Raw genomic sequence first — 115343 nt, 5'->3', positions numbered from 1 at the left:
GGGCGCTGCAACGTATCTACAGCCAAGGACGGGGCGGGCAGCAGTGCCGACGCCGCCATCGGCGCCGCATCCAGATCTGGCGCCATACTGGCCTGGCCGGGGTGCACCAGTTGCTGGCCGCGTCGATTGCCGACCTGCACCTTGCCTTCCAGCACTTCGGTGGCGGCCGGCTGCCCGGCCTGGCCAGCGCTGACCCGGAACACGGTGCCGCGCACGCTGCTGGTCGCGGTGGGTGCATCGATGATGTAGCGCGAGGCCGGGCCGCGTGCGGGGGTGACGCGGTTGCTGGCACGGCCCTGCTGCAGGCGCATGCGGGTGTCGACCATGCCGGTACGGCCGTAGCGGCTGAGCTGGTCCAGCCGCAGCCGCGAATGCTCGCGCAGCTGCAGGCGCGAGGCATCGGCAAATTCCAGGGTCAGGCTGGCATCGGCGCCGGTCTGCACCACATCACCGATATGCAGGTTCTCACCGGCCTGCAGTGCGCGGGTGGCGGCGCCAGTGCCGGCGGCCAGCTGCACCGGGCCGCGCACGGCCAGTACCCGCGCCGGCGCCGGTTCCACGCGCAGCCAGCCGATCGGGAAGCGCAACGGCTGGCCCGGGGGCAGGCGGTAGGGGTTGTCGATGCGGTTGTGCTGCTGCAACTGCTGCCAGGGCACGCTGGGTTTCAGGTACGCCCCGCCCAGATCCCACAGGGTGTCACCGGGGCGCACCCGGTAGGTCCAATCCTGCGCGGCTGCGCTGGCGGGCAGCAGGGTGGCGGCGGCAAGCAGCGTGGCGAACACGCGCACAACGACAGACGAGATCCCAACGGTCACGGCATGCAGTCCCGGCAATGCGGGGGCCAGCGTGCAGACCCCATGGCCCTGACTTATTCCCCCCGGAATGGATGCCGGTCGCGCAAAAGTGCGGCCGGCATCACATTATCGCCCGGTGTGACGACCGAATCCTGAACGAAAACAGCGGCCTCAGAACAGCAGCGACGCCATCTTGCGACGGTAGCGGCCCACCAGGTCTTCGTCGGCGATGACGTTGAAGGCGTCGATCAGCGTGCGGCGCGGCAGGTTGTCGTCATAGCCGCGGTCGATGCGCAGCATTTCCAGGAACTGTTCCAGCGCGGCTTCATCGTGGCCGCCCAGCAGCAGCTGCACGCCGCGCAGATGGCGCGCCTGCAGGTCCTTGCCGTCGGCGGCAATGCGCGCGTCCAGCGCATCGGCGGCCGGCGCATCCTTCAGTGCGGTGGCGAAGGCCAGGCGGGCGCGGCCACGCACGGCGCGGTCATCGGTGGCCAGGTTGGCCGGCAGGGCGTCGATCAGCTTGCCTGCTTCGTCCACCCCGCCGATCTGCAGCAGGGCCAGCGCCAGGTCCAGCTTCAGTTCGTCCTTGTCCGGCTCGGCGGCGATCTGCGCGCGCAGCACGTCCACCTGACCCTGCGGGTCCAGCGGTGCCTCTTCTTCGCTGCTGGTATCGCCAACGTCGGCCGGCACGATGCCGTGCTGGGCCAGGAATTCGCGCAGCTGGCCTTCCGGAATGGCACCGGGGAAGCCGTCCACCAGCTGGCCGCCCTTGACCAGGAACACGGTGGGCACCGAGCGGATCTGGAAGGCCGCAGCGATCTGCTGCTCGGCATCCACGTCCACCTTGGCCAGCTCGAAGGCGCCGTTGTACTCGGCGGCCAGCTTTTCCAACATCGGCCCCAGGGTCTTGCACGGGCCGCACCAGGTCGCCCAGAAGTCGACCAGCACCGGCGTCTGCAGCGACTTCTGCAGGACTTCGGCCTCGAAGGTCGCGGTCGTGGCGTCGAATACGTAGGTCGTCTCGGTCATGGGGGCACATCGTTCGGCAACAGGAGACCGATTCTATGGTGTCGATCGATGACGGTCTCAACCCTTTCCTCACGTCGCGGCTTGGCGCCCCGCGTGCCGGCCGCGACAATGGGCGCTTCTTCTGTCGTACGGGTAGGCACCATGTCGTGGGTCCGGATTGATCGTTGGCTGGGGCTGTGCGCCGCACTGCTGTTCATTGCCGCGGTGGTCGGCTTCGGTGCGGGCCTGGGCGGCTATGCGCAGGCGGTGCACCCGGTTGCCCTGCTTGGCGCGCACGGGGTGCCGCATGCCTGGGCGTTCAACCTGCTGGGCTTCGTGGCGCCGGGCATGCTGGCGATGGTGGTGGCCGAGCGCCTGCGCCGGCGACTGCCGGCCACCGAAGGCTGGGCGGGCCGGGTGGGCAGCCAGATGCTGCTGCTGGCCGGTCTGGCCTTCGCGGCCATGGGCGTGCTGCCGCTGGACCTGGACGATCTGCATGGCGGCGCCAGCCAGTTGCACGCCAGCGCCTGGATGGTCTGGGTGCTGGGGTTCGTGGCCGGCGCCTGCATGCTGGGCGCCAGCCGCCTGCGCGACCCCGGCGCACGGGCGCCGGGCGTGCTGGCGCTGGTGGTCGGCATTGCCGCGGCGGTGGCCGCTTTCGGCCTGCAGGGGGTACTGCCGGCGCCATTCGCGCAGCGCCTGGCGTTTGCCTGCTGGGCGGTCTGGCTGGCGCTGGCGCTGCCCCTGTCGCGGGGGCGCTGAGACTGCCCCCGATGAGCGGGATTGGAGACGTTTGCCGCACTGCGGTACGCTGTACCGCTTTGCCGCCGCATCCGCGTGTTCCATGACCAGCGCTGAACCCATCGCCTACGACCCGCAGCAGGTTGAATCCGCCGCCCAGCAATACTGGGACGCCACCCGTGCCTTCGAGGTCAGCGAGACCTCGGACAAGCCGAAGTACTACTGCCTGTCGATGCTTCCGTACCCGTCCGGTGCGCTGCACATGGGCCACGTGCGCAACTACACCATTGGCGACGTGATCAGCCGCTACAAGCGCATGACCGGCCACAACGTGCTGCAGCCGATGGGCTGGGACGCGTTCGGCCTGCCGGCGGAAAACGCGGCCATCAAGAACAAGACCGCGCCGGCGGCGTGGACCTACAAGAACATCGACCACATGCGCAGCCAGCTGAAATCGCTGGGCTATGCCATCGACTGGTCGCGCGAGTTCGCCACCTGCCGCCCGGACTACTACGTCCACGAGCAGCGCATGTTCACCCGCCTGATGCGCAAGGGCCTGGCCTACCGCCGCAACTCGGTGGTGAACTGGGACCCGGTGGACCAGACCGTGCTGGCCAACGAGCAGGTGATCGACGGCCGCGGCTGGCGTTCGGGCGCGCTGGTGGAAAAGCGCGAGATCCCGCAGTGGTTCCTGCGCATCACCGATTACGCCCAGGAACTGCTGGACGGCCTGGATGAACTGGACGGCTGGCCGGAATCGGTCAAGACCATGCAGCGCAACTGGATCGGCCGTTCCGAAGGCCTGGAAATCCAGTTCGACGTGCGCGATGCCGATGGCAGCGCGCTGGACCCGCTGCGCGTGTTCACCACCCGTCCGGACACCGTGATGGGCGTGACCTTCGTGTCGATCGCCGCCGAACACCCGCTGGCCCTGCATGCGGCCAGGAGCAACCCGGCGCTGGCCGCGCTGCTGGCCGAGCTGAAGCAGGGTGGGGTGACCGAGGCCGAGCTGGAAACCCAGGAAAAGCGCGGCATGGACACCGGCTTGCGCGCGATCCATCCGGTCACCGGCGAACAGGTGCCGGTGTGGGTGGCCAATTTCGTGCTGATGGGCTACGGCACCGGCGCGGTGATGGCCGTTCCCGGCCACGACCAGCGCGACAACGAGGTGGCCAACAAGTACGGCCTGCCGATCGTGCAGGTCATCGCGCTGAAGGATGCGCGCAACGACGACGAGCGCACCTGGGACGCCACCCGCTGGCAGGACTGGTACAGCGACAAGAGCCGGCAGACCGAACTGGTCAACTCGGCCGAATTCGACGGCCTTGATTTCCAGGGCGCCTTTGAAGCCCTGGCCGAACGGTTCGAGCGCAAGGCCCAGGGCCAGCGCCGGGTGAACTACCGCCTGCGCGACTGGGGCGTCAGCCGCCAGCGTTACTGGGGCTGCCCGATTCCGGTGATCTACTGCGACAAGTGTGGCGCGGTGCCGGTGCCGGAAGAGCAGCTGCCGGTGGTGCTGCCGGAAGACGTGGCGTTCTCGGGTACCGGTTCGCCGATCAAGACCGACCCGGAATGGCGCAAGACCACCTGCCCGGACTGCGGCGGCGCGGCCGAGCGCGAAACCGACACCTTCGATACCTTCATGGAATCGAGCTGGTACTACGCCCGCTACACCTCGCCGGGTGCGCGTGATGCGGTGGACAAGCGCGGCAACTACTGGCTGCCGGTGGACCAGTACATCGGCGGCATCGAGCACGCGATCCTGCACCTGATGTACTTCCGCTTCTACCACAAGCTGCTGCGCGACGCGCGCATGGTGGACAGCAACGAACCGGCGCGCAATCTGCTGTGCCAGGGCATGGTGATCGCCGAAACCTACTACCGCCCGAACCCGGACGGCTCGAAGGACTGGATCAACCCGGCCGACGTGGACGTGCAGCGCGACGAGCGCGGCCGCATCACCGGCGCCACCCTGGTGGCCGACGGCCAGCCGGTGGTGGTGGGTGGCACCGAAAAGATGTCCAAGTCAAAGAACAACGGGGTGGACCCGCAGGCCATGGTTGGCAAGTACGGCGCCGACACCGTGCGCCTGTTCTCGATGTTCGCCGCGCCGCCGGAACAGTCGCTGGAGTGGAACGAGGCCGGCGTGGACGGCATGGCCCGCTTCCTGCGCCGCCTGTGGACCCAGGTGCACAAGCACGCCGAAGAAGGCGTGGCACCGGCCCTGGACGTGGCTGCGCTGGATGCCAACCAGAAGGCGCTGCGCCGCAAGACCCACGAAACCATCGGCAAGGTCGGTGACGACTACGGCCGCCGCCACAGCTTCAACACCGCCATCGCGGCGGTGATGGAGCTGATGAACGCACTGGCCAAGTTCGACGATGCCAGCGCGCAGGGCCGTGCGGTGCGCCAGGAGGCCCTGCAGGCCGTGGTGCTGCTGCTGAACCCGATCACCCCGCACGCCAGCCATGCCCTGTGGCAGGTGCTGGGCCACGGCGAAACGCTGCTGGAAGACCAGGCGTTCCCGCAGGCCGACAGCACTGCGCTGGTGCGCGATGCGGTCACCCTGGCGGTGCAGGTGAACGGCAAGCTGCGCGGCACCATCGAGGTTGCCGCCGATGCCGCGCGCGACCATATCGAAACGCTGGCACAGGCCGAGCCGAACGCGGCCAAGTTCATGGAAGGCCTGACGGTGCGCAAGATCATCATCGTGCCCGGCAAGATCGTGAACATCGTCGCTGCCTGATGTGTCCGGCACCGGCCGCCCGTGTGGCGGCCGGTGCGTGTTCCCCACGCCGGCGTCAGCGGCCGATGGCCCTGCGTTCACGCGTGATCGGGCAGGCTGTCTGTTGCCGTGATCGCCCGGCTCCGCCAGACTGTTCCCATGACCCGAATCCTGCTTGCCCTCGTCCTTGCCCTCGGCCTTGCCGGCTGTGGTTTCCATCTGCGCAACAAGCTGATGCTGCCCACCGATACGGCACCGGTGAAGGTGGTCTCCACCGCGCCTTACAGCGAACTGGTCAAGCTGCTCAACCGCAGCCTGCTGGCGTCCGGGGCCAAGCTGGCCGACGACGAAAGCACCGGGCCGAGCACCCAGCTGCAGGTGTTGTCCGAGCGCTGGGGCGATCTGCCCATCGCCATCGATGCACAGGGCCGTGCCCAGGAATACAGCCTGCGCTATGCGGTCATCTTCATCTTCCGCCGCGAAGACGGCAGCGAACTGGTGCCGCAGCAGGTGATCGAGCTGTCGCGCGATTACGTGTCGCCGCCGACCGACGCCACCGGTACCACCACCGAACGCGAGATCCTGGCCGATGAACTGCGCCGGGAAATGTCGGCGTCCATCATCCGCCGCATCGACAGCGTGGTGCGCGCCGAACTGGAACGTGGCGGCAGCCTGGCAGCGCCCAAGCCGGCCGCGGCCCAGGACGTGCAGCCCACGCCGGCACCGCCGGTCGAGCGCTGAGCCGGCGCAGCGATGGAACTGCGTCCGGAGCAGTTGGCCAGCCAGGGCGGTGATACCGCGCTGGCGCCGGTGTACCTGATCGCCGGGCCGGAAACCCTGCGTGTGCTGGAAGCGGCCGATGCCGTGCGCGCACGCGCGCGCGCCGCCGGCATTGGCGAACGTGAAGTGTTCGATGCCGATGGCCGCGACTTCGACTGGAACCAGCTCGACGCCAGCTTCAATGCGCCCAGCCTGTTCAGCGCCCGCCGCCTGGTGGAAGTGCGCCTGCCCAGCGGCAAGCCGGGCAAGGACGGCGCCGAAGTGATCAGCCAGTTCTGCGCCAACCCGGCGCCGGACGTCGTACTGCTGATCACCGCCAATGAATGGAGCAAGGCCCACCAGGGCAAGTGGGCCGAAGCGGTGAACCGCGTCGGCGTGCTGTCGGTGGCCTGGGCGATCAAGCCGCACGAACTGCCCGACTGGATCGAGCGCCGCCTGCGTGGCAAGGGCCTGCGCGCCGATCCCGCCGCGGTGCAGCGCCTGGCCGAACGCGTGGAAGGCAACCTGCTGGCGGCCGCGCAGGAGATCGACAAGCTGGCACTGCTGGCCGACGGCCAGCCGCTGGACGTGGAACGGATGGAATCGCTGGTGGCCGACGCCGCCCGCTACGACGTGTTCCGTCTGCTGGAAGCCACGTTCTCCGGGCAGCCGCAGGCAGTGTTGCGCATGCTGGCCGGGCTGCGCGGTGAAGGCGAGGCGGTGGCCGCGCTGATGCCGATGGTCATTCGCGAACTGCTGGCCGGTGCCGGCCTGGCCCGGGTGCAGGCGCGCGGCGGCAATCTGGCCGCGGAAATGAAGTCGCGCGGTATCTGGGAATCGCGCCAGGCGCCCTACAAGCGCGCGTTGCAGCGCCACCCGGAAGGCAAGCGCTGGGAACGTTTCGTGGCCGAAGCCGGCCTGGTGGATCGCATTGCCAAGGGGCGCGCCGACGGCGATGCCTGGCTGGCGCTGGAGCGGTTGCTGGTGGCGGTGGCCGAGGCCCGCGCCGTGCGCCTGCTGGCCCGGGCCTGAGCCATGAGCCTGCGCATCTATTACGGGGGCACCTTCGATCCGGTGCACCTGGGCCATCTGGCAATCGCCCGCGCCGCCCGCGATGAACTGCAGGTGGCGGTGCGGCTGCTGCCGGCGGCCGACCCGCCGCACCGCGCGCCGCCTGGGGCCACCGCCGAGCAGCGCTGTCGCATGCTGTCGCTGGCCATCGGCGACGAGCCGGGCCTGCTGCTGGACCGGCGCGAGCTGGAACGGGCCAAGCGCTTCCCGGGTCGCCCTTCCTACACCGTAGACACCCTGCGCGAACTGCGCGCCGAGCTGGGGCCGAGCCGGCCGCTGGCCTGGCTGGTCGGCGCCGACAGCCTGCTGGCCCTGCCGGCCTGGCACGAGTGGCAGGCCCTGTTCGACCTGGCCCACTTCATCGTTGCCGAGCGCCCGGGCAGCCCGCTGCAGGATTCGGTGGATGGCGCCCTGGGCCAGGCCCTGGATGGCCGCTGGGCCGACAACGAGCAGGCCCTGTTCGCCAGCCCCGGCGGGCGGGTATTGCGCCTGCACCACCCGTTGCGCTCGGAATCGGCCAGCGCGGTGCGTGCGCAGATTGCCGCGACCGGCCCGTGGCGGGCCCTGCTGCCGCCGGCGGTGGCCGATTACGTGGTCGACCACGGCCTGTACCGGCCGGCCACCCCGTGAATGCCGCGGGCGCGCCTTGCCCGTATAATCGCCCCCACGTTTATCGAGTCGATCCGTTTTGAGCAACCAGACCCAGCCCCAGACCATCAAGGTCGAACTGCCCAGCCCGCCGCCTTCGGTGCCGGAACTGCTGGCCAGCGTCCGCCAAGCCACCGAAGACCTGAAGGCCAAGGACCCGGTCGAGATCGACGTGCGTGGCAAGTCCAGCGTCGCCGACTACCTGGTCATCGTCTCCGGTACCTCCACCCGCCACGTGAAGTCGATCGCCGATGAAGTCGTGCGCTTCGCCAAGAAGATCGACGTGATGCCGCTGGGCGTGGAAGGCGAGCGCGAAGCCGAATGGGTGCTGGTGGACCTGGGCGACGTGATCGTGCACGTAATGCTGCCGCGCGTGCGCGAGTTCTACGCGCTGGAGCGCCTGTGGACCGTGGGCGACCAGCCGCCGACCAGCGACGACGAAGTGGCCTGAGCCGCGCGTTGACGCACCCCTTCGACGGCGCCGATGGCGCCGTCGACGTTTGTGGAGGACTGTTTGATGAAAGCCCGTCTGATCGCCACCGGCGAACGTGCCCCCAGCTGGGTGGCGCAAGGGTTTGCCGAATACCAGAAGCGGCTCTCGCACTGGTTGCCGTTTGAACTGGTGGAAATCGAACCCGGCCTGCGTGGCAAGGGCCGCGATGCGCGCCGTGCCACTGAAGACGAAGGCAAGCGGGTGATCGCGGCATTGCCGAAGAACGCCTACGTGGTGGCGTTGGATGTGCCCGGTCGCCAGCTCAGTTCAGAGCAGCTGGCGCAGCGCCTGGAGCACTGGCGCGGGCAGGGCAGGGACCTGGCTTTCCTGATCGGCGGCCCGGAAGGGCATTCGTCGGAAGTGTCCGCGCTGGCCGACGAGAAATGGTCGATCGGCCCGCTGACCCTGCCGCACATGCTGGTACGGCTGGTGGTGGCCGAGCAGTTGTATCGGGCTGCGGCAATGATTGCCAATCACCCCTACCATCGCGCGTGAAGAGTGGTTATACTAGTCGTCTGCCCGAATAGCTCAGCCGGTTAGAGCACTTGACTGTTAATCAGGGGGTCGTTGGTTCGAGTCCAACTTCGGGCGCCACCTTTGAAAACCTGCATCGCGAGATGCAGGTTTTTTTTTGTGCGTGATGGCTGCACTTCGTAGAGTCGAGCTTGCTCGACTGTTGTGTGCACGATGAAAGAGCCAGTCGAGCAAGCTCGACTCTACAACGTCAGTGCGCCGCGCCAGAATGCGACCAGGGTGGCGATCGCTACCACCACGATCGCGCCGAACAATACCGCTTCCCAGCGGGTGAACACGGCCTGCCCATGCTGGCGCCGCGTCAGCGCGAATAGCACCACGCCGGGCACATACAGCAGCACCGACAGCAGCAGGTTGTCCACGCCGCCGGCATAGACCAGCCACAACGCGTAGGCGCTGGCCAGCAGCGCAACGCCGAAGTCGCGCCAGCGGACTCCGGTTTCGCCGGCATAGGCCTGGCCACGCCAGGCCAGCTGCACGGAGAAGGCCGCCGACAGGAAATACGGCACCAGGCTCATCGATGCGGCCAGCAGCACCAGGCTGGTGTAGCTGCCCGAATTGAACAGCACCAGCAGCAGGAACAGCTGGATCAGGCCGTTGCTCATCCATAGCGCATTGGCCGGTACGCCGCGCGCGTTCTCGCGGCCCAGGAAGGCAGGCATGGTGCCATCGCCGGCGGCGGCATACAGCACTTCACCGCACAGCAGCACCCAGGCCAGCAGCGCGCCGAGCACGGAAATGATCGAGCCGATGATGATCACGGTAGCGCCCCATTCGCCGACGATGGCGCGCAGCACATATGCCATCGAGGGATTGGGCAGGCCGGCCAGCTCGGCCTGCGACAGCACCCCCATCGACAGCAGGCTGACCAGCACCAGCAGCAGCCACACCCCGACGAAACCGATCACGGTGGCGCGGCCGACGTCGGCGCGGCGGGCCGCCCGCCGCGAATAGATGCTGGCCCCTTCGATGCCGATGAACACCCACACCGTCACCAGCATCATGCCGCGCAGCTGCGCGCCCAGGTCGCCCAGCGCAGGTGTGCCGAAGAAGTCGGCGCGGAACACGTCCATGCGGAACGCCCCGGCGGCCAGCACCAGGAACAAGGCGATCGGGACCAGCTTGGCCACGGTCACCAGGCCGTTGATGATGGCGGCGGTGCGCAGGCCCCGCAGCACCAGCAGGTGCACCGTCCACAGCAGCAGCGAAGAGGCGGCGAAGGCCACGGGGGTGTTGCCCTCGCCGAACACCGGCAGGAAGTGGCCCAGGCCGCTGAAGATGAGCACGAAGAAGCTGGCATTGCCCAGCACCGAGGCCACCCAGTAGCCCCACGCGGCGGAAAAGCCGATGTAGTTGCCGAAGCCCTCGCGCGCATAGGCGTAGATGCCGGTGTCCAGATCGGGCCGGCGGTTGGCCAGCGCCTGGAACACGAAGGCCAGCATCAACATGCCGGCGCCGCTCAGGGCCCAGCCGATCAGCGCTGCGGCCGGCCCGGCGCTGCGGGCCACGTTCTGTGGCAGCGAGAAAATGCCGGCGCCGACCATCGAACCGACGACAAGCGCGGTCAGCGCGGCCAGGCCCAGGCGTTGCGTGGAAGACGGCATGCGGTCGTGCCTCGCGCGGTAGGCCTTCATCATGGCCGCGCGCATGTGGTGAAAAAGCAAAGGCCCGGGACATGCCCGGGCCTCTGCAGTGCGGTTGACCTTCGTGGATCAGTTGAAGGTGTACTTGGCGCCGACGGTGAAGTAACGACCAATGGCACCGCTGAAGTGCAGCGGGTTGTAGTTGACCGCGCCGTAGGTGGACGGGTCGAGCGGGGCGATGCGGTCGAACACGTTCTGCACCGAAGCGTTCAGTTCAAACGCATCGGTGATGTTCCAGCGACCGGACAGATCGAAGGTGGTGAACGAAGAGATCTTCTCCACCGGCGAGCCGTCTTCATAGAAGGCCAGGTAGTCGCCACCGCGGCGATCCTTGTTTTCCATGCTGTCGATGTAGTTCACCACGCCGCTCACGCTCCACGGCCCCTGCTTCCAGGTGGTGCCGAAGTTGATGCGGTCCTGCGGGGTGCCGATGCAGTTGGTCACGTCGCAGTTGCCGTGCGTGCCCACGTAATCGACGGTGGTGTCACCCTCGGTGCGCTCGAACTTCAGCAGATGGCTCCACTGCAGGTCCATTTCCAGCTGGCCCGGACCCAGGTCGAAGGTCTGGCGGATATCGGTATCGATACCGCGCACACGCGACGAGTTGGCATTCACGTACTGCGTGTTGACCGCCAGGATGGTGCCGCTGTTGGCCACGCCGCCGATGTTGTTGCTGTCGCGCAGGACGTTGCCGGCGGCGATGGCGTCGGCGGTGCTGCCCTGGGCGATTTCGTTGGTGCGCTTGATTTCCCAGGCATCAACCGTCAGCGAGGTGCTGGAGGTCGGCTGCAGCACGATACCCACCGAGTAGCTCTTCGACTCTTCCGGCTTCAGGCCGGAATTGGGGCGGGTGATGATGGCCACCGAACGCGCGGTGCACTCGTTGTCCGGGTCGATGGCGCAGCGCACCGGATCGCGGGCATTGGAGAAGGCGGCCAGGCCACCGTCGCCGTTTTCGGCCGGGTTCGGCGCACGGAAGCCTTCGGCGTAGCTGGCGCGCAGGGCGATCCAGTCGGCCGGGGTGAACTTCACGCCCAGCTTCGGGGTGGCCTTGCCTTCACCGCTTTCGTACTTGTCGTAACGCAGTGCGGCCGACAGTTCCAACTGCTCCAGCACCGGCGCGGACAGTTCGACGTAGCCGGCGTACACGTTCTGGGTACCGTCATAGGCCGAGTAGCCCAGGCCGATGATGTCACCCTGGTCGGTGTAGGTCTGCGGGGTCAGGCTGTTGCTGGTCTTGCGCCATTCGGTACCCATGGCCAGGCCGAGCGGGCCGCCCTTCAGATCCATCAGGCTGCGCGAGACGGTGAAGTCGAACATGTCCAGGCTGGACTTGGCGCGGGCACTGATGGTGGGCGAGATGTAGTCGTACAGCGCCTGCGAATTCAGGCCGGCGTTGTCGCCGATGCGCCACACGCCGCCGGCGCAGGCCGGGTCACCCAGCGCGCACTGCACGGCGCTGTAGCGCAGGAAGCCGGTGCGCTTGTTGACCAGGTCGGTGCCCGAATGCAGGTAGGCGGTGTCGTAGCTCCAGTCGCCCCAGTTGCCCTTCACGCCCACCAGGAAGCGGTTGAACTCGTTGGTGTTGTTGGTGACGCGCGGGCCGACATCCCAGGCCGAATAGCGCAGGCGCGACGCCTGGCCCGGAATCGGGTTGTCCGGATGGGTCGGGCTGAGCACCACGGCACCGTCGCCGCTGCTGGCGTTGACCGGGCCGCCGGGGTAGCCCCAGCCGCCGGAAACACCGGACGGCGTGTTGCTGAAGATCGTTTCCTTCTTCGAGTAGCCGATCTCGGTGTACACCTCGCCGCCTTCGCCGAAGGCAAAGCTGGCGCGGCCGAACACGTTCACGTACTTCTCTTCCGGGCTCAGGTCGCGGTACAGCTGGGCCGGATTCCACAGGCAGCCCTGCGCCTGTGCGGTGGCATCGCTCTGGCCGGGAATGGTGGTCAGGTCGGCGCAGCCCGGGAGTGCGACCAGGAAGGCCGGGTTTTCATCGTCCACGTTGCGGTCATCGAACACCGAACCGTTCGGGCCCACGCCACCGGCGGTGCCGCCGGACAGGTAGGCGCCGCCAAGGAACTGCGCATCGGCGGCGTCGTATCCCCAGCGACGGATGTCACCGGTGCCGATCCACTTGCGGTTCTTGCGGTCGCTGATCTTGATCGCGTCGGTCTTGCCGACGTCCAGGCTGAAGAACGCATTCCAGCCGTCGCTGGACAGGTCACCGGTACCGGCGGTCAGCGTGGCCTTCTTGGCATCGCCGTCGCCATCGCCGGATACGCCGTAGGAACCGCGCAGGATCGCACCCTGGAAGTCGCTGCGCAGGATGATGTTGACCACGCCGGCGATCGCATCGGAACCGTAGATGGCCGAGGCGCCGTCCTTCAGCACTTCCACGCGCTCGACGGCGTCAAGCGGAATGGTGCTGAGGTCGGTGAACACCTTCTGGCCGTCATCGGCCAGGCCGTAGGTGGCCATGCGGCGGCCGTTCAACAGCACCAGCGTGGAGCCGGCGCCCAGGCCGCGCAGCGAGATGCCGGCGCCACCGCCGGCAAAGCCGTTGCCGAAGGTCTTGGGAATGGAACCTGCACCGTCGGAGGTGAGCGTCTGCAGGTATTCGGCCACGGTGGTCTTGCCACTGCGGTCGATTTCCTGGCGGGTCACCACCTGCACCGGCGAGGGCGTTTCGGTGTTGGTGCGGGGAATGTTCGAACCGGTCACGGTGATCCGGTCGAGGTTGGTGGCCTGGTCCTGTGCGAAGGCAGGGGAGACCACGGCGCCGGCCAGCAGCAGAGCGCCGCCGGTGAGGATGTGGGTAATGGAAAATGCCAGGTGGTTTTGGCGGCGGCTGGCGGGCCGTTGGATCGGGTGTTTCACAGCTTCTCTCCTGACTGGAAAACTCGAGCATCGAGGGCTGTCACCGGTGTGCCCCGGGACGCGTCAATCTAGGTTTCTGTCAGGTGACGGCGTTGTGAAGTTTTACTGAATTCGTAACAGAAATGTGATCGCGACTGAAGAATTGGAGGGTCATGGCCGGGTTGTGGCGCAGCCCGCGTTGGAGCCGGCCCGGCAGGTCGCCGGGCCGGTCCATGGCTCAGTCGGGCAGGCTGAACTGCACCGGCACCATGCCGATGGCGGACACCGCCTGGCCATCACGCTCGGCTGGGACGAAGCGCCAGTGGCGCAGCACCTGCTGGCGGGCGGCCTGGTCCAGGCTGCGCGAGCCACTGCTGCGTTCAATGCTGACGTTCACCGGCTGCCCATTCGGGTCCACTTCCACCCGCAGCAGCACCGTGCCCTGTTCGTGGTTGCGCAGGGCCGGCACCGGATAGCTCGGCGGCGGCGCGCTGCGGTACTGCAACTGGGCGCCGGTGACCGGTGCGCCCGGCTGCAGCGTGGGCGGCGCTTCCACCGCCACCTCGGCGGCCGCCGGCAGGATGATGCCCTGGGCCTCGTCCAGTGTGGCGGTGGGCGCCGGCAGGGGCGGGGTCACGGTCGGTACCGGCTGCGATTTCGGCACCAGCTTCACCACTTCCGGCTTGGGCGGCAGCGGGGTGGGCTCAAGCGGCTTGGGGTCTTCCTTGGGGATGAAACGCACCGTGGTGTCGTCGCGGGGCAGGGCGCTGATGGCCTGGTAGGTTGCCGGGATCAGCAGCAGCAACAGCGCGAGCAGGTGCAGGGCAATGGCCGCGCTCCAGGCGGCAATGCGGGCGGGGTCGAAGTGCAGGGATGCAGCGGGATACGTACGAACCATGGTCCACCTCCATGCCAGTGTTGAAGTCCTCAACGCACCAGGGCCGCCATCGGGGTTGCCGCACGCGGCTGGCAGTTCATCATTAGCTCCAGCCACCGGCCACTGCCTAGAGTCAGGTGCGACGCCGTTGGGCTGGGCTTCATGAAGCTGCGCTCGCGGGGCGTGGCCCCGCGCTACCGGTGGGTCGTGTGTTTCGCCAGGTAGCGCCGGGCTATGCCCGGCGGCGGTTGCGGTGCCGCTGCGCTCGCGGGGCATGGCCCCGCGCTACCGGTGGGTCGTGTGCTTCGTCAGGTAGCGCCGGGCCATGCCCGGCGGCGGTTGCGGTGCGGCTGCGCTCGCGGGGCATGGCCCCGCGCTACCGGTGGGTCGTGTGCTTCGTCAGGTAGCGCCGGGCCATGCCCGGCGGCGGTTGCGGTGCCGCTGCGCTCGCGGGGCATGGCCCCGCGCTACCGGTGGGTCGTGTGCTTCGGCAGGTAGCGCCGGGCCATGCCAGGCGGCGGTTACCGCCCCAGCTCGAACACGACGTCCAGGTTCACCGACACGGTCGATTCGCCCGGTGCCACCGGGGTGGCCTTGTCCATCGCGGCGCCGGCGGCCATCGCGCGCATCATCGGCATCGGGCGGAAGCCGCCATTGCTGTTCTCGGAAATGCTGACGATGCGACGCACCTGCAGGCCCAGCGACTTCGCATAGGTCTGGGCACGGGCCTGGGCCTTCTTCAGCGCGGCCAGGCGGGCTTCGTCGTAGACCGGCTCGGGCTGGTCGATCTCGAACTGCGGGCCGTTGATCTGGTTGGCGCCCTGCGCGGCCAGGGCATCAAGCACCTTGCCCAGCTTGGCGATGTCACGCACCTTCAGGCTGACCGTGTTGCTGGCCTGGTAGCCGGTGATCTTCGGCGCTTCGTTGTCGGCGTAGCGGTACTGCGGGTTCAGGCTGACGCCGCTGGTCTGCACGTCGCGCTCGGCAATGCCGGCAGCCTTGATCGCGGCCAGCACCTTGTCCATCTGCTGGGCGTTCTGGCGCATGGCGCTGTTGCCGTCGGCGGCCTGGGTGACCACGCCGGCCGACAGGGTGGCCACGTCCGGCACGCGGGTGGCTTCGGCGTTGGCCGAGATGTTCAGCAGGGTGCCTTCGGCGGCGGCGACCGCGGGCGGCGGCGGCGGGGCAGCATGGGCGGTCATCGAAGCTCCAAGAGCGAGGGACAGGGCAAGCAGCAGCGGAGTGGCGGTGCGGCGCATGGGATCTCCTTGGTGTGCCGGTGAGGGTGGTGTCGTAGCGATGAACGCGCTGTGAGTCCGTTCGGGGTTGAAGCCGTTCAAGGCGGGGTTGCCGACGATTCAGGTGGCGGCCTCAGGTTATGCTGTGCCGATGCTCTATCTCGCTTCCCGCTCGCCCCGACGCAACCAATTGCTGGCCCGACTCGAACGCCCCTTCCAGGCCCTGGACCTGGAGGTGCCCGAGCAGCGTGCGCCGCAGGAAAGTGCCGAACAGTATGTATGCCGGGTGGCCGCCGACAAGGCGCGCGCCGGCTTGGCCCGGGTGCTGGCCACCGACCCACAGGCGCGGGTGCTGGGCTCGGATACCGAGGTGGTGCTGGACGGCCAGGTGTTCGGCAAGCCGGCCGATGCGGCCGAGGCCTGCGCCATGCTGGCGCGCCTGGCCGGGCGCACCCACCAGGTGATGACCGCCGTGGTGGTCGTGCACGCGCAGGGCCTGGAGACCGAGCTGGTGGTCTCCGAGGTCACCTTCGCGCCGATCGCCGCGGCCGACATCGCCGCCTACGTGGCCACCGGCGAACCGCTGGACAAGGCCGGCGCCTATGCCATCCAGGGCGGCGCCGAGCGATGGATCGAACACCTGTCAGGCAGCTATTCCGGCGTGATGGGGCTGCCGTTGCTGCACACTGACCGCCTGCTGGCCCGCTGCGGCGTGCCGGCCCCCACTGCCCATGCCGCCAGGGAGGCTGCCGATGTCTGAGGAAATCCTGGTCAATGTGACCCCGCGCGAAACCCGGGTCGCGGTGATCGAAAATGGCATGCTGCAGGAACTGCACATCGAGCGCGGCTGGCGCCGGGGTGTGGTCGGCAACATCTACAAGGGCAAGGTGCAGCGGGTGATGCCCGGCATGCAGGCCGCGTTCGTGGAAGTGGGGCTGGAGCGCGCCGCGTTCCTGCACGCCAACGACGTGGTGCGGCCGGCCCCGGTGGCCAGTGCCGATACCGAGAACACCACCCTGCCGCCGCCGTCCAGCGTACCGATCGTGGAACTGCTGCGCGACGGCCAGGACATCGTGGTGCAGGTGGTGAAGGACCCGATCGGCACCAAGGGCGCGCGCCTGACCACGCAGATCAGCATTCCCTCGCGCTACATGGTGCTGCTGCCGCAGTCGAAGGTGGTGGGCGTTTCGGCGCGCATCGAAGACGAAGGCGAGCGTGCGCGGCTGAAGGCGCTGGTGACCGAACTGTCGGCGCAGCACGGTGGCTACGGCTACATCGTGCGCACCAATGCCGAAGGCCAGCCGGCCGAAGCCATTGCCGAGGACATCGCCTATCTGTCGCGGGTCTGGAACGTGGTCGAGCGCCGTGGCCGCGAGGCGCCCTCGTGCAGCAACATCTATGAAGACCTGAGCCTGCCGCTGCGTTCGGTGCGCGACCTGATCCGCAAGGACGTGGACAAGGTGAAGGTCGATTCCAAGGAAACCTTCGCCCAGCTGCAGGCGTTCGTGGCCAAGTACATGCCGGTGCTGGCCGAGAAGATCGAGCTGTACAGCGGTGACCGCCCCATCTTCGACATGTTCGGGGTGGAAGACGAGATCGGCCGCGCGCTGGACAAGCAGGTGCCGCTGAAATCCGGCGGCTACCTGGTGATCGACCAGACCGAGGCGATGACCACCATCGATGTGAACACCGGTTCGTTCCTGGGCCAGCGCAACCTGGAAGAAACCGTGTTCCGCACCAACCTGGAGGCCGCGCAGGCGGTGGCCAGACAGCTGCGACTGCGTAACCTGGGCGGCATCATCATCATCGATTTCATCGACATGGACGATGCCGAGCACCGCCGCCAGGTGCTGCGCACGCTGGAAAAGGCGCTGGCCCGCGACCATGCCAAGACCACCGTCTACGATTTCTCGCCGCTGGGCTTGGTGGAGATGACCCGCAAGCGCACCGTGGAAAGCCTGGAGCGCCAGCTGTCGGAAACCTGCCCGCAGTGCAGTGGTCGCGGCAGCATCAAGACCACCGAAACGGTGACCTACGAAATCTTCCGCGAGATCACCCGTGCGGTGCGTCAGTTCGATGCCGCGCGCCTGCTGGTGATCGCCTCGACCAAGGTGGTGGCACGCATCACCGAAGAGGAATCGGCCGCCGTGGCCGAGCTGGAGGAGTTCCTCGGCAAGAGCATCCGTTTCCAGGCGGACGAGCAGTACCTGCAGGAGCAGTTCGATGTGGTTCTGCTCTGATCCACGCCGGCTGCGGTCCGGCGCTGGCCGATGAGCGCGCCGCCGCGCCTGCGACTGCGAAGGATCCGCCGTCATCTGATCGCCGCGTGCGCGGTAGGCCTGGTCGTGCTTGCCCTGCTGGTGGGCACGCTCAGCCAGCTGTTGCCGCTGGCCGAGCGCCACCCGCAGCAGATCGCCGCGTGGCTGAGTGCGCGGGCCGGCCAGCCGGTGCGCTTCGAGCGCCTGCAGACCGCCTGGACCCGGCGCGGTCCGCTGCTGCAGTTGCAGGGGCTGCGTATCGGCGCCGGGCAGGGGTTGGCCATTGGCGAAGCCGAAGTATTGGTATCGATGTACAGCGGGTTGCTGCCGGGGCGCTCGTTGACCGAACTGCGCCTGCGCGGGCTGTCGCTGGACCTGCAGCAGGCCGCTGACGGCCGCTGGAGCGTGCGTGGCCTGCCGCAGTCGAGTGGTGCGGGCGATCCGTTGGATGCGCTGCGCCGCCTGGGCGAGTTGCAGGTGATTGGCGGACAACTGGCCGTGCATGCGCCCGCGCTGGGCATCGACGCCACGCTGCCGCGCATCGATCTGCGCCTGCGCGTGCAGGGCGATCGGCTGCAGGTGGGCGTGCGTGCCTGGGCCCAGCCCGAGGCCTTGCCGCTGACGGCGGTGCTGGAACTGGACCGGCGCAAAGGCAACGGCCAGGCGTGGCTGGGGGCCGACCCGGTGGACTTCCAGGCCTGGGCGCCGCTGCTGGCCGGTGCCGGCGTGCGCCTGCGCGAAGGCAAGGGCGAGTTGAACCTGTGGCTGACCCTGCGCGATTTCGCGCCGGTGGCGGTCACCACCGATTCGGACCTGCGTGGGCTGCGTATTGAAGGCGCATCGATGCCGGGCGTGGCGCACCCGCAGGTGCAGCTGCAGCGCCTGCAGGCACGGCTGCGCTGGCAACGCCAGGCCGATGGCTGGGTGCTGCAGGTGCCGAAGCTGCGCCTGCAGGGCGAAGACGGCGCCCAACAACTCGATGGCCTGCAGGTGCGCCTGGGCCGGCAGCTGCAGATCAGCAGCGGTGCGGTGCAGGCCGGCACGGCCGTGCGCGCGCTGGCCCTGAGCGACCGGCTGGACCCGGGCCTGCGCCGTTGGCTGTACCTGGCCCGGCCACAGCTGGACGTGGCCGCGCTGCAGGTGCGGGGTGAACGCGATGGCCCGCTGTGGGCGCAGGGCGAGCTGCAGTCGCTGGGCTTTGCCAGCGTGGCCGGCGCGCCGGGCCTGCGCGGCCTGGGCGGGCGTTTCGAAGGCGATGCCAATGGCTTCAGCCTGCAGCTGCAGCCGCAGCGGCAACTGCAGTTCGATTGGCCCAGCGGTTTTGGCGTGCGCCACGACCTGCACCTGGCCGGGCAGGTGGTCGGCTGGCGCGATGAAGCCGGTGGTTGGCGCATCGGCACCCCGGCCCTGCGCGTGCAGGGCACCGATTACGCGGCCGACGTGCGTGGCGGGCTGTGGTTCCAGGGCGACGGCACGCGGCCGTGGATGCAGCTGGCGGCGAAGCTGGACGATGTGCCGATGACCGCCGCCAAGCGCTTCTGGATCCATTCCAAGATGAGCAAGGGCGCCACCGACTGGCTGGACATGGCCCTGGCCGGCGGGCAGGTGCGGGGCGGTATCGGTCTGGTCAGTGGTGACCTGGATGACTGGCCGTTCGACAACAACGATGGCCGTTTCGAGGCCACCGGCCACATCAGCAACGGGCAGATCCGCTTCCAGCACGACTGGCCGTTGATGGGCCAGGTGGATGCCGATGTCGCCTTCATCGGGCCGGGTTTCCATATCCAGGGCCGTGGCGACCTGGCCGGGGTGGCGGTGCAGCACTTTGAAGCCGGCATTCCCGATTTCGGCCAGCAGCCGCTGTACGTGCGCGCCGACAGCCGCAGCGAAGCGGGCGCGCTGCTTGCCATGCTGCGCCAGAGCGGCCTGCACAAGGAATACGGCGACACCCTGGACAACCTGAGTGCCAGCGGCCCGGCCAACGTCCACTTCGATCTGCTGCAGCCCCTGCACCATGACGAAGGCGGTGGCCACCTGCAGGGCACGGTGGATCTGGCCGGGGTGAAGCTGGCCGACAAGCGCTTCGATGTGGCATTCGATGGCATGCACGGCCAGGCCCGCTACAGCAACGCCGGGTTCGCCGCCGAATCACTGGCGGTGCGCCACCTGGGCCAGGACGGCACGCTGAGCCTGCGCGCCGGTGGCTTCGTGCGCGATGCGCGGCTGGCCTTCGAATCGGAGTTGTCGGCCAGCCTGGATGCGGGCGTGCTGATCGACCGCGCGCCGGAAATGGCCTGGCTGAAGCCTTACATCAACGGCACCTCGCCGTGGACGATCGCGGTCAACCTGCCGAAGGTCGCCCCCGGCAGTGCCGCCCCGCCCAGCGAGCTGCGCCTGCGTTCGGACCTGGTGGGCACCCGCCTGGATCTGCCGGCACCGTTGGACAAACCGGCCGCCGAGCCGCTGGCCACCACCGTGGCCGCACAGCTGCCGATGGGGGCCGGACGCATTGATGTGGCCTTTGGCGACCGGCTGGCGCTGGCTGCGCGCAGCCACAACAACCAGACCGGTGTGCAGGTCACCCTGGGCAGCAGCCAGGTGGACCGCGAGCCGCCGCCCAGCGGGCTGACCATCAATGGCCGCAGCCCCACCCTGGACGCGCTGGAATGGATCGGCCTGGCCCGTGGTGCGGGCGGCGATGGCGACCCCATGCCGCTGCGCACGGTGGATGTGCAGGTGGGCCAGCTGATGCTGATCGGCGGTGTGTTCGCGCAGACCCGGCTGCAGCTGCACCCCGGGCCGCAGGCGCTGGATGTGCGCATGGACGGCCCATCGCTGGCCGGCCGCCTGAGCGTGCCCAATGCCGACGGTGGCACCATCAGCGGCACGCTGGACCGTGTGTACTGGCAATCCCCGCCTGCCGCCGCCGGCGCGGCAACGCCACCCGCCGCGAACGTGCAGGCCGGTGCCGACGACATGGACCCGGCCAAGCTGCCGCCGTTCGCGCTGGACATCGCCGACCTGAAGTTCGGCAAGGTGGTGCTGGGCCAGGCGGTGCTGCGCACCCGCCCGCTGGCGCAGGGTCTGAGCGTGGACGAGCTGCGCTTCCGCGCGCCGGACCAGGAAATCGACATCACCGGCCGCTGGCTGGGCAAGAGCGCCGGCGCCCGTACCGAACTGAACGCCCAGGTGCGCAGTGAGGATCTGGGTGGTCTGCTGCAGAACTTCGATTACGCCGGCCAGTTGCGGGGCGGCTCCGGCCAGGCCCAGCTGCAGGCCTCGTGGGCCGGCGGCCCGTCCGACTTCCAGCTGGGCAACCTGCAGGGGCAGCTGGACATCCATGCACGCAACGGCCAGCTGCTGGAACTGGACCCGGGGGCCGGCCGCGTGCTGGGCCTGCTGAGCGTGGCCCAGCTGCCGCGCCGGCTGATGTTCGACTTCCGTGATTTCTTCTCCAAGGGCTTTGCCTTCAATCAGATCGAGGGCGGCATGCAGTTCGGCAACGGCATGGCGCGCACCGACAAGGTGCTGATCGAAGGCCCCGCAGCGAACATCACCATCCGCGGCCAGACCGACCTGCGCCAGCAGCAGTTCGACCAGACCATTGATGTGAACCCGCGCGCCGGCAACCTGCTGACCGTGGTCGGCGCGGTGGCCGGTGGCCCGGTGGGCGCCGCCCTGGGCGCGGCCACCAATGCGGTATTGTCCAAGCCACTGGGTGAGATCGGCGCGCGCACCTACCGGGTGACCGGGCCGTGGAAGGAGCCCAAGGTGGAAGTGATCGAGCGCAACCGTGACCGCAGCCCCGCGCCGGCCCCGGTGCCCGTGCCGGTTCCGCCGCCGACCGTGACCGACCTGCCGCGCCCGCGCTGAGCGCGGCGCCCCTGTTCATCGCGTGGCCTTGCCTGGCCACGCCAGCACCCCCAGATCGAGACCATGACTGATACTGCCCTGACCCTTGCCCACGACCGCCTGCTGCGCCCCGGCGGCCTGGATACCGCTGGCCTGGAGCGCGCCTTCGGCCAGCTGCTCGGCCCCGGCGTGGACTTCGGCGACCTGTACTTCCAGCACGCCCGGCGCGAGAGCTGGAGCGTGGAAGACGGCATCGTCAAGGACGGCGCCCATTCCATCGAACAGGGCGTGGGCGTGCGCGCCATTGCCGGGGAAAAGACCGGCTTCGCCTATTCCGACGATATCCATGCCGATGCACTGCTGACCGCGGCACAGTCGGCGCGCGCGATTTCCCGCGAGGGCGGCGCACAGCAGGGCCGTTCGCTGCTGCGCGGCAACGCCCGCGCGCTGTACCCCACGCTGGACCCGATCGACAGCCTGGGCAATGAAGCCAAGGTGGACGTGCTCAAGCGCCTGGATGGCTACCTGCGCGCGGCCGACCCGCGGGTGAAGCAGGTGATGGTCAGCCTGTCCGGCGGCGTGGACACCGTGCTGGTGGCCCGCACCGACGGCGTGCTGGGCGCCGACGTGCGCCCGCTGGTGCGCCTGAACGTGCAGGTGATCGTGGAACAGAACGGTCGCCGCGAATCCGGTTATGCCGGTGGCGGCGGCCGCTATGGCTACGCCGAACTGTTCGCCGATGGCCGCCCCGAAGCCTTCGCCCGCGAAGCGCTGCGCCAGGCGCTGGTGAACCTGGAAGCGGTGCCGGCCCCAGCCGGAGTGATGCCGGTGGTGCTGGGCCCGGGCTGGCCCGGCGTGCTGCTGCACGAGGCGGTGGGCCATGGCCTGGAAGGTGATTTCAACCGCAAGGGCACCAGCGTGTATGCCGGCCGCATCGGCGAACGCGTGGCCGCGCCGGGCGTGACCATCGTTGACGACGGTACCCTGGACGGGCGCCGCGGTTCGCTGAACATCGACGACGAAGGCCACCCCAGCCAGTGCACCACGCTGATCGAGGACGGCATCCTGGTGGGCTACATGCAGGATGCGCTGAACGCGCGCCTGATGGGCATGGCCCCGACTGGCAACGGTCGCCGCGAATCGTTCGCGCACCTGACCATGCCGCGCATGACCAACACCTACATGCGTGCAGGCCAGCACGACCCGCAGGAAATGATCCGTTCGGTGAAGAAGGGCCTGTATGCGGTCAACTTCGGCGGCGGCCAGGTGGACATCACCAGCGGCAAGTACGTCTTCTCGGCCACCGAGGCCTACCTGATCGAAGATGGCCGCATCACCGCACCGGTGAAGGGTGCCACGCTGATCGGCAACGGCCCGGAAACCATGCAGAAGGTGCGCATGGTCGGCAACGACCTGGCCCTGGACGAGGGCGTGGGCATCTGTGGCAAGGATGGCCAGAGCGTGCCGGTCGGTGTCGGCCAGCCCTCGCTGCTGATCGACGGCCTGACCGTGGGCGGTACCCAGGCCTGAGCGCGGCGATGGCCAGCGCCCATGCCCGGACCGGCGGGGACTCAGTCCTCGTCGGCTTCGTCGGTGCCGACGTCGTCGGCCTCGTCGGCCGCGGCCTTCAGGCCCAGCGCCGCCGGCAGCATCAGCGCGCGCAGCACCTGGAAAATCTCGCGGTAGGCGCGCGGCGGCTTGTTCTTGGCCTTTTCGGCCTGGGCGTTGCGCACCAGCGTGCGCAGCTGCTGGCGGTCGGCCTGCGGGTAGTCGTCCAGCAGGGCGGCCAGCGCCTTGTCGCCCTCGGCCAGCAGGCGCTCGCGCCAGTCTTCGGCGCGGTGCATCATCGCCACTTCGCGGCGGCCGGTTTCACTGTTGGCGTCCAGCGCATCGCGGATCGCGTCCAGCGTGGCCTCGTCCTCGCGACGCATGTGCTTGGCCAGGAACGCCAGCTGTCGCTTGTGGGCGATGTGGGCAGTAATGCGCTTGCACTCGGCGATGTGCGGCAGCAGGTCCTCCGGGATCGGCAGGCGCGCCAGCTGGGCCGGGGTCAGCGACACCAGCTTCTCGCCCAGGGCCAGCACGTCAAGTGCATCGCGCCGGTTCTGGCTGCGGCTCTTGTCGTGGAATTCACCGGTTTCTTCGTCGCGTCCGCGCATCGTTCCTACCTGATCTCAAAAAAAGTCGCCCGGCGTGATGCCGGGCCCAACCTGTACAGGATAAAGCATTGAACGTGATCGCCCCTGAAGTCGCCACCGGCGACGACAGCCTGGCCCGGCTGGAACGGCTGGCCGACCTATCCCAGCAGCTGATCGACCGCGCCCGCGCGCTGGGCGCCAGCCAGACCGAGGTGAGCTGCAGCGAGGACCGCGGGCTGGAGGTCAATGTCCGCCTTGGCGAGGTGGAGACCGTGCAGTCCACCCGCGACCGCGGCATTGCCGTGACCGTTTACTTCGGTCAGCGCAAGGGCAGTGCCAGCACCGCCGACCTGAACGAAGCGAGCCTGCAGGCCACGGTCGAGCAGGCCTGCGCCATCGCCCGCCATACCGAGGACGACCCGGCCGCCGGCCTGGCCGACGCGGCGCTGATGGCCCGCGATTTCCCCGATCTGGACAGCTGGCACCCGTGGGCGCTGCAGGCTGACCAGGCGGTGGACCTGGCCCTGGCCTGCGAGGCCGCCGGCCGCCAGGCCGATGCGCAGATCCGCAATTCCGACGGCGCCTCGGTGTCGAGCATGCAGAGCGTGTCGGTGTACGCCAACTCGCATGGCTTCATCGGTCGCGAGCGCGGCACCCACCATTCGATCGGCTGCGCGCTGATTGCCGGCACCGGCGATGGCATGCAGCGGGACGGCTGGTACACCGGCGCGCTGGCCCGCGAAGATCTGGAAGACCCGGCCCACGTGGGCCGTCGCGCTGCCGAGCGCACCGTGGCCCGGCTGCAGCCGCGCTCGCTGCCCACCGGCAGCCTGCCGGTGCTGTTTGCCCCGGAAGTGGCGCGCAGCCTGGTCGGCCACCTGCTCTCGGCCGTGTCCGGTGGTGCCCTGTACCGCCAGGCCAGCTTCCTGCTGGACAGCGTGGGCCAGCGCCTGTTCCCCGAGTGGATGCAGATCGAAGAGCTGCCGCACCTGCGTCGCGGCCTGCGTTCGGCCGCCTTCGATGGCGATGGCGTGGCCACCCGCGCCTCGGCCCTGGTGACCGACGGCGTGCTGCAGCGCTACGTGCTGGGCAGCTATTCGGCGCGCAAGCTGGGCCTGCAGACCACCGCCAATGCCGGCGGCGTGCACAACCTGCAGCTGGCCGCCAATGCCGGCTCCCTGCACGAGATCGCCCGGCAGATGGGCAATGGCCTGCTGGTGACCGAACTGATGGGGCAGGGGGTGAACGGGGTGACCGGTGACTACTCGCGCGGTGCCGGTGGCTTCCGGGTCGAGAACGGCGAGATCCAGTTCCCGGTCGATGGCATCACCATTGCCGGCAACCTGCGCGACATGTTCGCCAGCATCGAAGCGGTGGGCAGCGATGTCGACCCGCGCTCGCACATCCGCACCGGCTCGATCCTGGTGGGGCGGATGACGATCGCCGGTAATGATTGATGGCGTTGATGGCGTAAGCTATGCGCGCCTGACGCGACCGGCCCGCAGCTGGTCGCGCATGACCACCCAAAAAAAAGGAGTTTTGTCGTGAGCGATTTCGATAACGTCCCGGCGGCCGGCAACGCGCCGTCCGACCAGCGCACCATGGCGCTGGCCGCGCACCTGCTGGGCATCTTCACCGGTTTCATCGGTGCCCTGATCATCTGGCTGATCAACAAGGACGACGCAGGCAAGTCCTTCGTCACCGACCAGGCCAAGGAAGCGCTGAACTTCCAGATCACCATCGCCATCGCGATGTTCATCTGCATCATCCTGACCTTCGTGATCATCGGCGCCATCCTGGCCCCGATCGTCGGCCTGCTCAGCCTGGTCTTCAGCATCATCGCTGCGGTCAAGGCCAATAACGGCGAGCTGTACCGCTACCCGTTCGCGCTGCGCCTGATCAAGTAAGCTGCAACGATCCATCGCGCACAAAGAAGCGCCCGGCAATGCCGGGCGTTTCCATTTGGGGCGCGAAGGTAGCGCCGGGCCACGCCCGGCGAGCGTACAGCGCGATCAATGATCGCGTTCCACCGCCAGCGTGGCCAGCGCACGCAGCGCGTCGGCTTCTTCGTGGTAACCGGCCAGTGCCGCCTGCATGCGCGCGGCCAGGTCGCGCAGGTGCGCCTTGGCCCCGTCCATGCCCAGCAGCGCCGGGAAGGTGCTCTTGTCCTGGGCCTGGTCCTTGCCGGCGGTCTTGCCCAACTGCTCGGAACTGGCCTCGACATCAAGGATGTCATCGCGCACCTGGAAGGCCAGGCCCAGCGCATCGGCGAAGCCGTCCAGCTGCGCCAGCACCGGCGCCGGTGCCTGGCCACACAGCGCGCCCATGCGTACCGCCGCGCGGATCAGCGCACCGGTCTTCAGCGCGTGCATGCGGGTGAGCGCGGCCAGCGACTGCTGCTGGCCAGTGGCGTCGATATCCAATGCCTGGCCGCCGCACATGCCGGCCGCGCCGGAGGCGTGGGCCAGGGTCTGCAGGCAGGCCACGCGCAGGCTGGCCGGCAGCGCGGCATCGGCCAGCAGGCCGAAGGCGCGGGTCTGCAGGGCATCGCCGGCCAGGATCGCGGTAGCTTCGTCGAATGCGATGTGCGTGGTCGGCTTGCCGCGGCGCAGGGCGTCATCGTCCATCGCCGGCAGGTCATCGTGTACCAGCGAATAGGCGTGGATCAGCTCCACGGCCATCGCGGCCGCATCCAGTTGCTCCAGCGGCGCGCCGAACAGGCGGCCACTGGCGTAGACCAGCAGCGGGCGCATGCGCTTGCCGCCGCCCAGCACCGAATAGCGCATGGCTTGGTGCAGACGCTGCGGCGCATCGGCCGGCGAGGGCAGGGCGGCGTCAAGCTGGCTTTCAATACGGTCGCGCCAGTGCGCGAACAGCGCCTCAACCGTCATGGCTGGGCGGGTCGAACGGTTCGGCGGTGTCTGGCTGGGCCGGATCGCTGAGCAGGCGTACGCGCAGTTCGGCCTGCTCCAGCGCCTGCTGGCACTGGCGGTACAGACCCACGCCACGTTCGTAAGCACTGAGCGAGGCTTCCAGACTGAGCTCGCCGGTTTCCATCTGCTCCACCAGCTGTTCCAGCGATTCGAGCGACTGCTCGAACTGGGCGACCGGGGAGACGTTTTCGGGGGACTTCTTGGCCATGCGACAAGTGTGGACGGCAGCCGCGCGGGGGTCAATTCACCAGCCGCCGGGGCGCCACTGCAACTGCGCGTCGTGGGCCTGCAGCCACGCCTGCAGGGGGGCGGAAACCACCACGTCGGCGGCGGCCAGCAACTGCTCGCCGTCGAACAGCAACGGCAGCTGCGCGCGCCGCCAGGGCGCCAGGTGCTCACGCTGCAGGCAGTCCTTCAGCGCGTGTGAATGGGTGCGGCCGGGCAGCAGGATGCGCTCGCCGCCCTGCCGTGCGCGTACCTGCAGTGGCTGGGAAAAGGCCTCGCAGCCCATCAGGCGCAGTTGCCCGCCGTCGGGCAGCAGCAGCGGCGCGCGGCCATCCCAGGTGACCTGCCAGTCGGTCGGCAGCGTGGGCAGCACGGCCGGCAGCAGATAGGCATGTCCTCGCCATTGCTGGATCGCGTGGTCCTGCCAGCGCACCTGCGCCTGCCGATCACTGGGCGCTGCCAGCAGTTCCTGCTGCAGCTGCTGCAGCACCGTGGCCGGCAGCGGTGCGGCGCCGTGCGCGCGCACCCAGGCACGCAGCACGCGTGCGCCGCGCGCAGGCGACACCTGGCGCAGCAGCTCCAGCGACAGCACGCGCGGTGCCACTTCCAGGTGCGCGATCAGTTCGGCATCTTCTTCGTCCAGCATCACGCGGGTCTGCGCGCAGTGGTCGGCGCTGCCGGCCAGCGCCGCGGCTGCGTGCGGCCAGCGTTGGCGCAGCAGCGGCAGCACCTGCAGGCGCAGGAAATTACGGTCGGCGTGGTCGTGGTCGTTGCTGGGGTCTTCGATCCAGCGCAGGGCATGCTGCTGCGCGTAGTCGTGCAGCGCGCTGCGCGCGGTGTGCAGCAGGGGCCGCCACAGGCGGTGGCCGTGCAAAAAGCTGTCGGCCGCGATCGCCGCCAGGCCATCGATGCCGGAGCCGCGCAGTGCGCGCAGCAGAAACGTTTCGGCCTGATCATCCTGATGGTGGGCCAGGGCGAGGTTTTCGCCCGGCCGCAGTTCGGCGCCGAAGGCGGCGCGCCGGGCCTGGCGCGCGGCACCTTCCAGCCCCAGGCCGTCGGCCGTAGCGACCTGTACGCGATGCACAGCCAGGTCGATGCCCAGGGCATCGCAGTGCTGCTGGCAGTGCCTGACCCAGGCATCGGCATCGGCCTGCAGGCCGTGGTGGACGTGCACCGCGCGCAGCGGCGTGGCGCTGGCCTGCGCGCAGCGCCACAGCCAATGCAGCAGCACGGTCGAATCCAGCCCGCCGCTGTAACCGACCAGCAGCGGTGCATCCAACGGGACAGGGGCAGGGAAGTGGCTCACGGCGGCAAGTATAGGGTGGGGGGCTGGCAGGGCTGCGCCCTGCACCTGCTCAATGCAACGTCAACGTCAACGTCAACGTCAAAAGCCGGGTTTCCGTGGGATGGCGGGGTGGGTCCGGTTGCGGGGGACGCCGTGAATCCGTCCGTGGAGGCTTGGCCGCGGCATCCATGCCGCGGACACCCCCGCAACCGGACCCACCCCGCCTTCGACAGTTTTCCGCGATCTTCCGGAACGGCGTTCCGCTCTGGTAGGTGTCGACCTTGGTCGACACAGTAGATCCACGCCATGCGTGGATGAAATTGTCAGATATCGAAGAATGTGGGGTCAGAGCCCGTTGCGCAGCAACGGGATCCGACCCCATGCCATCTGTCGGAACAGCGTTCTGCTCTGGTAGGTGTCGACCTGGGTCGACACAGTAGATCCACGCCATGCGTGGATGAAATTGTCAGATATCCAAAAGAATTCTGGGGTCAGAGCCCGTTGCGCAGCAACGGGATCCGACCCCATGCCATGCTCTGGTGGGTGTCGACCTTGGTCGACACAGTAGATCCACGCCATGCGTGGATGAATCTGTCAGATATCCAAAAGAATTCTGGGGTCAGAGCCCGTTGCGCAGCAACGGGATCCGACCCCATGCCATCTGTCGGAACAGCGTTCTGCTCTGGTAGGTGTCGACCTCGGTCGACACAGTAGATCCACGCCATGCGTGGATGAATCTGTCAGATATCCAAAGAAATTCTGGGGTCAGAGCCCGTTGCGCAGCAACGGGATCCGACCCCATGCCATTCCGACGGGTCGCGGGAATCTGTCAGAGGTGGGGCGGTGTCGGATTGCGGGGTGTCAGCCGCATGGATGCGGCTGCCAAGCCTACACGGACGTACTTGCGGCGTCCCCGCAATCCGACACCGCCCCGCCATCCCACGGAATGCCGCTTTTGACGTTGACGTTGACGTTGACGTTGCATTGAGCAGGTGCAGGGCGCAGCCCTGCCGAAAACCCTACTTCAGCCGACGGCCGCTGCGGTCGATGCGGAACCAGTCGCCGCCTTCCATCGGGGTGTGCCCGTCAGCAGCGGGCGTGCCGCGCCGGCAGCCGTTGCAGACTTCGGCCACGCCGTCCTGGAACGGCCAGGCAAAATCGAAGGTCGGTTCGATCACTTGCCGCAACGTTACGTCGAAGTAACCGATGCGCTCACCCACGCGGCCACGCAGCAGACCTTCCTGCAGCGTGTCCGGGCCGTTGTCCCAGGTGATGACCGCCAGGCTGCGACCAGTGCGCTCCACGTAATGGAAACTGCCGCCGGCATGAACTACCGCCAGCCCCTGCGCGTCGTAAGGCAGGGCGGCCAGCGCAGTGGCGTCCAGCCGCGGCTGACCTTTGGCCACGGTGCAGCCGGGCAGTGCCACCAGCCCTTCGCTTTCAGTCAGCAGTTGGCACGCAGGCGGCTGTGCCTGCGCACCGGCACTGGCCAGCACGCCCAGCAGGGCCAGCCACCGCGCAACGCGGCGACCGGCCCAAACGGCATGGGCTGGCTGCGGCCTCACTTGGCCTCGGCCTTGCGCTCGAAGGCGTTCGGCGCCGGCAGCTGCACCGGCACGCCCTGCGCATCGCAGGTGCCGGCCTGGCACAGGCGTGCGCGCAGCGCAGGGGCCGCCTGCACGATCATGTGGTAGATCGCGTTCTGCTCCAGCGTGCCGCGGATCGCCTGGCTGCCCGGGCCACGGGCCCAGATGCCCACGTCTTCGCCGCCGTGCGATTCGGACTTCATCGGCACCAGCGCTTCCTGCATGTAATCGGGGTGCTCGGTGTCCACCGCGTGCAGGTCGGGGCGGCCCTTGGCCTGCTCGAATGTGCTGGGGTTGTGCGGGTAGCGCTTCGGTCCGGCCGGCTGCTGGTTGGTGGCGCCGGTGTGGCCGGGGCCGTTGGCGTAGCTCAGCGTGGTGTAGGGCTGGCCATTGCCGTCCAGGGCGTTGTCCAGCTTGCCGGCACCGTCTTCGCCGCCCTTGTCCTTCACCTTGCCCAGGATCGGGTTGCCACGCGCCGGATAGCCGACGAAGTTGAGGGTGTGCGAGTGGTCGGCGGTGACGATGATCAGCGTGTCATCGGCCGAGGTCAGTTCGTTGGCCACGCGCACGGCATCGGACAACGCAACGGTTTCGGTCAGCGCGCGGTAGGCGTTGCCACTGTGGTTGGCATGGTCGATGCGCGCGCCTTCGATCATCAGCACGTAGCCTTCCTTGTGCTGGGCCAGGTTCTTGATCGCCGCGGCGGTCAGTTCGGCCAGGCTCGGCTCGCCGGACGGATCCTGCGGGCGTTCATACTCGTAACGCATGTGGTCCGGCTCGAACAGACCGAGCAGGGCGGGGGCGTTGGCGGCGGCGGCCAGCTGCTTGCTGTTCCACACGTACGCACCCTGCGGATGCGCCTGCTGCCATTCCTGCACCAGGCTGCGGCCGTCCAGGCGCTGGCCGACCTTGTCGTCATACTCGGGGTCGCGCTCTTCCACGGTGGTGAACTCGCCACGACCGCCGCCCAGGGCGACCAGCGGACCGCGCCCATAGCGCGAGGTGGACAGCAACTGCTGGGCGATGTCCTGGCAGCCGGCGGCCTTGGCTTCCTCGGTCAGGTCGGTGTCGTTTTCCCAGTTGCGCTCGGGCGAATGGGCATAGGTGGCGGCCGGGGTGGCGTGGGTCAGGCGCGCGGTTGAAACGATGCCGGTGGCCAGGCCGGCGCTGTCGGCCAGCTGCAGCCAGGTCAGCAGGCCCTTGGACAGGCTGTCGGCGCAGTCGGTGCGGCTGCCAGCGCTGACGCCGATGGCGCCCATGTGGGTCTTCACGCCGGTGGTGATGGCGGTCATGGTGCCGGCCGAATCCGGCGTCTGCGAATCGGTGTTGTAGGTCTTGCTGAACGCCGTGGCCGGGAAGCGCTCCCAGGACAGCAGGTTCTCTTCGCCGGCGCTGCCCTTGCGCTGGCCTTCATAGATGCGCGCGGCGGCCACGGTGGTCAGGCTCATGCCATCGCCCAGGAACAGGATGACGTTCTTGGCCTTGCCGGCCATCGCGCCGTTGGCTGCGGCCTGTGCGGCGCCACTGCGGTACCACCACTGCGGGGTTTCGCCGGCCGGATGGGCGACCGGATCGACGGCGACCTTCAGGCCGGCCGGGGCATTGGCGGGGGCGGTGCTGGCGCAGGCGCCCAGCAGCAGGGTGGTGGCGCAGGCGGCCAACAGGGAGACGGAACGACGCATGGACGCTGGGATCTCACAAACTGTAACGGGACGTTCATTATGCCCGGCCCAGCAAGGCACGCCGATGACACACTGATTTGCCGGTGCGGCGGTCGTTCCCGCGGCGGGCTTGGGCTATCGTGGAACCATCCCTTCCTTCCCCTCTGGATTGCCTATGAAGCTGGTCTCTGCCTGGCTGCGGATTCCATTCTGGCAGCGCGTGGTCGGTGGCTTCGTGCTCGGCGCGCTGGCCGGCTGGGCGCTGGGCCCGGCCGCGGAAACGTGGTTCGGCCCGCTCGGCGAACTGTACGTCACCCTGATCAAGATGATCGCGGTGCCGCTGGTGTTCTTCGCGGTCATCAACGCGATCTCGTCGCTGCATGGCCAGAAATCGGTCGCCGCGCTCAGTGGCCGCACCTTCCTGTGGTTCGTGATCACCGCGGCTTTGGCCGTGTGCGTGGGCCTGGGCGTGGGCACGGTGCTGCAGCCCGGTGCCGGTGGCCTGCAACTGTCGATGGCCAGCAACTACGTGCCGCGCGAAGTGCCCAGCGTGGTGCAGGTGCTGCTGGACGTGGTGCCGTCCAACGTGTTCTACGCGTTGTCGGGCATCGGCACCAAGGTCAACGCGGCCGGCGAGACCGTGCTGGCGGCCGGTCGCGGTTCGATCCTGCCGGTCATCTTCTTCGCCGGCCTGGTGGGCTTTGCCATCGTCAAGCTGGGCGAGAAGGTGACCGAGGCGCGCAAGCTGGTCGGGCAGATGAGCGACATCATGATCCAGGTGACCCGCTTCGTGCTGGAAGTCACCCCGATCGGTACGTTCGGCCTGATCGCCGGCCTGGTCGGCAGCTACGGCTTCGAGAAGCTGCTGCCGCTGGGCCATTTCGTGCTGGCCCTGTACGTGGCCTGCGCGCTGCACATCGTGGTGGTCTACAGCGCGCTGCTGCTGTCGCACGGCCTGAACCCGCTGAAGTTCTTCCGCGGCGCGGCGCCGGGCATGCAGGTGGCCTTCGTCAGTTCGTCCAGCTTCGCGGCGATGCCGGTGGCGCTGCGCTCGATCACCCACAACCTGGGGGTGAACAAGGACTACGGCTCGTTCGCCGTTCCGCTGGGCGCCAGCATCAAGATGGACGGCTGCGGTGCGATCTACCCGGCGCTGTGCGCGGTGTTCATTGCCCAGTACAGCGGCGTGCCGCTTACCCCGGAACAGTACGTGGTGGTGCTGATCGCTTCGGTGCTGGGCAGCTTCGGTACCGCCGGCGTTCCGGGTACCGCGGTGATCATGGCCACCGTGGTGCTGAGCGCGGCCAACCTGCCGCTGGAAACCATCGGCTACCTGTATGCCATCGATCGCATCCTGGACATGATGCGCACGATGACGAATGTGACGGGGCAGATGCTGGTGCCGGTGCTGGTGGCCAAGGAAACCGGGCTGCTGGACCAGAGCGTCTACGACAACCCCAGCACGAATGTCGGTATCGACGATCCCGACCCGACCCCGCCGCGCAGCTGAAGCGGGGCTGCAACGGGCTGTATCAGCCCCTGTAACAGGACTGATACAGCCCCCGCGCAGCCCGTGAATCCTGCGTTTCGCGCGCGTTAAGCCCAACGAAATCCCAACGCGGCTGTAACACCGCGGCATCAACCGGCGCCCTTGCGGGCACGCGCAGGCCTTGTGCAACGGGCCTGCGGAAGTTGGCACGGAAACTGCTCCCTCCCTGCGCATACGCAACGGGAGAGCGGCATGGACGGCAGCAGCATCCTCATTGGTAGCCCGGTCCGGCAGATGGCACTGCTGCTGGCCCTGGCCTGCCCGCTGGCCGCCGCCGCTTCCGGTGCGCGCCAGGGCGTCAAGGCGCAGCCTGGCGAAATCGTGCTGCTGCGCGATGTGTCCACGCGCCCGGCCTACCGCATGGCCCCGCCCGGCGTGGCGTTGATCGCCGACCCCAAGCCACAGCGCGAGATCGCCGGTGCACTCGGCAGCAGCGGCGCGCACGGTGGCATGGATGAACTCAGCGACGATGACTACGCCGGGCTGGGCGCTGGGCAGACCCAGCAGCTGGCCGCGCCCGGTGGCACCACGGTGGAACGGGTGACCCACCAGGCGCTGGGGGGCACGCTCGGGCGTTCCGGCGACAGCATGATGAGCGGCAGCAACCTGAGTGGGGCGATGAGCGGCCCGCTGGGTGCGGTGGGCAACACCACCCGCGGCATCGGCGATACGGTGCGCGGCGCGCTGTCGCAGTTCCCGCTGGGCGCACCGGCGCCGGGCGGTGGCAAATGATGCGTCGCACGCGGGGCCTGCTGCTGGTGGTGGTGCTGCTGCCGGCCACCGCGCTGGCCGACGACTACAGCGGCATGCTGGCCTACCTGGATATCGCCCGCATCGACGGCCGCGCCCTGGCCGGGGCCAGCGGCGCCATCGCGGTGAACCAGGCCGCGGGCGATCTGAACATCCAGGCCAATCTGCAGGGCATGGCCAGCGGCGACCAGGCCAACGTGGCCGTGGCCGCACGCCAGCAGCGCGGCGGCAACGTGGTGCTGTCGGCACCGTTGCAGGCCAGCGCACATATCGCCGGGGAAGCATTGGCCGGCGCCAGTGGTATCGCATCGATCAACCAGGCCAGCGGCATCGCCAACACGACGCTCAACGTCGTCAGCGCGACGCTGGCCCGGCAAGGGATACGCGAATCCGATGACGCGGCATTGGCCGCAGCGGATATCGCGTCAGCAGGGGGGCAGGGCGACACCGGTGACGGTGTTGCGGCGGGTATCCGCAGTGTCGGCGTCGCTTCGACGGCACTGCGGGGCTTCGACGGTGTCCTGCAACTCAATCAGATCGCGGGAGCGCGCAATGACACGGCCAACGTGCTGACCATGGCCGTGCAGGGCAACCCGTGAGCAACAACCACCCGATGTATCACCTGATGAGAGAGAGGGCACCATGAACGCGAACCTGAAAAGGACCGTGCTTGCGATGGCGATTGCCACGGCCTCCACTGCGGCTGCGGCCAACGGCTGGGACAACCAGAACGCCAACGCCAACATCAACCACAACCATGTCGTGACCGAAACCCGCAACGACACCCACAACCACACCGACAACGAGGTCCGCAACTGGACCCGTACCAGTACCACGGTACGCAGCAACACCGACAGCTCCAACATCACCCGCAACCGCACGGTGAACGAGCAGGTACAGAAGAACAGCAACATCCAGGCCGACGAGCGCAAGGAAAAGAACAACCACGGCGTCGACGTGAACCTGGAAAAGGACCTGCGCCTGAGCTCGGACATCAGCTTCTCGGGTGACCCGGAAGTGACCGGCACGATCGACCTGGATTCGGCCGCCATCGCGGTCATCGACAACCGCCAGTCGATCAGCAACAACCTGGGCTCCAACAGCCTGGTCACCAACAGCGCGTCCATTGCCGATGACGTCGGCGCCGGTGCGTCGGGCAACCTCGGCTTCAACGTGGTGGCCGGTGACAACAACGCGCAGGACAACGCGGCCTCGCTGTCGGCGGCCGACGCATCCTTCAGCTTCGGCATGGCCGATGCGGAAGTCTTCGTCAACCAGGCCGGCTTCAACAACACCACCATGAACTCGGGCGTGACCAACGCCGCCAGCCTCGGTGGCAATGCCTTCGGTGGTGCGTCGGGCAACATTGGCGTGAACATCGCTTCGGGCAACAACAACGAGCAGAAGAACGCGCTCGCTGCTTCGGTGGCCACCAGTGCCATGGCCCAGTCCAGCATCAGCTCCAACCAGGTGTCCAGCGGCAACGCGGTATCCAACGCTGGCTATGTGCAGTCCTACACCGACACCGTGGAAGTGGGCATGAGCGGTGGCGTGGGCGGCCTGACCCTGGCCTACGGCGCCGGCACCTACAGCGGCCGTGGCAACGCTTACCAGATGGCGAACTACTACCTCGACAGCTGGGATGGCGACCTGCCGCATCCGGACGGCAACAGCACCGGGCACATCGATCTGGACAACGAGATCCAGAACGCAACGATGAACCCGTACCGTCAGGGCGTGGGTGGCCTGGGCTTCGACACGCGTGAAAGCGGCACCAGCCAGTTCGTCGAACTGGGCATTGCCGACCTGTACGCCAGCCTGAGCGGCACCGTCACCACGACCCGTTGGGTGAACGTCAACGCCACCAACACCTCGGCGCTGTCCGGCAGTGCCTTCTCCGGGGCGTCGGGCAACATCGGCGTGAACGTGGCGTCCGGCACCGGCAACCTGCAGGCCAACAGCCTGGCCCTGGCCGTGGCCCAGCCCAGCACCGGCGGTGGCGGCGGTACCGGTGGCGGCGAGTAACACCGCGCGTGACCGCTTTCGCAGCTGACCTGCGTTGAGCGCAACAAGCCCGGCCGTCCGCCAATGGCCGGGTTCCCCGGGAGCCCCTGTCCCTCCTCCCCCTTGGGGCAGGGGCTCCTTCCTTTCCGTGGAGAGCACCATGGCCGGTTCCCGTTGGTGGTTGCGTGTTCTGACCTGCCTGCTGCTGCTGGGCAGCGCCGGTGCCTGGGCGGGGGACGTCGCCTTCAGCGGCGTGCTGCCCAACGGTGCGCTGATGCAGCAGAAGGTGGAAAGCATGCAGGAGCGGCGCTACCGCAACCTGGTGCGGCAACACACCGACTACAGCTGTGGGGCTGCCGCGCTGGCCACGATCCTGCGCTACGCCTACCACCTGGATACCACCGAAGCCACGGTGATCGAGGGAATGATGGGGGTTTCCGATCCACAACTGGTCAAGGAGCGCGGTTTCTCGCTGCTGGACATCAAGCGCTATGTCGAATCGCTGGGCATGCGCGGCCGCGGCTACCGCATTGATGAAACGCGCCTGCGCACCCTGCGGGTGCCGGGGCTGGTGCTGATGGATGTGCGCGGCTTCCGCCACTTCGTGGTGCTCAAGCAGGTGCGGGGCGGCGTGGTGGAAGTGGCCGACCCGATCCTGGGCAACCGTGCGCTGCCGCTGCCGGAGTTCCTGGAAGCCTGGCCGTCGCGCGCCGTTTTCGTCGTCATCGGCAGCGACTTCGATCGCAATACGGTCCTGCTGCAACCGAGCGAACGGCCCAGTGCACGCGCGCTGTATGCGCGGCAGGGACCGATCACCGATGCCGAGCTGGTCGACTTCGGCTTCAGCCATGCCGACCTGTTCTGAAGGAGGCACGATCATGTTCTACCAACGAGTACTGATTGCTGCGCTGCTGGTACTTCCTGCGTTGCCCGCCTGGGCGGCAGACGGTGCACCGGGGCGCGGCCTGAAGGAAATCCCCGATCCGGAGCTGAACCTGATGCGTGGCCGCTACACCGTGGGCGGCAACAACGTGGCCTGGTTCGGCGTCACCATGATTTCGCAGTGGAAGGGCAATGACGGCGGCGCGGTGCAGGGTGCGCTCACCCTGGGCATGGATTTCCGCCAGGGAAGCACGCCCAAGCTGACCTTCCAGCCCAGCGTGCAGGTCACCGCCGCCGATGCACCGCTGCCCGATACCAGTGGCCGCAGCATCGACAGTACCGGCCTGGCCAATGCCAGTGGCCTGGTGCAGAGCGTGCAGGTGGCGGGCGATGGCAACACCGCGCGCAATGTCACCTCGCTCACCATCCGTGATGGCGCCGTGCCCGTGGCCGGCAGTGACGACGGCACGCGCATCGCCCAGGTGCAGCAGGGTGGCGCCAGCGCCAGTGCGGTGCTGGACGGCAACCAGGCACGCCTGCTGTTGCAGGTCGATGGCCAGGGCATGGTGCAGCAGTGGATCCGCAATGGCAGCGTCGGCCAGGGCATTGCCCTGAGTGGCGACGGCCAGAACGCCAGCAACCGGCTGCAGCTGGAGCTGGTACGCAATTCCGTGGCCGGCAACCTGCCGTTGAGCCAGAACGTGGCCCAGGCAATCGCGCTGAACCGCGGCATGGGCCCGGGCCAGTAAACCGGTCCGGTCAAGGGGGACGAACGTTCAACGCAGGTCACTGACATGCATACCTATTTGCGGCTTACCCCGCTGGCGCTGGCGGCGCTGGCGGCCAACGCCTTCGCCCAGCAGCCGGCGGCCAACGATACGGCCGACGTGCAGGCACTGATCGGCCAACTGGAACAACTGAAAGCCAACTACGCGCAGGAGGTACGGCGCCTGCGCGAACTGGACATGCAGGTGCAGGCCATGCAGGCCCGCCTGAACGGTCGTGCCGGCGCGGCATCCACACCGGCGGCGCCACTGGCCCCGGCGGCCGCAGCCGCAGTACCGCCCAGCAGCGAGGGCTATGCCAGCACCGCCGCCGAAGCGCAGCAGGCCAAGCAGGAAGCGCGACGCAGCGTGGACGATGTGAAGCAGCAGCAGGCGGCGCTGTTCTCGCGCAGGTTCACCCTGGAAAACAGCCTCACCTATGCCCGCTACGACAGGAAGCAGCTCACCCTCAATGGCTTCCTGGCGCTGGATGCAATCTTCCTGGGCAACATCGCCATCGAGAACGTCGAATCCGATTCGCTCACCTACAACCTGGCCGCGCGCTGGGGCGTGAGCCCGAACCTGACCCTGAACGCCGATGTGCCCTACCTGGCCCGGCGCACGGTGTACCAGAAGGGCGGTGCCGGCGGTGCCGCCGCTGCGATCGCGCAGGAAGAGACCAACGGCAATGGCCTGGGCGATGTGAGCGTGAGCGCGAACTACCGGTTGTTCGGTGAACGCGGCTGGCGGCCGGAAACCGTGCTGACCGGCGGGGTGACCGCGCCGACTGGGCGTGCCCCCTACGGGCTGGACTGGAAGGTGATCGAGCGCGACGACGATGACTATATCCGCTTTGCGGTGCCGCGCGAACAACCCACCGGCAATGGCGTGTGGCAGGCCAACCTGGGTGTGTCGATGGTCAAGACCGCCGACCCGGCGATCCTGTTCGCCAATGCCGGTTACATCCATTCGTTCCCGCGTGGTTTCAGCGACATCGACAGCAACCCGGACACCACCAACCCGGGTGACGTGAAGCTGGGCGGATCGGTGTACTTCGGCGCGGGTGTGGCATTTGCCTTCAACGAGCGCACCAGCCTGAGCATTTCCTTCAGCGACAAGATCACCGCGCGCGCCTCGACACGATTCAAGGGCGGGCAATGGGTGAAGGTGATCGGCAGTGATGCCAATGCCGCATCGCTGAACCTGGGCGTGACCTATGCGCTGAACCAGAACACCACGCTGGTCACCCTGCTGGGTATCGGCCTGACCCCCGACGCGCCGGACTTCACCCTGGCGTTCAAGGTGCCGTACATGCTGTAGCGAAGGGCTGACGCCATGCATCGGTAGCGCCGGGCCATGCCCGGCGTTTCTTGTTGTGGTGGCGCTCACGCATGGTAGAGCCGGGCCACGCCCGGCTGCTGTTTTCCGCGACCGCGGAGGGGTGTCACTTTCTTTGCTTGTGCACCGTGCTGCAGGAGCAGCGCGGAACGGCGCAGCCGGCCCGTAGGGTGGCGCACATGGATGTGCGCCATCAAGAAAGTAACCAAAGAAACACACCGCCGTCGGCGAGCCGGCGCTGCGCGCCGGTACCCTGCGCTCCTCGGCCCGTCGAGGGACGGCGCCGAACTCGCTGCGCTCAGACACCGGCGCCTCTTCGCCCTCGCCGGACCTGCGGTGCTCGGCTCGCTTCAAGGCGGATACAAATCAACGTCAACGTCAACGGCAACGTCAACGGCAACGTCAACGGCAACGGCAACGGCAGCCGGGCATCTCGGTAGCGCCGGGCCATGCCCGGCGTTTCGTTTCCGCGACCGCGGAGGGGTGTCACTTTCTTTGCTTGTGCAAAGAAAGTAACCAAAGAAACACACCGCCGTCGGCGAGCCGGCGCTGCGCGCCGGTACCCTGTGCTCCTCGGCCCGTCGAGGGACGGCGCCGAACTCGCTGCGCTCAGACACCGGCGCCTCTTCGCCCTCGCCGGACCTGCGGTGCTCGGCTCGCTTCAAGGCGGATCCAAATCAACGTCAACGTCAACGGCAACGGCAGCCGGGCATCTCGGTAGCGCCGGGCCATGCCCGGCGTTTCGTTTCCGCGACCGCGGAGGGGTGTCACTTTCTTTGCTTGTGCACCGTGCTGCAGGAGCAGCGCGGAACGGCGCAGCCGGCCCGTAGGGTGGCGCACATGGATGTGCGCCATCAAGAAAGCAACCAAAGAAACACACCGCCGTCGGCGAGCCGGCGCTGCGCGCCGGTACCCTGCGCTCCTGGGCTCGCTTCAAGGCGGATCCAAATCACCGTCAACGGCAACGGCAACGGCAACGGCAGCCGGGCATCAGCGCTCCGGGGGCAGTTCCAGGCGGTGCTTGCGGCACAGCCGGTAGACGGTCACGCGCGATACCTGCATGTGCCGGGCGCAGGCGGAGACGTTGTAGCCGTGCTGGCGCAATGCCTGCAGCAGCAGATCGCGTTCCACCTGGCCACGGGCATCCTGCAGCAGTGCACGGGGTTCGGGCAGTGCGTCGTCGGCAAGTTCGAGGTCGGCGGCGGTGATCAGTTCGCCCTCGGCCACGATGGCCGCGCGCTGCACCCGGTTCAGCAGCTCGCGCACATTGCCGGGCCAGCCGAAACCACGCATTGCTTGTCGGGCGCCGGTGTCGAACCCCCGCGCGCGGCCGGGATGGCGCTGGCGGAAGCCGCGCAGGAAGTGATCGGCCAGCAGCAGCACGTCGCTGCCACGCTCGCGCAGCGGGGGCATCGGCAGGCGCAGCACGTTCAGGCGGTAATACAGGTCGCGGCGGAAGCGGCCCTGGGCCACCGCCTGCTCCAGTTCGACATGGGTGGCGGCCAGCACGCGCACATCCACCCGCAGCGGCTGGTTGCTGCCCACGCGTTCGAGCGTGCCTTCCTGCAGCACGCGCAGCAGGCTGGTCTGCGCATCGCCGGGCAGGTCGCCCACCTCGTCCAGGAACACGGTGCCGCCATGGGCCGATTCGAACAGGCCGATGCGGCGCTGAGCGGCGCCGGTGAACGCGCCGCGCTCATGGCCGAACAGCTCCGACTGCACCAGGTTGGCGGGAATGGCGCCGCAGTTCACCGCCAGGAAGGGCTTGCCGGCCCGGCCAGACAGCGCATGCAGGGCCTGCGCGGCCAGTTCCTTGCCGGTGCCGGTTTCGCCGGTGACCAGGACCGGCAGATCCACCGGCGCGAACTTGTGCAGGGCCGCGCGTACCGCCAGCACGCGCGGGCTGTCACCGATCAGGGCGGGCAGGCCGCCGCCATCGCAGGCGCGCGCCGGGTCGGTCGTGTCACCGTCGGCCTGGCGCTGCATGGTGGACACCATCGCGCCCAGTTCCAGCGGCAGGGTGAACTGGTTCTGGCAGGCCAGCAGTACGTCGGTCCAGGCAGGGGGAGGGCTGTGCACGTCCGCCGGCAGCACCGCCAGCCAGGGCAGGTGCTGGTGCTGCTGCACCCAGGGCAGCAGCGCCTGCAGCGCGTCCAGATCGAGGTGGCGCAGGTCGATCACCGCCACCAGATGGTCGCGACCGCGCAGGCCGACCGCCATCGCCGGCCCGGGCGCCACGCAGCGCAGCTGCCAGCCGGCGGCGGCCAGCGCGCCACGCTCGGATGCCTGCGGCTGTCCGAACCAGATCACGCAACGTGATGGAACTTCCAGGCTTGCTGCCATTCCTTTCCCCCGGCACGCAGACAGCGCGGGCGGGGTCTGGCTGGGTATCCCGGCATGCCGCCCCACGCCGGGTTACGCAGGCCGCGGGCTGGCGGCCGGCCGCGGCCCAACGGACCGTGACATCAAGCACCAACGCACGGGGCGGCGGCCAGCGGCCAGCGGCGCAACAACGAAAAAGCCGCTGCAGGGCAGCGGCTTGGTCGTTCAGACGGTGACGAGGCGGGCGGCGGTCAGAGATCGACCCGGCGCGCCTGCATGAACTTGTTTCCCCAGTAGCCGCTGAGCAGGGTGTCCACGCGCACGTCCTTGCCGGTGCTCGGGGCGTGCAGGAAGCGACCTTCGCCCACGTAGATGCCGACATGGTCGACCCGGCCCTTGCGGCCGAAGAACACCAGATCGCCGGCGGCCAGCGAGGCGCGGTCGTTGATCAGCTGGGCGTTGTTGTCGTGGGCCATTTCGCGCGAGACGCGCGGCAGTTCGATGCCCAGTGCCGAACGGAACACGTAGCCCACCAGACCGCTGCAGTCGAAGCCGCTGTCCGGGTTGCTGCCGCCCCAGCGGTACGGGGTGCCCAGCAGGGTCATCGCGCGGCGCAGCAGCGACTGCACCTTGCCGTTGTCGGCTTCGCTGCCGACCACGACGCTGCCATTGGCGGCGCTGCTGGTGTCGTAGTTGGCAAGCAGGCGGCTGAGGTCGCCGGCAACCATGGCCGAGCGGTCCATCAGCGGAATGGTGTCGTTCGCGGCCAGGTGCGGCAGCAGGGCGGCCAGGGTGGCGCTGGCGGCGGCATCGGCGCGGCTGCGCTGGGCGGCCGGTTCGGCCTTGGCGGCCGGCTTGGCGGTGGCTTCCACGGAAGCCGGTGCCGGTGCGTCGGAACGGTTCGGAGCGGTCTGCGCCCAGGCCGGAAGGCTGGAGAGGCAGAGTGCCAGGCCCAGCAGCAGCGGGCGGACACGATGTGAAGGAACGGCGGTCTGGCCTTGGCCTTGCAGGTCGTCAGTCGTCACGCGTCGGTCACAGAAAAAAAACGATGGGGCATCATGCCCTGTAAAAGCCGCGATAAGTTAAAAATTCCGTTATAAAAACGTTATTTTCATAGTGATGCGCGTCACAGTTTTGAACATACCGCCTGTTCAGTTTAGCGAAGGACGCGTTTCGCTCCTGTGTAGTGGTCTTTCCAATAGGCGCCGCTGAGCGAATCCAGGCGCACCGTGCCGCCGGTGCTGGGCGCGTGCACGAATCGGCCTTCACCGACGTAGATGCCCACGTGGGTCACGTTGCCGCGACTGCCGAAGAACACCAGATCGCCAGTGGCCAGGCGCTGCGGGTCGATCTTCGGGCCCTGTACGGCGGCCAGGTCGCGCGAGGTGCGCGGCAGCTTCAGGTCGACCATTTCCCGGTACACATAGGTGACCAGGCCGCTGCAGTCGAAGCCCGAATCGGGGGTGTTGCCGCCATAGCGGTAGGGCGTGCCGACCAGACTGATCGCGCGCATCAGCACCGAATTGGCGGCCTCGGGGTTGTCCGGCGTGGTCGCCGGCCAGTGCGCCGAGGGTGGCGGCGGGGCGGGGCGGGTGGCCTTGCCGCCGCCGCAGGCGGACAGCAACAAGGGCAGGGCCAGCAGCAGGGCGGGCGCGAAGAGCCGGCGCGGGCCGGACGAAACTGGCGTGATGTGCATGATCTCCGGATAATGCGCCACCTTGGATTGGCCGTCATGATGGCGGCGTCCCCGCCGGGCGACAACCCGCCCCAACCCGCCTGCCTCCGGCAGATCCAGACAGAGTTGCGCATGAAGATCGAAAAAGACCGCGTTGTCCGCTTCCACTACACCGTTTCCGAAGTCGGCCAGGCGCCGATCGAGTCGTCCAAGGACCGCGGCGAGCCGCTGGCAATCCTGATCGGCCACGGCAACATCATCCCGGGCCTGGAAAACGCCATGATGGACCAGGAAGCCGGTGCGACCTTCAGCGTCGACGTGACCGCTGCAGACGCCTACGGCGAACGCCGCGAGGGCCTGTCCCAGCGCGTGCCGAAGAAGCACTTCGGCAATGCCAAGCTGGCCCCGGGCCAGCAGGTCGTGCTGCAGACCAACTTCGGCCCGCGCGCGGTCACCGTGCAGAAGGTCGGCATGAGCGTGGTCGACGTTGACCTGAATCATCCGATGGCCGGCAAGGACCTGCATTTCGACGTGGAAATCGTCGAAGTGCGCGAAGCCGGCAAGGAAGAGATCGAACACGGCCACGTGCACGGCGACGGCGGTCACCAGCACTGATCGCTGCGCGATCGTGATGCCCGCAACGGCCCGCTTCGGCGGGCCGTTGTGTTTCCGGGCCGGGCTGCGGGCAGGCCCGCAGTGCGCCCGGCAGCGGCATAATGACGGACCTGTCCACCGGATGTTCCGTGAACGCCGCACTTCCTCCCCTGCAGCCGGTTACCTCCGGCGAACGCATCGCCGTGCTGGATGTGCTGCGCGGGGTGGCCCTGCTGGGCATCCTGCTGATGAACATCGAGGCCTTCGCCGGCCCGCTGGAGCTGGCCTTCACCGGCATCGACACGCACTGGCAGGGCATCGATTACTGGGCCGATGCCTTCGTCTACGTGTTCGTGCAGGGCAAATTCTTCACCCTGTTCTCGCTGCTGTTCGGTGCCGGCTTCGCGGTCATGGCCCAGCGCGCCGAAGCGGCCGGCCGTGATTTCGCCCCGTTCTACCTGCGCCGCAGCGCGGGCCTGCTGCTGATCGGGCTGTGCCATGCGCTGCTGGTCTGGTCCGGCGACATCCTGGTGCTGTATGCGCTGGCGTCGCTGCCGCTGCTGGCCTGTCGTGAAGCCCCGCGCAGCTGGCTGCCCTGGATGGGGGCCACGGTCTATCTGGGCGGCGTGCTGCTGATGCTGCTGGTGGGTGCCATCGTGTCGATGGCCACCCCGCAGGACGTGCAGAAGATGCTGGCCGACGCCCAGCAGAGCATCGACCAGCAACGCCTGGTGTACGGGCAGGGCAGCTGGCTGCAGGCCAATGGCCAGCGCCTGCACGAGTTCGGCGTGGCGCTGGGCGGCATGATCATTTCCGGGCCGCAGGTACTGGGCATGTTCCTGCTCGGCAGCTGGTTCGCCAGCAGCGGTGCACTGGCCGCACCGGAACGTTTTGCGTGCCTGTACGCACTGCTGCGCTGGGTCGCACTGCCGCTGGGCCTGCTGCTGACGCTGGCCGGCACGTACTGGAAGCCCTACCTGCAGCCCGGTGCCTACGATCTGCCCACCACCGCCGCCATGGCCCTGGTGGCGATAGGCGCGGTGCCGATGTGCCTGGGCTATCTGGCGTGGATCGTGCGCTGGCGCGTGGCCCTGCGCGGCCTGGCCGCGGTGGGGCGCATGGCGCTGACCCATTACCTGCTGCAGTCGCTGCTGTGCACGCTGCTGTTCTACCACTATGGGCTGGGGGCGTTCGAGCAGGTGCCGCGCGCCTGGCAGCTGCTGCTGGCGCTGGCGCTGTTCGCGGCGCAGGTGGCGATCAGCCACGTGTGGCTGCGTCGTTTCCGCTTCGGGCCGGTGGAATGGCTGTGGCGGGCGATGACCTATCGGCAGTGGCCGGTCATGCGCCAGGCCCGCGCGGCCGACTGACGTGCCGTATCACTCACGCGGGGCTGCCGGCCTGCCGTGGCATGCTGGCCGCGTGCGCGTGGCGTACCCCGATGATGTTGTTGTTTCCCCAGACTGCGAGCGATTGCCATGACTACTGCGCCCTTCGACTATGACCTGATCGTGCTGGGCGGTGGTTCTGCCGGCTTGGCCGGCGCGATCCGCGCCGCGCAGTACGGCAAGCGGGTGGCGCTGCTGGAACCGGGCGAGCTGGGCGGTACCTGCGTGAACATCGGCTGCGTGCCGAAGAAAGCGATGTGGCTGGCGGCCGATCTGGCCGAGCGTATCGGCCTGGCGCACGCAATGGGTTTCGATGTGCCGGCGCGTCCTGCGCTGTCCTGGAAGGAGCTGGTGATCCACCGTCAGGCCTACATCACCAACATCCACAAGAGCTACCACGCGCGCCTGGACGAGACCGGCGTGGTGCGCATTCCTGCGCGCGGCCACCTGTTGGATGCGCACACCGTGGCCTGCACCGATGGCGTGCGCTACAGCGCCCAGCACATCCTGATCGCCACCGGCGCGCACCCGCAGCGGCCCGACGTGCCCGGCGCCGAGCTGGGCCTGGTATCGGATGATTTCTTCGATCTGCGCGCGGCGCCGGCCGAGGTGGCGATCGTCGGTGGTGGCTACATCGCCGTGGAACTGGCCGGCCTGCTGCAGGCACTGGGCAGTCGGGTCAGCCTGCTGGTGCGCGGGCAGCGCCTGCTGGACCGGTTCGACCACGAACTGACCGAGCAGCTGGCCGAAAACCTGCGCCAGCAGGGCGTGCGCATCTGCTTCGAATTCGACCTGAAGGCACTGCAGCGCGACGGCCAGCAGGTGCGCGTGGTGGGCGCGCAGGGGGCGCTGGACTGCGCCTTCGATGCGGTGTTCTTCGCTACCGGCCGCCGCGGCAACAGTGCGGATCTGGGCCTGGAAGCGCTGGGCATCGGCATCGGTGAGCACCGCCAGGTGCAGGTCGACGAATGGCAGACCACGGCGGTGCCGAGCGTGCACGCGGTGGGCGATATTGCCGGCAAGGTCGGCCTGACCCCGGTGGCAGTGGCTGCAGCGCGGCGCTTGATGGACCGCCTGTTCGGTGGCAAGCCGGAATCGAAGATGGATTACGAAACCGTGCCCAGCGTGGTGTTCTCGCACCCGCCGCTGGGCGCGGTCGGAATGAGTGAACAGCAGGCGCGCGAATGCTTCGATCAGGTAACGGTCTACCACAGCCGGTTCCGGCCGATGCTGCAGGCGCTGGCCAACGGCACCCAGCGCAGCCTGTTCAAGATGGTATGCGCGGGCCCGGAAGAACGCGTGGTCGGCATCCATCTGCTGGGTGAGGCCGCCGATGAGATCCTGCAGGGCTTTGCGGTGGCGGTGAAGATGGGGGCGACCAAGGCACAGTTCGACGCCACCGTGGCGATCCATCCCACCTCGTCGGAAGAAGTGGTGTTGATGCGGTAACGTCGTAGAGTCGAGCTTGCTCGACTGATCAACCTTGCTCGACTGATGGATCGCGCATAGTCGAGCAAGCTCGACTCTACCGTCGGCGGCCCGCCGCGCGTGCGACAATGGGTGCCCCACGATTGCCCTTGGCCGCCCCGCGCGGCCTGTTGCCGTTCCCATGTCCAGCCCGTCTTCGCGCATCGCCACCGCTTCGCCCCGCATCGCGCTGGGCGGCATCGGGCTGGCCGCGATAGGTGCCGTTGCGGCATCGGGCAAGGCGATCATCGTCAAGCTGGGCCTGCGCCATGGCGTGGATGCGACCACGCTGCTGGCCCTGCGCATGCTGATGGCGCTGCCGCTGTTCGTGCTGATGGCGCTGTGGAGCGCACGCCGCGCCGAACCGCTGTCCTGGGCGGACCGTGCGCGCGTGTTGTGGCTCGGCTTCACCGGCTACTACCTGTCCAGCCTGCTCGATTTCCAGGGGCTGCAGTACATCAGCGTGACCCTGGAACGGCTGATCCTGTACTTGAACCCGACCATGGTGCTGCTGATCAACGTGCTGCTGGCACGGCAGCGGCCGGGGCGCTGGCAGATCGCCGCGCTGGTGCTCAGCTACCTGGGCGTGCTGCTGGCCTTCGGCCATGACCTGCAGCGCGAGGGCGGGCAGATCATCATCGGTAGCCTGCTGGTGCTGGGCAGTGCGCTCAGCTATGCGCTGTACCTGTTCGGCAGCGGGCAGGTGGTGGCGCGCGTGGGCGCGGTGCGGCTGACCGCCTATGCCAGCTGCGTGGCCAGCGTGCTGGTGCTGCTGCATTTCACGGTAACCCACCCGCTGCCGCTGCTGTGGCAGGCACCGGCGCCGGTGCAGTGGTTGTCGCTGGTCAATGCCACGGTGTGCACGGTGCTGCCGGTGCTGGCGATCATGCTGGCGGTGCAGCGCGTGGGTTCGTCGCTGGCCGCGCAGGTGGGTATGCTGGGCCCTGTTTCCACCATCGTGATGAGCCTATGGCTGCTCGAAGAACCGATGGGGCCGGCGCAGATCGCCGGCACCGTGCTGGTCCTGCTCGGCGTGCTGCTGGTGACGCGCCTGCGGCGCTGACCCCGGAGCAGGCGCGCGCGCGCATCCTGCAGGTGATCCATGCGATTCCGCCGGGCCAGGTGATGGGCTACGGTCAGGTCGCCATGCGTGCCGGTCTGCCCGGTCGTGCCCGCCTGACCGCCCGCGTGCTGGGCCAGAACGACGATCCCAGCCTGCCCTGGCACCGCGTGCTGCGTTCGGATGGTCGCATCGCCATGGCCGAAGGCTCGGCGGGCTGGCGCGAGCAGGCGCAGCGCCTGCGTGCCGAAGGCGTGGTAGTCACCAACGGCCGCGTGCGCATGCCGGCGATCGACCCGGCCGCCGCCTTGGACGCGGCGCTGTGGGGCCCGGCCTGATCATCGCCGCCGGCTGAACCGGCACGGCGGCGGCGTCGTCAAACCCACACCCTGCACCGGCTATGATGGAGTTCGTTCCATGCCGGTCATCCCATGTTCCCGCGACTGCCCACCGTTACCAAGGCCCTGCTGATCGCCAACGCGATCCTGTTCCTGCTGCAGCAGCCGTTCCTGCTCGGCATGCAGACCTTTGCCCCGTTCATGCTGCAACCGCTGCAGCAGGGCTTCGATGCGTTTTCGCCAGGTGGCAATTTCCAGCCCTGGCAGCTGCTGACCTATGGTTTCCTGCACGGCAGCTTCGGACACCTGTTCTTCAACATGCTGGCCGTCTTCATGTTCGGCGCGCCGCTGGAACAGACCTGGGGCGAGAAGCGGTTCCTGATCTATTACCTGGTGTGCGTGGTGGGCGCCGGCCTGTGCCAGTTGCTGGTCGGCTCGCTGCTGGAAAACCCGGCACCGGTGCTGGGCGCATCCGGCGGTGTGTTCGGCCTGCTGCTGGCCTACGGCATGCTGTTCCCGAACCAGCGGGTGATGCTGCTGTTCCCGCCCATTCCGATGAAGGCACGCACCTTCGTGATCCTGTTCGGCGTGGGTGAACTGGTGCTGGGCATGACCGGCTGGCAGCCGGGCGTGGCCCACTTCGCACACCTGGGCGGCATGCTGTTCGGCTGGCTGCTGATCCGCTACTGGCGCGGCCAACCGCCCTTCAACAAGCGCCGCCCGCCCGGCCCGCCAAAGCGCCCGAACCACCTGCGCAGCGTGAAGTAAGGCGCGCCGCGCCTTGCTTCACGCGGGTAGGTGCCGACCGTTGGTCGGCACACATTTAACCGGATCATTTGACGCGGGTAGGTGCCGACCGTTGGTCGGCACACATTGAAGCGCCTCACTTCACGCGGGTAGGTGCCGACCGTTGGTCGGCACACATTCAACCGGATCATTTGACGCGGGTAGGTGCCGACCGTTGGTCGGCACGAAACGTCCGGTAGGTGCCAACCTTGGTTGGTACACGCAAAGGCGTGCCAACCAAGGTTGGCACCTACCAATGCGGCCACCTCACAGATCCTGCAACACCACCTGCGCAGCATTGTGCCCCGGTGCACCAGTCACGCCGCCACCGGGATGGGTGCCCGACCCACACAGATACAGACCGGGCAGGGCGCCGCGATAACCGGCCTGGCCCACCATCGGCCGCGCTGAAAACAGCTGGTTGGCGCTGAGTGCGCCATGGAAGATGTCGCCGCCGATCAGCCCGAACGTGCGCTCCAGATCCAGGGGCGACAGCACCTGCCGGCCGAGCACGCTGGCTGCGAACCCCGGTGCATGGCGATCGACGGTGGCGATCATCAGATCGGCCACGGTGTCACGGTGATCATCCCAGTGCATGCCGCCTGGCAGCACCGGCGCGACGTGCTGGCAGAACAGGCTGGCCACGTGCTGCCCCGGCGGCGCCAGCGAATCATCCAGGGTGCTGGGAATCAGCATCTCCACGATCGGTTCGCGCGACCAACCATCGCGGCGCGCATCCAGCCACGCGCGATCCATGTAGTCCAGGCTGGGGGCCAGGATGATGCCCGCGCTCAGGTGTGGGCCGGGACCGGGCAGGGCACGGAAGTCGGGCAGCGCAGACAGCGCCACGTTCATGCGGAAGGTGCCCGAGCCACAGCGCCACTGCGCCATGCGCTCGCGCGTGGGCGACGGTACCTGCTGCGGTTCCAGCAACTGTTCGTACAGCAGTTTCGGGTTGACGTTGGCCACCACCGCATGGGCGCGCTCGCTGCTGCCGTCGGCCAGCACCACGCCGACCACGCGCCCGTGTTCGACCTGCAGGTGGCGCACGCCGGCATCGACCCGCAGTTCGGCGCCGGCCTCGCGTGCGGCCGCGGCAATGGCCTGGCTGATCGCACCCATGCCACCGATCGCGTGGCCCCAGGCGCCCTTCACCCCGTTGCACTGGCCGAACACGTGGTGCAGCAGCACGTAGGCGCTACCCGGCGTATACGGGCTGGCGTAATTGCCGACGATGCCGTCGAAGCCGAACAGCGCCTTGATCGGTTCGCTCTCGAACCAGCGGTCCAGGTACTCGGCGGCCGACAGGGTGAACAGGTCCAGCAGTTCCTGCCGCAGCGCCCGGTCCAGCGCCGCCAGCTCGCGGCCCAGCCGGCCCATCTGCCACAGGGCCGGCAGCGCACGCCAGCCGGCGTCCACGCCCAGGTCGGGCGGCGCGCGCAGTGCCCAGGCGCGCAGCACGTCGGCGAAGATTTCCAGGCGGGCTTCATAGGCGGGCAGGGCCTGCGCATCGCGCGCGGAAAACTTCGCCACCTCGGCCTGGGTGCGGCCCGGTGCTGCCAGCAGATAGCGGCCATCGGCCAGCGGCAGGAAGTTGTTCACCGGCCGCGCAACGATGCGCAGCCCGTGCTGGTGCAGCTGCAGGTCGTCGATCACCTTCGGCTGCAGCAGCGATACCGTGTACGAGGCCACCGAGTTACGGAAACCCGGGTGGAATTCTTCGGTAACGGCGGCCCCACCCAGCACCGCGCGTCGTTCCAGCACCAGCACCTTGTGCCCGGCGCGGGCCAGATAGGCGGCGCAGACCAGGCCATTGTGGCCGCCACCGACGATGATCGCGTCCCAGTGGTTCATGCCTGCGCGATGGCCGCTTCGATGGTGGCGATGTCGATCTTCTTCATCGGCATCATGGCGTTGAACGCGCGTCGCGCCAGCGCCTTGTCGCTGCTGGTCACCGCGTCCATCAACACGCGCGGGCTGATCTGCCAGGACACGCCCCAGCGGTCCTTGCACCAGCCACATTCGCTTTCCTGGCCGCCGTTGCCGACGATGGCGTTCCACAGCCGGTCGGTTTCGGCCTGGTCCTCGGTCTGGATCTGGAACGAGAACGCTTCGCTGTGCTTGAACGCCGGGCCGCCATTGAGGCCCACGCAGGGAATGCCGTACACGGTGAATTCCACCATCAGCACATCGCCCTCGCGGCCGTCGGGGTAGTCACTGGGTGCGGCATGCACGGCGGTCACCGCGCTGTCGGCAAAGGTCTGGGCATAGAAGGTGGCCGCCGCCAGGGCGTCCTTGTCGTACCACACGCAGATGGTGTTCTTGTGGGCCATGGTCGGGCTCCGCAGCGGACGGTGGCGCAGCGATAGCACGGCGCCCGTTAACACCGGATCGTGCTGCGCTGCAGGAGCGGCAGGCAGCGCGCTACCATGGCGCGACGACACGACAGGGAAGGCGCGTGAAGATCCTGGTTCTGGGTGGGTATGGTGTGTTCGGTGGGCGCTTGGTGCGGTTGCTGGCCGATCTTGCGCAGTTGGAGCTGTTGATTGCCGGCCGTAACCTGGCGGCGGCGCAGGCGTTCTGCGCGGCCCACCAGGGGCAGCCGCGGGTACGCCCGCTGCAGGTGGACCGGCGGCAACTGGCCCCGGTACTGCAGGCCGAGCGCCCCGACCTGGTGGTCGATGCCTCCGGCCCCTTCCAGGATTACGGCGAACACCGCTACAGCGCGGTGGAAGCGTGCATCGCCGCCGGCATCGATTACCTGGATTTCGCCGATGCCGCCGACTTCGTGTTCGGTGTGTCCGCCTACGATGCACAGGCCCGGGCGGCCGGTGTGTACGTGCTGTCCGGGGTCAGCAGTTTCCCGGTGCTGACCGCTGCGGTGCTGCGGCAGATGGCCACGCGCATGGACATTGTGCGGGTGGAAGGTGGTATCGCGCCGTCGCCGTTCGCAGGCATCGGCCTGAACGTGATGCGCGCGGTGGTGGGCTATGCCGGTTCGCCGGTGAAATTGCGCCGGCAGGGCCGCGATGGCCACGGCGTTGGTCTGGCCGAGAGCCGCCGTTTCACCGTCGCGGTGCCGGGGCGCCTGCCGCTGCGCAACCTGCATTTTTCGCTGGTGGACGTGCCGGACCTGCAGGTGCTGCCGCCCGAACACCCGACCATGACCGATATCTGGATGGGCGCCGGCCCGGTGCCGGAAGTGCTGCACCGGGTGCTGAACCTGCTGGCGAAGGCGCGCTGGCGCTTCAAGCTGCCGTCGCTGGAGCCGTGTTCGCGCCTGTTCTACACCGTGCTGAACCTGATGAAGTTCGGCGAACACCGCGGCGGCATGATCGTGCGTGCGCAGGGCACCTGCAACGGCGCGCCGATGGAACAGAGCTGGCACCTGCTGGCCGAAGCCGATGATGGTCCCTACATTCCGTCGATGGCGATCGAAGCGGTGATCCGCAAGCAGCTGGCCGGTGAGCGGCCGGCACCGGGCGCGCGCGCGGCCACCCACGCGTTGGAACTGTCCGACTACGAACAGCTGTTTGTCGGCCGCACCATCCACACCGGGTTCCGCCGCGACATGCCCGGCGCCAGCCTGTACCAGCGCGTGCTGGGCGATGCGTATGCGCGATTGCCGGCCACCGTGCAGGCGCTGCATGCACCGGGTGCGGCGCAGCGCTGGGTGGGGCAGGCTCAGGTCGAGCGCGGGCGCGGCGTGCTGTCGCGTGTGCTGGGCAGCATCTTCGGTTTCCCCGCCGCCGCTGCGAACGTGCCGGTGACCGTGCAGTTCAGCCCCGAAGCGGGCGGCGAGCGTTGGTCGCGCACCTTCAACGGGCAGCGCTTCTCTTCGCTGCAGACCGAAGGCAAGGGGCGTGACGAGGCGCTGCTGGTCGAGCGCTTCGGTGCCGTGGCGGTCGCCTTGGCGCTGGTGGTGGACGGCGGACGGCTGCAGCTGGTGCCGCGCAGCTGGTCGGTGCTGGGCATCCCGCTGCCGCGCGCACTGCTGCCCGGTGACCAGAGCTTCGAGTACGAGGCGGATGGACGTTTCGTGTTCGACGTGGAGATCGGCGCGCCGGGGGTGGGGCGCATCGTGCATTACCGGGGCACGTTGCAGCCGGGTTGACGGGCATCCACGCATGGCGTGGATCTCCCTTCGGCACATGCGGAAAAGGCGCCCGAAGGCGCCTTTTCCGTTACTGCATCACCGCTGCCTTCAACGCCAGACCTTGATCTGTTCGGCGTCGGTGCGCTGCATCGGCTGGCCGGCCTTGCAGCTGAAGGTCGCGCCGAAGGCCGGCAGGTTCGACAGCGGCCCGTTGGTGCGCCAGCGGCCCGGTGCACGGATGTCGGCGGTCAGGCGGCGCGCGGCTTCGTTCGGCGACAGCTGCTGCGGCCACAGCGCGGCCCAGGCGCGGAAGAAGCCCTGCTGCTGGGCCGGCTTGGCCTTCGGTTCTTGCGCGGTGTAGGCGGCCCAGGCCAGTTCCAGGCCGGCGATGTCGGCCAGGTTTTCTTCCTGGGTCAGCGTGCCGTTCACCTTGGCACCCTTCACGCCGGGGAATTCATAGGCGCCGTACTGCGCGGCCACGCGGCTGCCCAGCAGGGTCCAGGCGGTCTTGTCAGCGGGCGTCCACCAGCTGCGCAGTTCGCCCTTGGCATCCACCAGCGCGCCCTTGGCATCGATGGCGCGGTTCAGCTCGTGGCCGACCAGGCCGCCGAAGCTGCCGAACTTGTCGGCGGCGTCGGCCTTGGCGTTGAACACCGGGCCCTGCAGGATGGCGGCGGTGACGATCAGGCGGTTCTGCGCCAGATCGTAGGCCAGCGACGGCTGCTGCGGCAGCACGTCCCAGCGGCGGTCGGCGTTGCCCTTGCCGATGCGCTTCATTTCTTCGCGGTGGCGCCAGGTCGAGGCGATCAGCATGTTGCCGCCGAACGAGCCACGGCCCATCGGCTGCACGCTGTAGTCCAGGTCGCGCAGCGGGGTGCCGATCTCGATCTTCAGCGCGGCCAGCTTGGCCTGCGCTTCGGTCTTGGCCTCGGCGCTCATCCAGGTGCTGTTCTTCACCGCCTCGATCTGCACTTCACGCACCTTGTCGACAATCCACGCCGCCTGGCGGCGGTCTTCGGCCGACAGGTAACGCGCGGCATATTCGCGGCCGACCATCGGGCCGGCGGCCACGTTGATGGCGTCCAGCACGCTTTCCCAGCGCTGCGGCGGCAGGGTTTCACCGCGCAGCACGCGGCCGCGGAATTCGAATTCCGCATCGCGGTAGGCCTTGGACAGGTACGGCGCCATCGAATCACCCACGCGCCAGCGCAGGTAGGCCTTCCACTGGTCCGGCTTGAGCTTGGTGACCATGCCGTCGAGCTGCTTGAACAGCTGCGGGTCGGCCAGCGAGACCAGGTCGTCGTTCACACCCTGCGCCTTCAGGAAGGCATCCAGCTGCAGGTTGCGGTAGCGGCTGTTCAGATCCTTGGTGGAGATCGGCGCGTAGTTGTTGAACGGGTTGTTGATGCCGGCCAGCGACTGCGCGTTGCGCGCCAGTTCGGTTTCCAGCGCGATGACCGACTGCGCTTCGGCATCCAGCTTGGCGGCCGGGGTGCCGGTCAGGGCCAGGATCTGCTTCACGTAGTTGCGGTAGCGGCCCATCAGGGCCACGGTGTCGGCGTCGGTGCGGGTGTAGAACGCCGGATCGGGCAGGCCCATGCCGCCCTGCATGAAGTAGCCGATGTGGCGGTCCAGCGCCTTCAGGTCCACGTCCGGGCCGAAGTTGAAGGCCACCGGGATACCGACCTGGTGCAGCGCGGCGATCGAGGCCGGTACATCCTTGGCCTTCTTGATGGCATTGATGCGGGTCAGCAGCGGGGCGATCGGGTTCGAGCCGTCCGCTTCCACGGCGGCTTCGTCCAGGCCGCTGGCCCAGAAGTCGCCCAGCAGCTTCTGCACGTTGCCCTGCGGCGCCTTCATCGAGGCTTCCAGCAGGTCACGCTGCTGCTGGCGGCTGCGGTCGACCAGCTGGCCCAGCGCGGTCGCAGCACCGGTCTGCGGGGCCGGGTTGGCCTTCAGCCAGCCGGCGTTGGTGGCGTCGTAGAAATCGCTGCACTGGGCGCTCACGGCAGGCGCGCGCGCGGCCTTCTTCTTGGCGGCGAATGCATCGTGGGTCGGGACCAGGGTCGCCAGGCTGATGCCCAGGGCGACGGCAAGCGGACGGAAGTTGGGCATGTAGAACGAATCCGTGATGGATTGAGGGCGGGCGAACTATAGCAAGCCGTGCATGGGCACGGCATGCACGCGTCACGCGGTGTCCGCCGGGCATGGCCCGGCGCTACCGGGGGTCATGGTATGGGCACGGCATGCACGCGTCACGCGGTGCTGCGTTTGCCCGCATGGGGTCGGAGCCCTCGCGCTGCGCGCAAGGGATCCGACCCCGGCAGTAGATCCACGCCATGCGTGGATGGGGTTTGCGTGCATGGGGTCGGAGCCCTCGCGCTGCGCGCAAGGGATCCGACCCCGCGGCAGTAGATCCACGCCATGCGTGGATAGCGTTGCCTGCAAGGGATCCGACCCCCGGAAAAACAAAGGCCCGGGACGTCCCGGGCCTTTGCAGGTCTACCGCAGCCTCAGCCGTGGCTTACCAGATCACCACCTGCTGGTCGCCGCTGCGGGCCATCGGCGAACCGGCCTTGCACTGGAACGCTGCGGCGAAGGTCGGCAGGTTCGACGGCGCACCCATGGCGCGGAACTGCGCCGGGGCGTGCGGGTCGGTGGCCAGGCGGACCTTGGCGTTTTCCGGGGTGTACTTGGTGCGCCACACGGTGGCCCAGTTGAAGAAGAAGCGCTGGTCGCGGCTGAAGCCATCGACCTTCGGGTCTTCCTTGCCGGCGCTGGCCTTCTGCAGGGCGTCGTAGGCCGTGGCCAGGCCGCCCAGGTCGGCGATGTTCTCGCCCAGGGTCAGCTTGCCGTTCACCGCCTGGCCGTCCACCTTGTACTGGTCGAACTGCTTGACCAGCTTGCCGGTCAGGCCCGCGAAGTTCTTCGAATCGCCTTCGGTCCACCAGTTCTCGAAGTTGCCGGTCGGCCCGAAGCGGCTGCCCTGGTCGTCGTAACCGTGGGTCATTTCGTGGCCGATGACCGCGCCGATGCCGCCGTAGTTCAGGGCGTCGTCGGCCTTCGGGTCGAAGAACGGCGGCTGCAGGATGGCGGCCGGGAACACGATCTCGTTCTGCAGCGGGTTGTAGTAGGCGTTGACCGTCTGCGGGGTCATGCCCCACTCGGTCTTGTCCACCGGCTTGCCGATCTTGGACAGGTTGTACTGGTAGTTGAACGCGGTGGCCGCGCGCACGTTGCCCAGGTAGCTGTCACGGTTGGTCTGCAGGCCCGACCAGTCGCGCCACTTGTCCGGGTAGCCGATCTTCGGGGTGAAGGTTTCCCACTTGGCGATGGCCTTGGCCTTGGTTTCATCGCTCATCCAGGACAGGCCCTGGATGCGGTCCTTCAGCGAGGCGGCCAGGTTCTTCACCAGGTCTTCCATCTTCGCCTTGGCTTCCGGCGAGAAGGCCACCTTCACGTACAGCTGGCCGAAGGCTTCGCCGGCGTCGCTTTCAATGGTGCCCAGCACGCGCTTCCAGCGCGGCTTCTGTTCCTTCTGGCCGTTCAGGGTCTTGCCGTAGAAGTTGTAGCTTTCCTGCACGAAGGCTTCGGACAGGTACGGCGAGGCGCCATCCACGGTGTGGAAGCGCAGGTAGGCGCGCCAGATCGACGGATCGGTATCGGCCAGGGCCTTGCTCACTTCCTGGTGGAAGGTCGGGATGGCCAGCGAGAACTTCTCCGGCGCGGCGACGTTCTGCGACTTGAAGAACTCGGTCCAGCTGAAGTTCGGGGTCAGCGCGTCGGCCTCGGCCAGGGTGACCGGGTGGTAGAACAGGGACACGTCGCGCGACAGTTCTTCGCTCGACTTGGAGGCCTTGGCCAGGCGGGTTTCGAACTTCACCACGTCCTCGGCCTGCTTGGCCGCATCGGCCGCAGCCACGCCGGACAGTTCCAGCACCTTGGCCACGTGGGCCTGGTAGGCCTTCAGCTTGTCGGCGTTCTTGGCGTCGGTGTAGTAGGTGGTATCGGGCAGGCCCAGGCCGCCCTGGCTGGCGTAGGCCATGTTCATGGCCGAGTTCTTGAAGTCGGCTTCGGCGCCGAAGCCGAACAGCACGTTCTCGCCCTTGGCCGCGCTGCTGCGCAGGTAGTCGGCGATGGCGGCCTTGTCCTGCAGGCCATCGATGGCGGCCAGGTCGGCCTTCAGCGGCTCGATGCCCTGGGCGTTGATCTTGGCCTCGTCCATGCCGGTGGCCCACAGGTCACCGACCACCTTCTCAATGTGGTCCGGGTTCTTCACCTGCGCCACCTGCTCGACCAGCTGGTGCTGCACGGCCACCGAACGCTCGTCCAGGATGGTGAAGGCGCCCCAGCTGGTGCGGTCGCCCGGAATTTCGTTGGCGGCCAGCCACTTGCTGTTCACGTAGTCGCCGAAGGCGGTGCAGGCGTCCTTGCTGGCGTCCAGGTCACCGGGCTGGAAGGCGTTGTAGGCCGGCAGCTTGCTCTCGTCCAGCTTGTAGGCGGTGGCGGCTTCGGTGGCGGCCGGCGTGGAGGCGGTGGCGTCCTTTGCCGGGGTATCAGTCTTGCCGCAGCCGACCAGCGCGGCCGAAACGGCCAGGGTCAGCAGCACGATCTTGGGAGTACGGGTCACTTGAATGGCCTCCAGGCCGAGTGAGTCAGGGAAAGGCCGCATGGACGGCCGTGGGCCGAACAATACGCCTGCGGCCCGGCCTGCAAGGGTGTCGAAGGTCATGGCCGATTGCAAACCCCCCAGCCGTTGGCCGGACCGCCAGATACGGAAAAGGAAAGGGCGGCTTGCGCCGCCCTTTCCGGGTACTGCCTGAAGCGCTATCAGAACTTGTAGGTCACGCCCAGGTACATGTAGCGACCAATGCTGTCGTACAGCGCAGCACCGGCGTCAGCACCGAAGTAGTTGACCGGCGGATCCTTGTCGAACACGTTGTCCACGCCCAGGTAGACGTCGATGCCCGAGCCCGGGAACTTATAGCCAACCTGCATGTTGTGGTACAGGTACGACGGGTTGCGGATCGGGCTCTGCGAACCCGGGTTGGAGTTGTAGCTGTCCGGGGTCACGCGCAGGTTGCCGTCAACGTAGGTCATGTCCCACGACGCGCGCCAGTCACCACGCTTGTAGGTGGTGCTGAACTGACCGCGCCAGCGCGGATCGGTGTAGTAGGTCACGTATTCGGTGAACTCGTCCGGGAACGACTGGAACGCCCATTCACGCGACTGGATCAGACGGGTACCGACCAGGCGCAGGGTGGTGAAGCCACCCAGCAGATCGAAGCGGTAGTCCATTTCCAGATCGACGCCGACGCGACGCGACTTGGCCAGGTTCTCGGAAATAGCGGTCCAGTTGTAGATGCTGTACTCCGGGAACGGGGTGCCGGTGGGCGAGGTGTAGCCACCGACCGGTGCGCGCTTGATCGCATCGCAGAACGGGTTGTTCTGCACGCCCCCCGGCGAATCCACGCAGCGGGTGGCCAGGGTCTGGGCACTGACCGAACCGATCGCGTCGGTCAGGGTGATGCGCCAGTAGTCCATCGACATGCCGAAGCCCGGCAGGAATTCCGGCTGCCAGACAAAGCCCAGCGACAGGGTCTTGGCTTCTTCCGGCTTCAGGTTCGGGTTACCACCGCTCACGCCCGGGCGGTTCGCGCTGTAGGTGTCCACCCAGTTGTTCGGAATGCCCAGCGCGGCGCAGTTGGCGGCACGCAGGCTCGGATCCTTGGCGGTCGCCGGACGGTTGGCGTTGGTCGACAGCGTGTTGCAGGGATCGGAGATGGCGGCGAAGTTCTGCGACTGCGGGTTGTACAGCTCACCGATGCTCGGTGCGCGCACCGCGCTGGCGTAGGTACCGCGGATACGCAGCGAGGTCAGCACTTCCCAGTCCAGGCCGACGTTCCAGGTCTTGGTGTCGCCCACCGAGGTGTAGTCCGACCAACGGCCGGCCAGGTCCAGGTTCAGGCGGCGGATCAGCGGGATGTCAGCCAGCAGCGGGATCGAGGTTTCAGCGAACACTTCGCGCACGCTGTACTCACCACCACGGCTGGGGATGGCGTTGAGGAAGGTCAGGCCCAGCGCGGACAGCGCGTCGGTGTTTTCCTGGCTCTGTTCCTTGCGGTACTCGACGCCGCCGGCGAAGCCGACGTCACCGGCCGGCAGCGAGAACAGCGAGTTGTTGGCCACCGAGGCACTGAACACCTGCTGCTTCAGCTTGGACTGGTTCAGCGAACGGGTGTTGAACCAATCAGCTGCTTCCTGCGAGATCGCACCGTTGCCGAACACGCTGAACGGCACGCAGCCAGCGATCAGGGCCTGGTTGTAGCGCTGCCCGGTGTTCGGGTTGATCGCATTCGGGTCCAGCGATGCGCGGCAGACGAGGTTGCCGCTGGCATCACGGGTCACGTCCATGCCCGCATGCCAACGCTCGTTGATGCGGTTGTTCACGTTGATGCGGTCGATGGTGGTCTGGCCGAAGTTGGCCGAGGTCTCGTAGGTCCAGTCCTCGCCCAGGTTGCCTTCCAGGCCGAACACCACGCGGCTGGTCTGGCGCTCGATCTGTTCACCGCGACGACCTGCGTCGACGTTGAAACGGTTCATGACCAGGTTGCTTTCGGCGGCATTCGGGTCGCGCGAAACGGCACGCACGGTGCTGGTTCCATCGCGGTTCTGCACGCGCACGGTGCGCGCATCGAGCACGGCGCCCAGCTCGTTGGAGATGTAGGCGTTGTCGCGACGGATGCGCAGGCCGGTGTCGAAGGCCGGCTGGCCATAGAACTCCGACTCGGTCTTGGTGTACTTGCCTTCGAAGAAGAAGCGGTGATCGTCATTCAGATCGAAGTTGACGATGGTGTTGAAGCTGAAACGGTCGAACGACGGCTGCAGGTCGGCCACGGCGTTCAGGTCGGCGAAGTCGCAGTCCACGCAGCTGCTGGTGCTGACGATGGTGCCGTCGTAACGGTTGCGGCGGAACGTGCCGTCATCGTTGAACAGGTAGCGGCTGTTGCGGTTGAAGGCGATCGAGCGGGTGCCGGTGGGCGAGATGGTGATCTGGCCCAGGTCCATGGTGCCGCCGTAGGACGTGGAATGGTTACCACCCGGGCTGGCCAGGACCGTCTGCGGATTGCGCTCGCTCGGCGGCTGGCTCGGATCGAAGTTCGGGTTCGGTACCGAGACCTGGTAGCGGCGGCCGATTTCACGATCACCACGGCCAAAGCGGCCCTGGTCGCTGTATTCCATTGCGATGGCGGCGTTACCACGGCCATCGGCAAACGGCTTGCCAGCGGAGAAGCTGGCGAAGCGGCGGTCGAAGCTGCCTTCGTCAGCCTTGCCGGTCTGGCCACGGAATTCGTAGCCGTCGAACGACTTCTTCATGATGAAGTTGACCACGCCGGCCACGGCGTCGGCGCCGTACACGGCCGAGGCGCCACCGGTGATGACTTCCACGCGCTCGATCCATTCCACCGGAATGGTGTTGACGTCGACCGAGGTCGAGCCCGGGCTGGCGCCAACATGGCGGCGGCCATTGACCAGCACCAGGGTGCGCGACGGGCCCATGCCACGCAGGTCCATCAGGCCCAGGCCGGCGGTGCCGATGAAGCGCGTGGAGTTGCCCAGCGAGTAGCTCGGGGTCAACTGCGGCATCTTGTTCATCAGGTCGCCGATGTTCAGCGCGCCGGTGGTGCGGATTTCTTCGGCAGTGATGGCCGTCACCGGAGAGGGGGTGACGAAGCCGGTGCGCGCGATACGCGAGCCGGTCACGCTGATGCGATCCAGATCAACCGGGTTGGCACCCGGGGCGGCTTCCTGTGCCAGGACGGGTGCGGCGGCGGCGAACATCAGGCCGGCCAGCAGTGCATTGGTCAGCGGGTGGCGACCGGGCAAGCGATGGTGCGTCATCAAGTGAATCCCCCTAAGAAGTGTGAAACGCCGGACTTCCCTGCCGACGTTCTGCAAATGTTCATGCGTCATCCTGACGTCACCGGAACCTAACACGGTCTTAACGGGAAATGTACGGTTGTGTCACAAGAGTTTGCTAAATCAGTCGGTTCGATACACAAAACTGCAACAAATACAGCGTCTTAGTCTCAGTTTCCTTTGCAACTTCTGGCGGCCTGAGTTTTAGATGAATGGGGGTCTTCGCTTAACAATGCGCAGCACAACCGGTCCTGCGCTCCGATGGCCCTGGCGTCAGGCAAAAAAAAGACCCCGCCGAGGCGGGGTCTCCAGTCAACGCGTTGTGGGTGTGGCTTACTTCGCGCCGAAGTCGTACTTGGCCTGCACGTAGATCGCACGCCCGTAGGCGCTGTACAGGTAGTTGTTGTACGGCTGGCCGCTGGTGCCGGCGTAGCTGAAGCGCTGGTTGTCAGGCAGCTTGTTGAACACGTTGTTGACCATCAGCGACAGGGTCAGGTTGTCCATCGCGCGGTAGTTCACGCTCAGGTTGTAGGTGGTGTACGAACCCCACTTGCCGGCCTTGTAGCCCGAGCTGTGCACGTAGTCGTAGCCGTTGCCCGCGTAGGCCATGTAGTTCGGCGTCTTGCCGATGTAGTTGGCATACAGGGTGGTGGTCCACTTGTCCTTGGCCCAGGCGATCGAGCCATCGGCGCGCACCTTGGCGTAGGAATCGTAGACCCACATCGCGTACGGGTCACGCAGCAGGTCCAGGTACTCGTCGCCCGGCTGCGGCTGCAGTTCGCGCTTGAGCATGTTGGTGTAGTTGCCCGAGAACTGCAGCGAGCCGAAGCGACCCACGTCCTGCACGTACTTGAAGCTGGCCGTCAGTGCCTGCAGGTTCTGACGGGCGACGTTCATCTTCGGCGTGTAGATCTCGTCCAGTACGCCCGAGGCATCGCGGGTGATCCAGTCGCTCACGTTCTGGCAGCTGGCCGAGGTGTTGTTGGTCTGGCCGTTGCGGCAGTAGTACTCAGCCAGCAGCAACTGGTCGGAGCTGAGGGTGTTGACCTCGTTCTCGATCTTCCAGTTGTAGTAGTCCAGCGACACCGACAGGTTGTTGATCGGTGCCCAGACCACGCCCGCGTTCCAGACGTCGGCGGTGATCGGTTCCAGGTCCGGGTTGCCGGACTGGGTGCCGAACACCGACACGCTGTCGTACGGGCAGCCGGTGGTGTCAACCGGGTTGAAGCCCAGCTGGCCGCAGCGGTAGTAGTCGGTCGAACCGTTGGCGTAGTAGCCGCTCTCGCCCTGGAAGGCGTCGGACAGGGTCGGCGCGCGGAAGGCGGTGCCGTACTTGCCGCGGAACAGCAGGCTTTCGATCGGACGGAATTCCAGGCCCACGCTGTAGGTGGCCTTGTCGATGGTGTTGCCACCGATCTTGAAGGCGTCATAGCGGCCAGAGCCGGTCACGGTGAGCGAGTCGAGCAGCGGCAGGCGCAGTTCGCTGGTCACCGCGTAGTTGCTGCGGTGGCCGGCGCCGGACACCGCCGTGGTGCCCCACACGCTGCCATCGACCAGGCGGGCATCGGGGGTGTAATCCCAACCTTCGCTGCCGCCTTCCACCACCACCGCGAAGCCGGCATCACCGCCGGGCAGGCTGAACAGCGAGCCGTTGGTGACCTGCGCGCGCAGCAGGTTCTGCCAGGTGCGGCTCTGGCTGTAGGTGTAGCCGGTGAAACTCTGGAAATCACCCGACGGCAGCGGCGAGTAGAACGCATCCCAGTCCGGGCTGTAGATGTTGTAGCCCGTGCTGGTGGTGCCCAGCACCGGACCCAGCACACGGTTTTCGAAGTAGTCGTTGATCGGGTCGGCCCAGCGCACGAAGTTGCGCTCGGTCAACTTGTACTCGCCACGGGTGAAGCTGGCGCTGTAATCCCAGTTGCCCGCCGTGCCACGGCCGCCCAGGGTGACCTGGTAGGCCTTGTTGCGGTCGGTGTTCATGATGTCGCGGTAGCCGGCGCCGCCGATGTCCTCCGGCGCGAACACGCGCTGCAGGTTCATGTACTGGCCGCTGTCCTGGTCGTAGAAGCGACCCCAGCCGGAGGACGTGCCCCACCAGGTGTAATTCGAGCCGGTGGCGTACTTCACTTCTTCCAGGCTGTACAGCGCGTCGCCGAACAGCTGGAAGTTGTCAGTCACATCGAAGGTGGCCGAGCTGTAGATCTGCCCGCTTTCCTTGCCGTTCTTGATGGTCTTGTAGCCGGTGCCGTAGACCGAGCCGCAGGCCTGGCCGGTGGGGCGGGTGCCCAGCACGGTGGTGCCACCGAACTGGCCCGCCACGTCGGCGCACAGGTCCGGGTCCATCATCGCGTAGCGGTTGCCGTTGGCCGGCAGCAGCACCAGGAAATCGTTGGACACGTACTGCGGGCTGTAACCGTCGGGGTTGTTGACCTTGGTCAGGTCACGCTGGTAACCCCAGATCGGGCTGGTCTTTTCGTACTGCACGTTCACCAGCGCGTTGAAGCGGTCATCCTTGGAATTGAAGCCGCGCGCCGCGCTGAAGCGGAAGCTGTTGCCGCCGCCTTCGCTGTAGGCACCGCCGCGCACGCTCACCGTGCCGCCGTCCATGCGCTCCTTCAGGATGATGTTGACCACGCCGGCGATGGCGTCCGAACCGTACAGCGAGGACTGGCCGCCCGGCAGGATCTCGATGCGCTCGACGATGTCGATCGGGATGCCGCTGATGTTGTTGAACGTATCGCTGCCGTTGTACAGCGCCGGATACGAAAGCATCGGGCGGCCGTTGATCAGGTACTTGGTGTAGCCCGGGCTGAGGCCGAACATGCCAGCCGCTTCAGCGCCCTGGGTGAACGAGGCCGAGGTCTGGCCGCCCTGCAGGCCGCCGGTGGACAGCGAGGACTGCTGCAGCACATCGGCCACGCTGGTGAAGCCGCGGGTCTGGATGTCTTCGGCAGTGACCGTCAGGACCGGGGTGTGGTTCTCGATCTCGGTCTGCGGAATCAGCGAGCCGGTAACCGTCACGCGGTCCAGCTGGGTGGTGGCGCCGTCCTGCGCCGCGGCGGCGCCGCTGGCCAGCAGGGTGCCGATCAGGGCGAGAGTCAGTGGGTGACGCGAAAACGCATTGCGGTGGCTGTGCATGAAGGATCCCCATCGAAACAGATCAAGGCGGTGTCATCCATGACGGCTTTAAGGTGTGTTCAGTTGCATTCCATTCATCTGGACCGTAACACGGCTTTAACAAGCTCCACACGTGCCTGTCACAGCTGTTCGGCAGCGGCGTCTTGAAAACGTTTTATCAATCAATGACTAAGCGGATTATTTGGAAGTGTGTCAGTTTGTTGCGGTGCGCAATACTGTGTTGCGGCTTCAATAAAAGGCTTATTGTTCAATGGCTTGCGTATGTAGCCAAGCGTGCGGTCGCCGCCGCCAGGGAGCCGGGTCCGGCCCAGCTTGTATGATGGCTGGCTCTCAATTCAGATCTCTTCGGAGTCCGCAGTGAACAGTCCGACCCGCCGTCCCCATGCCAGCCAGGTCCAGAAGGGCCTGACCCCGCATGCGCGCATCCGCAACGTGATCGCGGTGGGCTCTGGCAAGGGCGGGGTGGGCAAGTCCACCACCTCGGTGAACCTGGCCGTGGCGCTGCAGCAGCTGGGCGCACGCGTGGGCGTGCTCGATGCCGATATCTATGGCCCCAGCGTGCCGGCCATGCTGGGCCTGTCCGGTCGCCCGGAAAGCCCGGACAACAAGAGCATCGAACCGATGCGCGCGTTCGGCGTGGACACCATGTCCATCGGCTACCTGGTGGAAGACGAGACGCCGCTGATCATGCGCGCGCCGCGTGCCACTGCAGCGCTCACCCAGCTGTTCGAAGACACGCTGTGGGATGACCTGGATTACCTGCTGATCGACCTGCCGCCGGGCACCGGCGACATCCAGCTGACCCTGGTGCAGAAGATTCCGCTGGCCGGTGCGGTGATCGTCACCACCCCGCAGGACATCGCCACGCTGGATGCGAAGAAGGCACTGAAGATGTTCGAGAAGGTCGAGGTGCCGGTGCTGGGCGTGGTCGAGAACATGGCCGTGCACACCTGCAGCAACTGTGGGCATGTGGAGCACCTGTTCGGTGAAGGCGGCGGCGAGCGCATGGCCGCGCAGTACGGCGTGCCGCTGCTGGGCTCGCTACCGTTGCAGATCGATATCCGCGAACAGGGCGATGCCGGTACGCCGATCACCGCCGCACAGCCCGATTCGGCCACCGCCCAGGCCTACCGCCAGGCCGCGCAGCGGCTGATCGAGGAAGTGGGCAAGCGCCCGCGCGGTTCCATTCCGATCCTGTCTTCGCTGCTGTAAACCTGCAGGTCTTCGCGCAGAAAAAGAACCGCCGGCGCAAGGCCGGCGGTTCCGTAGGTTCAACGCCTGGGATACGGCTTACCAGTCGTACTGCACCTGGAAGCGCACGTAGCGCGGGTCGTTGAAGTACTTCGGGGTGTTGTAGTTGTAGTAGGTACGGATGGTCGGTGCCGAGCTCGGGCGACCGTACTTGGTTTCGTACACCTGCACCGGCTTGATGTTGTTGAATGCATTGAGCACCGACACCTGCATGCTCAGGCCTTCCAGCCAGTTGGGCGTGTAGGTGATGTTCGGGCTGACGGTGAACTGCCACGGCGTGCGGCCCGCGCTGCCGACCTTGGCGATCTCGTCGGTGCCCTGTTCGCAGGTGTGGAATACGCCGTTATAGCCGTACTCGGTGTCGAAGCTGCCCCAGCCGCCGCCCAGGCAGCTCTTGGGCGCGCCGGACTGGGCCAGCACGTTCACGCCCACCGACCACTCATCGGTGAACTTGAAGCCGCCGTACAGCTTGAAGCTGTGGCGATGGTCGTTGAACAGATAGCCGTTGGCGCCGTACATGATCTCGGCGAAGTCGAAGTCCGAGGTCGTGCCGGTGTCGTCCTGGCCGTTGGTGCTCTTGACCAGGCCCTCGTAGTTGCCTTCCAGCTTCGACCAGGTATAGGACAGGCTGGCGTACCAGCGCTCGGTCTGCTTGTCGGCGCTGAGGGTCACCGCCTTGTAGCTGCGCTTGGCCTTCGGGCCCAGGGTTGCACCCGGCACCGTGATGTCGTCTGCGTTGCCGTCGCCGTCCACGTCCAGGGTGACGTTCAGATCGCTGCCCGGGTTGTAGATCCAGCAGCCCGGCAGGCCTTCGGGCACGGTCCAAGGATCGGACCAGTTGGACAGGTCGTAGCCCGCCGCCACCGCCGCGTTGTACAGCGAACGCGAATCGCAGGTGTCATCGATCACGTTGTTGATACGACGGTAGGTGGCCTTGATGCCCACGGTCCAGTCGTTCAGGAAATCGATCGACGAGCTGATCTGCTGCTGGTAGCCCAGGATCACTTCATCCTGGGTGTACGGCTTCAGGCCGCGCGAGGCCACCGCACGCGGATCCGGGGTCGCACCGCTTTCGCCATTGATCACCGCGTCGTAGGCGCCGTCCTCGTAGCTGCCGGTGATGATCGGCGAGCCATTCGGGTTGATGCCGCTATAGGTGAAGTATTCGTCCAGGTAGTAGGACGCGCTGGCCGCGCGCAGTGCCACGTTGGCCGCGATGGGCAGCGAGTAGCGGCCGACCGAGGCAAAGAGCTTGCTGCGGCCATCGCCCAGGATGTCCCACGAGAAGCCGGCACGCGGCTGCCAGATGTCATCCTGCTTGACGAAGGAAATGCCGTCGGAGTTCTTGTTGTCGAACGAATCGTTGCGGATGCCCGCGTACAGCATGAAGTTCGGCGTGATCTGCCAGTTGTCCTGCAGGTACCACGACTGCTGCTTGATCTTGATCGAACCACCGTTGCGGAAGTTCACCCGCTCGGCGTAGTCGTCTTCCAGGTACCACAACGCGCCGCCCGAGTACGAGGTGCCCTGCACCGAGGTCCACTTCTCGTCGCTGTAACCGAAGCCGATCTTGTGGTCGCCCAGCTGCCAGTCGAAGTCCAGGCGGGTGCCCTTGCGTTCGTTGCTGCCACCGAAGATGCCAACCGTGCTGGCCACGGCGCAGCCGATGCGACGGCCGGTGCCGCCGGTCTCGGTACGGTAGTCCAGTACGTAGGGGCAGCTGCCTTCGGGGCTGTTGATGTCACCGTTGTAGGTGCCCATCACGCCATCGGGGCTGATCGTGTGCTCCGAACTGCGGTTGCGCATCTGCCCGTACTGGACCGAGGCGGTCAGGTTGTCGGTCAGGTAGCTGGTCCACTTGAACACGTCGGTCTGGCCGCCGGTCTTGCCCACCAGTTCGCCCAGGTAGCTGGTCTTGGCCGGCTCGCCGCCGCTGCTGGCATCGTCGTAGGCGGCGTTGTAGTAGTCGTAGTTGTAGCGGCGGCTGTTGTCGAAGCCGGTGTATTCCAGGTGGTTGCTTTCGTTCAGGTACCAGTCCAGCTTCAACAGCCAGTACGGGGTCTTGGACTCGTAGTCGTAGGCGGTGGTGGACAACGCTGCGGCGGTGGGCGGTCGGCCGTTGGTCGTGTACTGCGAGCCGCGGTTGCTGTAGCTGCCGGTCTTGGAATTGCTGAACTGGCCCATGGCGAACACGAACAGCTTGTCTTCGATCAGCGGGCCACCGGCCCACACGCTGTAGACGTTGGAACTGCTGCTGTTGCGATCGTAGGAGCGGAAGATCGAGCCGTCGTTGTAGTAGGTGTCCGGCTCGTTCTCGCGCAGCGAATCCGGTGCGCCGGTCCAGCTGAAGCCGCCCTTCCACTCGTTGGTGCCGCGCTTGACGTTGACGCTGGTCACGCCGCCGGTGGAGAAGCCGTACTGCGCGCCGTAGCCGCCGGTCTGCACGTCCAGCTGGTCGATGGCCTGGTACGGCACCTCGGAGAACGACAGGCTGTCGTACAGATTGGTGACGTTGAAGCCGTTGACGTAGTAGCTGTTTTCCGCCGCCGAGGCGCCGCCGAACGAGGCCGGACCGAAGTAGCCACTGGCCGCGACGGTGCCGGGGGTGAGCAGCGAGATGCTGGTGATGTCACGCGCCACCGGCAGCGAGTTGAGCTTGTCGGCGGTGAACGTGGTGCGCGATTCAACGCTGCCCAGGTCGATGGTGTTGGCCGCGCCCAGGGCGCGCACGTTCACCGTATCCAGCGAGGTGGCCGCACTGCCGTTGGTGCTGGCGAAAGTGGTGACCGACGACTGGCCGGCAACCACGGTCACGCGGGTGGTGGCGGTGGGCGTGCCGTTGCTGACCGTGGTGACCTCGTAGGTGCCGGTGGGCAGCTGTGAGACGCGGAAGCGCCCATCGGCGCTGACGTTCACTTCGCGGGTGGCGCCGGAGGACAGGCTTTTCACCTGCACCTTGTCGGCTGCGGTGACGCTGCCGATGATGTCGCCGGAGGTGCTCTGTGCGTAGCTGGTGCCGGCCAGTGCGCTGAGCATTACCGCCAGGGCGGTGCGCTTCAGGCTGCGCCGTTTGTTGTTCACAGTCATCGTGTTCCTTGGCTGGAGAGCGGGGACGAATACCGCGTTGAGTTGCCTGAACGGCTTGTTCAGGCTGAATGGAAACGTAACGAGCACGTCTTCTTCACGCAACATTGCTGCGGCAGTGCAGCACGCCAGGGTCCGGAAATACCTGTGCAACACGTTGAAAATACAGGTGATTTCAATTTGCAACGAAATGTATCGAATGGCCTTGCGGTACTGGCGAACACGACATATTCGTGCTAAGTGAAAATATATGGGAGAATAAGTATCACTTGTTAAGCGTCGTTCGCGGCGCGCGCCCGCCGTGGCCGCCATGCGGAGGCGGGCTGTAGAATCGCCGCCTCGGGTGGCGTCCCGAATTTCTCGATCAACCAGGACAAAGCATGAGCATCAAGAGTGACCGTTGGATCCGCCGCATGTCCGAGCAGCACGGCATGATCGAGCCCTTCGAGGCCGGGCAGGTGAAGCAGGCCAACGGCGAGCGCATCGTCAGCTACGGTACGTCCAGCTACGGCTACGACGTGCGCTGCTCGCGCGAGTTCAAGGTGTTCACCAACATCAACTCCACCATCGTCGATCCCAAGCACTTCGACCCGGGCAGCTTCGTGGACATCGTTGGCGATGAGTGCATCATTCCGCCCAACAGCTTCGCGCTGGCGCGCACCGTCGAGTACTTCCGCATTCCGCGCGACACCCTGGTGGTGTGCCTGGGCAAGAGCACCTACGCGCGCTGCGGCATCATCGTCAACGTGACCCCGCTGGAGCCGGAATGGGAAGGGCACGTGACCCTGGAATTCAGCAACACCACGCCGCTGCCGGCGCGCATCTATGCCAACGAAGGCGTGGCGCAGATGCTGTTCTTCCAGGCCGCTGCCGATGACGTCTGCGAGACGTCCTACAAGGACCGTGGTGGCAAGTACCAGGGCCAGACCGGCGTGACCCTGCCGCGTACCTGATCAAGATATCGGTAGCGCCGGGCCATGCCCGGCGTTTTCGTATGGGCCGCGTGGTTCATTCGCCGGGCATGGCCCGGCGCTACCTTACTTGCCGCGCCCGAACAGCATGGCGATGCCCACGCCCACCAGTGCCACCGGCCACCAGGTCAGCAGCAGCTTGGACAGGTTCAGATGCGTCCAGCCCAGGTTGCTGGCAAGCATGAACAGGCCGATCAGGATCAGCAGGATGGCGGCGACGAGGTTGAATCGCATCGGGTCGGCACTGTCTCAGGAGTAGGCCGGATATCCTAGCCGTTCCTTCCAGTAGGCGACATGCTGGTCCAGTGCCGCCGGGTCGTAGCGGTGGGCCGGGCCGCTGCCCCAGACCGGGCCAGGCCAGGCCGGATCACCGTCGTGGCGGCCGATCACATGGAAATGCAGCTGGCGCACGATGTTGCCCAGCGCGCCGATGTTGATCTTCTCCACCCCGTCCGAGCCCTTCAGGGCCTTGCAGGCGCGGTTGAGTTCGGTGCGCAGCTTGTCCTGCTGCTCGCCGTCCAGCTCGATCCACTCGGTCACCCCGGCCAGGCGCGGTACCAGCACCAACCAGGGGAAGCGTTCATCGTTCATCAACCGCACTTGCGACAACGGGCCTTCGGCGACCAGCACGCTGTCGGTGGCCAGGCGTGTATCCAGTTCGAACTCGCTCATCCAAGATGCTCCGTGAAGAAGTCCAGGGTGCGTTGCAGCGCCAGGGTGGCGCTGTCTGGATCATACGCATGTCCGACGTCGCGGTTGAAGGCGTGGTCGGCCGGATAGACGTAAGTGGGCATCTGCGGCAGCTTTTCGCGGTGGGCCTGCACCGCCTCCGGCGGAATGCTCTTGTCCTGCGCGCCGAAGTGGAAGATCACCGGGGCCTTGGGCGTTTCGTCCAGATAGTGCACGTTGCGGCCGCCGTAGTAGCTCACCGAGGGCAGGCCCAGGCGCATGGCCGCCAGCAGGGCCACGCTGCCGCCCCAGCAGTAGCCGACGGTGCCGACCTTGCCGTAGGGGGCCAGCCGGGTGGCAGCGGCGCGCACCACTTCCAGGGCCTTTTCCATGCCCAGGGTGTTCACCCGTTCCAGCCCGTCCTTCACGCCTTCGGCGGTGTAGGGCAGGGCATCGGTGTCGGCCTCGGCGCCATCGACCAGATCGAAGAACGACGGCGCCAGCACCGCATAGCCCTCGGCGGCGAAGCGTTCGGCCACGCTGCGGATATGCGGGTTGGCGCCGAAGATCTCCTGCACCACCACCAGGCCGGCGCGGGGCTTGCCGTCGGGCAGGGCCTGCCAGGCGCGAACCGGGCCGTGGTGCGTATCCAGGGTGATCCATTCGGACATCGTCGGGAACCTCGTTGCAGGGGACAGGCCTGCATTGTCGGTGCTGGCCGGGTTAGCGGCGCGTCAGCGGCTGTGCCCGATCAGGCGGCTGGCCGTTCAGGCGCAGGCGCCAACCCCGGTATACTGGCGCCCTTTCAGGCCCCGGCCCCCAGGTCCCCCTGCCATGCCGGCAGGGGCCCAGGCCCCCAGAGTCCCGCGATTTCCATGTCCCAGCTGAACCCCAAAGTCGGCTTCGTCAGCCTTGGCTGCCCGAAGGCCCTTGTCGATTCCGAGCGCATCCTCACCCAGCTCCGCTCGGAAGGCTACGACATCGTCCCGTCCTACGATTCGGCCGACGTGGTGGTGGTCAACACCTGCGGCTTCATCGATTCGGCGGTGACCGAATCGCTGGATGCGATCGGCGAGGCCATGAACCAGAACGGCAAGGTGATCGTCACCGGCTGCCTGGGCAAGCGCCCGGAACAGATCCGCGAGGCCTACCCGAACGTGCTGGCGGTCTCTGGCCCGCAGGACTACCAGAGCGTGATGGAAGCGGTGCATGAAGCGCTGCCGCCCAAGCACGACCCGTTCGTGGACCTGGTGCCCGACTACGGCATCAAGCTGACCCCGCGCCACTACGCCTATCTGAAGATTTCCGAAGGCTGCAACCACCACTGCAGCTTCTGCATCATTCCCTCGATGCGCGGCAAACTGGTCTCGCGCCCGGTGGATGACGTGCTGCGCGAAGCCGAGCGGCTGGTGCGCGGCGGGGTGAAGGAACTGCTGGTGGTTTCGCAGGACACCTCGGCCTACGGCGTGGACGTGAAGTACGCCGAAAAGATGTGGCGCGACAAGGCCTACCAGACCCGCCTGAAGGCGCTGTGCGAAGGCCTGTCCGAGCTCGATGCCTGGGTGCGCATGCACTACGTCTACCCGTACCCGCACGTGGACGAGGTGGTGCCGCTGATGGCCGAGAACCGCATCCTGCCGTACCTGGACATCCCGTTCCAGCACGCCAGCCCGCGCATCCTGCGCCTGATGAAGCGCCCCGGTGCGGTCGAAAAGACCCTGGAGCGCGTGCAGAACTGGCGCCGCATCGCCCCGGACATCACCGTGCGTTCGACCTTCATCGTCGGTTTCCCCGGCGAGACCGAGGCCGAGTTCGAAGAGCTGCTCTCGTTCCTGGACGAGGCGCAGCTGGACCGCGTGGGTGCCTTCGCCTATTCGCCGGTGGAAGGTGCCACGGCCAACGCTCTGCCGGACCCGGTGCCGGAAGAAGTGAAACAGGAGCGCCTGGCGCGCTTCATGGAAAAGCAGGCGCAGATTTCCGCTTCGCGCCTGGAAGCCAAGATCGGCACCGTGCAGCAGTGCCTGGTCGATGCCATCGAGGGCGATATCGCCGTGGCCCGTTCGCGCGCCGATGCGCCGGAAATCGACGGCCTGGTGCATATCCAGAACGCCGACCAGGTGGCGCTGCGCGTGGGCGAATTCGTCGACGTGGAGATCACCGAAAGCGACGACCACGATCTGTACGGCGATGCGCTGCCGCCGAGCACGCGCCCGGCGTTCGACCTCAAGGTTCTGTGACAACAGCGATGGCCGCCGACGCCGGCCATCGACGCTTCGTGCCGCCGCCGCGTGCGGCGGTGACCGCAGCGGTCTTCCAGCATCCTCTGTATGCCGGCTTGGCGGCTTTCGCTGACCTGCTGGCCGCACCTGGTTGGCCCGGCGTGCCTGCGCTGGATGCGCGCCTGGTCGTGCCGGGCCTGCAGCTGGTGGAACAGGACGCCGCGCTGCTGGCCGATGGCCTGCACTACGAAACCCGCATTGCCCAAGGCCGCCTCGCCACCCGTGCGCAGAACTGGCATGACCTGTTCAACGCCCTGGTCTGGGCCAGCCAGCGGCCGTTGAAGCGGGCACTCAATCGCCAGCAGTGCCGGCACATCGCCGCGATGGCGCCCGGCCAGCGCAACCGCGCGCAGGCCGCGCTGACCCAGTTCGATGAAACCGGCGTGGTGGTGCGGGTGCGCGACCCTGCGCTGCTTGCTGCGTGGGACGCGCATGACTGGTCGGCACTGTTCGCGCCCGCACCCTGGAAGGCGGGCGCTATCGCGGTGGCGATCGTGTTTGGCCATGCGTTGATGGAGCAGGCACTGCTGCCCGGGCGGCGACTGGTGGGCAAGTGCGTGGTGGTGCGTGGCGATGAAGACAGCGCCTGCATCGAAGCGGTGGTGCAGGCAATCGAACACGGCCAGGCGCTGACTGATCCATTGCAGCTGCGACCGCTGCCGCTGGCCGGCATTCCCGGCTGGCACGGCGTGCAGGACGCCGCCTTCTACGCCGATGTCGATTACTTCCGCCCGCTGCGCGCAGGGCGCCAGTACCCACCGCCGCTGCACATCGCCGGGTAGAGTCGACTGTCAGTCGACTGTTTTTCCTGCAATCTGCATCCACGCATGGCGTGGATCTACTGTCGTTGCTTTTCCTGCAATCTGCGAAAGCCCCGCGCTGCGCGCTAGTCGACTGACAGTCGACTCTACCGGGGCGGGTATTCCACCCCGATCACCGCAAACGTGAACTGCCCGCCGGGCAGCTCCACCGAAAACTCATCGTCGATGCGCTTCTTCAGCAACGCCCGCGCCAGCGGCGAATCAATGCTGATCCAGCCCAGTCCGGCATCGGTCTCGTCCGGGCCGACGATGCGATAACGGCTGGTCTGCCCGCTGTCCACGTTTTCCAGCTCCACCCAGGCGCCGAAGAACACCGCCTGCGGGTCGGTCGGGGTGGTGTCCACCACGCGCAGTGCGTCCAGGCGCTTGGTCAGATAGCGCACCCGGCGGTCGATCTCGCCCAGCTGCTTCTTGCGGTAGGTGTATTCGGCGTTCTCGGAACGATCACCCTCGGCCGCGGCCGCGGCCAGCGCCTTCACCACCTCGGGGCGGCGCACGCGCCACAGCTCATCCAGTTCGGCTTTCAACCGCGCATGGCCGGCGGCGGTGATCAGGGCAGTGCTTTTTTCTGCGGGGGGACGCCAACGGGACATGCAGTACGGATTCTTTTCAGGAGTAAGGAATGGGGTCGGAGCCCTCCCTGGCGGGAGGGATCCGGCCACGGGGTCAGATCCCTTCCGCAGGAAGGGCTCTGACCCCAGCAGCTGAAGCTCAGCGCTTGCCGCCGAAAATGCCGCCCAGCAGCCCGCGCACGATCTGGTTGCCCAGCTTGGTGCCCACGGTGCGGGTGGTCTGCTTGGCCATGGTTTCAATCATGCCCTGGCGGCGCTTGGTGCCGAAGATCGCATCCTTGATCGCCTGGCCGAAGCCGCCTTCCTGCGCCTCGTCCTGTTCGCGGCTGCGTGCGGCCGGGGCCTCGACCTTCTCCACCGCCTTCTGCGCGCGCTGGGCCAGCAGCTCGGCGGCCGATTCGCGGTTCACTGCCGTGTCGTAGCGGGTGCCCACCGGGCTGCCGGCGCGCACCTGCGCGCGTTCGGCCTCGGTCACCGGCCCCATGCGGCAGCGCGGCGGGGCGATCATGGTCTGCTGCACCGGCATCGGCACGCCCTTGTCCTGCAGCGTGGACACCAGCGCCTCGCCGGTGCCGAGCTGGCCCAGCGCCTTGGCCACGTCCAGCTTCGGGTTCGGCACGAAGGTCTCGGCGGCGGTCTTCACCGCCTTCTGGTCGCGCGGGGTGAACGCGCGCAGCGCGTGCTGCACGCGGTTGCCCAGCTGGCCCAGGATGTTGGCCGGCACGTCGTCGGGGAACTGCGAGCAGAAGTACACGCCCACGCCCTTGGAGCGGATCAGCCGCACCACCTGTTCGATGCGCTGCACCAGCGAGGCCGGCGCGTCGTCGAACAGCAGGTGCGCCTCGTCGAAGATGAAGACCAGCTTGGGCTTTTCCAGGTCGCCCACTTCGGGCAGCTGTTCGAACAGCTCGGACAGCAGCCACAGCAGGAAAGTGGAATACAGCTTGGGCTTGAGTACCAGCTGGTCGGCGGCGAGGATGCCGATCACGCCGCGCCCGTCGTGATTGACCCGCATGATGTCGGCCAGCTCCAGCGCCGGCTCACCGAAGAAGCCTTCGCCGCCGTCCTGGGCCAGGCGCAGCAGCGCGCGCTGGATGGCGGCGATCGACTGCGCGCTGACCAGGCCGTACTCGGTGGAAATGTCCTTCCGCTCTTCGGCCACCAGGCCCAGCAGGGCGCGCAGGTCGTCCATGTCCAGCAGCAGCAGGCCGCGGTCGTCGGCCAGCTTGAACACGATGTCCAGCACGCCGGACTGGGTGTCGTTCAATTCCAGGATGCGCGCCAGCAGTGTCGGGCCCATTTCGCTGACGGTGGTGCGTACCGGGTGTCCCAGCTTGCCGTACAGGTCCCATAACACGGTGGGACTGCCTTCCGGGGCGTAGTCGGCCACGCCGATCTGCGCGGCGCGCTGCAGCAGGCTCTCGCTGCCCGTGCCGGGCACCGCCAGGCCGGAGACATCGCCCTTCACATCGGCCAGGAACACCGGCACCCCGCGCCGTGAGAAGCCCTCGGCCAGGGTCATCAGGGTCACCGTCTTGCCGGTGCCGGTGGCGCCGGCCACCAGGCCGTGGCGGTTGCCCAGTTTCGGCAGCAGGGTAACGGCCACATCGTCGGTCATGCCTTTTCCCAGCAGAATCGGATCCATGGTCCAGCCCTTGTGGTGAATGCGGTCAATGTTAACCGGCGGCGGCAGCCGGTCGCCGGCCGGGTTGCCCGGACCTTGGCGGCACCGCTACTCTGCCTGCCTGTTTCGCACACAGTGCCACCAATGCCCGTTCCTGTCCTGATTTCCCGCACCTGGCCGCTGCTGGCCCTGGTTGGCCTGGTTTCCCTGGCGCCCGACGCCCATGCGCAGCGGGTGTCGGCGCGGGACAAGGTGAAAGTGGACGCGCTGCAGCAGCGCATGGCCGCGGCCGAGAAGCGCTATGGCGACGCCCTGCTGCTGGTGGCCAATGCCGATCCCAAGGGCAGCAACGAGGCCGATGCCGCGCTGGAGGACATGGAAGATGTCATCAGCGAATGCGTGAAGCAGAAGGGCTGCCAGATGGGCAGCATGCTGGCCACCTACAAGCGCCTGCTGAAGCGCGATGCCGACGCCGCCAGCGATGATGACGCCACCGCCGACGCCGGCGACCGCCTGGAGGCCGACCCGGACCACGTCGGCCCGTTGGCTGCCGATGTGCCCGAGGCGGCGCGCGCGGCCGCCCTGCTGAACGACAAGCGCCATGCCTTCGACAACATGGTCGAGTACAACCCGGCCGTGCAGGCCGGCATCCGCCGCTGGCTGACCGACATGCGGCCGGCGCTGATGACCACCTACGAAAACTACCAGAACCTGCGCGCGGTGATGTGGCCGGAATGGGAAAAGCGTGGCCTGCCCGAGGCCCTGCTGTTCGGCATCATGGCCAAGGAATCCAATGGCCGCGTGCATGCATCTTCGCGTGCCGGTGCGGCCGGGTTGATGCAGTTCATGCCGGCCACCGGCCGCCGCTTCGGCCTGGGCCCGGATGGCACCGGCTTCGATACCCGCTTCGATGCACGCAGCGCGGCTGAAGCCAGCGCGACGTACATCAACGAGCGCATGCGTGAACTGAACAACAGCGTTGAGCTGTCGCTGGCCGGTTACAACGGCGGTGAAGGCCGCGCCGCACGCGTGGCCCGCGAAAACCCGGGGCAGAGCTTCTGGGTGGACCGCGTGTACAACCAGTTCCCCGGTGAAACCAAGGATTACGTGCCGATGGTGATCGCCGCGGCATGGATCTACCTGCACCCGCAGCAGTACGGCGTGGAATTCCCGAAGATCAACGCGCAGCCGGCCACGGTGCGCCTGGCCCGTTCGACCACCATCTATGAACTGACCATCTGCCTGGGCAGCCACGGCACTCGCGATGGCTACATGCGCGCGCTGCGCAACCTCAACCCGCGCTACGAGGCCGACGGCTGGATTCCGGCCGGCACCCTCATCAATGCCACCACGCGCATCGCCAGCCTTTACCAGCGCAACTGCGTCAGCGGCCCGCGCGCGGACCTGGCGCGCACGCTGATCACCGCCGATCTGAACGCGGCCATCGTGCGCCCCAGCGCGACCACCTACACCGGCAGCGTCGCGGTGGGTGGGCTCGTGCCGGTGGCCGATCCGAACGCGGCCAGCCCGGTGGCCACGACCCCGAGCGCGCCGGTGGCCGCACCGCGTCCGGCCCCCGCGCCGCGCGCCAAGCCGGCACGCAGCTACAAGGTCGGCAAGGGTGACACCCTGGGCCGCATTGCGGCCAAGTTCCAGTGCGACGTGCCGGTGCTGGCCCGCGCCAATGGCCTGAAGGCCCCTTCCTACAGCCTGCGCCAGGGCCAGACCCTGAAGCTGCAGGGCTGCGACAAGTAACTGCCCGGAGACCCCACCGCATGGACCTGCAAGCCACCCGCGACCTGTTCGAGAACCTGCGTGAGAACACCGACTGGGATCTCAGCGTGCCCCTGCTGTGGGGTTACTACTTCGTGCATTCCACCCCCGAGCGCCTGCAGGCGCTGGCAGCCAGCCTGCAGGAGCAGGGCTACACGGTGGTGGACCAGTTCGAGCAGGAGCCGGAAGAGGGCGATGCGCCCTTCCACGTGCTGCACGTCGAGCGCGTCGAGGTGCACGACGAAGCCTCGCTGGACCTGCGCAACCAGGAGCTGGCCGCACTGGCCAGCCAGCTGGGCGTTGAAGACTACGACGGCGTGGACGTCGGCCCGGCCCCGACCCTCCAGTAGCGTCGAGCAAGCTCGACTGCTCGGGTTTTGTAGAGTCGAGCTTGCTCGACTGCCTTGGCATGGCGTCAGTCGAGCAAGCTCGACTCTACGACGGCATTCCCGGCATTCCGGGAATGCCCGGGATTCCGCCGCCCACCACCCTCAGCGCAGCGTTGCCAGCGCCTGGCCCAGCTGCACCGGGCTTTCCGCGCCCAGCTGCGGGGCGAACTCGGCCACGCCCGGCGGCAGCAGCACGATCACCGTCGAACCGTAGTTGAAGCGCGCCATCTCGGCGAAGCGCTCCAGCACGATGCCCTGGCCGCGGTAATCCTTGCGGGTGATGCGGTCGCCGTAGGCGGGAATCTCTTCACCACTCCAGACCGTTTCCACGCCCGACACCAGCAGTGCGCCGACCATCACGCTCACCATCGGGCCGAAGCTGGTGTCGAAATGGCAGACCAGGCGCTCGTTGCGGGCAAACAGGCGCGGCACGCCGTTCACCGCCGCCGGGCCCACGCTGAACAGTCGGCCCGGCACGTGCACGGTTTCGCGCAGGGTGCCGGTCCAGGGCATGTGCACGCGGTGGTAGTCGCGCGGCGACAGGTACACCGTGGCGAACAGACCTTCGTTGTACGGCTTGGCATCTTCAGCGCTGCCCAGCAGTTCGGCGGCGGTGAACGACTGGCCCTTGGCCTGGAAAATGCGGCCGGCCTCGATCTTCCCCAGCTGGCTGATGCGGCCGTCGGCGGGCATCAGCAGGCGGCGCGGATCGGCATCGGCCACGCGCGCGCCCGGCTTCAGTGCACGGGTGAAGAACTGGTTGAAGGTGGCGTAGCTGCGCGGGTCGGGGTTGGCCGCTTCGTCCAGGTTGACGTCGAACTTGCGGGTGACTGTGTCGATCAACCAGCGTGATACGCGCGGATCGTCCGAGTACGCCAGCGAGCGCGCCATCGAAGACAGCAGGCGGTGGGGCAGGGCATACGTCAGGGCGGTGGTCAGGCTCATGGGGCGGATTTCTCGGTCAGCTTCTGCAGGTCGCGGGCAATGGCCGGCGCGTTGAACGGGGGGCGCACCAGGCCGGCAAGGCGGCCCTGCGGGTCAAGCACGGCCAGGCTGGCCGAATGCTCGACGGTGTAATCCTCGGGGTTTTCGTCGAAGTGCTTGCCCGGCACCTTCTGGAACACGAAGCCCAGCGAGGTGGCAAATCGCTCCAGTGAGGGAATGTCGGCGCTGGCGGCCAGGGTGTCCTTGTGGAACCCGTGCACGTACTCGCCCAGGCGGGTGGCGTTGTCACGGTCCGGGTCAACCGAGACGAACAGCACGCGCGGGCGCAGCGTGTCCGGCAGATTCTCCCACTGGTTCTGCGCGCCGGCCAGCTCGGCCAGGGTGGTCGGGCACACGTCCGGGCAGAACGTGAACCCCAGGAACACCAGTGTCCAGTGGCCCTTCAGCTCGCCCGGAATCAGGCGGGTGCCGTCGGACTGGGCCAGGTTGAAGTCGGGCAGGGGGCGCGCCTGCGGGTACAGGGTGATCGCCTCGGTGGCCGGCTGGTTGGCCGCCGGCTTCGGCGCGAACACCTGCTGCGCGGCCAGCAGGCCCAGGCCCGCGGCCAGGGCGATCAGCAGGATGATGCCGACGTTGCGATTGAACATGGGGGCTCCCGCGCGAAGTGGGCCCCATCATACCGGCTGTGGCCGGATCGTTTCCGTCGCAACGGATGCCGGCGCAGGCCGCAAGCCCTATAATCGTGGGCCACTTTGCCCGCAGTACCGCCATGACCGCTGAAACGGCCGCCGAACTCCACACGATCATCGACCTGATCCGCTACGGCACCAGCCGTTTCAACGCCGCGGGCCTGACCTTCGGGCACAGCTACGACAACGCCCTGGACGAGGCCACCCAGCTGGTGCTGCACAGCCTGCACCTGCCGCACGACCTGGGCCCGGCCTACGGCCAGGCGCGCCTGCTGCAGGAAGAAAAGCTGCGCGTGCTGGAGCTGTTCCAGCGCCGCATCGACGAACGCATCCCCGCCGCCTACCTGACCGGCGAGGCCTGGTTTGCCGGGCTCAGCTTCAAGAGCGACAAGCGCGCCCTGGTGCCGCGCTCGCCCATCGCCGAGCTGATCGAGTGCGGCTTCGAACCGTGGCTGGCCGGCCGCGATGTCAGCCGCGCCCTGGACCTGTGCACCGGCTCGGGCTGCATCGCCATTGCCATGGGCCACTACTACCCGAACTGGGAAGTGGATGGCGTGGACCTGAGCGATGACGCCCTGTCGCTGGCCGAAGAGAACAAGGAGCGCCTGCAGGCGCACAACGTCACCCTGCTGAAGTCGGACCTGTTCAACGGCCTGACCGGTCGCCACTACGACCTGATCGTCACCAACCCGCCCTACGTCACCAACGACGAGACCGATGCCCTGCCGCAGGAATACTCCTACGAGCCGGAAATGGGCCTGCGCGCCGGCGACGATGGTCTCGACCTGGTGCTGAAGATCCTGCGCGACGCGCCGCTGCACCTGAGCGAAGACGGCCTGCTGATCTGCGAAGTGGGCGAGTCCGAACAGCACCTGATCAAGCTGCTGCCGGAAGTCGACTTCGCCTGGATCGAATTCAAGGTCGGCCAGATGGGTATCTTCGCGGTCGAATGCCGTGAACTGATCGCCCACAGCGCCCGCATCACCGAACTGGCGGCGCAGCGCCCGTGAGCTCCAATTCGTTCGGCAAGCTGTTCACCGTCACCACGTTCGGCGAATCGCACGGGCCGGCCATCGGCTGCGTGATCGATGGCTGTCCGCCGGGGCTGGCGCTGGATGCGGCCGAATTCGCCCACGACCTGCAGCGCCGTGCCACCGGCAAGAGCCGGCACACCTCGGCGCGGCGCGAGGCCGATGAGGTCGAGATCCTGTCCGGCGTGTACCAGGGCCTGACCACCGGTACCCCTATTGCGCTGCTGATCCGCAACACCGACCAGCGCAGCAAGGATTACGCCAACATCGGCCAGCAGTTCCGTCCGGGCCATGCCGATTACAGCTATTGGCACAAGTACGGCATCCGCGATCCGCGCGGTGGTGGCCGTTCCTCTGCGCGCGAAACCACCATGCGCGTGGCTGCCGGCGTGGTCGCCAAGAAGTGGCTGGCCGAGCGCTTCGGGGTGACCGTGCGGGGCTACCTGTCGCAGTTGGGCGAGATCCGTCCGGCCGGTTTCGACTGGTCGGCGGTGGAAGACAACCCGTTCTTCTGGCCGCACGCCGAACAGGTGCCGCAGCTGGAGGCGTACATGGATGCGCTGCGCAAGTCCGGTGATTCGGTCGGTGCGCGCGTGGACGTGGTGGCCGACAACGTGCCGCCGGGCTGGGGTGAACCCATCTACGGCAAGCTCGATGGCGACCTGGCCGCCGCGCTGATGAGCATCAACGCGGTCAAGGGCGTGGAGATCGGCGACGGTTTCGCCAGCGCCGCGCAGAAGGGTACCGAACACCGCGATCTGCTGACCCCGCAGGGCTTTGCCAGCAACCATGCCGGCGGCATCCTCGGCGGCATTTCCACCGGCCAGCCGGTGGTCGCCTCCATCGTGCTGAAGCCTACGTCCAGCCTGCGCCTGCCGGGTCCGTCACTGGATACCGAAGGCAACGTCGTGGAAGTGGTCACCACCGGCCGTCACGATCCTTGCGTCGGCATCCGCGCCACCCCCATCGCCGAGGCCATGATGGCCCTGGTGCTGATGGACCAGGCGCTGCGCCACCGCGCCCAGTGTGGCGACGTCGGTACCATCACCCCGCGCATTCCCGGGCAGATCGATGGCTGATACGCGGCCGACGGTATGGGTGAGCCAGCCGCTGATCGACGCGGCCATCGCGCCGCTGCGCGATCGCGTGCAGCTGCTCGCCACCGAAACCGTCACCGCCTGGTCGCCGCAGCAGATCGCCGAACAACTGGCCTCGGTCGACGGCGCCATCATCACCCTCAACGAGCGCATCGGCGCGGCCCAGCTGGCCGATGCCGCGCAGCTGCAGGTGATCGCCAACGTCGGCGTGGGCTACAACAACCTGGACGTGGACGCGCTCAGCGCGGCCGGCATCCTGGCCAGCAATACCCCCGATGTGCTGACCGAAACCACGGCCGACATGGGCTTTGCCCTGCTGATGGCCGCCGCGCGTCGCATCACCGAATCCGAGCGCTGGCTGCGCGAGGGCAAGTGGGGGCAGTGGTCGTTCCAGACCATGCTCGGTGCCGATATCCATGGCAGCACCCTGGGCATCCTCGGCATGGGCCGCATCGGCCAGGGCATTGCCCGCCGTGGCGCGCATGGTTTCGGCATGAAGGTGCTGTACCACAACCGTTCGCGCCTGCCGGCCGACACCGAGGCGGCACTGGGTGCGACCTACGTGGACCTGGACACGCTGCTGGCGCAGTCCGACCACCTGGTCACCGTACTGCCGTACACCCCGGCCTCGCACCACATCATCGACGCCGCCGCGCTGGCGAAGATGAAGCCCTCGGCCACCCTGGTGAACATCGCCCGCGGCGGCATCGTCGATGAACTGGCCCTGGTCGATGCCCTGGCCAACGGCCGCCTGGCCGCCGCCGGCCTGGATGTCTATGAGGGCGAGCCGAAGGTGCGCCCGGAACTGCTGGCGCTGCGCAACGTGGTGCTGACCCCGCATATCGGCAGCGCCTCGCTGGCCACGCGCACGGCCATGGTGCAGCTGGCGGTGGACAACCTGCTGGCCGGCCTGGGCCTGTCGGGCAGCCCGGCTGCCATGCCGAGCGCGATCAATGCCGACGCGGCCCTGGCCGCGCGTGCCGTGCTGGGTAAAAAAAGCGGGAAACGATAGGGAACCTCCACGCGCCCCGTCCGAGGAGGTTCCCCGAACCCAGCTGTCGTGCGTGAGTTTTCCCCTTCCCGTTTTTCGTGAGAGTTCCCCCATGAGCAATGCACAACGCAGCTTCCACGTCGCCATCGTCGGCGCCACCGGTGCGGTCGGCGAGACCATGCTGTCCATCCTGGCCGAGCGTGGCTTCCCCGTCGGCACCCTGAGCCTGCTCGCCTCCGAGCGCTCGGCCGGTGGCGAAGTCGAATACGAAGGCCAGAAGATCAAGATCCAGGACCTGGCTACCTTCGATCCCAGCGGCGTTGAAATCGCCCTGTTCTCGGCTGGCGGCAGCGTGTCCAAGGAATATGCACCGAAGTTCGCCGCGGCCGGTGCCGTGGTGATCGACAACTCCTCGGCCTTCCGTTACGACGACGACGTGCCGCTGGTGGTGTCCGAGGTCAACCCGGACCAGATCGGCAACCGTCCGCGCGGCATCATCGCCAACCCGAACTGCTCGACCATGCAGATGCTGGTGGCGCTGGCGCCGCTGCACCGCAAGTACGGCATCGAGCGCATCAACGTGTCCACCTACCAGTCGGTGTCCGGCGGTGGCCGTTCGGCGATGGAAGAGCTGGGCAAGCAGACCGGCCAGCTGCTCAGCTTCCAGGACATCGATCCGCAGCGCTTCCCGGTGCAGATCGCCTTCAACCTGATCCCGCACATCGACGATTTCCAGGACAACGGCTTCACCAAGGAAGAAATGAAGCTGGTCTGGGAAACCCGCAAGATCCTCGGCGACGACAGCATCCTGGTGAACCCGACCGCCGTGCGCGTGCCGGTGTTCTACGGTCATTCCGAATCGGTGGCGATCGAAACCCGCGACAAGGTCACCGTGGCCGAAGCGCGTGCGCTGCTGGAACAGGCGCCGGGCGTGGAAGTGGTGGACCGCCATGAAGCCGGCGGCTATCCGACCCCGGTCACCCATGCCTCGGGCACCGACGCGGTGTACGTCGGCCGCATCCGCGAAGACCTGTCGCACCCGCGCGGCCTGAACCTGTGGATCGTGTCGGACAACGTGCGCAAGGGCGCCGCCCTGAACGCCGTGCAGCTGGCCGAGCTGGTCGCCGCCGAACAGCGCTGACACCTGCTGTCCTGTAGAGCCGGGCCATGCCCGGCTGCTTCTGCCCTTCGTAGAGTCGAGCTTGCTCGACTGCTTCTGCTCGCCTGCGTTCAAGGCAGTCGAGCAAGCTCGACTCTACGGGGCATCGCCGCCACCCGATGGGCGCGTATCGCCCCACCCGATGGGCGCGTATCGTCCCATCCGGTGGGTGCGGCCCGTCCCATCCGGTGGGTGCGGCCCGCCTCAATCGGTGGGTGCGGACCTTGGTCCGCACGCTTTATAGTGTCGCCCATGAATAAACGGGCCAAGGGCGCGCGCCGCCCGCTCACCTATCTTTCCGCAGCACTGCTGGCCCTGGCGAGCAGTTCGGCCATGGCCCTGGGTCTGGGCGACATCCGCGTGCTGTCGCGCCCCGGCCAGCCCTTGCTGGCCGAGATCCCCGTCGTATCGGCCGATCCCTCCGAACTGGAAAACCTGCGGGTGGCGCTGGCCTCGCCGGTCACCTTCGAACGCGTGGGCCTGCAACGGCCGACCGGGCTGGTCAGTGAACTGCAGTTCGAACTGACCACCAATGCGCAGGGCAGGGCAGTGGTGCGGGTGACCTCGCAGACCCCGGTCGAGACCCCGTCGCTGAGTTTCCTGATCGAAGCCGACTGGGGCCAGGGGCGCCTGGTGCGCGAATACTCGGCCCTGGTGGATGCGCCGGCCAGTGCCCTGGCCGTGGCCGAACCGGAAATCGTGGCGCCGGCCGGCATGTTGCCGGACACCATCGTCCGCGACGCCCCGGCACCCACGCCGCCTGCCGCTGCGCCGTCTGCGCCGTTGACACCCGCCAAGGCGCCCACGCGTGCAACTGCGACGGCGGCACCGCGCGCCGCAGCGCCGGCCGCCAATGGCAGCGTGACCGTGCAGCACGGGCAGACCCTTTCGCAGATTGCCGACGCGGTCGCGCGTGGCAACCAGGTCAGCCGTGACCGGGCGATGATCGCCCTGCTGCGCGCCAACCCCGAAGCCTTCATCCGCGGCAACGCCAACCTGCTCAAGCAGGGCGCGGTGCTGCGGGTGCCGGACCAGGCCGCGCTGGCCGCCGTCGATGCGGCCGAAGCGGCGGCCATGCTGCGCGAACACGCGGCGCAGTGGCGGCAGGCACGCACCGTGCCGCAGCCGGCCGGCGCGCCGGCGGCGGTCGCCACTACCGCATCGGCTGCACCGGCCCCCGCCACCGGGGCGCGTCTTGAGATTGCTCCAGCGCTGGCGGCCGATGCCGCCCACGCGGGCACAACGACCGGCACCGCTGCCGGCAGCGAGGGTGACATGCTGGGCAATGAACAACTGCGACAGGCCAAGGAAGACATCGCCACGCGCGATGCCGAGATCGGCGAGTTGAAGCAGCGCGTGGCCGAACTGGAAAAGCTGAAGGACCAGCAGCAGTCGCTGATCGCCCTGAAGGACAACGACCTGGCCGCTGCGCAGCAACGCCTGGAACAGCCGGCGGGCGCAACCAGTGCAGGCACCCCGTGGTACTGGCTGGGGCTGCCGTTGCTGCTGCTCATTGCAGGTGCGGCCTGGCTGATGCGCCGGCGCAAGCCTTCGCCCCTGCCGCCACTGCGCGACGAGAGCGATGCGGCCGCCCTGGCCGCAGCGGTACCGGCCGGTGCAGCGCTGGACACCCTGGCCGAGCAGTCGGCGTGGGCGTCCCCGGCGTCCGGCGATGCCCGCCAGGAGCCGGCGATGCCGGAATGGGCCACCGCGGCCGACACCCACCAGGACGCAGAGGACACCGTCTCCGCGCAGGCCGACGCGTCCGACGCGACCACGCCGCTTGAGGACACCGAAAGCGAACTGCCGGCGGCCGTGGCCACGCCGCCGCAATGGGATGCGCTGGAGCCGGAACCGGAACCGGAAGCACAAGCTGAGGCCGCGCGGCTCGATGCGGTCCCTGCGGAAACCCAGGCCGTGGGCGTACCCGACTACGCCCTGCATGCCGAGCAGCAGCCGCAGTTCCGCGGCGTGTTCGACCTGCCGGCCGAGCCGCACGAAGACCCCGCCGTCGCAGCGTCCGACGCCGCTGATGACGTGGAGGAAGTGCCGGTTGCCGCGCAGCCCGATCCACACGACTGGGCGCCGCGCCCCGGCCAGGAGCGGCTGGAACTGGCCATCGCCTATCTGGACCTGGGCGATGCGCAGACCGCGCGCACCCTGTTGCAGGAAGTGGCCGAGCAGGGCGACGTGCACTGCCAGGCGCAGGCACGTGAACTGCTGGCACGCTTGGATTGATTCCCCATGACGGACACTGCCATGACCCGCGAACGCCGCATCGACTACGTTGAATTCGCCTCCAGCGATCCCGCCGCCAGCCGTGCGTTCTTCGAAGCGGTATTCGGCTGGTCGTTCGTCGATTACGGCAGTGATTACACCGCGTTCGATGATGGCCGCCTGCAGGGCGGCTTCTTCCGCGCAACGCCGCAGCAGGCCAGCACCGGCGCGCCGCTGCTGGTGCTCTACGCCGACCAGTTGCTGCCGGTGCAGAGCGCGGTCCAGCAGGCCGGTGGCCGCATCGTGCGCGAGGTGTTCTCGTTCCCGGGTGGCAGCCGCTTCCAGTTCATCGAACCGGGTGGCAACGAACTGGCGGTCTGGTCCGAGCGCGATCCGGCCTGACCGCACCCCCCAAGGCAAGATCGAGGTAGCACATGCGTTACGCGCTTGGCGTCGAATATGACGGCAGCGATTTCAGGGGCTGGCAGAACCTGGGCGAAGGCGGTCCCAGCGTGCAGGCCAGCCTGGAACAGGCCCTGTCATCGGTTGCCGATGCGCCGCTGCAGGTGGTCTGTGCCGGGCGTACCGACGCCGGCGTACACGGCCAGTGCCAGGTCGTCCATTTCGACACCGATGTCGTGCGCGATCCGCGCGCGTGGATGCTGGGCACCACCACCCGTCTGCCTCGGTCCATTGCGGTGCGCTGGTGCGTACCGGTGGCCGACGATTTCCACGCCCGCTTTTCAGCGCGGGCACGGCGTTACCGCTACCGCCTGCTGAACCGCGAGGTGCGCCCCGCGCTGGAACGGCAGACCCTGAGCTGGGAGCGGCGCGCGCTGGATGCTGGCCTGATGCACCTGGCCGGCCAGGCCCTGCTGGGCGAGAACGACTTCAGCGCCTTCCGTTCGGTGCAGTGCCAGGCCCTGCATGCGCGGCGCGAGCTGCAGTCGCTGCAGGTCAGCCGCCAGGGCGAGGTGATCGAGGTAGCGGTGCAGGGCAATGCATTCCTTCATCACATGGTTCGCAATATCGTCGGTTCGCTGATCCTGGTCGGCAGCGGCGAAAAACCAGTGGAATGGATCGCCGAACTGCTGGCCGGACGCGACCGCACCGTGGCCGGGCCCACCGCTCCCCCGCAGGGACTGGTGTTCCTGGGGCCACTGTACCCCGACAACTGGCACCTGCCCGCCGAGGTCACTCTATGAGCCGCTCGTACTACCGCACCCGCATCAAGTTCTGTGGCATGACCCGCGCCGGCGACGTGCGCCTGGCCGGTGAACTGGGCGTCGATGCGGTGGGGTTCATCTTCGCCCGAGAAAGCAGCCGCCGCGTGGCCCCGGCCGAAGCCCGGGCGATGCGCCAGGCGATCGCGCCGATGGTCGATGTGGTGGCCTTGTTCCGCAACAACAGCAAGGAAGAGGTGCGCGAGGTGCTGCGCACGGTGCGACCGACCCTGCTGCAGTTCCACGGCGAGGAAGACGAAAGCTTCTGCCGCAGCTTCAACATGCCCTATCTGAAGGCCATTGCCATGGGCGGTCGTGAGGAGGTCAACGCTCGCACGCTGCAACTGCGTTACCCCAGTGCGGCCGGCTTCCTGTTCGACAGCCATGCGCCCGGTGGCGGCGGCGGCACCGGCGTGGCCTTCGACTGGGCGCGCATCCCCACCGGCCTGCACCGTCCGTTCCTGCTGGCCGGCGGCCTGACCCCGGAGAACGTGAAGGAAGCCGTGCTGGCGACCCTGCCCTGGGGCGTGGACGTATCCAGCGGCATCGAAGTCGAGCCGGGCATCAAGGACGGCTACAAGATGCGTACCTTCGTGGAAGAAGTCCGCAGCGCCGACTGCACCGTGCTGGATTGACCGCCACGGGGCGGGGGCGGCCGCAATGGCCGCTGCCCCGCGTCTTCACATTTGTCCCTGCACGTCCTCTTCACATAGGATAAAAGGGAACGCTGCGGCCATGAGGGCCGCGGCGGGGATCGACGGGGCCGCCACCGGCGGTGTCCGAACGGGCGTATCGCGCCCACAGCCCTGGAAGGCAAGCGATGCAGGAGTTCCTGACCGTAGTGTTTGGTTACCCGACCCTGCCGTACAGCGTGGTGCTGTCGGTGGCGCTGGTGTATTGGGGGCTTGCCGCCTTTGGCCTGGTCGATGACGGGTTTGGCGATCTCGGCGCCGATGGCGCGCTCGACGGTGGCACCGATCTGCATGGCCTGTCGGCCCTGCTGCAGCGCTTCGGCCTGGGCGGGGTGCCGGTCATGGTGGTGGTCACCCTGCTTGCCCTGTTCGGCTGGGTACTGACCTATTTCGTCCATCTCTATCTGCTGCTGCCGCTGCCGGACCTGCTGCGCTGGTCCATCGGCACCGGCTTCGCCCTGCTGGCACCGCTGCCGGCGGTGCCACTCACCGCCCTGCTGCTGCGCCCGATCCGCCGCTTCCTGCTGCGCCTGCGGCCGGTGCCGCAGGCCTCGCTGCTGGGCCGCATCGGCGTGGTGGCCTCGCCCAGGGTGGACGCACGCAACGGCCACGCCACCGTCGATGACGGCGGTGCCGGGCTGGTCCTGCAGGTGCGCAGCGACATCGAACTGCAGCGTGGCGAGCGCATCGTGCTGGTCGAGCACGTGGCCGAACAGCATTACTACCGGGTGGTCCGCGCCGATGCGGTCGCCCTCGATTTCCAGGACAACCTGCTTCCGGGCAACAAGGAGAATCACCCATGAGTTTCAGTGGCGCGGCCCCGTTCCTGATCATCCTGATCACCGTCGTGGTGGGCCTGCTTGGCCTGGCGGGTCTGTTCAAGGCGTTCTACCGCAAGGTTGACCAGGGCGTGGCCCTGATCGTCAACGACATGAGCTCCACGCCCAAGGTGCACTTCACCGGCGCGCTCATCATTCCGGTGTTGTACCGCGCCGAACTGATGCGCATCAGCCTGATCACCCTGCAGATCGACCGCCGTGGCAAGGAAGGCCTGATCTGCCGCGACAACATGCGCGCCGACATCGCCGTGGCCTTCTACCTGCGGGTGAACGAGACCCAGGCCGATGTGCTGCGCGTGGCCAAGGCCATCGGCGCCGACCGTGCCTCGGACAAGCACGCCGTGGACGAACTGTTCAATGCCAAGTTCTCCGAGGCGCTGAAGACGGTGGGCAAGAAGTTCGACTTCACCGAACTGTTCGAAAAGCGCCAGGAATTCCGCGACGAGATCATCGCGGTGATCGGCAACGATCTGAACGGCTATGTGCTGGAAGACGTGGCCATCGATTATCTGGAGCAGACGCCGAAGGCGCTGCTGGACCAGTTCAACATCCTCGACGCGCAGGGCATCCGCAAGATCACCGAGCTGACCGCCGCGCAGAACGTGGTGACCAACGAGCTGGAGCAGAACGAAAAGCTCGCCATCACCAAGAAGAACGTGGAAGCGCGCGAAGCACTGCTGGCCCTGGAACGCCAGCAGGCCGAGGCCGAGGCGCGGCAGAAGCGCGAGATCGAAACCATCCGTGCACGCGAGGAAGCCGAGACGGCCAAGGTGCAGGAAGAGCAGCGCCAGCTGTCCGAGAACGCGCGTATCGAAGCACAGCAGCTGATCGAGATCCGCGACCAGAACCGCCTGCGCGAAGTGGAAGTGGCCGAGCAGAACCGCCAGCGCGCGGTGGCCATCGAAGCCGAGCGCGTGGAGCGCGCCCGCCAGCTGGAGCAGGTCACCACCGACCGCGAAGTGCAGCTGCAGGGCGTGGAGCGTGACAAGGTGGTCGAGCAGGGCAAGATGGACGTGGCCAACATCACCCGCGAACGCATCTCCATCGACAAGACCGTGGCCCAGGAAGAAGAACGCATCAAGGAAGTGCGCGAAGTCTCCGAAGCCGACCGCCAGAAGCAGGTGCTGATCCTGGAAGCCGAAGCCAAGGCGCAGGAAGCGCTGGTGCGCGAAGTGAAGGAAGCGCAGGCGCGCGAAACCGCCTCCAAGCACCGCGCGGTGGAACTGACCACCCTGGCCCAGGCCGAGCACGAAGCAGCCGGCAAGCAGGCCGAGGCCAAGCGCCTGCTGGCCGATGCGTTCCGCGCCGAACAGGCCGCGCCGGGCCTGGCCGAAGCGCAGGTGCGAGAAGCCTCGGCGCTGGCCATCGAGAAGGTCGGCATTGCCGAGGCCCGCGTGATCGAGGCCAAGGCCGATGCCACCCTGAAGCAGGGCAGCAACGAAGCACGCGTGCTGGCCGAGACGCTGCAGGCACAGGCGCAGGGCGAAGAGAAGATGGGCCTGGCCCGTGCCACCGCCACCGAATCGCTGGGCAATGCCGAAGCCGGCGTGGTGCAGAAGAAGCTGCTGGCCGAGGCCGAAGGCCTGGTGCGCAAGTTCGAGGCCATCGCTTCGCTCAGCGACCAGGCACGTGGCCACGAAGAGTTCCGCATGATGCTGGACAACAGCCTGAAGCAGGCGTTGGCGTCGATCGAGGCAGGCAAGGAAGTCTCGCGCGAGAACGCCAACGTCATCGCCAGCGCCCTGCGCAACGCCGACATCGATCTGGTCGGCGGCGACGGCGGCATGTTCGAGAACCTGGTCAAGGCGGTCTCGCTGGGCAAGTCGATCGAAGGCTTCGCCGGCAAGAGCCCGATCGTGCAGGAGCTGATGCAGCGCTACCTGGGCGTGGCCGTGGCCGAACCGGCAGCGCGGCAGATCGCCGAGGACGCCGACGCGGTGCCGACCGTGTCGGCCACCTTGGTCGACAGCGCCCGTTGATGCACCGTGCGGTGGCCGTCCTGGCCACCGCACGTCCACGATGGCCGCCGCAGCGGCCGTCCATCCGTGAGCGGGAAGCCTGCTGATGTCCGAAACGAATTCAACCGCCGACAGCGCCACCGCGGCGGCGGCCGACACCGTCGACCAGGCCGTGGCCCAGGGCGGTGCCTACGAAGTGCTGCGCCGCCGCCTGGTGGAACAGGGCCAGCGTCTGCAGGCCCTGGCCGACACCCTGAACCGCCAGCGCCTGGCCGAGTTCGGCGACAGCCGCCTGGAGGTGGTCGGTCGCTTCCGCATCCGCAGCGAGAACAACTGCGTCGGCCGCGACATCGTGCAGGTCGGCCCCGATCGCCTGCTGTTCGGCTACAACGTGTTCATCGGGCTGAAGACCCAGACCCGCATCGAGGATGTGTTCGGTCTGTACCGCCTGGTGCAGGGTCCCGATGGCTACGACGTGGCTGCGCTGGAGCTGAAGGGCAGCTTCCTCGACCAGCCCGGCTTCGTGCACGACTTCAACGAACTCTATGCCTACTACAAGCACGCGCGCCTGCTGCAGCTGATCGTGGTGGGCGACAAGCTGCTGGCCTCGTTCCAGATCGGCGAACGCAGCAGCGATGTGCGCGTGTTCCGCTGGGCGCTGTCGCGCGATGGCGAACTGACCTACCTCGATGCGCGCGGCGAGCGTGACATCGCCCTGCCGCCGCCGTTCGATTTCGAATGGACCAAGGCCACCCGCGACCTGGCGGTGAACGGCCGCCATTCGCACCTGAACATCCTCGACACCCTGTTCGTGGAAACCACCGGTGGCGACCTCACCATCAAGGTGGAAAACAACACCGAGACCGGGCAGGGCATCTACAGCGAGCCGGTGGAAGACAGCACCCAGTCGCTGGACGATGCGCAGTTCGAGTTCGCCCGGGTCGGCTCGCTGCTGCTGCTGAAGGTGCTGCCGTACCGCGAAACGGTCTGGCGCGGCCTGATCTACAACACGCTCACCGGCGCCATCGTGCGCAACGATGCCATCGTGCAGGCCTGCGTGCAGCTGCCCGAAGACCACGGCGTGATCTTCCCCGGCGGCTATTACCTGCAGGGCGGCGAGCACAAGGCCTTCGATGCCTCCATGGCCGGCATGCAGTTCAAGCGCAGCATCCGTTCGCCCAACGGCGAGGACGTGCTGTACATCTTCTACGAGCGCGAAGGCGGCCGCTCGGCCCTGTTCGTGTACAACACCATCCAGCGCGTGCTGCAGAACCCGGTGTTCGGCCACGGCTACGCGTTCATGCAGGATGGGCGCATGGTGCTGTTCAACGCCGAAGGCACCGAACCCACCCGCATCCATCCAATGCAGGTCTGGCAGACGCCCTTCAGCAGTGACGAATTCGCTGCCAGCCGGCCGCCGGGCAACACCTTCATGGGCCGCATCGGCAACGCCGAACTGGTGCGTGGCATCTCCAACCTGTTCAACCTGGCCCGCGAGATCGACGGCCAGGACGTGTCGGTGCAGCGCTACCAACGCCTGGTGGCCGATACCCGCCGCCTGTTCGACGCCCACCACTGGCTGGGTGACGAGGCCTGCGACGGCGCCGAGGCCCTGCTGCGGCAGATCAGTGCCACCGGCGAGTCGGTGCTGGACGAATACGAGAAAGTACAGTCGATCCGCCAGCAGTCGGCGCAGGCCATGGCCGAGGCGGAAGCCGCCTACAAGGCGCTGCTGGGCCGCCTGCAGCCGGAGAACTGGAACGAGGTGCAGGCCTTCGTTGAGGCGCTGAACGCGATCACCGCGCTGCGCGGCCGCCTGCTGACCCTGCGTGAACTGCGCTACATCGATACCGACCGCATCGAAGCGATGGGCGCCGAACTGGTGCAGGCCCACGAGCGGGTGGGTGCGGCTACCGGCAGCTTCCTTGCCGGCGATGCGGCCCTGGCACCGCTGGCCGCGCGCCTGCAGGCGCTGGATGAAGCGGCCCAGCAGGCCGCCAGTGCGCGCCAGCTGGACGAACAGTTGCAAGGGCTGCGTGACATGGCGGCCGACCTGGACATGCTGTCGCAGCTGATGGCGGGCCTGAAGGTGGACGACGCCACCGCACGCACGCGCGTGGTGGAAGCCATTTCCACCCTGTATGGCCGCCTGAACCAGGCCCGCGCGCGTGCCGAACAGCGCAGGAAGACCCTGGGCAGCGCCGAATCGGTGGCGCAGTTCGCCGCGCAGTTCGCCCTGTTCTCGCAATCGATCACCAGTGCGCTGGCCATGGCCAGCGATCCGGAAAAGGCCGACGACCAGCTGTCGCGCCTGCTGGTGCAGCTGGAAGAACTGGAAAGCCAGTTCGGCGAGCACGAGCAGTTCCTCGGCGACATCCTCAGCAAGCGCGAAGAGCTGGTGGAAGCCTTCGACACGCACAAACAGGCGCTGCTGGATGACCGCCAGCGCAAGGCGCGCTCGGTGCTCGATGCGGCCAACCGCATCCTCGACGGCCTGGCCAAGCGCACCGAACGCTTCGCCAGCGCCGACGAACTGAATGCCTTCTTCGCCGGCGACCCGCTGATCCTCAAGCTGCGCGAACTGGCCGAGCGCCTGCGTGCGCTGCGCGACAATGTGAAGGCCGACGATATCGAGGCGCGCCTGAAGGGCGTGCGCGACCAGGCCGTGCGCCAGTTGCGTGACCGCAGCGATCTGTACGAAGCCGGCGGCAATGTGGTGCGACTTGGGCCGCGCCATCGCTTCAGCGTGAACACCCAGGCATTGGACCTGACCCTGCTGCCGCGCGGCGACACCCTGGCCATCCATCTCACCGGCACCGACTTCCTGGAAACCCTGCACGACCCGGAACTGGACGCGCTGAAGCCGTTCTGGCCGGTCACCCTGGATTCGGAATCCGACGCGATCTACCGCGGCGAATATCTGGCCGGTTGCCTGCTGCGTGCCGCCGAAGAAGGGCGCGACGGCCTGGATCTGCCGCAGCTGCTGCACGATGCCGCCGAACCGGATGCGCTGGACCAGCGTGTGCGCGCGTTCGCAGCGCCGCGCTACCGCGAAGGCTACGAACGCGGCATCCACGACCACGACGCCGCGCTGATCCTGCGTGCGCTGCTGCCGCTGCAGCAGGCCGCCGGGCCGCTGCGGCATGCGCCGCGCGTGCGCGCGCTGGCCTTGTTGTTCTGGGCCGCGCAGCAGCGCGAGGATGCCGTGGCGCAGTGGCCCAGCCGCCAGGCCGGCGCCGACACCATTGCCCGTCTGTTCGGTTCGGACGAAGGGCGGCTGGCGCTGCGCGCGGAAATCGCGCAGGCGCTGCATGACCACGCACAGGCACACGGCCTTGCGTTCGACGCCGACATGGCCGCCGATGCCGCGGCCTACCTGGCCGATGAGCTGCACAATGGCGAGCCGGTGTTCAGCATCAGCCGCCACGCCCAGGCCCTGCTGGACGCGCTGTCCCAACAGTTGGAGCAGGCCGGCCAGCGCGATGCGTTCGAGCGCGCGCTGCAGCGCAGCCAGGACCCGCTGGCTACGCGCTGGGCACTGGCCGGGCAGTGGCTGCGTGCCTTGGCCGGGCTGCCGGCGCAGGCCGCCCATGCCGGTTATGTCGACGAAGCCGCGGCACTGCTGCTGGTACAGCGGCAACTGCGCACGCGTGCCAGCGAGGCCATCCTGCGCGCCGAAGTGAAGGGGCTGCTGGGCGAGCATCCGCGCATCCACGGCGGCACCCTGGTGCTGACCCTGGACGATTTCCAGTCGCGCCTGCAGCACCACCTGCAGCGCTTCGTGCCGTCCTTCCACGCCTACCAGAGCGTGCGCCAGGGCATCATCACCCGCGAACGCGACACCCTGCGCCTGTCTGAGTTCAAGCCGCGGCCGCTGTCCTCGTTCGTGCGCAACAAGCTCATCAACGACGTCTACCTGGGCGTGATCGGCGACAACCTGGCCAAGCAGATGGGCACGGTGGGCGAGAACAAGCGCAGCGACCTGATGGGCCTGCTGATGATGATTTCGCCCCCCGGCTACGGCAAGACCACGTTGATGGAATACGTGGCGCACCGTCTGGGACTGGTCTTCATGAAGATCAACGGGCCGGCGCTGGGCCATGAGGTGCGCTCGCTGGATCCGCAGCAGGCGCCCGATGCCACCTCGCGGCAGGAGCTGGAAAAGCTGAACCTGGCGCTGGAAATGGGCAACAACACCATGCTGTATGTCGATGACATCCAGCACACCCATCCCGAGTTCCTGCAGAAGTTCATTTCACTGTGCGACGGCACGCGCCGCATCGAAGGCGTGTGGCGTGGCAGGACGCGCACCTATGACATGCGCGGCAAGAAGTTCTGCGTGGTGATGGCAGGCAACCCGTACACCGAGTCCGGCGAAGTGTTCAAGATTCCGGACATGCTGGCCAACCGCGCCGACATCTACAACCTGGGCGATGTGCTGGGTGGCATGGAAGCGGCGTTCACCCTGAGCTACATCGAGAACAGCCTCACCTCCAACCCGGTGCTGGCGCCGCTGGCCACCCGCGACATGGCCGATCTGTACCTGCTGGTTGATCGGGCGATGGGCAAGGACGTGTCCACCAACGGTCTCAGCCATGCCTACAGCGGGGCCGAGGTGAACGAGATCACCGCCACCCTGCAGCGCATGCTGCGGGTGCGCGACGTGGTCTACCGGGTCAACCAGCAGTACATCGCCAGTGCCGCGCAGGATGACCGCTACCGCACCGAGCCGCCGTTCCGGCTGCAGGGCAGCTACCGCAACATGAACAAGCTGGCCGAGAAGATTTCGCCGGTGATGAACGAGGACGAGCTGCAGCAGCTGGTTTCCGACCACTACCTGGGCGAGGCGCAGCTGCTGACCACCGGTGCCGAAGAGAACCTGTTGAAGCTGGCCGAACTGCGTGGCGTGCTGGATGACGCGCAGGCGCAGCGCTGGGCGCAGATCAAGCGCGATTTCCTGCGCAACAAGGCCATGGGCGCCGACGAAGGGGATGTGGGTGGGCGGGTGGTGGCGCAGTTGGCCGACATCGCCAGCGCGCTGCAGCTGCCGCCGCCAGCGCCCGCGCAGGCCCCGGCGGCGCCCGCCGATCCGGCACCGTGGCCAGCATTGCTGGAGGCGCTGCACCGCTTGGCCGAGGCGCGCCCCGCGCCTGCGCCAACCAACGCGCCAACGGCCGCGCCGGCCGTGGTGCAGGCCGCACCGCTGGCCGAAGACCTGCAGGCCGGTCTGGCACCGCTGCTGCAGGTACTGGTGTCCTCGCAGGAACAGCAGGTGCAGCTGTCGCAGACCCTGGCGGCCTTTGCCGGCTGGGCGCGGCAGCAGGTGCAGGCCGAACCGGTGGCCGACCTGCGCCGGCGCCCGCGCGTACGCCGCGCGTCCACGCCGGAAGAACGCGCGTTGGACGAAGCCCTGATGCGCCACTTCTATGGTGAATCGCTGCCACCGGAAAGCGGTGCCGACGATACGCCGCGGCCACCGCCGCTGCCGTGAGCCAGCCCCTGCCCACGCCGCAGTTGCCGGCCAGCGCCGATGCCACGGCGCTGGCCGACTATGGCGCGCCGCTGCTGCGTGCGCTGCAGGCCGGCGAGCCGATACTCGCCGTCGGTGATGCACACGGCCTGGTGCAGGCGCTGGCGCGCATCGCACTGGCGGTACAGGGCGCCGATCCGGCGCGGCTGCGACGCCAGGAAAGCTGGTGGGGCAGGTTGCTGGGCCGCGACGTCACCCGCCAGGCGCAGGCGCAGGCACTGCAGTCGCAATTGGGGGTGCTGGTGCTGCAGGCGCGCGAACAGGCGCAGCGCCTGCAGGGGCACCTGCAGCAGCGCCAGGCCGCCATCGCCCACGCCCAGACCGCTGCACAGGCACTGCAGCACTGGGCCGATGCCGCGCAGCCATTGCTGGCGACGCTGCCCGCACACGCGCAGGCCGGGCTGGCCGCGCGCGTGGACCACCTGCAGCGCCTGTCGGCCCTGCGCGCGCTGGATGCAGGGCAATGGCAACTGTTGAACGAGCAGGACCAGGCGCTGCTGCAGCGATTTGCCCACATCCACGACACCCTGCTGCCGGCCTGGCGGCAGGCCGCACTGGCCGGCCAGGCCCAGGCCCGTGCCGTGCAGGCCGCACAGGCCGCCGACCTGCAGGCCCAGATCGACCACGAAGTGGCCGCCGCTCAGGCTAGACTGCGCTGAGCCGGCCGCCGCTGCCGCTTACCCATCTGCAAGGAGACTGCCCGATGACCCAGGACAGCCACATCAACGGCGGCCTCGTGCCGAGCGCCGCCACCCCCGCCACGATCGATGAAAGCACGCTGCAGGCCCTGGGCCTGGTGGCGGACGACCTGCCGCGCATCGCGCAGATCCGCCAGGAACTGGACGACCTGCGCCCCGGCAACCTGCAGGTGTTCGGTCGTGAAGCCGCCACCCGCACCGCGGCGTTCTCCAGCCAGCTGCTGGACCAGGTGCGCAACCGCGATCTGGATGCCAGTGGCGAGAAACTGGGCGAAGTCGTGCGCATCGCGCGCAGCCTGAAGCTGGATGGCTTCGCCCAGCGATCAAAGGTGCCGATCATCGGCGGCCTGATCGACCGCCTGCGTGCGTCCAAGGGCGAGCTGGTGCAGAAGTTCAGCGACACCAATGCGCAGATTGAACAGCTGCTGGGCGATGTCGGCGCGCAGCAGACGCTGATGGGCAAGCGCGTGGGCGAGTTTGACCGCATGCACGACATCGTGCGCGAAGAACGCCATGCGTTGGGCCTGTACGCCGCCGCCGGCAAGCAGCGGCTGGCCGAGCTGCAGGCCGAACAGCTGGCCGGGCAGGGCACTGACGACCCGCAGCAGCGCATCCGCCAGAGCGAGATCGACAACGCGATCCGCCTGATCGAAAAGCGCGTGTCCGACCTGCTGCTGATGCAGCATGCCGCCGACCAGTCGCTGCCGATGATCCGCCTGATCCAGGCCAACGCGCTGCAGCTGATCGAGAAGTTCAACACGGTGCGCGAGATCACCATCCCGTCGTGGAAGCGCCAGTTCGCGATCCAGCTCTCGCTGGGCGAACAGAAGAACGCCGCGGAACTGGCCACCTCGATCGACGATGCCACCAACGAGCTGATGCGCCGCAATGCCGACCTGCTGCGCCAGGCCTCGGTGGATGCCGCGCGCAGCAACCAGCGTGGCGTGATCGATGTGGCCACCCTGCGCCACGTACACGACCAGTTGATCGCCACCGTGGAAGAAGTGCGCAGCATCCATCGCGAAGGCATGCAGCAGCGCCAGCAGGCCGAAGTGGAACTGTCGCGCCTGCGCGAAGACCTGCAGCAGCGCCTGGCCGCGCCGACCGCGCCCTGACGTCGAGCCCGCTCGACTGCCGTCGCGCTCTACCGTCGACCTCGTTCGACTGCGGCCGCGCCCTACCGTCGAACTCGTTCGACTGCCTTGGCCGTAGAGTCGAGCTTGCTCGACTGCCTTGGCTCTGCCTTCGCTCCAGTCGAGCAAGCTCGACTCTACGATCGGGAGCAGTCGAGCATGCTCGACTGCCTTGGCTCTGCCTTCGCTCCAGTCGAGCAAGCTCGACTCTACGATCTGGAGCAGTCGAGCAAGCTCGACTCTACGATCTGGAGCAGTCGAGCAAGCTTGTATGTTCCCGCCGGCTCCTACGAGGTATGTAGGAGCCAGGGTGGAGGGACCGTCAAGCAAGCATCTGCGGAGTCGAGCCGACAGACGAGTCGAGCGATCCCCATCCCGCCCAGAAAGCTGGCCAGAATCGCGTGGGGCGTCTTCAAGAGCGGCCGGGATTTCGACCCGAGCATGCTGAAAGTGGGTGAAGCCTGCTTCCAGCAGACTTGACCACGAACATAGGATCTCGACTCTACGATCTGGAGCAGTCGAGCAAGCTCGACTCTACGATCTGGAGCAGTCGAGCAAGCTCGACTCTACGGCCAAGGCAGTCGAGCAAGCTCGACTCTACAGTTGCTGCATGGCCCACTCGGCCAGCGCTTCCACGCGCGGGTCAACTGGACCGTCCGGCCAGGCCAGCACCCAGAACCCGCCGGTTGCTGAGAACCCCCACGGGGCAATCAGTCGCCCGGCGGCCAGGTCTTCGGCTACCAGCGGTTCCGGCGCGATCGCCGGGCCCAGCCCAGCCACCGCTGCTTCCAGCAGGTAATACAGATGTTCGAAGCCGGTGCCGAACTGCAACTGGTCCGCATCCAGCCCATGTGACCGCGCCCAGCCCGGCCACGCCTGCGGGCGCGAATGGGTGTGCAGCACGCGTTCGAGCAGCAGGGCCGACGGCGCGGCATGGCGCAGGCGCTGCGCGGCCGGGTGCGAAGGCGCCACCACCACACCCACCCGTTCCGGCGCCAGTTCGCGTACCTGCCAGCCGCGCGGCCAGGGCCCTTCGGCCAGCAGCAGCACCGCGTCCAGTGCCGCCTGCGCCTCGGTGAAGGCTCCATCCAGTGCCGACCATTGCAGGTTCACCCCGGGCAGCGCCGCCTGCAGCGCGGGCAGCCGCGGAATCATCCAGCGCGCCAGCACGCTGCCGCTGCAGCCGAGTACCAGGGCAGGGGAGGCGGCGGGCCGGCGCAGTTCGCGCACGCAGCGTTCGATGCCGGCAAATGCCTCGCCGCACGCCGCCTGCAGGCGCTGACCGGCCTCGGTCAGGCGCAGGCCGCGCCCGGAGCGCTGGAACAGCGCCAGACCCAGGTGGTCTTCCAGCAGTTTCAACTGCCGGCTCACCGCACCATGGGTCACATGCAGGGCCTGCGCAGCGCGGCCCACCCCGCCCAGGCGGGCGGTGGCTTCGAAGGCGCGCAGGGCGTTGAGCGGCGGCAGCAGGGAGGTGCTCATGTGAGATTTCCTGACAGTACACGCCAGATAATATCGATATTCCGGTCAGGATCCGTGCGCTAGAGTATCCACCTGTCTCGAACCAGCGGTCGCTTCCATGTCTGCCTCCCCCATTGCCGACTACCACGCCTTCCCGGATGCCCAGGGCCACTTCGGCCGCTACGGCGGCAGCTTCGTTGCCGAAACCCTGGTCGGCCCGCTGCAGGAACTGGCCCAGGCCTACGACCAGGCCCGCCAGGACCCGGAATTCCAGCGTGCCTACGACCGCGATCTGGCCCATTACGTGGGCCGGCCCAGCCCGATCTACCACGCCCAGCGCCTGAGCGACCACGTCGGCGGTGCGCAGATCCTGCTCAAGCGCGAAGACCTGAACCACACCGGCGCGCACAAGATCAACAACACCATCGGCCAGGCGCTGCTGGCCGCGCGCATGGGCAAGAAGCGCATCATTGCCGAGACCGGTGCCGGCCAGCACGGCGTGGCCAGTGCCACCGTCGCCGCGCGCCTGGGCCTGGAATGCGTGGTCTACATGGGTGCCACCGACATCGAGCGGCAGAAGATCAACGTCTACCGCATGAAGCTGCTGGGCGCCACCGTGGTGCCGGTCACCTCCGGTTCGGCCACGCTGAAGGATGCACTCAACGAAGCCATGCGCGACTGGGTGACCAACGTGCAGGACACCTTCTACATCATCGGCACCGTGGCCGGCCCCGATCCGTACCCGCGCATGGTGCGTGACTTCAACGCCATCGTCGGCCGCGAGGCGCGCGAGCAGATGCTGGCCGAATACGGCCGCCTGCCGGACGCGATCACCGCCTGCGTGGGCGGCGGCAGCAATGCCATCGGCCTGTTCCATGCGTTCCTCAACGATCGCCAGGTCGAGATCGTCGGTGCCGAAGCCGCCGGCGACGGCATCCATACCGGCCGCCACGCCGCGTCCATCGCTGCCGGCCGCCCGGGCGTGCTGCACGGCAACCGCACCTATGTGCTGTGCGACGATGATGGCCAGATCATCGAAACCCATTCGGTGTCGGCCGGCCTGGATTACCCCGGCGTCGGTCCGGAGCACGCGTTCCTGGCCGACAGTGGCCGCGCGCGCTATCTGGGCATCACCGATGAAGAAGCGCTGCAGGCGTTCCACCTGCTGGCGCACACCGAGGGCATCCTGCCGGCACTGGAATCCAGCCATGCGCTGGCGCAGGCGATCAAGCTGGCGCGCGAGCGCCCGCGCGACCAGATCGTGCTGTGCAATCTGTCCGGTCGTGGCGACAAGGATGTGCACACCATTGCGGCGCGCGAGGGTCTGGTGCTGTGAACGGCGTGCTGCGCCATGGCGGCGTGCTGGCGCTGGCCGTCGGCCTGGGCGGCTGCGCGCCACCCGAGCCGCCGGTGCTGGCGCCGGCAGCGGCCACCCCGGCGGCGATCGCCGCCGCGCAGCACCCGGCCAGCAACGATGACGACCTGGCGCATCGCCCCATCGATGACGCCCCCGCTCCTGCGCCCATTGCCGCGCCGGCCGCAGACGAAGCACCTGCGGTGGTGTCGGTCGCGTTGGACCATGCCGGTGATGTGCTGGTCGGCCAGCGCTTCAGCGAGCTGCAGGGGGAGAGCGAATGGCACTCCGCCGGCCTGCACGAAGCCACCCAGGGGCGCTGCGAGTACTACGAGCGTGGTCTGTTGCCCGAAGGGGTGTCGATGCTGGTGCAGGACGACGATGTGGTGCGCTTCGACCTGGCGCCCATCGATGATTCCGGCCAGGTCGTGCTGCAGCCCGGCCCGTTCGGGCTGCACCTGGACATGCCCCGTGCGCAGGCCCTGCAGCGGCTGCCCGCCGGCACCAGCGCCCAGCCTTACGGGGCCGATGCGGAAGCCGGCGAAAGCCTGCTCTGGCAGGACCCGGGGTCGGACCTGGCGATCCGCGTGGAGATCGTCGATGGCGTGGTATCGAGGATGTACTGGGGCGCCAGTGGCGCCGTTGAATTGATTGAAGGATGTAGCTGAAATGTCCGTTGAACGTATCGATGCCTGCTTTGCCCGCCTGCGTGCCGCCGGCCGCAAGGCACTCATTCCCTTCATTACCGCCGGTGACCCGTCGCTGGAAGCCACCGTGCCGGTCATGCATGCGCTGGTCGAGGCCGGTGCCGATGTGATCGAGCTGGGCGTGCCGTTCTCCGACCCGATGGCCGACGGCCCGACCATCCAGCGCAGCTCGGAACGCGCGCTGGCGCGTGGCGCAGGCAGCCGTTACGTACTGCAGGCAGTGGCCGAGTTCCGCCAGCGTGACACGCAGACGCCGGTGGTGCTGATGGGCTACCTGAACCCGGTGGAGATCCACGGTTACGCGGCGTTCGCGCAGGCGGCCGTGCAGGCCGGCGTGGATGGCGTGCTGCTGGTCGACCTGCCGCCGGAAGAGGCCGGCGAGGCGAAGCAGGCCTTCGATGCGGCCGGGTTGGCGCTGGTGCTGCTGGCCTCGCCCACCACCAGCGATGCGCGCGCGCAGACCCTGCTGTCGCTGGCACGCGGCTATCTGTACTACGTCAGCTTCGCCGGTGTCACCGGTGCCTCCGAGCGCCTGGACAGCCAGGCAGCAAGTGTGCGCCTGCAGGCCCTGCGCGCCGGGGCGACGGTGCCGGTGGTGGCCGGCTTCGGCATCAAGGATGCCGCCAGTGCCGCGGCCATGGCCGTGCAGGCCGACGGCGTGGTGGTCGGCAGTGCGCTGGTGGCAGCGTTGGCCGATGCCGCCTCGCCGGAACAGGCGGCGCAGCAGGCGCATGCGTTCCTGGCCCCGCTGCGGCAGGCCCTGGACGCCTGACAGCATGGCCCGGTGCTGCGCGCACGGCGTTGCCGCGCTAAACGTACGTCACAGCATGGTTTTTTCCCGAACCCCCGGCAGCCACGCGGGGGTGCACGGGCAGGGGGAGCGGCGCTAGACTGTCGGCCTTTGCGGCCTTCGGGCCGCCCTGAACGGAAGTGTCCTCCCGCATGAGTTGGCTCAGCAAGTTGATGCCGTCCGGCATCCGCACCGACAACACCCCCAGCAAGAAGCGCAGCGTCCCCGAGGGCCTGTGGGAAAAGTGCAGCAGCTGCGGCAGCGCGCTGTACCGCCCCGAGCTGGAAGAAAACCTGGAGGTCTGCCCGAAGTGCGGCCACCACATGGCGATCCGCGCGCGCGCGCGCCTGGCCGCGCTGTTTGACGCCGACAGCACCACCGAGATCGCGGCGCGCCTGGGGCCGACCGACCTGCTGAAGTTCAAGGACCAGAAGAAGTACAGCGAGCGCATCAAGATCGCGCAGAAGAACACCGGCGAGTACGACGCGCTGATCGCCATGCGCGGCCTGCTCAAGGGCCGTCCGCTGGTGGCGTCCTCGTTCGATTTCGCCTTCATGGGTGGTTCGATGGGCTCGGTGGTGGGTGAGCGCTTCGCGCTGGCCGCCGAAACCGCGCTGGAAATCGGCGCCCCCTACGTGTGCTTCTCCGCCAGTGGCGGCGCGCGCATGCAGGAAGGCCTGTTCTCGCTGATGCAGATGGCCAAGACCTCGGCCGCGCTGGGCAAGCTGCGCGAGGCTGGCCTGCCGTACATCTCGGTGCTGACCCACCCGACCACCGGTGGCGTGTCGGCCTCGTTTGCAATGCTGGGCGACATCAACATCGCCGAACCGCAGGCCCTGATCGGCTTCGCCGGCCCGCGCGTGATCGAACAGACCGTGCGCGAAAAGCTGCCCGAAGGCTTCCAGCGTTCGGAGTTCCTGCTCGAGCACGGCGCCATCGACCAGATCTGCGACCGCCGCGAAATGCGTGACCGCCTGGCCGACCTGCTGGCCATGCTCGGCCGTCAGCCGCGGCCGGAGGTGGCTTGATGGGAGGCCGCAAGTACTTCGGTACCGACGGCATCCGCGGGCGCGTCGGCCAGAGCCCGATTTCGGCCGATTTCGTGCTGCGCCTGGGCAATGCCCTGGGCCGCGTGCTGGTGGCCCAGCGCGGCGCGCATGGGCGTCGTCCGATCGTGGTGATCGGCAAGGACACCCGCATTTCCGGCTACATGTTCGAAGCCGCGCTGGAAGCAGGCCTGGTCGCCGCCGGTGCCGACGTGCAGCTGCTGGGCCCGATGCCCACGCCGGCCGTGGCCTTCCTTACCCGTACCCTGGGCGTGGATGCCGGCATCGTCATCAGTGCCTCGCACAACCCGCACTACGACAACGGCATCAAGTTCTTCTCCGCCCAGGGCGAGAAGCTTGATGACGCCACCGAACTGGCGCTGGAAGCAGCGCTGGACGTGCCGTTCACCACCGCCGAATCGGAGCAGCTGGGCAAGGCCTCGCGTGCCCGTGAAGCGGTGGGCCGCTACATCGAGTTCTGCAAGGCCAGCGTGCCGCGCTCGTTCGATCTGCGTGGCGTGCGCCTGGTGCTGGACTGCGCACACGGCGCTACCTACCAGATCGCGCCGCTGCTGTTCCGCGAACTGGGTGCCGATGTCATCGGCATCGGTGCCGAACCCAACGGCGTGAACATCAACGACGGCGTGGGCTCGACCCACATCGACAACCTTGCCGCCAAGGTGCGCGAGACCGGCGCCGACCTGGGCATTGCCTTCGACGGCGACGGCGATCGTGTCCTGATGGCCGACGACCAGGGTACCCCGGTCGACGGTGACGACCTGCTCTACATCCTGGCGCGCGCGTGGCAGGCCGAAGGCCGCCTGCGTGGTCCGGTGGTCGGCACCCTGATGAGCAACTACGGCCTGGAAAAGGCGCTGGCCGAGCTGCAGATTCCGTTCCAGCGCAGCAACGTGGGCGACCGCTACGTGCACCAGGCGCTGATCGAAGGCAATGGCGTGCTCGGCGGCGAAGCCTCCGGCCACCTGCTGTGCCTGGACCGCGCCACCACCGGCGATGGCATCGTCAGTGCGCTGCAGGTGCTGGTGGCGCTCAAGCGCAGCGGGCAGACCCTGCGTCAGGCGCTGCAGCCGCTGTCGAAGGTGCCGCAGAAGACCGTCAACGTGCGCCTGGGCGATGTCTCGGCCAAGGCCACCGTGCAGGCCGACAGCGTGCAGTCGGCACTGGTGCAAGCACAGCAGGCCGTCAGTGGCCGGGGCCGTGCGTTCCTGCGTCCCTCCGGCACCGAGCCGGTGGTGCGCGTCACCGTGGAAGCCGACGACGCCACCCTGATGCAGGACACCCTGGACCGGCTGTCGGCCGCGGTGAAGTCCGCTGCAACCGCCTGACCTTCGGCTCAGCCTGCACAATGCGGAACGCCCCGGGATACCGGGGCGTTTTCGTTTCCACCGCGCACGATCGCGGGCAATGCCTAGGGCCCGGGCACCATCTTCTTCTGGCGTGCCTTGAAGCCGTTGAACAGCGGCCCCAGCAGCGGGTGGTAGCTCTGCGCGATGCGCTTGCGCAGCCAGCTGGCCGGGCGGTTGCGGATCGCGAAGCGATAGATGCGTTCCGGATCGCCACCGACCACGTTGCGGCCGAACGGATGGGTGGTGTGCAGGTAGCGGAACCCGTGTGCGCGGGCGACCTCGATATGGTCCTGGTCGAAATCGCCATACGGCCAGCACAGGGTGTCGGACACTTCGCCCAGCTGCGCCTGCAGCACCTGCCGCGCCCGCGCCAGGTCCTGGTCGATGCCATCGCGGCGCTGCGCGCGGTCCAGGTCCTGCCGCTGCAGCCAGCGGGTATGGGTGTGGGTATGGCAGTGCACCTCGAAGGTGCCGGCCTCGATGGCGGCGCGTGCTTCGCTCCAGCGCATCATCACATCGTCGCAGCGGTTGTCCTGGAAGATCGCCGTCTCGCAGCCACGGTGGTCCGGCGTCGGCGGCAGCACGGCGTCGGCCACACCAGCATGCGCGCGCACCGGGCCTTCGCCCATCCAGCCGGTCACCACGAACACCACCGCGTGCATGCCGTACTTCTGCAGGATCGGGTGCGCATACACCCAGTTGTCCAGGTAACCGTCATCGAAGGTGATCACGATCGATTTGCGGGGCACCGGCTTGCCGGCCAGGAAGCCGGCGTACTGGTCCAGCGTCAGCGACGTCCAGCCTTCGCGCGCCAGCCAGGCGATCTGGCTCTCGAAGTTTTCCGGCGACACGGTGATCATGCCCGGCGACGGGCTTACGTGATGGTGCATCAGCACCGGTACGGTTCGTGCGTCAGCCATGTCCCAGCTCCTTCAGCCACTGGTGATAATAGTATTCGGTGGTTTCGCCGTGGCCGGCAGGGGTGAACCGGTGCGCGCTGCGCATCCAGTCCCAGCCGGCACGGCCCATCAGGCGGCGGCGTTCGGGGTCGTCCACCAGCAGGCGCAGCGCGGCAGTCAATGCTGCGCGGTCGCCCAGCCGGGTCAGCAGCGCGTTGCTGCCATCGACCACCATTTCCGGAACACCCCCCACGCGCGTGGCGACGATCGGCACGCCCACGAACGCCGCTTCCAGGAACACGGTGCCCGCCGCTTCCTTGTGCGAGGCCAGAGCGAAGATGTCGAAGCCGGCCATCAGCCGGCAGGCACCATCGCGGTAGCCCAGCAGGTGGACCTGCTGCTGCAGGCCCAGTGCATCGCGCAGGGCCTGCAGGCGGGCCATCACCGGTTCGCCATCGCCCACCACCACCAGGTGCAGGTTGCGGTTGGCCTGGCACAGCGGTGCGATGGCCTGCAGCAGGTCGGCATGGCCCTTGGGTTCGCGCAGCACGGCCACGCAGCCCACCACGATATCGTCGGCGCTGAAGCCCAGTTCGCCGCGCACCTCGGCGCGTACGTCCTGCAGGCACTGCCACGGGTCGGGCTTGCGGATGTCGCTCCACTGCGGCGGCACCGCAATCGGCGGCACGATGCCGATGCTGGCCGCCGGAACGCCGCGCTCGGCCAGCAGCTGCTTGACGAAACTGCTGACGGTCAGCACCCGGTGCGGCAGCCCGGTGTAGGTCAGCAATGAATTGACCGGGCTCATCAGGTGGCGCGAGCGCACCACCAGCGGCGTGCCGCCCAGGCGTGCGCCGGCGGCGGCGATCAAGGCATCGCGACGGCTGGTGGTGTTGACCACGTCGTAGCGTTCACGACGCACCAGGCGTGCGACTGACCAGATGCCGCGCAGCAGGCGCGCCAGACCGCCCATGCGCAGGGTATGTACGGTGAATCCCGCATCGCGGGCCAGCCCGGCCAGGCGCGCCCCGGGCTGGCACAGCAGTGCCACCTCGTGGCCGCGCGCACGCATGGCCTGCATGTGGCGGAAAATGTAGATCTCCTGGCCGCCCATTCCGGTGGCGGCCTCGGTGTGCAGGATGCGCAGCGGGCGAGTCATGGTTGAAGCCGTCCTGTGGTTCAACGATTGCGGAAGCGGGTCAGCGCTTCCCAGGCCGCGCGCAGGCTGGCCGGGTCCGGCGCCTGCTGCGGCAAGGGGTGGTAGCGGCGATCCAGCGTGGTGGCGTTGCCGAACTTGTCGAACACGTGGATCGCATCGCCGTGGCGCACCGCGCGCTGCGACCAGCTTTCCACCACCAGCGAACGGGCGCCCTGCGGTTCGGCCAGCAGGTCCTGGCCGGTGCTGTAGTCGGCCAGTGCGTTCTCGCAGCCCAGGCCGTGGCGCATCAGCGTCGGTACCCAGTCTTCGTGCGAGCTGGTGCGGGCGTCCTGCGCGGCCGCCTGCCCGGGCCAGTGCAGCACGAACGGCACCTGCAGCTGGTAGTCGGAGAAGTTGCCGTTGTGGCCCCAGTAGTTCAGGCCCAGGTCGTTGAACTCTTCGGCGTGGTCACCGGTGACCAGCACGATGGTGTCCTCGTCCAGCCCCTGCGCACGCAGCGTTTCCAGCAGCCGTCCGACCAGGCTGTCGGCGTAGTGCACCGCGGTGTGGTAGCGGTTCAATTCGGGGGTCGGGTCGTGGTCCGGGCCGAACTTCAGGAAGTCGATGTCCTCGGCCATGGGCTGGGCGACCGCCGGGTAGTCGGCCGGCATGTGGTACGGCGCATGGGTGGAATCGAGGAAGACAAAGCCGAACCACGGGCGTTTGCCCGCCTGGCTGGCCACGATGTCCTGCTGCAGCGATTCGACGATGGCGCGGTCACGCCCGGCCGAATCGCGATCGCGCGGGCCCTGGTGCAGCTGGCTGCGCACATCGGAAAACACGGTGCGGTCGAATTCGGGGCTGTACAGCGGCGCACTGCCGTACAGGTGCAGGTCGTAACCCTGCTGCTGCAGCACCTTGAACAGCTGCGACCCGCGCTGCTCGGCCAGCATGGTCGGCCAGTAGCCGCCGGGCAGCCCGTACATCAGGCCGAACAGCCCGTAGCGGGTGGCATTGCCGGTGCTGAAGTGCTGTTGGTACACGCGCGAAGACTGCGCCAGCGCAGCCGTATTGGGCATGAACTGCGGCGTCAGTGCGTCCTTGCGCAGCGATTCCAGCACCACCATCAGCACGTTCGGGCGCTGGTGGCTCTGGCAGCGCAGCGGCTGCAACGGGTAGTTCAGCTGCGCATGGCGCGGGTCGGGCAGGCCGGCCTGCGGCTGGCTGACCACGCCCAGCCGGCGCATGAAGCTCTTGGCGGTGATCGGCTGGGCCCAGGGCAGGTAGTTCCACTGGCTGATGACCGCACGTTCGCCCAGCGCGTCGTAGTAGGCCGTGGCCACCTGGCCGCCGGCCATCAACAGCGCCACCAGCGCCCAGGCCTGCAGCACCCGGCGCCGCAGTCGCGCCGCCGGCAGCAGCTTCCAGCAGGCCCAGGCCAGCAGGGCCTGCGCGCCGAACAGGGCGCTGATCATCGCGATCGCCTGCAGCCAGGTCTTCCAGGACAGGCTCACCTGGTCGTGCAGGGCGCCGCCGAACACCATGTTGGCGACCATGGCATTGAGGTGGAAGCGGTACAGGGCGAAGACCTTGGCATCCACCAGCAACAGGCACAGCCACAGGCCCTGCATCACGATGGCCGAAACCGTCAGAACGCGCGCGCGCCGCGGCCACAGGCCCAGCGCCAATGGCAGCAGGCCGGCCAGCGCGCCCAGCGCCAGCAGGTGGCCGGGCAGGGCAACCGACAGGTAGGTCAGGCCCAGTGCGCCGCCGGGGTTGTCGCGCACGGGAATGTTGCCCAGTGCGATCAGCGCCGCCAGCACGGCATTGCCGGCAATGAACAACGACCACCAGGCCAGCCGCTGCCAGCGGCGTTCGGCGCCCGGGGCGGGAGTGTTGAAGGAAGCAGCATCCATGGCGGCGACGGGTTGGGCGAACGAGGGAGGGCGCGTGTGACGAGGGCGTCAAGACGCGAAGGGCGGCGCATTGTATCGGTTTGTTTCAATGTATCGGTGTGGGAATTGGGCCGATCTGTCACAATGTTCAGGTGGCCCACAGACAGCTGTCGGGCCGAACAGACCCACGACAAGCCAGGAACCGCTGTGAGCCAGATCCCGACCCTCGACATCACCCGTTTCGACAGCGACCGCGAGGCCTTCGTGGCCGAGCTGGGCGCGGCCTACCGCCAATGGGGATTCGCGGGCATCCGTAACCACGGCATCCCGCAGGCCGACATCGACGCGGCCTACGATGTCTTCAAGGCCTTCTTCGCCCTGCCGGACGAGGTCAAGCGCAAGTACCACGTGGCTGGCAGCGGCGGCGCCCGCGGCTACACCCCGTTCGGCGTGGAAACCGCCAAGGGCTCCAAGCACTTCGACCTGAAGGAGTTCTGGCACATCGGTCGCGAGATCGCCGATGACTCCAAGTACCGTGATGTGATGGCGCCGAACTTGTGGCCGACCGAGGTCGAGGGCTTCCGCGAGCGCGGCTACGGCCTGTACCAGGCGCTGGACAACCTGGGTTCGCGCGTGCTGTCGGCGCTGGCCCTGCACATTGGCCTGCCGGAGGACTTCTTCGCCGACAAGACCAACTTCGGCAATTCGATCCTGCGCCCGATCCATTACCCGCCGATCACCACCGACGACATTCCGAACGTGCGTGCCGGCGCCCATGGCGACATCAACTTCATCACCCTGCTGGTTGGTGCCAGTGCCGCGGGCCTGGAAGTGCAGTCGCATGATGGCGAGTGGGTGCCGTTCACTTCGGACGCTGACACCATCGTGGTCAACATCGGCGACATGCTGCAGCGCCTGACCAACCACGTGTACCCGTCCACCATCCACCGCGTGGTGAACCCCCCGGGCGAGCTGGCCCGCCAGCCGCGCTACTCGGTGCCGTTCTTCCTGCACCCGAACCCGGATTTCCTGATCGACGTGCTGCCCTCGTGCATCACCCCGGAAAACCCCAGCCGCTACCCGGAGCCGATCACCGCCCACGGCTTCCTGGAAGAGCGCCTGCGCGAGATCAAGCTGAAATAATGAAAAGGCCGCCGAAAGGCGGCCTTTTTCTTTGCAGGGTTGCACCCTGCACCCGCAGAGGCCAGAGCCAGAGCCAGAGCCAGAGCGGCTCTGGTTTTCTGCTGGTCGGGTGGGGCGGTGTGGGTGGGCAGGACACGCCGCAAGTACGTCCCTGTAGGCTCGTAGGCGCCATCCATGGCGCCTGCGGTCCTGCCCACCCACACCGCCCCACCCCCGACAGTTTCCCGGTGACGATGGGCAAACCCCGTTTCCGGTAGATCCACGCCATGCGTGGATGAAATCTGTGAGGGGGCGAACGGGGAGGGGTCAGATCCCTTTTCCGCAGGAAAAGGGATCTGACCCCGGAACCCAGCCACACCGCCGCCCCCCCTGACAGTTTCCCGGTGACGGTGGGCAAACCCCGCTTCCGGTAGATCCACGCCATGCGTGGATGAAATCTGTGAGGGGGCGAGCGGGGTAGGGGTCAGATCCCTTTTCCTGCGGAAAAGGGATCTGACCCCGGAACCCACCCGGAATGCCGCTTCTGCTCTTGCTCCTGCTCTTCTTTTTTCTTTCCGTGGCGGGCGGAACCGCCGCAATGTGTCAGGGGCCGGGCGGGTGGGGTGCGCAGGGGCGCAGGCGCCATGGATGGCGCCTACGAGCTTACATGGACGTACTTGCAGCGTCCCCTGCGCGGCCCACCCGCCCGGCCAACCCAATAAAACCCACCGGGCCGTTCGCGACCAACCCCGCCACGAGGGGCTGCGCCGTTGGCTGAAAATCCATGTAACCGCTTACACGGAAACGGATTTTTGCCATAGCGGGTATCATGGGCGGCTGAGTTCATACAGGAGCCACCGCCATGCGCCGCAAGATCGTCGCCGGAAACTGGAAGCTGCACGGCAGCCGTCAATTCGCCACCGAGCTGCTCGGCCAGGTGGCCGCCGGGCTGCCCAAGGCCGGGGTGGATGTGGTCATCCTGCCGCCGCTGCCGTACCTGGGCGAACTGGTCGAGGACTTCGGCGAGACCGGCCTGGTGTTCGGGGCCCAGGATGTCAGCAGCAATGAAAAGGGCGCCTACACCGGCGAAGTCTGTGCAGCCATGCTGCACGAGGTCGGCGCCCGCTACGGCCTGGTCGGCCACTCCGAGCGCCGCCAGTACCACCAGGAAAGCAGCGAGCTGGTCGCCCGCAAGTTCGCCGCAGCCCTGCACGCCGGCCTGGTGCCGGTGCTGTGCGTGGGTGAAACCCTGGAGCAGCGCGAAGCCGGGCAGACCGAGGCGGTCATCGCCAGCCAGCTGGCACCGGTGCTCGAGCGCGTCGGCGCCGAGGGGTTTGCCAATGCCGTAGTGGCCTACGAGCCGGTCTGGGCCATCGGTACCGGCAAGACCGCCAGCAAGGAACAGGCCCAGCAGGTGCACGCCTTCATTCGTGGCGAAGTCGCGCGCATGGATGCTAGAATCGCCGATTCACTGCCCATTCTTTACGGCGGTAGCGTGAAGCCCGACAATGCCGGGGAACTGTTCGCGCAGCCGGATGTCGATGGTGGGCTGGTCGGCGGCGCCTCGCTGGTGGCCGCGGATTTCCTGGCCATCGCGCAGGCGGCGGCACACATTTAGTCAAGACAGCCGGCTCAGCGTCGGCATAACAGTCCGAGGGCGGGTTTCCAATGCTGATGTTGATCCTCAATGTCGTCTACGTGCTGGTGGCCGTAGCCATGATCGCGCTGATCCTGATGCAGCGTGGCTCGGGCGCGGCGGCGGGCTCGGGCTTTGGTGCCGGCGCCTCGGGGACTGTGTTCGGCGCGCGCGGCGCGTCCAACTTCCTGTCCAAGTCCACCAAGTGGCTGGCCGTGGTGTTCTTCGGCATCAGCCTGTTCATGGCCTGGTACGCCGGCCATGGCACCCGTCCGGCGGCCGACCAGGACCTGGGCCTGATGTCCGCCCCGGCGGCCAGCGCCCCGGCCGTCCCGGCGGGTGAACTGCCGGCCGCGCCGAAGGCTGCGGAGGTCCCGGCGGCACCGGTTCCGGCCGCCACTGTGCCGGCTCAGGCGGAAACTTCCACTTCTGGTGAAGAAAAGCCGTCCGAAGGCTCCCAGAAAGACTGAAGCCGGTTACAATACGCGGCGCATCGGGATGTTGGTCTGATGTGATCGTTTGCCCAGGTGGCGGAATTGGTAGACGCACTACCTTGAGGTGGTAGCGACTTAGGTCGTAGGGGTTCGAGTCCCCTCTTGGGCACCATTTGTAAGTAAAGCGGGTTCTCCTGGTGCGCAATGCACCAGCCGTTTCCCGTCCACTCCCCCATGCCAAAGCGCCTGCAGGCGCGGCGGCAGAGGCAAGAGAGAATCGCTGTGCTGGCCGAATATTTGCCGTCTCTGCTGTTTCTGATCGTCGCCACCGGTATCGGCATCACGCTGATGCTGATTGGTCGATTCCTCGGCCCCCGCCGCCCCGATCTGGAAAAGCTGTCGCCGTACGAATGCGGCTTCGAGGCCTTCGAAGACGCGCGCATGAAGTTCGACGTGCGCTACTACCTGATCGCGATCCAGTTCATCGTCTTCGACCTGGAAATCATCTTCATCGTGCCGTGGACCCAGGTCTTCATGGAACTGGGCGCCCGTTCGCTCGTCACCATGGGCCTGTTCGTCGGCATGCTGTTCCTCGGTTTCATTTACGTCTGGAAGAAGGGAGCGCTGGAATGGGAGTGATTCAGACTCTCGATGGCCTCATGAACAACCCGGTCCCGGAAGGGCGGGTGGATGACATCCTGCGGCCGGAAGGCGACAACCCCCTGCTGGAAAAGGGCTTTGTCACCACCAGTGTCGATGCCCTGCTGAACTGGGCGCGCACCGGCTCCATGTGGCCCATGACCTTCGGTCTGGCCTGCTGTGCGGTGGAAATGATGCACGCCGGTGCGGCGCGTCTGGACCTTGACCGCTACGGCGTGGTGTTCCGTCCGTCGCCGCGTCAGTCCGACGTGATGATCGTGGCCGGCACCCTGGTCAACAAGATGGCCCCGGCGCTGCGCAAGGTCTACGACCAGATGCCGGACCCGAAGTGGGTCATCTCGATGGGCAGCTGCGCCAATGGCGGCGGCTACTACCATTACTCCTATTCTGTCGTGCGCGGCTGTGATCGCGTGGTGCCGGTGGACGTCTATGTCCCGGGCTGCCCGCCGACCGCCGAGGCGCTGGTGTACGGGATCCTGCAGCTGCAGAAGAAGATCTGGCGTACACAGACCATCGCCCGCTGACCCTTTTCACCTGACAAGAGCGCGCCAAGCCCCCATGGCAGAGCAAGCATCCTTCATCGACCGACTCTCCGCACGTTTCGCTGGTGCGAAGGTCATCGTGGTCGAACCCCGCGGCGAAGTGACGCTGGAGGTGCCTGCGGCTCAGTGGCACGCCACTGCCCTGGCGCTGCGTGACGAGTTTGGTTTCGAGCAGGCCGTGGACCTGTGCGGCGTCGATTACCTGGGCTACGGCTCGGACGAATGGGACACCGCCGACGTTTCCTCGCAGGGCTTCAGTCGTGGCGTGGAAGGCAAGGCGCAGGGCCGCTTCGCCTGGGGCGAGTTCCCCAGCGAAGAAAACGGTGCCGATGGCGCCCGCCCGCAGCACATGCCGACCCAGCGTTTCGCCGTGGTCGCCCAGCTGCGCTCGTACCAGCACAACCTGATGTTGCACCTGCGCTGCTTCGCCCCTGACGAAGCACTGCCGGTGGTGTCCTCGCTGACCGGCATCTGGCCGGGCCTGAACTGGTTCGAGCGCGAAGCGTTCGACCTGTACGGCGTGATCTTCGAAGGTCACCCGGACCTGCGCCGGATCCTGACCGACTACGGTTTCGTCGGCCATCCGTTCCGCAAGGACTTCCCGCTGATCGGCAACGTCGAAGTCCGCTACGACGAAGAAAAGAAGCGCGTGATCTACGAACCGGTCACCTCGGTGGAGCCGCGCGTCGGCGTGCCGCGCGTGATCCGCGACGACGCCCGTCTGCAGACCGCAGAAGGTGAGCGCGCGCAGGAGGCAGTGAAGTGAGCCACGTACACCAGGCTGGCGAAGCCTTCGCCAGCAACCCCGCCGAAAGCCGGCAGGAAATCCGCAACTACACCATGAACTTCGGCCCGCAGCATCCGGCCGCCCACGGTGTGCTGCGCCTGATCCTGGAAATGGACGGCGAAACCATCATGCGTGCCGACCCCCACGTGGGCCTGCTGCACCGTGGTACCGAAAAGCTGGCCGAGTCCAAGCCGTTCAACCAGTCGATCGGCTACATGGATCGCCTGGATTACGTGTCGATGATGTGCAACGAGCACGCCTACGTGCGCGCGATCGAAACCCTGATGGGTATCGAAGCGCCCGAGCGCGCGCAGTACATCCGCACCATGTACGACGAAATCACCCGCATCCTGAACCACCTGATGTGGCTGGGCTCCAACGCGCTCGATCTGGGCGCCATGGCGGTCATGCTGTACGCCTTCCGCGAGCGCGAAGAGCTGATGGACTGCTACGAAGCGGTCTCCGGCGCGCGCATGCACGCGGCGTACTACCGTCCGGGCGGTGTTTACCGCGACCTGCCGGACCACATGCCCAAGTACAAGGAATCGCGCTGGCACAAGGGCAAGGCGCTGAAGCAGCTCAATGCTTCGCGTGAAGGCTCGCTGCTGGACTTCCTGGAGAACTTCACCAACGAGTTCCCGGGTCGCGTTGACGAATACGAAACCCTGCTGACCGACAACCGTATCTGGAAGCAGCGTACGGTCGGCATCGGCGTGGTCAGCCCGGAACTGGCCCACCAGTGGGGCATGACCGGCGTGATGCTGCGCGGCTCGGGCGTTGCCTGGGATCTGCGCAAGAAGCGTCCGTACGCCAAGTACGATGCCGTCGATTTCGACATCCCGCTGGGCAAGGAAGGCGACTGCTACGACCGTTACCTGGTCCGCGTTGCCGAAATGCGCGAATCCAACCGCATCATCAAGCAGTGCGTGGCGTGGCTGAAGGCCAACCCGGGCCCGGTGATGGTGAAGAACTTCAAGGTCGCTCCGCCCAAGCGCGAGGACATGAAGGACGACATGGAAGCGCTGATCCACCACTTCAAGCTGTTCAGCGAAGGCTATTGCGTGCCGGCCGGTGAAACCTATTCGGCGGTGGAAGCCCCGAAGGGTGAGTTCGGCTGCTACCTGGTCTCCGACGGCGCCAACAAGCCCTTCCGCGTGCACCTGCGTGCCCCCGGCTTCGCCCACCTGTCCTCGATCGATTCGATCGTGCGCGGCCACATGCTGGCCGACGTGGTGGCCATGATCGGTACCTACGATCTGGTGTTCGGCGAGGTTGACCGGTAATGCCGTCCGCCACGCCAACGCCCGCTGCAGGCAGCCGGCGCAAGCCGGCGCCGCAGTCTCTGGAATTTCACGTTATGCATTTCGCTGAGGTCGGCCGATGAAGGCGACAGGTAATTTCGAGGCGGCGCGCGACGTCGACCCGATGGTGGTGCTGAGCGACAAGACCCGCGCTCACATCGATCACTGGCTGTCCAAGTTCCCGCCGGACCGCAAGCGCTCTGCCGTGCTGCAGGGCCTGCATGCGGCCCAGGAGCAGAACGAGGGCTGGCTGACCGACGAGCTGATCGCCGGCGTGGCCAAGTACCTGGACCTGCCGCCGGTGTGGGCCTACGAAGTGGCCAGCTTCTACTCGATGTTCGAGACCGAGAAGGTGGGCCGCAACAACGTGGCCATCTGCACCAACATCAGCTGCTGGCTCAATGGCGCCGAAGACATCGTGCGCCATTGCGAGAAGAAGCTGGGCATCAAGCACGGCCAGTCCACCCCGGACGGCCGCGTCTACCTCAAGCGCGAGGAAGAGTGCCTGGCGGGCTGCGGTGGCGCACCGATGATGGTCATCAACGGTCACTACCATGAGCGTCTGACCCTGGAAAAGGTCGACGAGCTGCTGGACGGGCTGGAGTAAGGGCATGGCACATCACCACGAATCCAAGGGTCCGGTCGGCCCCGCGCCGCTGCCGCACCAGGTGGTCTACACCACCCTGCATTACGACACCCCGTGGTCGTACGAAAGCTACCTGAAGACCGGTGGCTACGCCGCCCTGCGCAAGATCCTCGAAGAGAAGATCCCGCCGGAGCAGGTCATCGAGATGGTCAAGGCCTCCGGCCTGCGCGGCCGCGGTGGCGCTGGCTTCCCGACCGGCCTGAAGTGGTCCTTCATGCCCAAGGGCAACATGCAGAAGTACATCCTCTGCAATTCGGACGAATCCGAGCCGGGCACCTGCAAGGACCGCGACATCCTGCGCTACAACCCGCATTCGGTGGTGGAAGGCATGGCGATCGCTTGCTACGCCACCGGCTCGACCGTGGGTTACAACTACCTGCGCGGTGAGTTCCACCACGAGCCGTTCGAGCACTTCGAACAGGCCCTGGCCGACGCCTATGCAAATGGCTGGCTGGGCAAGAACGTGATGGGCTCGGGCGTGGACATCGACATCTACGGTGCCCTGGGCGCCGGCGCCTACATCTGCG

At 67.4% G+C, this 115343-nt stretch carries 93 protein-coding genes and 2 tRNA genes (2 of these 95 cut by a window edge); 62 read left to right on the top strand and 33 right to left on the bottom strand.

The annotated features are described in order from the left end of the window. Together C1931_RS14385 and trxA are read right to left on the bottom strand one after the other, a co-directional pair. A protein-coding gene (locus tag C1931_RS14385; RefSeq protein WP_108757775.1) for a FecR domain-containing protein crosses the window boundary here: on the bottom strand, positions 1-803 show its beginning. 838 nt of this gene lie to the left of the window's left edge; 803 of the gene's 1641 nt are visible here — the first part of the coding sequence; its start codon is at positions 801-803; its stop codon lies off the left edge, out of view. A gap of 162 nt (positions 804-965) precedes the next feature. Next, positions 966-1823 (bottom strand): thioredoxin, encoded by an 858-nt coding sequence (trxA, locus tag C1931_RS14380; protein WP_108756833.1) that lies wholly within the window; start codon positions 1821-1823, stop codon positions 966-968. A gap of 141 nt (positions 1824-1964) precedes the next feature. On the opposite strand from trxA, the gene C1931_RS14375 reads away from it, so the two are divergent. The 8 genes from C1931_RS14375 to C1931_RS14340 all read left to right on the top strand — a co-directional run bounded on the left by C1931_RS14375 (position 1965) and on the right by C1931_RS14340 (position 8833). After that, positions 1965-2564, top strand: coding sequence for a DUF998 domain-containing protein (locus C1931_RS14375; RefSeq protein ID WP_108756832.1), 600 nt, complete (start codon positions 1965-1967; stop codon positions 2562-2564). 82 nt (positions 2565-2646) lie between these two features. Next, on the top strand, positions 2647-5289 hold the full coding sequence (leuS, locus tag C1931_RS14370) for a leucine--tRNA ligase (RefSeq protein WP_108756831.1): 2643 nt from the start codon (positions 2647-2649) through the stop codon (positions 5287-5289). A gap of 138 nt (positions 5290-5427) precedes the next feature. Continuing rightward, positions 5428-6009: an LPS assembly lipoprotein LptE gene (lptE, locus tag C1931_RS14365; protein WP_108753755.1), complete on the top strand. Its 582-nt coding sequence runs from the start codon at positions 5428-5430 to the stop codon at positions 6007-6009. 12 nt (positions 6010-6021) lie between these two features. Next, a complete protein-coding gene (gene holA / locus C1931_RS14360; RefSeq protein WP_108753754.1) occupies positions 6022-7059 on the top strand; it encodes a DNA polymerase III subunit delta in 1038 nt (345 codons plus the stop codon). Between the two features lie 3 nt (positions 7060-7062). Then, positions 7063-7728, top strand: coding sequence for a nicotinate-nucleotide adenylyltransferase (nadD, locus tag C1931_RS14355; RefSeq protein ID WP_108753753.1), 666 nt, complete (start codon positions 7063-7065; stop codon positions 7726-7728). Positions 7729-7786: 58 nt separating this feature from the next. Further along, positions 7787-8197, top strand: coding sequence for a ribosome silencing factor (rsfS, locus tag C1931_RS14350; RefSeq protein WP_108750646.1), 411 nt, complete (start codon positions 7787-7789; stop codon positions 8195-8197). Between the two features lie 66 nt (positions 8198-8263). Beyond that, positions 8264-8734, top strand: a complete 471-nt coding sequence (rlmH, locus tag C1931_RS14345) for a 23S rRNA (pseudouridine(1915)-N(3))-methyltransferase RlmH (protein WP_108756830.1) — start codon at positions 8264-8266, stop codon at positions 8732-8734. Positions 8735-8756: 22 nt separating this feature from the next. Next, positions 8757-8833: transfer RNA gene (locus tag C1931_RS14340), tRNA-Asn, on the top strand. Positions 8834-8955: 122 nt separating this feature from the next. Here the strand turns inward: C1931_RS14340 and C1931_RS14335 are convergent. The 4 genes from C1931_RS14335 to C1931_RS14320 form a co-directional block, all read right to left on the bottom strand. Further along, positions 8956-10377 (bottom strand): basic amino acid/polyamine antiporter, encoded by a 1422-nt coding sequence (locus tag C1931_RS14335; protein ID WP_108757774.1) that lies wholly within the window; start codon positions 10375-10377, stop codon positions 8956-8958. Between the two features lie 108 nt (positions 10378-10485). Next, the gene (locus C1931_RS14330) at positions 10486-13296 is read right to left on the bottom strand and encodes a TonB-dependent receptor (protein ID WP_108753750.1); all 2811 of its coding nucleotides are present in this window, start codon (positions 13294-13296) and stop codon (positions 10486-10488) included. A gap of 217 nt (positions 13297-13513) precedes the next feature. Beyond that, the gene (locus tag C1931_RS14325; protein ID WP_108756829.1) at positions 13514-14173 is read right to left on the bottom strand and encodes an energy transducer TonB; all 660 of its coding nucleotides are present in this window, start codon (positions 14171-14173) and stop codon (positions 13514-13516) included. Positions 14174-14673: 500 nt separating this feature from the next. Continuing rightward, the gene (locus C1931_RS14320; RefSeq protein ID WP_108753748.1) at positions 14674-15411 is read right to left on the bottom strand and encodes an SIMPL domain-containing protein; all 738 of its coding nucleotides are present in this window, start codon (positions 15409-15411) and stop codon (positions 14674-14676) included. Positions 15412-15541: 130 nt separating this feature from the next. Between C1931_RS14320 and C1931_RS14315 the strand changes: the two genes are divergently transcribed. The 4 genes from C1931_RS14315 (at position 15542) to tldD (ending at position 23030) form a co-directional block, all read left to right on the top strand. Then, positions 15542-16150: a Maf family nucleotide pyrophosphatase gene (locus C1931_RS14315; protein WP_108756828.1), complete on the top strand. Its 609-nt coding sequence runs from the start codon at positions 15542-15544 to the stop codon at positions 16148-16150. Beyond that, a complete protein-coding gene (gene rng / locus C1931_RS14310; RefSeq protein WP_108750641.1) occupies positions 16143-17630 on the top strand; it encodes a ribonuclease G in 1488 nt (495 codons plus the stop codon). The genes C1931_RS14315 and rng overlap by 8 nt, the downstream gene beginning before the upstream one ends. A 30-nt stretch (positions 17631-17660) precedes the next feature. Further along, a complete protein-coding gene (locus C1931_RS14305) occupies positions 17661-21521 on the top strand; it encodes a YhdP family protein (protein WP_108756827.1) in 3861 nt (1286 codons plus the stop codon). Between the two features lie 63 nt (positions 21522-21584). Beyond that, positions 21585-23030, top strand: coding sequence for a metalloprotease TldD (tldD, locus tag C1931_RS14300; protein WP_108756826.1), 1446 nt, complete (start codon positions 21585-21587; stop codon positions 23028-23030). Positions 23031-23071: 41 nt separating this feature from the next. Here tldD and yjgA read toward each other — a convergent pair whose 3' ends face one another. Further along, a complete protein-coding gene (gene yjgA, locus C1931_RS14295) occupies positions 23072-23659 on the bottom strand; it encodes a ribosome biogenesis factor YjgA (protein WP_108756825.1) in 588 nt (195 codons plus the stop codon). Positions 23660-23727: 68 nt separating this feature from the next. On the opposite strand from yjgA, the gene pmbA reads away from it, so the two are divergent. After that, a complete protein-coding gene (gene pmbA / locus C1931_RS14290; protein WP_108756824.1) occupies positions 23728-25095 on the top strand; it encodes a metalloprotease PmbA in 1368 nt (455 codons plus the stop codon). A gap of 87 nt (positions 25096-25182) precedes the next feature. Then, positions 25183-25545 carry a DUF4870 domain-containing protein gene (locus C1931_RS14285; protein WP_108750636.1) on the top strand — a complete coding sequence of 121 codons (363 nt, stop codon included), beginning with the start codon at positions 25183-25185 and terminating at the stop codon, positions 25543-25545. Between the two features lie 105 nt (positions 25546-25650). Here the strand turns inward: C1931_RS14285 and C1931_RS14280 are convergent, their stop codons facing one another. The 5 genes from C1931_RS14280 to C1931_RS14260 all read right to left on the bottom strand — a co-directional run bounded on the left by C1931_RS14280 (position 25651) and on the right by C1931_RS14260 (position 31349). Further along, on the bottom strand, positions 25651-26529 hold the full coding sequence (locus C1931_RS14280; protein WP_108756823.1) for a farnesyl diphosphate synthase: 879 nt from the start codon (positions 26527-26529) through the stop codon (positions 25651-25653). Further along, positions 26519-26779, bottom strand: coding sequence for an exodeoxyribonuclease VII small subunit (locus tag C1931_RS14275; RefSeq protein ID WP_108753741.1), 261 nt, complete (start codon positions 26777-26779; stop codon positions 26519-26521). Before C1931_RS14275 ends, C1931_RS14280 begins: the two co-directional genes overlap by 11 nt. A gap of 36 nt (positions 26780-26815) precedes the next feature. Next, positions 26816-28102, bottom strand: a complete 1287-nt coding sequence (gene tilS / locus C1931_RS14270; protein ID WP_234412826.1) for a tRNA lysidine(34) synthetase TilS — start codon at positions 28100-28102, stop codon at positions 26816-26818. A gap of 998 nt (positions 28103-29100) precedes the next feature. Beyond that, a complete protein-coding gene (locus C1931_RS14265; protein WP_108756821.1) occupies positions 29101-29646 on the bottom strand; it encodes a WG repeat-containing protein in 546 nt (181 codons plus the stop codon). Continuing rightward, positions 29643-31349 (bottom strand): alkaline phosphatase, encoded by a 1707-nt coding sequence (locus C1931_RS14260; protein ID WP_108756820.1) that lies wholly within the window; start codon positions 31347-31349, stop codon positions 29643-29645. The genes C1931_RS14265 and C1931_RS14260 overlap by 4 nt, the downstream gene beginning before the upstream one ends. Before the next feature lie 154 nt (positions 31350-31503). Between C1931_RS14260 and C1931_RS14255 the strand changes: the two genes are divergently transcribed. The 7 genes from C1931_RS14255 (at position 31504) to C1931_RS14225 (ending at position 38597) form a co-directional block, all read left to right on the top strand. Then, complete coding sequence (locus C1931_RS14255; RefSeq protein ID WP_108756819.1) at positions 31504-32838, top strand: dicarboxylate/amino acid:cation symporter; 1335 nt, start codon at positions 31504-31506, stop codon at positions 32836-32838. A gap of 273 nt (positions 32839-33111) precedes the next feature. Next, positions 33112-33609 (top strand): hypothetical protein, encoded by a 498-nt coding sequence (locus C1931_RS14250; protein ID WP_234412145.1) that lies wholly within the window; start codon positions 33112-33114, stop codon positions 33607-33609. Continuing rightward, a complete protein-coding gene (locus C1931_RS14245; protein WP_108754850.1) occupies positions 33609-34226 on the top strand; it encodes a hypothetical protein in 618 nt (205 codons plus the stop codon). Before C1931_RS14250 ends, C1931_RS14245 begins: the two co-directional genes overlap by 1 nt. A 43-nt stretch (positions 34227-34269) precedes the next feature. Further along, positions 34270-35652: an adhesin gene (locus C1931_RS14240; protein WP_108750276.1), complete on the top strand. Its 1383-nt coding sequence runs from the start codon at positions 34270-34272 to the stop codon at positions 35650-35652. Positions 35653-35791: 139 nt separating this feature from the next. Beyond that, positions 35792-36496 carry a C39 family peptidase gene (locus tag C1931_RS14235; RefSeq protein ID WP_108750275.1) on the top strand — a complete coding sequence of 235 codons (705 nt, stop codon included), beginning with the start codon at positions 35792-35794 and terminating at the stop codon, positions 36494-36496. A 13-nt stretch (positions 36497-36509) separates the two neighbouring features. Next, positions 36510-37262, top strand: coding sequence for a hypothetical protein (locus C1931_RS14230; protein WP_108756817.1), 753 nt, complete (start codon positions 36510-36512; stop codon positions 37260-37262). 45 nt (positions 37263-37307) lie between these two features. Then, positions 37308-38597, top strand: coding sequence for a transporter (locus C1931_RS14225; protein WP_108750273.1), 1290 nt, complete (start codon positions 37308-37310; stop codon positions 38595-38597). A gap of 1008 nt (positions 38598-39605) precedes the next feature. Here C1931_RS14225 and C1931_RS14220 read toward each other — a convergent pair. The 3 genes from C1931_RS14220 to C1931_RS14210 all read right to left on the bottom strand — a co-directional run bounded on the left by C1931_RS14220 (position 39606) and on the right by C1931_RS14210 (position 42633). Next, positions 39606-40958, bottom strand: coding sequence for a sigma-54 dependent transcriptional regulator (locus C1931_RS14220; protein ID WP_108756816.1), 1353 nt, complete (start codon positions 40956-40958; stop codon positions 39606-39608). 230 nt (positions 40959-41188) lie between these two features. Further along, positions 41189-41893, bottom strand: coding sequence for a C40 family peptidase (locus C1931_RS14215; RefSeq protein WP_233614814.1), 705 nt, complete (start codon positions 41891-41893; stop codon positions 41189-41191). A gap of 200 nt (positions 41894-42093) precedes the next feature. Then, positions 42094-42633, bottom strand: a complete 540-nt coding sequence (locus C1931_RS14210; RefSeq protein ID WP_108757773.1) for a C40 family peptidase — start codon at positions 42631-42633, stop codon at positions 42094-42096. Positions 42634-42744: 111 nt separating this feature from the next. Between C1931_RS14210 and C1931_RS14205 the strand changes: the two genes are divergently transcribed. The 6 genes from C1931_RS14205 to C1931_RS14180 all read left to right on the top strand — a co-directional run bounded on the left by C1931_RS14205 (position 42745) and on the right by C1931_RS14180 (position 48224). Beyond that, complete coding sequence (locus C1931_RS14205; RefSeq protein ID WP_108753733.1) at positions 42745-43227, top strand: peptidylprolyl isomerase; 483 nt, start codon at positions 42745-42747, stop codon at positions 43225-43227. Between the two features lie 101 nt (positions 43228-43328). Further along, on the top strand, positions 43329-44573 hold the full coding sequence (locus C1931_RS14200; protein ID WP_108756815.1) for a DUF418 domain-containing protein: 1245 nt from the start codon (positions 43329-43331) through the stop codon (positions 44571-44573). Between the two features lie 108 nt (positions 44574-44681). Next, positions 44682-46040: a glutathione-disulfide reductase gene (gene gorA / locus C1931_RS14195; protein WP_108756814.1), complete on the top strand. Its 1359-nt coding sequence runs from the start codon at positions 44682-44684 to the stop codon at positions 46038-46040. A gap of 160 nt (positions 46041-46200) precedes the next feature. Continuing rightward, positions 46201-47121 carry a DMT family transporter gene (locus C1931_RS14190; RefSeq protein WP_108756813.1) on the top strand — a complete coding sequence of 307 codons (921 nt, stop codon included), beginning with the start codon at positions 46201-46203 and terminating at the stop codon, positions 47119-47121. Continuing rightward, positions 47028-47456 (top strand): MGMT family protein, encoded by a 429-nt coding sequence (locus tag C1931_RS14185; protein ID WP_234412666.1) that lies wholly within the window; start codon positions 47028-47030, stop codon positions 47454-47456. Before C1931_RS14190 ends, C1931_RS14185 begins: the two co-directional genes overlap by 94 nt. A gap of 93 nt (positions 47457-47549) precedes the next feature. Next, positions 47550-48224 carry a rhomboid family intramembrane serine protease gene (locus tag C1931_RS14180; RefSeq protein WP_108750266.1) on the top strand — a complete coding sequence of 225 codons (675 nt, stop codon included), beginning with the start codon at positions 47550-47552 and terminating at the stop codon, positions 48222-48224. 285 nt (positions 48225-48509) lie between these two features. On the opposite strand, the gene C1931_RS14175 is transcribed toward C1931_RS14180, so the two are convergent. Both C1931_RS14175 and C1931_RS14170 read right to left on the bottom strand, forming a co-directional pair. Next, entirely contained in the window at positions 48510-50096 is a 1587-nt protein-coding gene (locus C1931_RS14175; RefSeq protein ID WP_108756812.1) for an NAD(P)/FAD-dependent oxidoreductase, read from the bottom strand. Next, positions 50093-50575, bottom strand: a complete 483-nt coding sequence (locus tag C1931_RS14170; protein ID WP_108756811.1) for a VOC family protein — start codon at positions 50573-50575, stop codon at positions 50093-50095. Before C1931_RS14170 ends, C1931_RS14175 begins: the two co-directional genes overlap by 4 nt. Before the next feature lie 125 nt (positions 50576-50700). On the opposite strand from C1931_RS14170, the gene C1931_RS14165 reads away from it, so the two are divergent. After that, complete coding sequence (locus tag C1931_RS14165; RefSeq protein WP_108756810.1) at positions 50701-52356, top strand: SDR family oxidoreductase; 1656 nt, start codon at positions 50701-50703, stop codon at positions 52354-52356. Between the two features lie 90 nt (positions 52357-52446). On the opposite strand, the gene C1931_RS14160 is transcribed toward C1931_RS14165, so the two are convergent. The 4 genes from C1931_RS14160 to C1931_RS14145 form a co-directional block, all read right to left on the bottom strand. Next, complete coding sequence (locus C1931_RS14160; protein ID WP_108756809.1) at positions 52447-54453, bottom strand: M13 family metallopeptidase; 2007 nt, start codon at positions 54451-54453, stop codon at positions 52447-52449. Positions 54454-54862: 409 nt separating this feature from the next. Then, positions 54863-57010, bottom strand: a complete 2148-nt coding sequence (locus tag C1931_RS14155; protein ID WP_108757772.1) for a M13-type metalloendopeptidase — start codon at positions 57008-57010, stop codon at positions 54863-54865. 158 nt (positions 57011-57168) lie between these two features. Next, positions 57169-60180 carry a TonB-dependent receptor gene (locus C1931_RS14150; protein WP_234412916.1) on the bottom strand — a complete coding sequence of 1004 codons (3012 nt, stop codon included), beginning with the start codon at positions 60178-60180 and terminating at the stop codon, positions 57169-57171. Between the two features lie 411 nt (positions 60181-60591). Then, positions 60592-63396, bottom strand: a complete 2805-nt coding sequence (locus C1931_RS14145; protein WP_108756807.1) for a TonB-dependent receptor — start codon at positions 63394-63396, stop codon at positions 60592-60594. A 357-nt stretch (positions 63397-63753) separates the two neighbouring features. Here C1931_RS14145 and apbC point away from each other — a divergent pair, with 357 nt between their 5' ends. Continuing rightward, positions 63754-64608: an iron-sulfur cluster carrier protein ApbC gene (gene apbC / locus C1931_RS14140; RefSeq protein WP_108756806.1), complete on the top strand. Its 855-nt coding sequence runs from the start codon at positions 63754-63756 to the stop codon at positions 64606-64608. Positions 64609-64686: 78 nt separating this feature from the next. On the opposite strand, the gene C1931_RS14135 is transcribed toward apbC, so the two are convergent. Continuing rightward, positions 64687-67734: a TonB-dependent receptor gene (locus C1931_RS14135; protein WP_108756805.1), complete on the bottom strand. Its 3048-nt coding sequence runs from the start codon at positions 67732-67734 to the stop codon at positions 64687-64689. Between the two features lie 377 nt (positions 67735-68111). On the opposite strand from C1931_RS14135, the gene dcd reads away from it, so the two are divergent. After that, positions 68112-68684: a dCTP deaminase gene (gene dcd / locus C1931_RS14130; RefSeq protein WP_108750257.1), complete on the top strand. Its 573-nt coding sequence runs from the start codon at positions 68112-68114 to the stop codon at positions 68682-68684. A gap of 84 nt (positions 68685-68768) precedes the next feature. Here the strand turns inward: dcd and C1931_RS20435 are convergent, their stop codons facing one another. From C1931_RS20435 to C1931_RS14120, 3 genes are read right to left on the bottom strand one after another with little or no spacing between them, the layout of a single operon-like run. Next, positions 68769-68936 carry a DUF5668 domain-containing protein gene (locus C1931_RS20435; RefSeq protein ID WP_005410498.1) on the bottom strand — a complete coding sequence of 56 codons (168 nt, stop codon included), beginning with the start codon at positions 68934-68936 and terminating at the stop codon, positions 68769-68771. Positions 68937-68951: 15 nt separating this feature from the next. Next, positions 68952-69374 (bottom strand): HIT family protein, encoded by a 423-nt coding sequence (locus C1931_RS14125; RefSeq protein ID WP_108756804.1) that lies wholly within the window; start codon positions 69372-69374, stop codon positions 68952-68954. Continuing rightward, a complete protein-coding gene (locus C1931_RS14120) occupies positions 69371-70042 on the bottom strand; it encodes a dienelactone hydrolase family protein (RefSeq protein ID WP_108756803.1) in 672 nt (223 codons plus the stop codon). The genes C1931_RS14125 and C1931_RS14120 overlap by 4 nt, the downstream gene beginning before the upstream one ends. Before the next feature lie 204 nt (positions 70043-70246). Between C1931_RS14120 and rimO the strand changes: the two genes are divergently transcribed. Both rimO and C1931_RS14110 read left to right on the top strand, forming a co-directional pair. Further along, positions 70247-71608 (top strand): 30S ribosomal protein S12 methylthiotransferase RimO, encoded by a 1362-nt coding sequence (gene rimO, locus C1931_RS14115; RefSeq protein ID WP_108750254.1) that lies wholly within the window; start codon positions 70247-70249, stop codon positions 71606-71608. A gap of 8 nt (positions 71609-71616) precedes the next feature. Then, on the top strand, positions 71617-72432 hold the full coding sequence (locus tag C1931_RS14110; protein ID WP_108756802.1) for a DUF3025 domain-containing protein: 816 nt from the start codon (positions 71617-71619) through the stop codon (positions 72430-72432). A gap of 125 nt (positions 72433-72557) precedes the next feature. On the opposite strand, the gene greB is transcribed toward C1931_RS14110, so the two are convergent. Together greB and C1931_RS14100 are read right to left on the bottom strand one after the other, a co-directional pair. Further along, positions 72558-73064 carry a transcription elongation factor GreB gene (greB, locus tag C1931_RS14105; RefSeq protein WP_108756801.1) on the bottom strand — a complete coding sequence of 169 codons (507 nt, stop codon included), beginning with the start codon at positions 73062-73064 and terminating at the stop codon, positions 72558-72560. A gap of 118 nt (positions 73065-73182) precedes the next feature. Further along, entirely contained in the window at positions 73183-74688 is a 1506-nt protein-coding gene (locus C1931_RS14100) for a helicase HerA-like domain-containing protein (protein WP_108756800.1), read from the bottom strand. Between the two features lie 123 nt (positions 74689-74811). On the opposite strand from C1931_RS14100, the gene C1931_RS14095 reads away from it, so the two are divergent. Next, positions 74812-76422, top strand: a complete 1611-nt coding sequence (locus C1931_RS14095; protein ID WP_108756799.1) for a transglycosylase SLT domain-containing protein — start codon at positions 74812-74814, stop codon at positions 76420-76422. A gap of 20 nt (positions 76423-76442) precedes the next feature. Then, on the top strand, positions 76443-76790 hold the full coding sequence (locus C1931_RS14090) for a ribonuclease E inhibitor RraB (RefSeq protein ID WP_108753715.1): 348 nt from the start codon (positions 76443-76445) through the stop codon (positions 76788-76790). A gap of 141 nt (positions 76791-76931) precedes the next feature. Here C1931_RS14090 and asd read toward each other — a convergent pair whose 3' ends face one another. After that, a complete protein-coding gene (gene asd, locus C1931_RS14085; RefSeq protein WP_108756798.1) occupies positions 76932-77774 on the bottom strand; it encodes an archaetidylserine decarboxylase in 843 nt (280 codons plus the stop codon). Then, a complete protein-coding gene (locus C1931_RS14080) occupies positions 77771-78421 on the bottom strand; it encodes an SCO family protein (RefSeq protein ID WP_108750247.1) in 651 nt (216 codons plus the stop codon). Before C1931_RS14080 ends, asd begins: the two co-directional genes overlap by 4 nt. 122 nt (positions 78422-78543) lie before the next feature. Between C1931_RS14080 and prmB the strand changes: the two genes are divergently transcribed. The 13 genes from prmB (at position 78544) to C1931_RS14015 (ending at position 97013) form a co-directional block, all read left to right on the top strand. Next, positions 78544-79473, top strand: a complete 930-nt coding sequence (gene prmB / locus C1931_RS14075) for a 50S ribosomal protein L3 N(5)-glutamine methyltransferase (RefSeq protein WP_108754847.1) — start codon at positions 78544-78546, stop codon at positions 79471-79473. Continuing rightward, positions 79470-80573, top strand: coding sequence for a chorismate synthase (gene aroC / locus C1931_RS14070; RefSeq protein WP_108753713.1), 1104 nt, complete (start codon positions 79470-79472; stop codon positions 80571-80573). Before prmB ends, aroC begins: the two co-directional genes overlap by 4 nt. Then, positions 80566-81603: a D-glycerate dehydrogenase gene (locus C1931_RS14065; RefSeq protein WP_108756797.1), complete on the top strand. Its 1038-nt coding sequence runs from the start codon at positions 80566-80568 to the stop codon at positions 81601-81603. Before aroC ends, C1931_RS14065 begins: the two co-directional genes overlap by 8 nt. A 91-nt stretch (positions 81604-81694) precedes the next feature. Continuing rightward, the gene (locus tag C1931_RS14060) at positions 81695-82723 is read left to right on the top strand and encodes an aspartate-semialdehyde dehydrogenase (protein WP_108756796.1); all 1029 of its coding nucleotides are present in this window, start codon (positions 81695-81697) and stop codon (positions 82721-82723) included. Between the two features lie 270 nt (positions 82724-82993). Then, complete coding sequence (locus C1931_RS14055) at positions 82994-84979, top strand: FimV/HubP family polar landmark protein (protein WP_108756795.1); 1986 nt, start codon at positions 82994-82996, stop codon at positions 84977-84979. A gap of 21 nt (positions 84980-85000) precedes the next feature. Continuing rightward, positions 85001-85360 carry a VOC family protein gene (locus C1931_RS14050; RefSeq protein ID WP_108754846.1) on the top strand — a complete coding sequence of 120 codons (360 nt, stop codon included), beginning with the start codon at positions 85001-85003 and terminating at the stop codon, positions 85358-85360. Positions 85361-85392: 32 nt separating this feature from the next. Then, positions 85393-86163 (top strand): tRNA pseudouridine(38-40) synthase TruA, encoded by a 771-nt coding sequence (gene truA, locus C1931_RS14045; RefSeq protein WP_108756794.1) that lies wholly within the window; start codon positions 85393-85395, stop codon positions 86161-86163. Further along, positions 86160-86816 (top strand): phosphoribosylanthranilate isomerase, encoded by a 657-nt coding sequence (locus C1931_RS14040; protein WP_108756793.1) that lies wholly within the window; start codon positions 86160-86162, stop codon positions 86814-86816. Before truA ends, C1931_RS14040 begins: the two co-directional genes overlap by 4 nt. A 185-nt stretch (positions 86817-87001) precedes the next feature. Further along, complete coding sequence (locus C1931_RS14035) at positions 87002-87676, top strand: OB-fold-containig protein (protein ID WP_108756792.1); 675 nt, start codon at positions 87002-87004, stop codon at positions 87674-87676. Then, entirely contained in the window at positions 87673-89691 is a 2019-nt protein-coding gene (locus tag C1931_RS14030) for a hypothetical protein (protein ID WP_108756791.1), read from the top strand. Before C1931_RS14035 ends, C1931_RS14030 begins: the two co-directional genes overlap by 4 nt. 85 nt (positions 89692-89776) lie before the next feature. Beyond that, positions 89777-95161 (top strand): DNA repair ATPase, encoded by a 5385-nt coding sequence (locus C1931_RS14025; protein WP_108756790.1) that lies wholly within the window; start codon positions 89777-89779, stop codon positions 95159-95161. Next, positions 95158-95859 carry a hypothetical protein gene (locus C1931_RS14020; protein ID WP_108756789.1) on the top strand — a complete coding sequence of 234 codons (702 nt, stop codon included), beginning with the start codon at positions 95158-95160 and terminating at the stop codon, positions 95857-95859. Before C1931_RS14025 ends, C1931_RS14020 begins: the two co-directional genes overlap by 4 nt. A gap of 44 nt (positions 95860-95903) precedes the next feature. Continuing rightward, the gene (locus C1931_RS14015; RefSeq protein ID WP_108756788.1) at positions 95904-97013 is read left to right on the top strand and encodes a toxic anion resistance protein; all 1110 of its coding nucleotides are present in this window, start codon (positions 95904-95906) and stop codon (positions 97011-97013) included. 615 nt (positions 97014-97628) lie between these two features. On the opposite strand, the gene C1931_RS14005 is transcribed toward C1931_RS14015, so the two are convergent. Then, positions 97629-98513: a LysR family transcriptional regulator gene (locus tag C1931_RS14005; RefSeq protein WP_108756787.1), complete on the bottom strand. Its 885-nt coding sequence runs from the start codon at positions 98511-98513 to the stop codon at positions 97629-97631. Positions 98514-98610: 97 nt separating this feature from the next. Here C1931_RS14005 and trpB point away from each other — a divergent pair, with 97 nt between their 5' ends. The 5 genes from trpB (at position 98611) to glmM (ending at position 103735) form a co-directional block, all read left to right on the top strand. Then, a complete protein-coding gene (gene trpB / locus C1931_RS14000) occupies positions 98611-99828 on the top strand; it encodes a tryptophan synthase subunit beta (protein WP_108750233.1) in 1218 nt (405 codons plus the stop codon). Further along, positions 99825-100514 carry a hypothetical protein gene (locus tag C1931_RS13995; RefSeq protein ID WP_108756786.1) on the top strand — a complete coding sequence of 230 codons (690 nt, stop codon included), beginning with the start codon at positions 99825-99827 and terminating at the stop codon, positions 100512-100514. The genes trpB and C1931_RS13995 overlap by 4 nt, the downstream gene beginning before the upstream one ends. 1 nt (position 100515) lies before the next feature. Further along, positions 100516-101325 carry a tryptophan synthase subunit alpha gene (trpA, locus tag C1931_RS13990; protein ID WP_108756785.1) on the top strand — a complete coding sequence of 270 codons (810 nt, stop codon included), beginning with the start codon at positions 100516-100518 and terminating at the stop codon, positions 101323-101325. A 170-nt stretch (positions 101326-101495) separates the two neighbouring features. Next, entirely contained in the window at positions 101496-102371 is an 876-nt protein-coding gene (gene accD, locus C1931_RS13985; protein WP_108750230.1) for an acetyl-CoA carboxylase, carboxyltransferase subunit beta, read from the top strand. Then, a complete protein-coding gene (glmM, locus tag C1931_RS13980) occupies positions 102371-103735 on the top strand; it encodes a phosphoglucosamine mutase (RefSeq protein ID WP_108756784.1) in 1365 nt (454 codons plus the stop codon). Before accD ends, glmM begins: the two co-directional genes overlap by 1 nt. Before the next feature lie 83 nt (positions 103736-103818). On the opposite strand, the gene C1931_RS13975 is transcribed toward glmM, so the two are convergent. The 3 genes from C1931_RS13975 to C1931_RS13965 are packed head-to-tail and all read right to left on the bottom strand — an operon-like array spanning position 103819 to position 107709. After that, a complete protein-coding gene (locus tag C1931_RS13975) occupies positions 103819-104676 on the bottom strand; it encodes a polysaccharide deacetylase family protein (protein WP_108756783.1) in 858 nt (285 codons plus the stop codon). Then, positions 104669-105814 carry a glycosyltransferase family 4 protein gene (locus C1931_RS13970; protein WP_108756782.1) on the bottom strand — a complete coding sequence of 382 codons (1146 nt, stop codon included), beginning with the start codon at positions 105812-105814 and terminating at the stop codon, positions 104669-104671. Before C1931_RS13970 ends, C1931_RS13975 begins: the two co-directional genes overlap by 8 nt. A gap of 20 nt (positions 105815-105834) precedes the next feature. Next, the gene (locus C1931_RS13965) at positions 105835-107709 is read right to left on the bottom strand and encodes a sulfatase-like hydrolase/transferase (protein ID WP_108756781.1); all 1875 of its coding nucleotides are present in this window, start codon (positions 107707-107709) and stop codon (positions 105835-105837) included. 186 nt (positions 107710-107895) lie between these two features. Here C1931_RS13965 and C1931_RS13960 point away from each other — a divergent pair, with 186 nt between their 5' ends. The 10 genes from C1931_RS13960 to nuoF form a co-directional block, all read left to right on the top strand. Further along, positions 107896-108831, top strand: coding sequence for a 2-oxoglutarate and iron-dependent oxygenase domain-containing protein (locus C1931_RS13960; RefSeq protein ID WP_108756780.1), 936 nt, complete (start codon positions 107896-107898; stop codon positions 108829-108831). 841 nt (positions 108832-109672) lie between these two features. After that, entirely contained in the window at positions 109673-110428 is a 756-nt protein-coding gene (gene tpiA, locus C1931_RS13955; protein WP_108756779.1) for a triose-phosphate isomerase, read from the top strand. Positions 110429-110478: 50 nt separating this feature from the next. After that, positions 110479-110916, top strand: a complete 438-nt coding sequence (secG, locus tag C1931_RS13950; RefSeq protein ID WP_108750224.1) for a preprotein translocase subunit SecG — start codon at positions 110479-110481, stop codon at positions 110914-110916. A 51-nt stretch (positions 110917-110967) separates the two neighbouring features. Next, positions 110968-111052: transfer RNA gene (locus C1931_RS13945), tRNA-Leu, on the top strand. A gap of 110 nt (positions 111053-111162) precedes the next feature. Further along, complete coding sequence (locus tag C1931_RS13940) at positions 111163-111519, top strand: NADH-quinone oxidoreductase subunit A (RefSeq protein WP_079222613.1); 357 nt, start codon at positions 111163-111165, stop codon at positions 111517-111519. Continuing rightward, entirely contained in the window at positions 111510-112064 is a 555-nt protein-coding gene (locus C1931_RS13935) for an NADH-quinone oxidoreductase subunit B (protein WP_079222612.1), read from the top strand. The genes C1931_RS13940 and C1931_RS13935 overlap by 10 nt, the downstream gene beginning before the upstream one ends. Before the next feature lie 34 nt (positions 112065-112098). Beyond that, positions 112099-112848 carry an NADH-quinone oxidoreductase subunit C gene (locus C1931_RS13930; RefSeq protein WP_108753694.1) on the top strand — a complete coding sequence of 250 codons (750 nt, stop codon included), beginning with the start codon at positions 112099-112101 and terminating at the stop codon, positions 112846-112848. Further along, positions 112845-114152: an NADH-quinone oxidoreductase subunit D gene (locus C1931_RS13925; RefSeq protein WP_108753693.1), complete on the top strand. Its 1308-nt coding sequence runs from the start codon at positions 112845-112847 to the stop codon at positions 114150-114152. Before C1931_RS13930 ends, C1931_RS13925 begins: the two co-directional genes overlap by 4 nt. 97 nt (positions 114153-114249) lie before the next feature. After that, complete coding sequence (gene nuoE / locus C1931_RS13920) at positions 114250-114777, top strand: NADH-quinone oxidoreductase subunit NuoE (protein WP_108750221.1); 528 nt, start codon at positions 114250-114252, stop codon at positions 114775-114777. Positions 114778-114781: 4 nt separating this feature from the next. Further along, positions 114782-115343, top strand: the 5' end (the start) of a protein-coding gene (gene nuoF / locus C1931_RS13915) for an NADH-quinone oxidoreductase subunit NuoF (RefSeq protein WP_108750220.1). 779 nt of this gene lie beyond the right edge of the window; the window shows 562 of its 1341 coding nt (coding positions 1-562); it begins with the start codon at positions 114782-114784; the stop codon falls past the right edge of the window.

Origin of the sequence: Stenotrophomonas sp. YAU14A_MKIMI4_1, from assembly GCF_003086855.1 — a bacterium.
Taxonomy (GTDB): Bacteria; Pseudomonadota; Gammaproteobacteria; order Xanthomonadales; family Xanthomonadaceae; genus Stenotrophomonas.
This window is presented reverse-complemented; position numbering and strand designations above follow the sequence as displayed.

Bases quoted from the DNA above. Each gene is read 5' to 3' on its own strand.
- yjgA (WP_108756825.1), bottom strand. From the start codon at position 23,659: ATGCGCGGACGCGACGAAGAAACCGGTGAATTCCACGACAAGAGCCGC.
- C1931_RS14160 (WP_108756809.1), bottom strand. From the start codon at position 54,453: ATGCCCAACTTCCGTCCGCTTGCCGTCGCCCTGGGCATCAGCCTGGCG.
- C1931_RS14095 (WP_108756799.1), top strand. From the start codon at position 74,812: ATGCCCGTTCCTGTCCTGATTTCCCGCACCTGGCCGCTGCTGGCCCTG.
- glmM (WP_108756784.1), top strand. From the start codon at position 102,371: ATGGGAGGCCGCAAGTACTTCGGTACCGACGGCATCCGCGGGCGCGTC.
- C1931_RS14080 (WP_108750247.1), bottom strand. From the start codon at position 78,421: ATGTTCAATCGCAACGTCGGCATCATCCTGCTGATCGCCCTGGCCGCG.
- C1931_RS14315 (WP_108756828.1), top strand. From the start codon at position 15,542: ATGCTCTATCTCGCTTCCCGCTCGCCCCGACGCAACCAATTGCTGGCC.
- C1931_RS14280 (WP_108756823.1), bottom strand. From the start codon at position 26,529: ATGACGGTTGAGGCGCTGTTCGCGCACTGGCGCGACCGTATTGAAAGC.
- C1931_RS14185 (WP_234412666.1), top strand. From the start codon at position 47,028: ATGGCTGCTCGAAGAACCGATGGGGCCGGCGCAGATCGCCGGCACCGT.
- C1931_RS14055 (WP_108756795.1), top strand. From the start codon at position 82,994: ATGAATAAACGGGCCAAGGGCGCGCGCCGCCCGCTCACCTATCTTTCC.
- trpA (WP_108756785.1), top strand. From the start codon at position 100,516: ATGTCCGTTGAACGTATCGATGCCTGCTTTGCCCGCCTGCGTGCCGCC.
- C1931_RS14100 (WP_108756800.1), bottom strand. From the start codon at position 74,688: ATGGATCCGATTCTGCTGGGAAAAGGCATGACCGACGATGTGGCCGTT.
- C1931_RS14120 (WP_108756803.1), bottom strand. From the start codon at position 70,042: ATGTCCGAATGGATCACCCTGGATACGCACCACGGCCCGGTTCGCGCC.
- C1931_RS14090 (WP_108753715.1), top strand. From the start codon at position 76,443: ATGGACCTGCAAGCCACCCGCGACCTGTTCGAGAACCTGCGTGAGAAC.
- C1931_RS14320 (WP_108753748.1), bottom strand. From the start codon at position 15,411: ATGCGCCGCACCGCCACTCCGCTGCTGCTTGCCCTGTCCCTCGCTCTT.
- tldD (WP_108756826.1), top strand. From the start codon at position 21,585: ATGACTGATACTGCCCTGACCCTTGCCCACGACCGCCTGCTGCGCCCC.
- C1931_RS14305 (WP_108756827.1), top strand. From the start codon at position 17,661: ATGAGCGCGCCGCCGCGCCTGCGACTGCGAAGGATCCGCCGTCATCTG.
- C1931_RS14325 (WP_108756829.1), bottom strand. From the start codon at position 14,173: ATGGTTCGTACGTATCCCGCTGCATCCCTGCACTTCGACCCCGCCCGC.
- C1931_RS14135 (WP_108756805.1), bottom strand. From the start codon at position 67,734: ATGACTGTGAACAACAAACGGCGCAGCCTGAAGCGCACCGCCCTGGCG.
- C1931_RS14245 (WP_108754850.1), top strand. From the start codon at position 33,609: ATGCGTCGCACGCGGGGCCTGCTGCTGGTGGTGGTGCTGCTGCCGGCC.
- C1931_RS14260 (WP_108756820.1), bottom strand. From the start codon at position 31,349: ATGCGTCGTTCCGTCTCCCTGTTGGCCGCCTGCGCCACCACCCTGCTG.
- nuoE (WP_108750221.1), top strand. From the start codon at position 114,250: ATGAAGGCGACAGGTAATTTCGAGGCGGCGCGCGACGTCGACCCGATG.
- C1931_RS14015 (WP_108756788.1), top strand. From the start codon at position 95,904: ATGACCCAGGACAGCCACATCAACGGCGGCCTCGTGCCGAGCGCCGCC.
- C1931_RS14060 (WP_108756796.1), top strand. From the start codon at position 81,695: ATGAGCAATGCACAACGCAGCTTCCACGTCGCCATCGTCGGCGCCACC.
- C1931_RS14110 (WP_108756802.1), top strand. From the start codon at position 71,617: ATGGCCGCCGACGCCGGCCATCGACGCTTCGTGCCGCCGCCGCGTGCG.
- asd (WP_108756798.1), bottom strand. From the start codon at position 77,774: ATGAGCCTGACCACCGCCCTGACGTATGCCCTGCCCCACCGCCTGCTG.
- trxA (WP_108756833.1), bottom strand. From the start codon at position 1,823: ATGACCGAGACGACCTACGTATTCGACGCCACGACCGCGACCTTCGAG.
- nadD (WP_108753753.1), top strand. From the start codon at position 7,063: ATGAGCCTGCGCATCTATTACGGGGGCACCTTCGATCCGGTGCACCTG.
- C1931_RS14180 (WP_108750266.1), top strand. From the start codon at position 47,550: ATGTTCCCGCGACTGCCCACCGTTACCAAGGCCCTGCTGATCGCCAAC.
- C1931_RS14170 (WP_108756811.1), bottom strand. From the start codon at position 50,575: ATGGCCCACAAGAACACCATCTGCGTGTGGTACGACAAGGACGCCCTG.
- C1931_RS14210 (WP_108757773.1), bottom strand. From the start codon at position 42,633: ATGCACATCACGCCAGTTTCGTCCGGCCCGCGCCGGCTCTTCGCGCCC.
- secG (WP_108750224.1), top strand. From the start codon at position 110,479: ATGCTGATGTTGATCCTCAATGTCGTCTACGTGCTGGTGGCCGTAGCC.
- tpiA (WP_108756779.1), top strand. From the start codon at position 109,673: ATGCGCCGCAAGATCGTCGCCGGAAACTGGAAGCTGCACGGCAGCCGT.
- C1931_RS20435 (WP_005410498.1), bottom strand. From the start codon at position 68,936: ATGCGATTCAACCTCGTCGCCGCCATCCTGCTGATCCTGATCGGCCTG.
- C1931_RS14225 (WP_108750273.1), top strand. From the start codon at position 37,308: ATGCATACCTATTTGCGGCTTACCCCGCTGGCGCTGGCGGCGCTGGCG.
- holA (WP_108753754.1), top strand. From the start codon at position 6,022: ATGGAACTGCGTCCGGAGCAGTTGGCCAGCCAGGGCGGTGATACCGCG.
- C1931_RS13975 (WP_108756783.1), bottom strand. From the start codon at position 104,676: ATGGCTGACGCACGAACCGTACCGGTGCTGATGCACCATCACGTAAGC.
- gorA (WP_108756814.1), top strand. From the start codon at position 44,682: ATGACTACTGCGCCCTTCGACTATGACCTGATCGTGCTGGGCGGTGGT.
- rimO (WP_108750254.1), top strand. From the start codon at position 70,247: ATGTCCCAGCTGAACCCCAAAGTCGGCTTCGTCAGCCTTGGCTGCCCG.
- C1931_RS14220 (WP_108756816.1), bottom strand. From the start codon at position 40,958: ATGGCAGCAAGCCTGGAAGTTCCATCACGTTGCGTGATCTGGTTCGGA.
- C1931_RS14150 (WP_234412916.1), bottom strand. From the start codon at position 60,180: ATGTTCGCCGCCGCCGCACCCGTCCTGGCACAGGAAGCCGCCCCGGGT.
- rlmH (WP_108756830.1), top strand. From the start codon at position 8,264: ATGAAAGCCCGTCTGATCGCCACCGGCGAACGTGCCCCCAGCTGGGTG.
- C1931_RS14065 (WP_108756797.1), top strand. From the start codon at position 80,566: ATGGCTGATACGCGGCCGACGGTATGGGTGAGCCAGCCGCTGATCGAC.
- C1931_RS14255 (WP_108756819.1), top strand. From the start codon at position 31,504: ATGAAGCTGGTCTCTGCCTGGCTGCGGATTCCATTCTGGCAGCGCGTG.
- rng (WP_108750641.1), top strand. From the start codon at position 16,143: ATGTCTGAGGAAATCCTGGTCAATGTGACCCCGCGCGAAACCCGGGTC.
- prmB (WP_108754847.1), top strand. From the start codon at position 78,544: ATGACCGCTGAAACGGCCGCCGAACTCCACACGATCATCGACCTGATC.
- C1931_RS14025 (WP_108756790.1), top strand. From the start codon at position 89,777: ATGTCCGAAACGAATTCAACCGCCGACAGCGCCACCGCGGCGGCGGCC.
- C1931_RS14200 (WP_108756815.1), top strand. From the start codon at position 43,329: ATGACGGACCTGTCCACCGGATGTTCCGTGAACGCCGCACTTCCTCCC.
- C1931_RS13965 (WP_108756781.1), bottom strand. From the start codon at position 107,709: ATGGATGCTGCTTCCTTCAACACTCCCGCCCCGGGCGCCGAACGCCGC.
- C1931_RS14275 (WP_108753741.1), bottom strand. From the start codon at position 26,779: ATGGCCAAGAAGTCCCCCGAAAACGTCTCCCCGGTCGCCCAGTTCGAG.
- trpB (WP_108750233.1), top strand. From the start codon at position 98,611: ATGTCTGCCTCCCCCATTGCCGACTACCACGCCTTCCCGGATGCCCAG.
- C1931_RS14030 (WP_108756791.1), top strand. From the start codon at position 87,673: ATGAGTTTCAGTGGCGCGGCCCCGTTCCTGATCATCCTGATCACCGTC.
- C1931_RS13935 (WP_079222612.1), top strand. From the start codon at position 111,510: ATGGGAGTGATTCAGACTCTCGATGGCCTCATGAACAACCCGGTCCCG.
- C1931_RS14230 (WP_108756817.1), top strand. From the start codon at position 36,510: ATGTTCTACCAACGAGTACTGATTGCTGCGCTGCTGGTACTTCCTGCG.
- C1931_RS14040 (WP_108756793.1), top strand. From the start codon at position 86,160: ATGAGCCGCTCGTACTACCGCACCCGCATCAAGTTCTGTGGCATGACC.
- C1931_RS14240 (WP_108750276.1), top strand. From the start codon at position 34,270: ATGAACGCGAACCTGAAAAGGACCGTGCTTGCGATGGCGATTGCCACG.
- lptE (WP_108753755.1), top strand. From the start codon at position 5,428: ATGACCCGAATCCTGCTTGCCCTCGTCCTTGCCCTCGGCCTTGCCGGC.
- C1931_RS14375 (WP_108756832.1), top strand. From the start codon at position 1,965: ATGTCGTGGGTCCGGATTGATCGTTGGCTGGGGCTGTGCGCCGCACTG.
- accD (WP_108750230.1), top strand. From the start codon at position 101,496: ATGAGTTGGCTCAGCAAGTTGATGCCGTCCGGCATCCGCACCGACAAC.
- C1931_RS14155 (WP_108757772.1), bottom strand. From the start codon at position 57,010: ATGCGGCCTTTCCCTGACTCACTCGGCCTGGAGGCCATTCAAGTGACC.
- truA (WP_108756794.1), top strand. From the start codon at position 85,393: ATGCGTTACGCGCTTGGCGTCGAATATGACGGCAGCGATTTCAGGGGC.
- leuS (WP_108756831.1), top strand. From the start codon at position 2,647: ATGACCAGCGCTGAACCCATCGCCTACGACCCGCAGCAGGTTGAATCC.
- C1931_RS14205 (WP_108753733.1), top strand. From the start codon at position 42,745: ATGAAGATCGAAAAAGACCGCGTTGTCCGCTTCCACTACACCGTTTCC.
- C1931_RS14035 (WP_108756792.1), top strand. From the start codon at position 87,002: ATGCAGGAGTTCCTGACCGTAGTGTTTGGTTACCCGACCCTGCCGTAC.
- dcd (WP_108750257.1), top strand. From the start codon at position 68,112: ATGAGCATCAAGAGTGACCGTTGGATCCGCCGCATGTCCGAGCAGCAC.
- C1931_RS14175 (WP_108756812.1), bottom strand. From the start codon at position 50,096: ATGAACCACTGGGACGCGATCATCGTCGGTGGCGGCCACAATGGCCTG.
- C1931_RS14335 (WP_108757774.1), bottom strand. From the start codon at position 10,377: ATGCCGTCTTCCACGCAACGCCTGGGCCTGGCCGCGCTGACCGCGCTT.
- C1931_RS14250 (WP_234412145.1), top strand. From the start codon at position 33,112: ATGGCACTGCTGCTGGCCCTGGCCTGCCCGCTGGCCGCCGCCGCTTCC.
- C1931_RS14125 (WP_108756804.1), bottom strand. From the start codon at position 69,374: ATGAGCGAGTTCGAACTGGATACACGCCTGGCCACCGACAGCGTGCTG.
- C1931_RS14235 (WP_108750275.1), top strand. From the start codon at position 35,792: ATGGCCGGTTCCCGTTGGTGGTTGCGTGTTCTGACCTGCCTGCTGCTG.
- C1931_RS14005 (WP_108756787.1), bottom strand. From the start codon at position 98,513: ATGAGCACCTCCCTGCTGCCGCCGCTCAACGCCCTGCGCGCCTTCGAA.
- C1931_RS14190 (WP_108756813.1), top strand. From the start codon at position 46,201: ATGTCCAGCCCGTCTTCGCGCATCGCCACCGCTTCGCCCCGCATCGCG.
- C1931_RS14145 (WP_108756807.1), bottom strand. From the start codon at position 63,396: ATGCACAGCCACCGCAATGCGTTTTCGCGTCACCCACTGACTCTCGCC.
- C1931_RS14050 (WP_108754846.1), top strand. From the start codon at position 85,001: ATGACCCGCGAACGCCGCATCGACTACGTTGAATTCGCCTCCAGCGAT.
- greB (WP_108756801.1), bottom strand. From the start codon at position 73,064: ATGTCCCGTTGGCGTCCCCCCGCAGAAAAAAGCACTGCCCTGATCACC.
- C1931_RS13970 (WP_108756782.1), bottom strand. From the start codon at position 105,814: ATGACTCGCCCGCTGCGCATCCTGCACACCGAGGCCGCCACCGGAATG.
- C1931_RS13930 (WP_108753694.1), top strand. From the start codon at position 112,099: ATGGCAGAGCAAGCATCCTTCATCGACCGACTCTCCGCACGTTTCGCT.